Origin of the sequence: Flavobacterium sp. RNTU_13, from assembly GCF_046614455.1 — a bacterium.
GTDB lineage: Bacteria > Bacteroidota > Bacteroidia > Flavobacteriales > Flavobacteriaceae > Flavobacterium.
The window spans coordinates 400954-516296 of the sequence record NZ_JBKJHB010000002.1 but is presented as its reverse complement, the minus strand read 5'-3'; the positions used below and the strand labels follow the sequence as shown (position 1 = coordinate 516296).

Below are 115343 nucleotides of genomic sequence, written 5' to 3'. Positions count from 1 at the left end.
CTGGAGCTTACTAACATACAAACCAATGAAAAAGTATGGATAGGCGACAAAAAAATTAAAAAGCTTATTAAATAATCACGGCCGTTTTCAATTTTCCTGAACAGATGAAAAAAGCCAGCTTTAAAGTAGCCGCCCTCACCAAGGCGGCACTTTTACTATTAACCACCTGTATTTACTCTTGCGATACTTATAGCATTAAAACAAGCGAAATACAGCAGCAAATAAGTACGGGGCAGTTTAAAACCGCCTCTGACCTTGCCGACCAAAATAAATTTTTGCGCAAAAAACGCAACAGGCTGCTCTATTATCTGGAAAAAGGAAAAATAGAGCACATGGCCGGTAACTATGCCCTAAGTAATACGTGGTTTGAAAAAGCCTACGTACTGGTAGACGATGGCATTAAGACTGATGCAGCGCACGCTGTTGCGGCTAACCTTACAAACCCCATGGCGGCTCCTTACAAAGGCGAAGACTTTGAAAAAGTAAGCATGCACTACTATATGGCGCTCAACTACTTTATGCTGGGGCAACCCGATGAAGCACTGGTAGAGGCAAAACGCATCAACATAAAGCTGCTACAGTTAAATGATAAGTACCAAAATCATAAAAACAAGTATACCACCGATGCTTTTAGCCAAATCCTGCAGGGCATTATATACGAGGCATCCGGAGATGTAAACAATGCCTTTATTGCCTACCGCAATGCAGAGGAAATATTTAGCGCCAACGGCAACAGCTATTTTGGTGTACCCATGCCAGATCAATTAAAGCAAGACCTTGTTCGCACAGCACGCACACTTGGATTTACCGAGGAGTATAACCAGTATATTAAAAAATATAACCTCTCCCCTACACCCCTGCAAACCAGTGATGCGGAAGCGATTATATTTTGGGAAAACGGGCAGGGGCCTGTAAAAGACCAGATTGTTGTTACCGCCTCGGGAGCAGGTAGCTTTTTCTATGGCTCGTACATGGAAGATGGCGTAGTGCATGATATATTACTGCCTATTCCTTTTGGTACAAACCTCGGGTCTATAAACGCTATCGCGATACCAAAATACAACCGCAGCTACAGCTATTACACAAAAGCGTCGGTTATAACAAACGGCACTGAAAAATACTTTCAACCCGCAGAGGACTATTATGCCATAGCCAGGCAATGCCTGCAAGACCGTATGCTTCGCGAAGCCGTAAATATGGCTGTGCGCTTTGCATCAAAAAAAGCAGGAAGTGCGATTTTGGGTGAAATCGCTACTCAGGCATTAGGCAAAGACGGAGGTGACCTTGTAAAACTGGGCGCCGATGCCGCAGGAGCGATAACCGAGAAAGCCGATACGCGAAACTGGCAGTCGTTACCGGCCACAATAAGCTATGTGCGTATCCCACTGGAAAATAAGCCCCAGAATAAAATCGTCCTAAAAAAATACGGTGCCGGTAATGTAATAGATACAGATACTATTACGCTGCCTTATAAAAAGGGGCTGCAAATTGTAAATTATTTTGATCTCGGCCGCACCCAAGTGCTTCCAACAGTGCCAACAGATGTAAAGGCAGATAGCCCAACCGCTACAAACCCCGGCAAAGAAATCATTGTAAAGCCGGAGGAAAAATATGCTGTAAAATACGGAAAGTGGACAGACACGCCTGAAGGGATATCGTATAAACTGGAATATTTCCCTCAGCAAAACCAAGATAAAACGTATTGGGGTAAAAAAGTACTGTTTAAAACAAACTCGGTTAAAAGCGTAAAAATAACGTATGCAATAACCGACGTACCGTATAACGGCAAAATGAAGGTGGTATCGTTGGATGAATTTGAAAATCTGAAGGATGCAGGTAAAGCTAAAGATACTTATTACTACCTTACCGATATTATAAAACCGGGTACCGAAACCCCTGGATGGTACCCTGCGATACAAGAAAAAGCCGATGTTTATGTAACAATACTTAAAAGAGAAGAGCTATGAAAAATTTCTGGATAGCAATATTGCTACTTAGTTGTGCAACAGGTTTTTCGCAAACCGATGGCACGCAGCAAGAATGGGAAAAAACGAGTTGTTACAGCAAAATATCGTTTCAACTTGTACATCAGGGCACTAACGGTACGCGCCACATCTGGAAGATCAGATTTAAAAATGATTATGAAAATATAATTTCATTTAACTACCATATAGACAACGAAAATACTGATAACCAACCCACTACACATCGTAAAATACTCTACCCTAAATCGGTAAGTGCCGAACAGGAAATTTATACCGATACCGAAAATGTTTTTATTATTGTAGATAAGGTAAGTTTATCTCCTTATCCGCAAAATTTTATTAATTGCGAATAATTCTTTTTTCCTTATTTTACAGGCTATAGCTTTAAATTTATAGAAATATTTTTAATTTTACAGCAACCAAAATTTTATAATGAAAATATTAAAGTACGTTTTTCTTTTGCTGGTACTGGGCGCCATAGCACTAACGGTGTTTATAGCTACCCAAAACGGTACCTATACTCTTGAGGAGCAAAAAGTAATAAACGTACCTAAACCGGTTTTATACAACTATTTAAATGAGTATAAAAACTGGCAAAATTTAGGTTTACTGCGCGGCGCAGATTCTACCGCTACATACACATTTTCAGACAGAAGCAGTGGTGCAGGCGCTTACATGACATGGAACAAAGGCGACAATACCGGTAAAATAACTACAACGGCCGTTGCCGAAAATGATTCCATAAGCCAGTCGGTAGTACTAAACGACCTTGAAAGCAAAATCTCATGGAACTTTAAAGATACCCTAAACAGTACTAAAGTAAGCATTAAACTTACCGGCAAACTTACCTTTACAGAAAAGGCACAGGCCTTTTTTAAAGGAGGTATTAACAATGCTTATGAAAAAAACCTTTCTGATGGACTAAATAACCTAAATGCATTCCTGGTTACAGAGCTCAGGAAATTTGACATTAAGGTTAATGGTGAGGTTACTAAAATTAATGCTTTCTTCCTAGGTACTTCGGCTGAAGGCAGCATGGCGGATGCAGATGCCTCTGCAGTGGCTACGTTTAAAAAACTGTATGTTTTTGCCAAACAAAACAAAATAGAGGTAAAAGGCTCACCGTTTATAATTTACAATGCAATAGACAAAGCGGCAAAAACTGCCAAATATACTTATGCAATACAATTAAAAGAAGCCATTTATACCGCGGCCGGCAGTGAATACATTAGTGGCGAGCTAACGGGGTTCAGGGCATTAAAAACTACGCTGAAGGGCGATTATTCGCACCTGCCAAACGCTTGGAAAAAAGCGGATGCCTACATTGCCGAAAAACATTTGTACGAAAATAAAACAGGTGATTATGTAGCCGTGTTTACAAAAAATCCAATGCATACTAACCGCCCTTCTCAGTGGGTGACGGATATTTACATCCCTACAGGCCGCACGGCGGTAAACGATTCTGTAAACACTCCGGTATTACCGCCTATAAATAACGCAACTGTAGCAGAACCTGTAGTTCCGGTGCGCACCACTACAACGGTTAAACCCGCAGCAACTTCGGCTAAACCTGCTACAAATGCAGTTCAGCCAGGCAGTAGCAGCACTACGGCTAAGCCCACAACGCTAAGATCGGCAGGAACAGCAACACAACCTGCAGGTTCAAGGACCGCACCTGCTACAAGCACAAGAAATAGTACAGGCACCGCTACAAATAGGGCTGCTACCACACCTACACGTACAGCAGCGAACACTGCATCAGGAACCACAACAAGAACACCCTCAGCTACTACAACCGGCATCCCTCGTGCTACTACAACGGCAACCCAGGCGCAGGGAACAACCGTAACACCTAAACCTAAACGTACCAGTACTCGCACAACAGTACGAAACAATACAGACGATGGCCTTAACCCACCAAGGGAGTAACAGATAACAAAAACGCCGGTGCTTAGCACCGGCGTTTTTGTTATATAGCGTATTTATAATTACTCTTTATGTTTCAGGATGTGCTTCACTACAGTTTCAGCGGCGTGTAGCCCGAAAAGTGCCGGCATCCAGCTGTTAGTACCAAAGAATGACTTTTTAAAGTTAAGACCGTTTGTCATTTTAAGGCTGGTTTCGTCCGGTGTTTCTACAGAAAATACTGCTTTAACCCCTTTAGTTATCCCCTCTTTTTTAAGGCGCTTACGTACTGTTTTCGCAAGCGGGCATACATCAGTTTTACTTATATCGGCTACACGCACTTTAGAAGCCTCATATTTGCCCCCTGCACCCATGTTACTAATAATCTTTACCTTTTTACGCTTCGCTGCGATAATCAGGTTTAATTTCGGCGTAATGCTGTCTATACAGTCCAGCACGTAATCAAACTCAGGGGTAACCAACTCAAATGCACGTTCCGGCGAAAGAAATTCTTCAACACGGGTTAAATTAAGCTCGGGGTTTATATCCATAAGCCTGTCGCCTACGATTTTTACTTTCGGCTGCCCTACTGTACTATGCAACGCCGGTAGCTGACGGTTAATGTTTGTAATATCTACGGTGTCGCCATCTACAATGGTCATGTTGCCCACGCCTGCCCTAGCCAAAAACTCAGCCGCAAACGAGCCTACACCTCCAAGGCCCACTACCATTACTTTAGAATTCCTAAGTCGTTCAAGCCCTTCTGTTTTAAATAACAGTTCAGCCCTTTCCTGCCATATTGCCATTATATAAATATACGTTTAAAGTTAGTTGCCACCTGTGCGGTAAGCGTATCCAAATCCCAATTTCTTGCTGTTGCTGCTTTGTTGTAAACTTCTGCCAGGGTCTCCTCAATCATATCGGTTTCCAGTAAAAACCTATCTTCAGGCACTTTAGCAAACACTTCGCTTAATTCAGGGTTACGCAACAAATACTTGCCAAACGAAAGGTAAAAACCGTTATCCAGCAGTTGCTTAGCTACCTGCACATTCTTGCTGAAGCCATGGATCACCATAGGCAAATCTACGTCAAGGCGCTTTTTTATGTCTATGAGTTCCTGAAAAGCTGCAACAAGATGCAAAATTACAGGTTTTTGGTATTTTTTTGCTAACAATAATTGTTTTTCAAACACGGGAATCTGTACCTCAAGCGGAATTTCAATGCGTTTATCCAGTCCGCACTCGCCCAATGCAATACATTCGGGCAGTTGCAGCCGCTGTTCTATAACTGCAAGATGCTCCTCCAGCTTATCCTCGTCTATATACCACGGATGGATTCCGGTAGAAAACTGTGGTACATCAATGGCCTCATAAGGGTATTTGTTTACTACTTCAAAAACATTTGGGTTGTTGGTGTAATGGTGGGTATGTAGGTTGTAGAGCATGGTTATTGTTTTCCTAAAGTCCAAAGTATTTTATCAATCATCCGGTTAGCTCGAATAATCTCTAAATCCTGTAAATCATTATTAAATTTGTTCTCAATGATCGTAGCAAAAGGTTCAATTTTTCCTAAACAATCCTGCAGCAATATACGATTGGCTTCTTTAAAATCCTGTAACTTTTCCTTATAAATAAAATATTCATTTTGTCTTACTTTCAGTGTTTGCCTTGCTAACCTATCCATAGGTATAATTTCCCATGGATTGTTAAGGAAAAGGATTTTTGAGGCCATAGACCCCATCACATTCCCTCTTGTTAATTTTGTTGATGATAATTTTTGAGCAAATTTGTCAACATCGTCTGGATAGTCAGATGTAATCCAATCGTAAGTTTGGATAAGTAAATCGTCAACCTCACCTTTCACGAAATTTCGGACAACTCTAAATTCAACTAAAAAAGAATAGAAGCTACCCGATTGATTATTTACATTTCCTTTTTTGTTTTTAAAGTCCTGAAAAGATTTAATATAAGCTAGGTCAGTTTCATAATAGGATAAAAAATTACCTATTGCCTGAATATGTTTTGTTTCCACAAATAATTAAAAATTAAAACGCCTGACACATCACTGTATCAGGCATAAATATAATGAATTTACATTAATCAATTTAAGAAATCACTCCACTTCCCACAAGCTCATCGCCTATATGCCATGCAGCAAACTGCCCTTCGGTTATGGCACTTTGCGGTTGGTCAAACGAAATGTACATACCGCTATCAAACTTATGCAGGGTGGCCTTTTGCAGTGGCTGGCGGTAGCGTATACGCACCATAACTTCCATGGTTTCGCCGTCTTTTAGGGCAAGGTCTTCTCGTACCCAGTGAATTTCACTCTCCTGTATGTACAGCGCCTTACGGAACAAGCCGGGATGGCTGTGCCCCTGACCCGTGTAAATAGCATTAGTAGCCACATCTGTAGCTATAATAAATAACGGCTCCTTTGTACCGCCTACATTAAGCCCTTTGCGTTGGCCTATGGTGTAATAATGAGCGCCCTGGTGTTTACCCACTACCTTAGCCATTGTAGGGCTATAGCTTATGTTTTTGGCCTCAAAAGCCAGTTTATCTTGTATATTGGCAAACTGACGTTCAGCTTCTGAGTACAAAGGTAAATCAGCGTTCACTTCATAGATGATACCTTCTTTTGGTTGAAGTTGTTGTTGCAGGAATTCCGGCAGGCGGACTTTACCTATAAAACAAAGTCCTTGTGAGTCTTTTTTCTCAGCGGTAATCAACCCTTGTTCGGCCGCAATGGCACGAACTTCGGGCTTGGTTAGCTCCCCTATCGGGAATAACGCCTTACTAAGTTGCTCCTGCGAAAGCTGGCATAAAAAGTACGACTGGTCTTTATTATTGTCAATGCCCGAAAGCAGCCTGTACACTTCCTTACCGTCTTTTTCTATTATGTCTCTGCGGCAATAGTGACCTGTAGCCACGTAATCGGCGCCCAGGCTAAGAGCTATTTTCATAAACACGTCAAACTTAATTTCGCGGTTACACAATACATCCGGGTTTGGCGTGCGGCCTTTTTCGTATTCGTTAAACATGTAATCTACAATGCGCTCTTTGTACTGCTCGCTAAGGTCTACCGTTTGAAAAGGTATACCCAGCTTTTCGGCCACTAAAAGCGCGTCGTTGCTGTCTTCCAGCCACGGGCATTCGTTAGATATGGTTACGCTGTCATCGTGCCAGTTCTTCATAAAAAGGCCAATAACCTCATACCCCTGCTCTTTAAGCAGGTACGCCGCCACACTACTGTCTACTCCGCCCGATAGGCCTACTACTACACGTTTCATTTAAAAATACATTCAAAAATTTCGATACAAAGGTACAACAAATAATCTTAGTTTGTACCAGAGGTTTTTTCCTGCTGTGGCACAGCTACTTTTTTACCGTCCATATCTTGTTGTTTTACCAGCTTACCGTTTTCGTAAAACTTCCAGATACCCGTTTTAAGGTTGTCTTTATACATCCCTTCAGAGGCTACATTACCGGCATCATCCCTAAAGGTTACCTTGCCGTTATATGTTCCGTTTACATAAGTGGCTTCCTCCAGCACTATGCCTTTTTCATTAAACTTTTTGTAGCCGCCTTCCTTAATACCGTTTACATAATTACTTTCCTCAGCTACGGCGCCATCTGGGTAAAATACTTTTCTTTTGCCGCTAAGCTTTCCGTCTTTATAAAACTCTAAAGCCATTATGGCCTTACCGGCGCTGTGATAGTATTTCCACTCGCCTTCCTGCTTGTGGTTTACCTCTTTACCCTCGCTTACCTTACTTCCTTTTTCGTCGAAAAAAGTAGTAATACAAGAACCGTCTTTAGCAAAAACCCTGGTAGCTTTAAGCAGGGGCTTATCTGTATTGGTATAAAACTTAAACGTTCCTGTTTCTTTACCGTGGTCAAAAGTACCCTCATAGCGCGGATGCGTGGTACCCTCGTACATACCTTTCCACTGCCCGTGGCGCTTACCCTGAGCATCAAGCTGGTTTAGCTTTGCCTGCTGGGCAAAAGAAACAGAAACTGCAAATAATGAAGTAATGAAAAATGTGGTTTTGTTCATTGCGCTACACTTTATTTTTAAAAACCCGAAAATACAAGTTTATATTGTTTAATACTATCTAAAATCACGCCATTAAAACAAAAGCACCCCGAAGAGTGCTTTTGCGATTTATTTTTTGCGTCCCTGAGCTTTTTGCTGCTCCTGGGCCTGCTCCATCATTTCCTGCATTTTTCGCTGGAAACCTCCCTGCTTTTTAGGCTTGCTTTTGTTAGCCTGTATAAGGGCATGGATTTTATCTTCTTTTACAATGTGGTTTTTAATCACATACATAATACCTATGGTAATAAGGTTTGAAACAAAGTAGTACAAACTCAGACCCGATGCGTAGTTGTTAAAGAATATAAGCATCATTACCGGCGATATATATATCATTATTTTCATCACCTTGCTCATGTCCGGCATACCTTCCTGCTGAGGCGCGCTCATGGCCTGGTCTCCGGTTGTCATCCTCATATAGAAGAATATAGCCAGTGACGCAAGTATAGGGAACAAGCTAATGTGGTCTCCGTAGAACGGAATGTAAAACGGCAGGTGGAAAACCTGGTCGTAAGACGAAAGGTCGGTCGCCCAAAGGAAGCTCTTTTGCCTTAAATCAAAATATGAAGGGAAGAATTGGAACAACGCATAGAATACAGGGATTTGCATTACCGCCGGTAAACAGCCCGCCATAGGATTTACGCCGGCAGACGAGTACAGCTTCATGGTTTCCTGTTGTTTTTTAAGCGGATCTTTGGCAAACTTCTCGTTTATCTCTGCAATTTCCGGCTTAAGTACTTTCATTTTTGCCTGAGAAACGTATGACTTATACGTAACCGGAGACATAATAAGCCTTACAAGAATGGTAAGCACTATAATACCTATACCATACGGAAGAAAGGTACTAAGAAGGCCAAATACCGGAATAAACACGTAACGGTTTATCCACCCGAAGATACCCCAACCCAGTGGCATAACCCTGTCCAGGTGTTTACCTTCATACTTATCGCTTGTAAGGATATTGTAGTCTGAAGGGCCATAGTACATATTCATGTTGTAGCTAAGTTCGCCACCCTTAAATTCAAGAGGCATTTTAGCAACAAATTTTTTGGTAAAAATAGTATCGGTCTTTTCTTCCTTAACTAAGTTTTCAGAAGTAAGCTCAGCTTTCTTAAAAGGCTGATCAGTAAGTAATATCGATGTAAAGAAGTGCTGCTTAAACGCTACGTAGTTTACATTTTCTACACTTTCCTCGTCTGATTTACCCATACCCAGTTTATCATCTTTATCACCCTCATACAGGTAAACAAGATTGGTATAACGGTTTTCGTAAGATACACTCTTTTCGTTACGGTAGGTTTTCATAGACCATTCTAAGTCCATTGGCTTAGAGGTGTCTACAACCTGGGCAAGCCCTTGTGTACGTAGCGAAAAATCAAGCATATAGTCGTTTGGCTTCAGTACATAGCGGTACTCTACAAACTGGTTTTCACCCGCTTTAAGCCTCATGGTTAGCACCTGGTTTTCGCCTTCTTTAGACACTACAGGTTCAAAATAAAGATCTTTTGTATTTAGCTGCCTGTTGTCTTTTGTTTTAAACTGCAGGTTTAGCGCCGCGTTGTTAGCTTTTATAAGCTCAACAGGCTTTTTAGAATCTTTAGAAAACTGCTCAAACTTATTCAGCACAAGGTCTGTAATATAACCGCCCTTGTTAGACACTTTAATAGTAACAAGATCATTTTTAATTTCGGTTACATTGTCTTTAGCTGAAGGCAGGCCTGCACTGTAAGCAAATGCACCTAAAGTACCTTGTAGTGCAGCTACTTTTGTAGAGTCGCCGGCTGTTGTAGCAGCATACGCCGCCTGAGTAGCCTGTTGTTTTTTGTCGGCAGCTTTTTGTTTAGCTTCCTGTGCCTGTTTGGCTTTGGCTTCCTCTTGTTGCTTTTGAGAGCTGTTGAACATCATCCAGCCCAGCATTAAAATAATAATACCGAAACCTACCAGGGTTTTTACGTCTAACTTTTTTTCTTCCATTATTACATATAGTTGAGGCAAATGGCCGCTAACCTATTTTGCGGCACACTGCTACGCATTCTTTTTTTCTACCGCAGCCTTTACAAAATGTACAAAAAGCGGATGCGGGTTTGCCACCGTACTCTTATATTCCGGATGGTACTGTACCCCTATAAAAAACGGGTGGTCGTTTAATTCTATAATTTCTACAAGGCCCGTATCAGGATTTACCCCAGATGCAGTAAGGCCCGCACCGGTAAGCTGCTCCATATAAGCGCCGTTAAACTCGTAACGGTGGCGGTGGCGCTCCATAATTTCAGGTTTCCCGTTATAAATGTGGCTTGCAAGCGTACCATCGGTAAGGGCACATTTCCACGCCCCAAGGCGCATGGTACCACCCTTATCGGTTACGGTTTTCTGCTCCTCCATAATATTAATTACGGGGTAAGCAGTATTATCATTCATTTCGGTAGAATTGGCATCTTTCCAGCCCAGCACATTACGTGCAAACTCTATAACCGCCATTTGCATACCTAAGCAAATACCAAAGAACGGTATTTTGTTTTCGCGGGCAAAACGTACGGTTTCTATTTTACCTTCTATTCCACGGCCGCCAAATCCCGGAGCCACAAGTATACCATCTAAGCCCTGAAGCTTATCTGACACATTATCTTTATCTATGTATTCAGAGTGTATACTGATTACATTAACTTTAGTTTCATTAGTTGCACCGGCATGTATAAAGGCTTCCAGTATAGATTTGTACGAATCCTGAAGCTCTACATATTTACCTACCAGGCCTATGTTTACCGTATGCCTTGGGTTTTTATGCCTGAATAAAAACTCGTTCCACTGTGCTAAATCCGGCGTAGCCTTTTCGGGCAGGTCCAGCTTTTTAAGAGTAACTTTATCAAGCCCTTCCTCCAGCATAAGGTTTGGCACATCATATATGGTAGAAGCGTCTATAGATTGTATAACCGCTTCTTTTTTTACGTTACAAAACGCAGCCAGCTTTTGCCTTAGGTCAGCCGAAAGCTCATGCTCTGTACGGCATACCAGTATATCGGCTTTTATACCGCTTTCCATAAGCGTTTTTACCGAGTGCTGCGTAGGCTTGGTCTTTAACTCGCCCGCGGCTGCAAGGTAAGGCACCAGGGTTAGGTGCACTACAATGCTGTTGTTTTCACCCAGGTCATAAATAAGCTGCCTTACAGATTCTATGTAAGGTAACGACTCTATGTCGCCTACCGTACCCCCTATTTCGGTAATTACAATATCAAAATCGCCTGTATTACCCAGAAGCTGCATACGCTCCTTGATTTCATTGGTTATGTGCGGTACCACCTGCACTGTTTTACCAAGAAACTCGCCACGGCGCTCTTTTTCTATAACAGAAAGGTATACCCTGCCTGTTGTTACATTATTGGCCTGCGATGTAGGCACATTGAGGAAACGTTCATAGTGGCCAAGGTCAAGGTCTGTTTCGGCACCATCGTCTGTTACATAACATTCGCCGTGCTCGTACGGGTTTAGCGTTCCCGGGTCTACATTAATGTAGGGGTCAAATTTCTGAATGGTAGTCCTGTACCCCCTGGCCTGCAATAATTTTGCCAGCGAAGCTGCTATAATGCCCTTACCCAGGGAACTGGTAACACCTCCGGTAACAAAAATATACTTTGTCTGATTCATTATTAATTCCTCTTGTTGTGTTGTTGTTGTAGTAAAAAACGTGGCAAAAGTACAAAAATTAATTGACTGAAAAAGGAATTAATCAATGTATCAGCAATACGGTGTAACAATTTAAAACGCAACATAATAGTCGCCACAATTGTAAATTGTTACAGGTATTACACTATAATTTACACCTATGTTAAGGGTTTAGGAAATTGCGCCCTTATGTTACGCAAAAGGGGTTCAAGGCCGTTTAACTTAAGTTCGTAAACGGTTTGCAGCTGCTCTCCCAGCTTACCTTTCGGGAAACCTTTGGTTTTAAACCAAACCAGGTAATATTCCGGCAGCTCTATAAGATAATGCCCCTCGTATTTACCGAAGGGCATTTTGGCATGCGCCAGTTTTATAAGTTCTTTTTGCTGGCCATCCATAGTTACCAGTTAAAAGTAATGTCTTTTTCAATATCCGGGTGCAGGCTGTAAAATACCGGACACGTCATGGCTGCACGCTCCAGTATGGTGCGCGACTTTTCGTCGGCATCACTCTTAAAGCTGAACACAATTTTTATTCCCGAAATCCTGCGGGGCTCTGCAGCCATGATTTTATGAACCTCAGCAGTAGTGCCTTCCAGCGCTACACCCATATCACGGGCTTTAATACCCATTATGGTAAGCATGCAACTGGCCAGGGCATTTGCCACGGTGTCAGTTGGAGAAAACGCTTCGCCCTTACCGTTGTTGTCCAGCGGCGCATCTGATACTATTTCGGCACCTGACTGCAAGTGTGCAGATGATGTACGAAGATCTCCCAGATATGTTACTTTAGATGTTGCCATTATAAAATGTGTTGTTTATTATTTCGCTTCGGTTACTATATTACCCGCGTTGTATTGCATAATGTAAATTCCCTTATTGTAGTTACCGCCATCATGCGCCACATACATAAATTTGTTCTCCACCTGCTCACTTGCTTTTGCGCCCATTATAGCTTTTAGCTCCTCAGGCTGAAACATACGCATAATCATATCAAAGGTTATATCAAATCCACGTACGGCGTAAGGTGTGGGGTTAGCGCCGTTTTTCTGGCGGTATAACTTATCAAACAATTCCTGTTGCGGGCTTTGTATGTCGCGGGTTATAGACGGGTAAAGCAATCTTAGCTTAATAAGCTTATCCAACGGCACCTCATCGTTGTCGTACTTATCACTCTTATCTGCCACAGCAAGCTGTATGTTAAAATCTTTCTGCGCCTCTGCAAGTAACTTAACCGCACCCGAAATAGCACCAAGGCTTTCGCTGTCAAGTATTACATAGTTTTGTTTACCCTTTACCAGCAGGGCGCGCATACCATCTCCGGTAACGCCACCGTCAAGTATTTTAAAATCAGGGTAATTTGTTTTGATATAGTTGCGCGAGGCAAGTTTTTTGGTAGAAATCACAGCCACTACGTTACCGCCTTTACTTTGCAGGTAGTCGTACAGGGCGTTTCGCATATCTTCATCGGTGGGAATACTGTAGTACAGGTTATCGTGCGGCGTACCCACTTCCTTAGCCAATGGAGAAACCACTACGGCATTAGGGAACAAAGCGGCGGCACTCTCTGCGTTACTCTGGAAAAACGGCCCTACAATAACATCAGACCCTGCAACACTATTTTTTAACGATACCAAATCAGATGTTTTGTTGGTTTCACGGGCATCGAGTACCTGCACGTTAAGCGGAAGGCCCATAACGCGCGCCGAGTCTACCGCCATCATGGCACCGGCATAAAAATCAAGGGTAAGGTTAAGAAACTTATCGTTCCTCAGTAGTTTCGACTTAATGGTATCGGTCTCCAGCCTGTACATGTTAAACGGAAGTAACAGCGACAGCTTTTTAGCCTGCTGATCCTTTTTAACCGAAGCAGAAAAATCAGTAAGGTCTCTTACCGCTACGGGAGCAGCGGTACCCATAGGCACTTTAATAACCATACCTTCTTTTACACCGTCTTTAAGCGCGGGATTTAACTTAACCAGTTCTTCCTCATTAAGGCCGGTCTGTTTGGTAAGGCTGTATAGGGTTTCCTTAGGCTGAACTGTATAATCTTTATAGCTTTTAGCCACCGCCTCTTTAACCTCAGTAGCCGTAACAGGCTCTTTGGCTTTCTCTAAAACGGCGTTTTTAGCCAGCTTAAGTTTGTAGCCCAGTGGAAGGGTATCTTTCACCTCCGGGTTCAGTTCTTCAAGCAGCTGTACGGTCATCCCGAATTTCTTAGAAATGCTGTACTTGGTTTCGCCAGCCTCTACCACATGGTACATATAGGCGGTACCCTGTTTTTTAGCTATCTGTTTTTCGGCTGTTTTGGCCTGCGCGGCCACGCCACTACCTTTAATGGGAATTATAAGCTTCTCCCCTGTTTTAAGCGCTTCTTTACCACGGGTGGCGTTTGCCTTTTCTAAATCGGCAACCGTAATGCCATATTTTTTAGCCACGCTAAACATGGTTTCGCCGGCAGCTACAGCATGTACTGTATTTACTACCTTAGCCGATGGCTCTTTAACAGCAGTGCCTGCAGGAAGCGTTTTAGCAGTTTTGTTTGGTATAAGTAATACTGTCTCTGTTTTTAGCCCGTTTTTAGCATCGGGGTTTAAACGATAAATATCGTATGGGGTAACAAGATATTTTTTGCTGATGCTCTCTACGGTTTCACCTTTAGCTACCTTGTGTTTTTTGTAGTCTTGCCCAAAAGCCGACATACAAAACATGGATAAGGTAAATGTAATTGCTAAAATGTATTTCATGCGCTGTTATTTTTTTATCATAAAGACGACACAAAGGTACATTTTGTAACGGCTCGAAAGCGCTTTTTTCTTCTAATTTTACGTTAAAAGCCCTTTGGTTTTGCTGTATTGGCATAAGCTGAAGCTGTACTATGCTTCTTCTCAACCGCTTTAGCACGCACCTTGTCTGCAGGTAACTGGAGTACCGTATTAAACGTAATACCATGCACAGCATCGGGATTTAATTCATAAATATCATCAGGAGTTATATGATACTTACGGGCAATGAGCATAACGGTTTCGCCCATTTCTACCCTATGCCCCACTACTGAATTCGCAATTGTATCATTGCCAGAACTTTGATTATTTTGCTGTGAAAATACCGCTCCGACAGAACCAAAAAATACCCAAAAACATAACACTCTCATTTTCATAATTTTCCGATTTTAAGCAAAGTTTAACAACCGGTAAAAATTACGAATTAATTATTTAAAAATTAAATGATTAGCATTAAGTTTTCAACATTCCCTGTGTGTAATAATTGTAGTCTTTTAAAACCACGTTAACAAACGTGGTAGCCGAGTCATTTTTAGATTTTATACCTGTTACCTCCTCTATTTTTTGCTGCAGCCTTTCCATAGTGGCAAAGTCAGTTGTTTTGTAGCTAACTTCATACGTTTCTTTTATAATACGCATGTCGTTATCGCTAAGCTTTATAACATCAGGGTAGGTAGGAACATAGTCGTTTTCAAGCTCCACTAATATAGTATGCGATATGTTTATTTTATTTCTAAGGCTTATTACGGCGGTACCGGCTGCTAAGTCGCCCAGCCTGCGCGAATCTTTGTTTACCGCCATTGCTATTATACCTACAACCGCCATTATACCTGCACTCTCAAAGAGGCGAAATATCCAGCGTATTAAGTAATCAGAGAAGCCCGCCTGGTAGCCATCTATCTTTATAACTTTTAGTTTAAGCAGCTTTTTGCCTATGCTTTGCCCATCCATAAGATTTTCGCACAGCAATGAATAAAGCGATACCGGTAAAAGGATCACTCCGGTAATGGCGCGCTGTGTCCACCCATCCTGAGCCTGTACGGCCTGCTCCAGGCCGGTGTACTTCGCAATGAAGTTAACCGATGACAGATATACAGCAAACACCACTAAATCTATCAGGTAAGACAGCACCCTGTCTCCAGTATTTGCAGTTGTGAAATTAATGTTGACATTTTGTGTGGTGGTTATGGCAAGTTGCGACATAATTTTATATTTTTAGCCCTGTTATGAGGGAAATCGCTTTTATAAAACAAAATAAAGAAAAATGGCTGGAATTTGAGCAGGCAATCTTCGGGAAGGTTAAAAAAAATCCTGATGAGCTTGCCAGCCTTTATATACAGCTTGTAAACGACCTGGCTTTTGCACAAACCTATTATCCAAAAAGTAAAGCCGTTATTTACCTGAACAACCTTGCAGCACGAACCTACCAACTTATTTACAAAACCAAACGCCACGAAAAAAACCGCATCCTGTCATTTTTTACTACCGATGTTCCATTAACTGTATATGCTAACCGCCGGTATGTATTGTATGCGTTTGCGTTGTTTGGCTTTTTCCTGTTTATAGGTGTTTTTTGTGCCGTAAAAGAATCAGACTTCCTAAGGCTTGTTGTGGGCGATGGCTATGTAGAAGAAACATTACAAAACATAAAAAAAGGCAATCCGGTAGCCATTTACAAATCCGGTTCAGACTGGGGTAGCGCCATAGGCATAACCCTGAACAACCTTGAAGTAGGCATAAAAGAGTTTATATTAGGTATTACGGGCGGCGTGGGTACGGCGTATGTACTTTTTCAGAACACCATAATGCTGGGTGCGTTTCAGTACTTTTTTTATGAGCACGGTGTATTTGGCAAAAGCGTCAGGGGTATATGGCTGCACGGCGCCATGGAAATTTTCGGCATGGTAATAGAAGCTGCTGCGGGCTTTGTAATAGGTGCCAGTGTACTGTTCCCTAAAACATACTCAAGGTTGGTTTCTCTAAAACACGGTTTTAAAAATGGTTTAATTATATGGTTTAGTACCATACCCTTTACCATTTTTGCCGGAACAATTGAGGGTTTTGTTACACGCTACGCGCTGGAGATGCCACTTGTGCTTAATATTTTTATAATTTTGTCTACATTGTTGCTTATATCATGGTACTATCTTATTTACCCAAAAAGGGTTTATAACCGGGTAATGAACAACCAAAGCAAACGATAAACCACCAAATCCAAGTTGTGAAAAAGCATTTTATAGCTATACTATTACTGTTTACATTAGTTTCTCCCCTGTACGCATTTCAGGATGAGGATACTGTTGTGCAACCCATAAGCAGGTTTATCAGCGGAGATACCATAACTTCAGATGAAACCTATACATCAGAAATAAACGAGCCTGTATACACAAATAAAACATTCCACCCAAAATTTAAAAACAGATACAACGACGACGATTTTGACTACTCCGAAAAAAAAGAGTCGGAGACCGGGATTGGTGGTTTCTTAAAAAAAATACGCGATTTTATAAGTAGTATATTTAATTCAACTAGCAATGAACAACCGGTTGAAAGGGATTACAGTACATTATTACTGATACTTAAATGGTTTTTACGCCTGCTGCTCGTAGCTGCTGTAGTAATTATTATAATTACCATTATACGTGGCGATATATCATGGTTGTTTTCACGCAATGCTAAAAATGTCAGCCGCGAGGGTTTTGCAGAAGAAAATATACTGGAAACAAACTTTGCCCAGCTCATAGAACAAACCGAGGCAAACAACGATTACAAGCTTGCCACCCGGTACTATTACCTATGGTTGCTGCAAAAACTTTCTGCCAGGGGCATGATAACCTGGAATATAGAAAAGACGAACAACGATTATTACAACGAGATATACGATACCCGGATAAAAGACGATTTCAGGTACTTATCGTACCTTTATGATTACATTTGGTACGGCGACTTCCCACTTAACGACTACGGCTATTTAAAAGCCCGTTCGGCATTTAACAAAACCATTAAAACCCTGTAAGCAATGAAAAAATTACTTATAATATCGGGGAGCATTGTTTTTGTACTGCTAACATTGGTTATGATTGCCGAAGCCGCAAGGCCAAAACAGCCTGATTTTACGCCGTATTATACACCTAGCGGCAAAAAACCTATAGACCTGCTTGTATTTAATGAGCAGGCCGATTCTTTGTTTAAAGGTAGTAAGATTGAGCGCATATCTGCCGATGCAAACGTTGTTGTAGACAGCGTTTATTTTAAGAAGGAGTATTCCCCGGACCCTGCTAACTGTTACATGAGAATAGCTGAAAGCACAATAAGCTTCTTTGATGAGGAAGAGGCGTCTGCAAGCCTTTTATCGTTTGTAAGCGAAGGCAATACGGCAGTACTTTGCATGAATGTATTGCCACAAACTATTTCTGATTCAATCGGCGTTCAAATCGTAACGTTGTATAACGATAAGCCGAAACCAACAGTGGTGTACACTACTAAAAAACCAAAAGAAAAAGTATCGCTGTTAAAGGGATCTATAAACAGCGAAATTATTTTAAAAAACAACGATAGCACCCATATTTTAGGTTACCAAAATTTAAACGGCAGGATAACACCCAGCCTTATTGAGGTTAAATACGGTTACGGAAGATTTATTATAAGCAACCACCCTGAAGTTTTTTCTAACTATTACCTTCTTCAAGGTCAAAATTATAAATATGTAGAGGCCTTAGCTTCTGCCATACCACAGGGAACCATTTACTGGCAAACCGGCATAGGCAGCATACAAGATAACTCGCGTGGTTTAATAGACAGTTTCCTTAAAGAACCTGCTTTCCGATCGTTTTGGTACCTGGGGCTGCTTACCCTGGTGTTGTTTGCGTTTTTTAACGCACGCCGAAAGCAACGCATAGTGCCGGTTATACCGCCCGTACAAAACAGTACGGTTGATTTTACAAGAACCATAGGCAACCTGTACCATCAGGAAGGCAACAACGATGATATTATAGATAAAAAAATCATTTACTTTTTAGAAGGTATAAGGCGCGAATATTTTATAGACACCTACAACCTTAACAATGAGTTTGTAGACAAGCTACACGCCAAAACAGGAAAAAGTAAAGAAGATATATACACTGCTGTAGAACTGATTAAAAGGCACCGCCAAAATCTGGGAAGCAGCGAAGCCGACCTTTTAGCAATAAATAACGCCATAGAAAAACTACGGTTATGACAGAATTTGACAACATAAACCCTGACCACAACGACTACCTGCCAAAAGCAGGACAAACAGAAGCCGCACAACCGGAAAACGATACCTTACATTTTGACGGAAGGCTGAACCTTAGCAAACTAACCGAGGGCATTGCCGCCATAAGGCAGGAAATAAGTTCGGTTATTGTAGGCCAGCACCAAATGACAGATCAGCTTATAGTAGCCCTGCTAAGCAACGGGCACGTACTTATAGAAGGTGTTCCGGGCGTAGCTAAAACCGTTACGGTAAAGCTGCTTAGCAAAGCATTGTCTTTAGACTTTAGCCGTATACAGTTTACACCAGACCTTATGCCAAGCGACATTTTGGGTACATCGGTATTTAATCTGTCTAAATCTGACTTTAACTTTAAAAAAGGCCCTGTGTTTTCAAACTTTGTATTGATTGACGAAATCAACCGCGCTCCGGCAAAAACACAAGCTGCACTGTTTGAGGTAATGGAAGAACGCCAGATTACGGTAGAGGGAGAGTCGCATATTTTAGAGGCTCCGTTCTTAGTAATTGCTACCCAAAACCCAATAGAACAAGAAGGTACGTACAGGCTACCGGAGGCGCAGCTGGATCGTTTCCTGTTTAAAATAAACATAAAGTACCCTACCCTTATAGAAGAAATTAAAATACTGGAACGCGAAAATGCCATTAAAAGTGGCGATAAGCTGGATCATGTAAATGAAGTTATCAACCGAGAGCAGATACTGGAGTTTCAGGCACTGGTAAAACAAATTGTTATAGCGCCGGAGCTTTTAGGGTATATTGCAAAAATAGTAAACAATACCCGCGAAAACGCTTACCTGTACCTTGGGGCATCTCCGCGTGCCTCTATTGCCATTCTTAATGCTTCAAAAGGTTTTGCAGCTATTAACGGCAGGGACTTTGTAACTCCAGAAGATATTAAAAACGCTGCCATACCGGTACTAAGGCACCGTGTAACTGTAGCACCTGAGCGCGAAATGGAAGGGCTTACAGGAGAACAAATCATAAGACAAATTATAGACGCTGTAGAAATTCCAAGATAATGAAACTACTAAAACAGCTGCGGAGCCTTTACATTAACAACTTTGCCTTTTACCTCTTTTCAGGGGTACTGGGGCTCTTCATGCTGTCTTTTTTGTTCCCGTGGCTTTACACTGCCACATGGATTATTACATACATATTTGTCTTGGTGCTGGTTACAGACTTAATACTATTGTTTACCGGCGGGCGCAAATTTGAAGCCAAAAGAAAAACCCCGGAGAAATTTAGCAATGGTGATGATAACCCTGTTAGCATAAAAGTATATAACCCCTACCCTTTTGCCATAAACATAAAGGTTATAGACGAATTACCGGTGCAGTTTCAGGAACGGAACTTTGACATCAGGAAAACAATACCGGTTAACCAAACCTCTACATTTAACTTTTTCCTTAGGCCCACCAGCCGTGGGGAATACCATTTCGGGAAGTTAAACGTGTATGTATCTTCGCCGCTGAGACTGGCTGCACGCCGCTTTGTTACTACCGAAACAACCATGGTCCCTACCTACCCGAGCTATATGCAAATGCACCGGTACGAGCTAATGGCTATAAGTGATAAGTTAACAGAACAAGGGTTAAAAAAGGTACGCAGGCTGGGGCACACTTTAGAGTTTGAGCAGATAAAAGAATACATATCCGGCGACGACATCCGTACCATAAACTGGAAAGCTACCGCAAAGCGGCAACAGCTTATGGTAAACCAGTACCAGGATGTACGCTCCCAAAACATATACATGGTTATAGACACCGGAAGGGTAATGAAAATGCCTTTTAACGGCCTGAGCCTGCTGGATTATGCCATTAATTCGGCACTGGTACTCAGTAGCATTATATTGCGTAAAGACGACCGTGCCGGCTTGCTTACCTTTAGTAAAACCATTGGTAATTATATTCCTGCCGAAAAGCGCGGGGGCCAAATGCAGCGTATACAGGAAAAACTGTATAATGTAGAGACTAATTACTTTGAAAGCGATTTCGGCAGGCTGTATGCCGACCTGAAACGTACTATTACCCAGCGCAGCCTTATGCTGCTATACACCAACTTTGAAACGCTGGACGGTTTAAAAAGACAGCTTCCGTATCTTAAAGCTATCGCTAAAAACCACCTGCTGGTAGTTGTTTTCTTTGAAAATGTAGAGTTGGATGCTATTATAAGGACTACGCCTAAAAATACCCGAGAAATTTATTACCAGGTTGTAGCTGAAAAGTTTGCTTACGAAAAAAGACTCATTGTAAATGAGTTACGTAAATACGGTATTTATTCTGTATTAACAAAACCAGAAAATCTTACTGTAGACAGTATAAATAAATATCTTGAAATTAAGGCAAGGGGGATTTTGTAACATGAAACTTACCACAGAACAAACAGACCGGTTTAATATAGGGCTAATGTTTCTTTCATTAATTCCCGCTTTTCTGTTTCCGTTTCATAGAGATAAAACAGCGCCTTCAGACTAAATTTGATAACTAACACAATGAGAGAAATATTCCCGGCACTACTAATCTCCCTGACATTTGTTACGGGCTGTAAAAAGCAAGAAGTATCTGCAGAAACCGTAGGGCAAGACACACCTATACACGGCGAAACCATACAAGCCGGTACCGCTGAAGACTCAACCGTGCTATTTGTAGCACAGATTGTAAAGAACAAGAAGGAAGCTTTAGCACAACTAAAAGGTGTTTCTACTGAAAAGGCAAATAAAATTTATGATAAACTGTTCTCATCGAACGTTGAAGCATTGACAGCAATTAACAATTTTGAAGGAAGTTTCCTTGAAACAGCGCATGCCACTGATGAGCCTGCAAAAGAAAAAAGGCTAAAAGTATTGGAAAACAAAATAAAACCTGCCGGGCTGGAACTTTGGGACATCGGCGAAGGCATGGCCATTGTTCGTAATGTACCAGACTATTATAAGAAAATCTTTTCGGGGAAGGTTACTGCCGACTACGACGAAGGGATTTCTATAGTAGCTTATGAAGAAAAGGAACTGTGGGAAGCCGATGCCGCTGTATCAATCCCTTGGAAAGATTTGGGCGAACGTGTAGTAGCCTGGGAAAACTTCATAAAAAAATATCCTAAAAGTGAATTTAGGAAAGAAGCTGAAGACACATACAAAATGTACCGTTATGCATTTTTACTTGGTTTAGACAATACGCCTGTAATAGACTTCAGTAACAATCAAATGGATGCCGAAGCACGTAAAGCTTTTACGGCATTTGTAAAGAATCATCCTGAAAGCGAAACCACTACCTATGTAAAAATGCTGCTGGAAGATGTTAATAATAAAGATAAAGTAGCCGAAGTAGTACGTACTAATTTTTAAACATCAATTTTTGCAATACCTTTGCGCTTATCATAATAAGCACATGAAACAAATTACCAGCGCGCAAAACCCCTATATAAAACAACTTGTACAACTTCAGGAGAAAGCGAAAGCCCGCAGGCAAAGCGGTACTTTTATTATAGAAGGGCAGCGTGAGCTGGAACTGGCACGCAAAGGTGGTTATGAACTTGAAACAGTTCTTTTTGTACCCGAAATGCTGAGCGAAACTCAGGTAAGTGCCATAGCCGGTACTAAGCCGGAGTACATTCAGATAAGCAGAGAAGTATACCAAAAGCTGGCCTACCGGGATACTACCGAAGGCGTTATTGCTATTGCTAAAACCAAGAGCCTTAGCCTTAATGACCTTGTGCTTAAGGAAAACCCGCTGATTTTAGTTGCAGAAGCTACCGAAAAACCGGGTAACCTTGGTGCCATGCTGCGCACAGCCGATGCCGCAAAATTAGATGCGGTAATTATAGCCAACCCTAAAACCGATATGTATAACCCTAATGTGGTACGTAGCAGTGTAGGCTGCTTATTTACAAACAACATAGCTACAGGTACTACGGACGAGGTTATAGATTACCTTAAAAAACACCATATAAATATATATTGTGCTACCCTGCAAGACTCGGCTATGTACCACGAACAGGAGTATAAAAAAGGCAGCGCGCTTGTTGTGGGAACTGAGGCAACGGGGCTTACCCAAGCGTGGCGCGATGCCAGCACACGCAATATAATTATACCCATGCAGGGCGAAATAGACAGCATGAACGTATCTGTTGCTGCCGCAATTCTTATATTTGAAGCTAAAAGACAAAGAGATTTTAAATAAAAAAGGATGAAGAATGTGCTGATGATTTTTATGTTGATGATTTCCTTTTCCTCGTTTGCGCAAGATGCAGACGAGCTTTTTTCCTGGGAAACTGCTAAAGTAAATAACAAACTTCCTCTTACGCTTACCTATAAAGAGTTTGAGGGCGTATATAAAAAGAAAGCCGACAGCATTACCGCACCCCTGCCGGAACAAATATGTGGCGCGGAAGCCGAAAAAAGTGCTAAAATGGTTTATTACCGTGGTGCCCGCTATGAAATGGACAATGGCGTAATGAACTTTAGGGAACTGGATTTTTCTCCCCGAAAAAATATGTTTTTTCAGCAAAAGGATGATTGGTTTGACCATACCACTAGCCTGAAGGGATTTAGTAAAACCTACCCCATAGCCGTTTCGGCTGCAGAAGAAGAACAGGATGATGACGATACAGAACCGTGGAAAGTGGTAACCCTGCTGCCACAGGAAAAGGAATTAGGCTGCTTGTGGGTGTTTTACTTTAAAAAGGGAAAACTCAAAAAAATTAAATGCGAGTTTAGCTGCAACTAATGGCCGGAAAAACCTATTACAATCCTATTAATGGGGAAACCACCACCCTACTCACCACCGCCGAAGCGTCCGGTGGCACACTCACACAATTTGAGGTGAGCCTTAGCCCCGGAGGCGGTAACCCGCTGCATTACCACAAGGGCTTTACAGAAGAGTTTACTGCCGTAAAAGGTAAACTTGGTTTACGGCTCGGGCGAAAAAAGTTGTACCTCAACCCCGGAGAAACCGCTATTGTACCCCCGTATACCCACCACAGGTTTTATAACGATACAGACCAAACCATAGTTTTCAGGGTTAACCTTACCCCCGCCCAGCCCGGATTCGAAAACTTTTTAAAAGCAATGTTCGGACTGGTAAACGATGGGCGTACCGTTACAAAAAACCAAATACCAAAAAACATTTACCATACCGCTATTATGTACCATTGGGGTGACACCCATTTTAGCAATCCGCTGGCTAAGGTTATTGCACCACTGTTTGGCATGCTTTATAAAACAGCAGTAAAAAAAGGAATAGAGCAGCAACTGCTGGAAAAATATTGCCGTTAGGTAATCCCGATATAAATTGATAAATTTGCATTTTTCAATTATATATGAAGCCAAAAGATATAGAACGTATTTCGAAAGCACTGGGCGATCCGCACCGATTACGCATTATGCAGGAGGTAAAAAAGCAGGAATGGCTTCAGTGTGCACAGATTATAGAAATGATAGACCTGGCGCAGCCATCGGTTTCGCACCACATTAAGCAACTTATAGATGCGGGTCTTTTAATAGCCGAAAAAGAAGGGCGCTGTATAAAATACACCATTGATAAAGAGGTATTTGCAGAATACATTACCTTCCTAAATTCCTTAGTGAAAAAATAATCAATAGAAATATTTAAATATATTGATTTATTTCCTAACATTGCATCAGTATTAGTACCCAATTACAGGGCAGCACGACTGCTCTTTTTTTGGAAATTTTATATCGAAATATTTAAATACATAAATCAAATGAGTTTAAAATTAGAAGGAAAGGTGGCCGTAGTAACCGGCGCCAGTAAAGGAATAGGTAGCGGTATAGCAAAAGATCTTGCCGCGGCAGGTGCTAAAGTAGTGGTAAACTACGCCAGCGATAAAGACGGCGCAGACCGCACCGTAGCGCATATAAACGCTAACGGAGGCCACGCCATTGCCGTAAAAGGCAGTGTGGCAAATGCCGAAGACGTAGCCCAACTGTTTAGTGAAACAGCAACGGCATTCGGTAAAGTAGATATACTGGTTAACAATGCAGGTGTATACGCATTTCAGCCGCTGGAAGAAATTACTGTAGAAGAATACAACAGGCAGTTTAGCATTAACGTACTAGGCCCTATACTTGCCAGCAAGGAAGCGCTTAAATACTTCCCGGCTACTGGCGGCAGCATTATAAACATTAGCTCTGTAGTAGCGGTTAGCCCTACCGCTAACGCTGCTGTATATGCATCTACAAAAGGTGCGCTGGATACCCTTACAAGGGCTCTGGCCGACGAACTTGCCCCTAAAAACATTAGGGTTAATACCGTATCTCCGGGGTTAACCGCAACCGAAGGTGCCGATATAGCCGGTATTAAAGGTAGCGACTTTGCCCAGGCGATTATAGACAGAACGCCCCTTAAGCGTATAGGCGAACCCGAAGATATAGCTAAGGCAGTAACCTTCCTGGCCAGCGATGATGCTGCCTGGATTACCGGCGAGCGTATTAACGCTGCAGGCGGTATCAGATAATTTTTGTTTGTTTTTAGTTTCTCTGTGTCTGCACAGCCCTGCCATTTGGCAGGGCTTTTTATTTTAGGGTATGCGAGTTTAACAATGTAGTTATGTAGCTGGTAAACCAAAGCCTATATTGACAAAAATCCACGAATAACCAAAAATCCGCTTGCTTTAAATCGAGGAAATATGTATATTTAAGGCAGACGACAAGAACTATGATTGAGATTGATATAGAACAGGAAAACAAAGCAATAGCCAAAGAATATAAGGAACTGCTGCGCATAAGTTACCAAACCCTTAGCGAAGACGATAAAAAACTGATTCGCAAGGCGTTTGACGTAGCGGTAGATGCCCACAAAGACCAGCGCCGTAAATCAGGCGAAGCGTATATTTTTCACCCTATTGCGGTGGCAAAAATAGTGGCATCTGAAATTGGCCTTGGCGCTACCTCTATTGCTTCGGCACTTTTGCATGATGTGGTAGAAGATACCCACGTTACGGTTGAAGATATTAAAAATATGTTTAACCCAAAAATCGCGCGCATTGTAGAAGGCCTTACTAAAATAGCACAGGTAAAGACAGACCAGGAAATATCGTTACAGGCGGAGAATTTCCGTAAAATGCTGCTTACCCTTAATGATGACGTAAGGGTTATATTAATTAAACTTGCCGACCGCCTGCACAATATGCAGACCATGGAAAGCATGGTGGACTACAAACAGGCAAAAATAGCCAGCGAAACCCTATACATATACGCGCCACTTGCGCACAGGCTGGGCTTATATAACATAAAAACCCAACTGGAAGACCTTGGGCTTAAGTATACCGAACCCGAGGTATACAACGACATTGTAAGCAAAATGAAAGAGAGCAAGGAAGAACAGGATGCTTACATTAAATCAATAAGTGATGTGCTTTGTAAATCGCTGGATGCCGAGGGTATAGAATATACCATAAAAGGGAGGCCGAAATCAGTGTACTCCATTCGCCGGAAAATGCTGGCACAGGGCGTAACGTTTGACGAGGTTTATGATAAATTCGCCCTCAGGATTATTTACAAATCAAACCAGCACGACGAAAAATTCCTCGCCTGGAAAATATACTCTATAGTAACAGACCATTACAGGCCCAGCCCCAGCAGACTTCGCGACTGGATTTCATCGCCTAAAAGTACGGGCTACGAAGCGTTACACATTACGGTTATGGGTCCAAAAGGCCGCTGGGTAGAAATACAGGTACGCAGTGAGCGTATGGATGAAGTTGCCGAAAAGGGCTACGCTGCGCATTACAAATACAAGCAGGGGGCTAATACCGAAGAACACGGACTTGAAACTTGGCTGAACCTGCTAAAAGAAGCCCTTGAAAATTCATCGGGCGATGCGGTAGACTTTGTGGAAGACTTTAAACTGAACCTCTACGCCAAGGAAATTTACGTATTTACGCCTAAGGGAGAAATTAAGTCGCTCCCAAAAGGTGCTACTTCATTAGACTTTGCCTTTAGTATCCACTCTGAAGTGGGTATACACACAAGGGGTACACGCGTTAACGGCAAGCTGGTTCCGCTGAATCACGTGCTGAATAGTGGCGACCAGGTAGAGGTTATTACATCGCCTAACCAAAAGCCAAACTCGCACTGGCTTGACTATGTTACTACCGCCCGCGCCAAAAACAAAATAAAGAACGTACTAAACGAAGACACCAAGCGCATAGCCGAAGACGGTAAAGAGCTGCTTACCCGAAAGCTGCGCCATTTAAAAATAAACCTTAATGAGGCCACCATTAACGAACTGGTAACCTATTTTAAACTTAAAACGAGCCTGGACCTGTTTTACCGCATTGGTATAGGCAGCATAGACAACCAGCAGTTAAAAGACTTTGCGGCATTAAAGAGCAATACCTTTATGAATTTCTTTAAAGGTAAAATGCGTAAATCGCCAAGTGTAGCGCCGGAACAAATACAAAAAGAGGAAATCAGCAAAAACTATGACCTGCTTGTATTTGGTAAAAACGGCGATAAGCTCGACTATAAGTTGGCCAACTGCTGTAACCCCATACCTGGCGACGATGTGTTTGGCTTTGTAACCATAAACGAGGGTATTAAAGTACACAAGCGCGATTGCCCTAACGCCATAAGGCTGCAGAGTAACTTTGCCTACCGCATTATCCCTGCCAAATGGATAGATAGCAGCCAGGAAGAATTTAAGGCAACCCTTAAAATTACCGGTATGGACAGCCTGGGGCTTACTAATGAACTTACCAAAGTAATCAGTAACAACATGCACGTAAACATACAAAGCATATCGCTTAGCGGTAATGCAGGCGTGTTTAACGGCCAGGTAACGGTTGTGGTACAAAACAATACTATCCTTAAAAAGCTGATTGAAAACATTAAGAAGATAGACGGTATAGATAAAGTAACACGGATTTATAATAACTAAACTATTGGGCTTAACTGCCCAATAGTTTAAACGCTACTAACTTTAGATATGAAAGCTAATTTACCAATAACAACGTAAAGGTTTTGTAGCCAAAATTTTACATTTAAAAACACTGGATAAAATCCCGTATCACAAAACATTTTCTCTTCCCAAAAATTAGCGTATCTTTGCGTGTATTTCGCACGAATTATGGAAAACAATAAAAACCAGGAGATTGTAAAAAATGTCTTTACCAAGTTTTTGGAAGACAAGGGACACAGGAAAACACCTGAGCGCTACGCAATACTCCAGGAAATATACAACAGCAGCGAGCATTTTGATATAGAGTCGCTTTATATTAAAATGAAAAATAAAAACTACCGCGTAAGCCGCGCTACGCTGTACAACACCATAGAACTGCTGCTGGAGTGTGGCCTAGTAAGGCGCCACCAGTTTGGGCAAAATCAAAGCCACTACGAGAAATCGTACTTTGATAAACAGCACGACCATATTATTATGACTGATACCGGCGAAGTGATAGAGTTTTGCGACCCGCGTATACAGAGCATTAAAAAAACAATAGAAGAAATATTTGGCATAGAGATACACAATCACTCGCTATACCTGTACGGACAGAAAAAGCAGGTAGCCGCCGAAAAAGAATAAGCCGCTGTAAAGCAGCCCAATGAACCAACCCCTAAAACGGATTGGTTTTTTGTTTTTAAAGACAGAAATAATTACTAACAACATAAAACAACACACGAATAAGAATGACCGTAGATTTGCTACTCGGGCTACAATGGGGCGACGAAGGAAAAGGAAAAATAGTTGACGTACTTACATCGGGCTACGATATTATAGCGCGATTTCAGGGTGGGCCAAATGCCGGCCACACACTGGAGTTTGATGGTATTAAACACGTATTAAGAACCATTCCTTCGGGTATTTTCCACCAAAACTCTGTAAACATTATAGGTAACGGTGTGGTTATGGATCCGGTAGTATTCCAGAAAGAACTGGAAGGACTGGAAAAGTTTAACATAGACATTAAATCACGCCTGCTTATATCGCGCAAGGCACACCTTATACTGCCTACGCACCGCCTGCTGGATGCAGCTAGCGAAGCCAGTAAAGGTAAAGCCAAAATAGGTTCTACCCTTAAAGGTATAGGCCCTACATACATGGATAAAACCGGACGAAACGGTATACGTGTAGGTGATATAGAACTAGACGATTTTAAGGAACGCTACCGCCACCTTGCCGAAAAACACGAGGCTATGATAGCGTTTTACAACGTAGAGCTGGAGTATGACCTTGCCGAACTTGAGGAAGAGTTCTTTGCGGCTATTGAGGTACTTAAAACACTTACGTTTATAGACAGCGAAGAATACCTTAACAGCGCCATGAAGGCAGGAAAATCTATCCTTGCCGAAGGTGCCCAGGGGTCGCTGCTGGATATAGATTTTGGAACCTATCCGTTTGTAACATCGTCTAACACCACGGCAGCCGGAGCCTGTACAGGGTTAGGTATAGCACCAAACAAAGTAAAAGACGTGTTCGGTATATTTAAGGCGTACACTACCCGCGTAGGTAGTGGCCCATTCCCTACCGAGCTGTTTGACGAAGATGGTGCTACCATGGCACGTGTGGGTAACGAATTTGGATCTGTTACAGGCCGGGCAAGGCGTTGTGGCTGGCTAGACCTTGTAGCGCTTAAATATGCGGTACAGGTTAACGGCGTTACCGAACTGTATATGATGAAAGGCGACGTACTGAGTGGTTTTGAAACCCTAAAAGTTTGTACAGCTTACAAATACAAAGGCGAGGTTATAAATCATTTCCCATACAACATAGAGCCAGAAAATGTGGAGCCTGTGTATGTGGAGAAAAAAGGCTGGGCGGCAGACCTTACCGGTCTTACAACTTACGATGAGCTTCCGGCAGAGTTTAAAGAATACATTGCCTTTATAGAAGCTGAACTTGAAGTGCCTATTAAGGTAGTATCTGTAGGCCCAGACAGGAAACAAACCATCCGTAAATAAATATTAGCATTACAATACAACATAAAAAAACCGGGAATTGCTTCCCGGTTTTTTGTTTGGCGTAAAGCCTGTTGTATAAAAATTTTACCTAAACTAAAATCGCGTTTTTATTTTAAAAACATTTTCTGCAACGGCTTAAACTGATCAGAATTTACACTCGCCTTTTGCAATACAGAGGCTATAGTCATTACGTTATTCGGCGTCATGTCGTTGCCCGTAACCCTGAATAGTGCAAGTCCGGCATCGGGCTTGTGCGCATATACCACAAACTCGTCTATGTGCTCCCCTTCGCCCTTTGTGCTCAGGTTAGCCCCTGCCCCATTAAAATTAAACTTCATAAGTTCATCATAATGGTCTGTTTTAATAATTTTTAAAACAGTAGCCGCTTCCTGCTCATAAGATTTCGGGTTAGCCGAATCTGCCTTATACACCAGTATATTTACCGATTTAATGGAAGCCATAGCCGCCTTTTCTTCGGGCTTAAGGTTAAGCTTATTGGTATTGATAAGGCTTGGCGACAAATCTATAGCCGAAAAACCCGGTTGTTCACTTTTGTCTACAAAGTAGGTTTGCATGGTAGGTTCGCCACTACACGATGTAAGGAGCGCCACTGCTGCCGCAGCCAGTATATAAAATAGTCGTACCATACTTATGCTTTTTCTTTAGCAGCTTTTTTAAGCTCGTTACCGCCCGGAAGGCTCATCCTTTCGGTAAGCATAGAAATATCGTCCAGGTCAAAGCTACCCGTAAGCGACATAAGTACAGTATCTGTACCTTTGCCCCCTTCTATAAACATAAGCAGCTCTTTAACCTGCGAAGACGAAGCGCCCTGCTTTACATAAATTTTTATGCTGCGGCCGTTGTTGTTAATACGCATAAGCTCCTGCAGCGGGTTGCTTTTAAGATAACTGTCTACTGCTACCTTCATGTCACCGGAAAACTTACCGTTTTCGGTAGTAAACACGCGCAGGTTATCCAGTTTCCTTACAAGGTTAAGATAACGCTGACCCTCTTTATCTTTAGGGTCTATCTTTACGTTAGACATCAGTTCAAACATCTTTTTGTTTACCACAACAGATGTTATGCCTGTTTTGTCTTCAAACCTGGCAAATGGCGACGCCTGGGCATTTACTATAAAAGGCATCGCAGCCAGTAACAGGGCAATAAACAGCTTTTTCATTTCGCTTAATTTAAAAATCTTTTTTGAGTACAGTTACTTTAACTTTTTAAGGGTGTTAAGGTCTACCTGTCCGGTAAAGCTCATAACTACCACTTCTTTTTCATCTTCAACAAAAACCAGTGCCTCGCGTATTTCAGACGCTTTACCGCCCTGCTTTACAAATACCTTTACTTTAGAACCCTTATCGTTTACCGAAACCAGTTCGCTAAGCGTATTTTCTTTAAGATAAGCACCTACGGCGCTGCTCAGGTTTTTCTTGTGCTTTCTTTCAGATGTGGAAAAAATCTTCATATTATCTATGTTCCTTACCATATCTAAACATTTCTGGGCCTTTTCGCCACCTGCAGGAGCCTCTACGCTACCTGCTATTTCAAAAAGTTTACTGTTTAAGCATATTGATTGTATGCCTTCTACATTTTGAAATTTATCAAACACATTTGTTTGCGCAAAACTAACAAATGGTGCCACCGCTAATACTACTGCAATGATTAATTTTTTCATGACTGTTCTATTTTTTGAAGATTGATTTACGTGTTTTTTCATATTCACCTATGTAACTCATACTTTCTACGCCCACGTTTACGTTTTTTGAAAGCATGTTTAGGGCCTTTTGTGTTTCCCTGAAGGCTACCTCAGGGTTATTGTAAGTACCCAGATCTTGCCGGCCGGCGTTTTCCCCATTTATATAAAACCAGGTAAAGCCCCCTGCAACCACAATTACTGCCGCCGCTACGCTAAACCATCTCCGGTAATCCGGCTTAGCTTCAAACTGTAAAGGCCTGTTATACGACAGATCTTCTTCTTCGGCAAAAAAGCAAAACATAGGAGCATATTGCTGCAGGTGTGGCGCCACATTACCCGAATTAAAATAATCCCTAAGTTGCTGTTCTTCTGCTAAAGTAGTTTCGGCGTCAAAATATTTATTAATCAGTAATTCTATTTTAGTTAATTCCATAGCTGTGTTTTTTTGTCATTTCATCCCTAAGCGTTTTCCTGGCGCGGCTTAGCGCCACACGTACCGCCGTTTCGTTCATATCGAGCAACTTGGCTATTTCCTCAAATTCGTATTGCTCCACCTCCCTTAGCTGCACAATCATGCGTTGCTGTTCGGGTAGCTGTAACATTATTTTTTGCACCCACCCCAGGCTGTCGCGGTCTTCTGCCTGCTTGTGCAGCCCCGCTTCCCTATCGGTGTAATTGCTGTGCACAATCCTCATTTCCGATGCCTGCTTGCTTTTAAGCCTGTCCAGGCAGTAGTTTTTTGTCATGGTCATGGCCAATGCCTCCACACTACTATAACCACTTAGCTTTGCCCTGCTGTTCCAAAGCTTTACCAGCACCTCTTGGGTAGCATCCTCAGCCTCTTCAATGCTAATAAGCATCCGGCGCGAAAGCCGGAAAACCTTATCTTTAAATGGCGAGATAACTTTTATAAACTCAGCCTGGTTCATACGTTCTAAGGGTTGTTATTATCGGTTTATATAAGCAAGACGAGTAGCATGTTTTTTTGTTACACGGAATATTAAAAATATTTAAATTTACGTTCTATAATAAGATAAAAAACTGCGTTTATGAAAAAGATAGGCATTTTGCTGTTGTCCGTGCTTACCGTTAGCGTTACACTTCAGTCCTGCGAAGACATGGATGATAACGCCGTACCTGTTAACGACTTTATATGGAAGGGATTGAACCAGTTTTACCTGTGGCAGTCTAACGTGCCGAACCTTGCCGATAACCGCTTTGCCAACCAGGCTGAATTAAACGCGTTTTTAGAATCTTACAATACACCATCTGCCCTTTTTGAAAGCCTGCTGTACCGTACAGATAGCGCAGGAAATAAGGTAGACCGTTTTAGCGTGCTGGTAGAGGACTACCGTGTACTGGAAAACGCGCTGCAAGGTGTGAGCATGAGTAACGGTATAGAATTTGGACTTGTATATAAAGATGACACCCGTACCTCTGTATTTGGATACGTGCGCTATGTAATGCCGGGCAGCGATGCCAGCACTAAGGATATAAAACGTGGCGACATTTTTTATGCCGTAAATGGAACTGCACTTACCGGCAGCAACTACTATGACCTGCTGGTTAACCAAAACTTTTACACACTAAACATGGCCGACTATGATGGTGGAAACATAACCCCAAATGATAAAACGGTAGCGCTTACAAAAACAGAGTACAGCGAAAATCCTGTGCTTGTAGCCAAAACCATTACTGCGGGGTCGCACACCATAGGATATTTAATGTATAATGGCTTTTACAGCAATTATGATACACAGCTAAACGATGCGTTTGGGCAATTTGCAGCTGCGGGTGTTACAGACCTGGTACTTGACCTAAGATATAACGGTGGCGGCAGCGTACGCACGGCAACGTATCTGGGCAGCATGATTACCGGGCAGTTTAACGGGCAAATCTTTTGTAAAGAACAATGGAACAACAAACTGCAGGCCTACTATGAGAGCAACAACCCTGAGTCTTTAGTAAACAAGTTTAGCAGTACACTTTCTAACGGTAGCAGTATAAATAGCCTAAGGCTAAATAAAGTATATATTATTGCTACAGGTAGTACGGCGTCGGCTAGTGAGCTTGTTATAAACGGACTGAAACCATACATAGAAGTACAACAGATAGGCAAAACTACAGTTGGGAAAAACGTGGGCTCTATTACACTATACGACTCACCCGACTTTTCTGCAAGAAACAGAAACGGAAGCCACCGATATGCCATGCAGCCTATAGTGTTTAGAATAGCCAATAAAAATGATTTTGGCGATTACGCAAGTGGCATTAAACCTAACGTGGAACTGGGCGAAAGTTTTGATAATATGGGTGTACTGGGCGAAGAAACAGAGCCTCTGTTAGCAGAAGCAATTCGAGAAATTACCGGAAGCGGTCGCCGGATACTAGCTCCTGAAACACCGCATGTAGCCGTTAGGGATAGTAAATCTATCAAGCCGCTGGGTAACGACATGTATACGGAAATAAAATAATAGCGTTCTTTAAAGGTTTAAAATCCGGTTGCAACTAAGCTTGCAACCGGATTTTTTATTGCCCTGTGTTATAGCTTGTGTAGCAGCGCGAACCATATTGTTTGATTGTTAATTCATGGCACAATTTTGCATGCATAGCTACGCACGTGTTATGATGAGCTGTTATATCTCTGCCTGTAGAAAAGGTTCTAAAAGCAGCGCAACTACTATTTATCATTGGTATAATTGTGCTTAAAGCATACACTGTACTACTTTACACACATGTAAACATTATCTACATACTACCTGTTTACAAAACAAAAAAAGCTGGCCTTTAAGGCCAGCTTTTGCAATTATAACAGGGTTATAATTATTTTATTGAAAGCGTTACACGACGTACTGTGTTACGAGCGTATTTGCTGTCTTTACTTACAGTATTATCTATACCTTTACCGGTAATTGTCATACGGCTTTCTGCAATACCTGCGTCTACAAATATCTTCTTCACGTTTGCAGCCCTTCTTTCAGAAAGCTCCTGGTTGTACTTAGCATCTCCAATTTCGTCGGCATAGCCAAATAGCTCCACAGACTTATCTGCGTGTTCTTTAAGATATGTAATAAGGAAGGTAATTGCACCTGTAGAAGCTTGCGTAGGCTGGTCTGAATTAAAGTCGAAGTAAATGTTTACATATCCTTCGTTTATCAGGTCTACTACCTCAGTACCACCACCAGTTGTTGTTTGCTGCTGTACTTCGGCGTAATCAGCAATGCCGTTGTTGTTAAGGTCTACGTTTCTACCTTTAGAATCAACAAGCGCTCCAGATGGAGTTTTTGGCTCAGCATCAAGATAATCCGGCACACCATCTTTATCGGTATCGTTCATCATTGTTTCCAGTTCAGAAACGCGGTTTTCAAGATCTTCAATCTTATCATCACCATTGTAAACATACCAGTCAGCATGTTCAGCATGTTTACCAAATGAGATGTTAAGACCAATAGTAGCGGCATACAAAGTACCATCAAAACCTTGCGTTCCTGCAGGCTGGTATACTTGGCCACCATCCCATGAACTTTGCATAGCAAAAGAGTTCATCATGGTAAAGTCTCCTGTAAGGGTTACCCTGTTGGTAAGTTTATATTCACCGGTAAGACCTATAAGGAAGTTACCTATGTTGTCATTTTCTTTAATACGGTCGTTTCCTGTAAGCATACCTACACCCACACCGGTGTGCGCAAGTACGTTTATTCTTTTCGTCCAACTTTCAAACTCAAGAATCCTGCCTAAGTTAGCTACACCCTCTAGTCCTACGGTGTATACATTTGTCTGGAAAGGAATAGACCTGTTATCACCCATTAGCCTGTGCATATCAAAGTCAAGCTTAAGACCTATTTTGGTATTAAACATGTACCTTGCACCTGCTGTAAGCGTGTACAGGTTGTAACCATCTACGTGGTAGCCCGGGTTAAGCGGTTTTGATACCTTGTTGATACCACCACCAAACTCTACCGACCATTTGTTGTAATCTTTTGCTTCCTGGGCACTTATACCCTGCGCCAAGCAAAGCAGTAATAGGGGGAGTACAGCTTTCTTCATAAATAATTCTTTTGTTTATCAGTACGTTTAATTTTTCGGTAAAAATAGTAAAATATAATTTACAAAATATGTAGTATCTTTATAAAATAAAGAAAAACACACACTTATGTACACCACTGTAAACCCATACAATCAGGAAAAAATTTCTGATTACCAATATCTTGAGCACACTGAGGCGGTAAATATTATTAAAGAATCAGCCAAAACGTACAGCAACTGGAAAAGCAAGAGCCTGACAGAACGGCTTACATTTATAGACAAACTGGCTAAAACCCTTGATCTTAAGAAGGATGCGCTGGCTGCAATGGCTACGGCCGAAATGGGAAAACCCATTACACAGGCGATAGCGGAATTAAACAAATGTAAACTTTTATGCGAATTTTACCTACAAAAATCAGAACTTTTTTTAGCTGATGAAAAAATAACTTCAGATGGATCTGAGAGTTACGCCACGTTTGAACCTCTTGGGGTAATACTTGGCATTATGCCGTGGAACTTTCCGTACTGGCAGGTATTTAGGTTTGCCATACCCACTATTATTGCCGGAAACACCGTAGCGGTAAAACACGCCAGCAACGTAGCGGGCTGTGCCGCGCTCATAGAAGAGCTGTTTACACAGGCAGGATTTCCGGAAGGAGTGTATAAAAACCTATTTATAAGCGGCGACCAGGTTAAGGAAATCATTAACCTGACTGAAGTAAAGGCAATATCATTAACCGGCAGTGAAAAAGCAGGTGCATCTGCTGCGAGCACCGCCGCCGCCCAAATTAAAAAAGCGGTGCTTGAACTTGGCGGAAGTAACGGCCTTATAGTACTGGAGGATGCTGATATGGAACACACGGTTAAAGAAGCGGTTACGGCGCGTTTCCAAAATACGGGTCAAAGCTGCATTGCCGCAAAACGCTTTTTTGTGCATGAGAAGATATACGACACTTTCCTTGAAAAATTTAAAGCAGCAGTAGAGGAACTTAAAATTGGCGATCCCAACAAAGAAGACACCTATATAGGCCCAATGGCTCGTGTAGACCTTGCCGAAGAAATAGAAAAACAAGTCAACAAATCAGTAGAAATGGGAGCCAAAATAGTTACGGGCGGCACCCGAAACGAAGCTTTCTACGCCCCTACTATACTGACCGGTGTAACGCCCGAAATGCCGGTTTTTAAACAAGAAGTGTTTGGCCCCGCCGTACCTGTAATTAAGTTTTCCAGCTTTGAAGAAGCGGTAGCACTCAGCAATCAGTCGGAATTTGGACTTGGGGTGTCGGTTTTCACTACAGACATAAAAAATATAAAATCAAAACTACACCTGTTTGAAGAAGGAGCCGTATTTATAAACGCCCTTGTAAAATCAGATCCTGCACTGCCCTTTGGTGGCGTAAAACGTTCAGGGTATGGCCGAGAACTTTCTGAGCACGGCATTAAAGAGTTTGTAAACGTAAAAACGGTTTACATAAAATAAATCTCTTAAAAAGCAAAAAACGCCTTCTGTGTAAGAAGGCGTTTTTATATATAAAACAAAATCTGTTTAGTCCAAACGGGTGATTTTAGCACCCAGTGCACGTAGCCTTTCGTCTATACGCTCGTAACCCCTGTCTATCTGGTCACTGTTTTGTATAGTACTGGTACCTTTTGCAGAAAGTGCCGCAATAAGCATAGAAATACCGGCCCTGATATCAGGCGAAGACATTAATATACCTTTTAATTGCGATTTAAAGTCAAGCCCTATAACTGTAGCCCTGTGCGGGTCACACAAAATAATCTGCGCGCCCATATCTATAAGGCGGTCTACAAAGAACAGGCGGCTTTCAAACATTTTTTGGTGTATAAGTACACTACCCCTTGCTTGCGTAGCCACAACCAAAACAATACTTAAAAGGTCAGGCGTAAAGCCCGGCCATGGAGCATCGGCTATGGTTAGTATAGACCCATCTATGTAGCTTTGTATTTCGTAACCGTCTTTGTGTGCAGGGATGTATATATCATCTCCCCGACGCTCCAGGGTAATACCCAGCTTACGGAATACGTTTGGTATTACACCAAGGTTTTCCCAACTTACATCTTTAATGGTAATTTCGCTGCGAGTCATAGCTGCAAGGCCTATCCAGCTACCTATTTCAATCATGTCCGGCAGTATGCGGTGCTCGCATCCGCCAAGGGTTTCCACACCTTCAATCTCAAGCAGGTTACTACCTACACCAGTAATTTTTGCTCCCATGCTGTTAAGCATTTTGCAAAGCTGTTGCAGGTACGGTTCGCAGGCCGCGTTGTATATGGTAGTTTTACCTTCAGCAAGTACAGCAGCCATAACTATGTTAGCCGTACCGGTTACAGATGCCTCATCAAGCAACATGTAAGCCCCTTTAAGCCTTTCGGCCTCTACACCGTAAAAATGCTCTTCTTCATTATACCTAAATTTAGCACCCAGGTTTATAAAACCTTCAAAGTGCGTATCAAGCCTGCGGCGTCCTATTTTGTCGCCACCCGGTTTAGGAATGTATCCCTTACCAAAACGAGCCAGTAGCGGCCCTACAATCATAATAGAACCACGAAGGCCTGCGCCTTCTTTTTTAAAAGCGTCGCTTTCAAGATAAGCAAGGTTTACCTCATCTGCCTGAAACGTATATGAGCCGTGTGCCAGCTTTTGTATTTTAACACCAAGGTTGCTAAGCAGCGTTATAAGCTTGTTAACATCTATAATGTCAGGAATGTTAGTAATGGTTACTTTTTCGGAGGTAAGCAGTACAGTATTAAGCACCTGCAATGCTTCATTTTTGGCTCCCTGAGGAACTACATCCCCTTTTAGCGGTGCACCACCTTCAATTTTAAATGTTCCCATGCAAACGAGTAAAAATTAAGATTTACGGTTATTGTTATTCTTCATAACACCCTTCCTAAGTCGGGGGTTATTATTATTGTTGTTATTATTAGTATTGTTATAAGCTTTGTTGCTCATTTTCTTGTTTACCTTCATAAGGTCGCTGGTAGCCGAAAGCTCCTCATCTGTACTTTGAAGGTTTAACTTACCACCCGACATTTCGGCAAGGTGCTCAAAAATCACGTCGTCTTTTACGGTGTCTTTGTTCCAGCTCAGGTACGATTTTTTCATGTGGTTAGCTATAACTATAACCAGCGCATCTTTAAGAGGCCCGTCTTCCCAGCTGCACGCCACATCTATCATATACTTTATATTGTTACCATAAAACCTGTATTTAGGAAAGTTTTGCGGATAAGCAAGCCTGTCGGGTTTTTGCTCCAGCATTTCCCTGCTTGGCACAGGATAAGGCGAATCAACATCTATCTTAAAATCAGACATTATGAACAGCTGATCCCATAGCTTATGCTGAAAATCAGGCACGTCGCGCAGGTGGGGGTTAAGGCTACCCATAACCGAAATGATGTAGCGCGCCGCCTTATTGCGTTCGTTCCTGTTTTCCAGGGCCGATGCCTGGTCTATAAGTTTTTGTAAATGCCTGCCATACTCGGGTATAATAAGGTGCTCGCGCAGCGAATTATACTCAAGGTGCATAACGGCATCGTCAGCGTTATATTTCATTGTAAGAAATTAAGTTTATAGAGAAATAATACCCTCAATAACAGAAAGCTGCTTGTATTTTTCAACAATAGCTTCGGGGCCCTGCATCTTTACGTTAATAGAAACGCTGGTATACTTGCCGGTTTTAGATTTACTGGTCTCTATAACGGCACCCATATTATTAAAAGCATTTTCTACGGTTTGTATTTTCTGGTCGTCTGATGGCACTATAAACTTAAATAGGTATAGCGCCGGCCAATCGGCAGAACCCGCAAGCTCTTCCGTAAGCCTTCTGTAAAATTCTTCGGTCTTGTTATCCATCCTTCACAAAATAAACGCAAATATACATTATTCCCGCCTACTTATCTATTCAAACAAAATTTATATTGTGCCACGCAACTCTTTTTAATATCTTGCGTCTATATTTTACATTTTAGGTTATATTAATTGTTAAAGCAGTCATTCGGTTAACCCGATGACTGCTTTTTTGTAATAGTATCCCACACCAGAAATCACATTTCAAAACGCCTTATTTTATACTCTCGATATCCTTCAATCTTTCTGTAAAAGAAATAGGCAAATACCTAAAATAAGCAGACCAACGACGTTTTTTTACGACCAACAGCATTTGTATAAGAAAAAAACTACCAAGATAACCCTACCCGAACAGCAACAAATAACAAAAAATCGCATATTCATCGGGACTTTTTACCTTAATTTAATTATGTTGTAATTATGTTAAGAAACAATTTAATTAACTTGAAAAAATTATCAACAGACGCAGCAACGTAATGATGTTTTATATAAATTTACCCTTGTAATTTTTTGCCCCACAACGAATTACACTGCCGCTAAAAAAGATACTAATTTTACAAATTGCTTTAAGGTATGAAACTGAGAGACCTTAAAAACTGGCTGAACCAGTTAAACGAAGAAGAGCTTGAAAAAGAGCTTTATTATAACTCCCTTGATTACGGAATATCAGGGCAGGTAAATGAAATCACTAAAAGTGACGATAACCTGTACTACGTAGGAGACGACCCTGTACTACTGCACACCCCGGATGATTTAAAAAAACGTGGCTTTTCTAAAAAGCAGATTGATGAAATGGATGTGGAAGTGCCCGCAGGTTGTTACTACATAGAATTAAGCAACGAATACAGCATTTTAGAACGCTTTGTAAGATAAAGCACCTACATTAACACTTATTTTGCCATCGTGGTCCGTAATAATTTTTAACTTTAAAAAAGTATAAAAATTTACAGATAACGATGGCAAATTCTATTTTAACCATAACCCTTAACCCGGCGGTAGACAAAAGTACCAACGTAGATAACATAAAACCCGAAAAAAAACTACGTTGCGACAAGCCTAAATACGAGCCAGGGGGCGGTGGTATTAACGTATCGCGTGGGCTGGCACGGCTGGGCATACCCTCTACAGCACTATTTTTATCGGGCGGACGTACCGGATCACTTCTTGAAGAATTACTGCATACCGAAAACGTGCACACCCACCCTATTACCGTAGCGGCAGAAACCCGTGAAAATTTTATTGTGGTAGATACATCGCACAACGAGCAGTACCGTTTCGGTATGCCGGGAGACGAGGTAACCGCCACCGAATCGGAAAACATACTGCAACAAATACAATCCATTACTCCCGCGCCTAAAATCGCGGTTATAAGCGGAAGCCTTCCGCCTGGTGTGCCGGCAACACTGCTGCGCCAGATTGTAAAAGATTTAAAAGAAAAAGGCACCCTTATAGTAGCCGACACCAGCGGAGAAGCCCTTGCCGAAATACTAAAGGAAGGTGTACACCTGCTAAAGCCAAACCTGGGCGAACTCAGCACACTTACCGGGCAAGAAGAACTGGATAATGACACCGCCGACGAAGCAGCACAAATTCTTGTAAACGAAGGGAAAGCTGATATTGTAGTAGTATCATTAGGCCCGCAGGGAGCTTACCTGGTTAGTAAAAATGAAGTGATTCATGTACCGGCACCATCAGTAAAAAAACGCAGTACAGTAGGTGCCGGAGACAGCATGGTAGCAGGCATGGTGAGCGTATTGCAAAAAGGCGGATCGTTAACCGAAATGGCGCGCATGGGCGTAGCCTGCGGCTCTGCGGCCACCATGAGCAGCGGTACCGGGCTTTTTACCAAAGAAAATGCCGAAAAGCTATTTAACTGGCTTAATAAATAACAAATGTAATTGAAGCGATGGCTACCTGAAATAGGGAATAACAAAACGGTGTATCATTAACACTATTTAAGCATTAGCGGTTTTTTAATATTTATTTGGCAATTTGTTACCAATATTTTTAGGGTATTATCAGCATCTTTGCATCAGTACAATAAACCACTTAAAGCCTTATCCCTATGAAAAAGAACATTGACTTAGCTACCATTAAAAGCTTCATTACCCATAATGCACTAAATGGCAATGTAATGCTTATGCTACACCCGCGTAACTTTGAGAAACTGATTAAAAACGGTGGAAAAAAGGTAAAATCGCTTTGTGTGCAGGGTGTAAACATTATTGCCGATAACAATAACGAGGTAAGTGAAGGCGAAATAGATATACTCGAAATTTCAATCGGGTAACACCCCAAAAACCATTTTTCAAAACCAATAAGGCACCTGAATATTCAGGTGCCTTATTATTTTATAGCTGTATTACACGCCTATTATTTACGCTCTATTTCGCGCAGGTTTTCCATCTTCTTCATTTCAAGGAAACCTTTTATGTCTTCAAAATGCTCTTTCACACGTTTGTTACCAAACTCAAACACCTTTGTAGCTAACCCATCAAGGAAATCCCTGTCGTGCGATACTAATATCAGCGTACCATCAAACGCTTTAAGGGCTTCCTTAATAATGTCCTTGGTTTTCATATCAAGGTGGTTGGTAGGCTCATCCAGTATTAGCAAGTTAACCGGCTCCAAAAGTAGTTTCACCATAGCCAGCCTGGTACGCTCTCCCCCCGAAAGCACTTTAACTTTCTTGGTAGTATCATCTCCACTAAACATAAACGCTCCCAGTATGGTTTTAATCTGCGTACGGATATCGCCTTCGGCTATACAGTCTATAGTGTCAAATACGGTAAGTTCGCCATCCAGCAATGCCGCCTGGTTTTGCGCAAAGTAGCCTATTTTTACGTTATGCCCTATTTCAAGCGTGCCGCCTTCATGGCCTATTTCCTGCATTATGGCTTTAATCATGGTAGATTTACCCTCACCATTTTTACCTACAAAAGCTACCTTTTGCCCACGCTCTATTACCATCGACGCGTTTTTAAACACCACGTGGTCGCCATACGATTTATCCAGTTCCTTTACAATAACAGGGTACTGTCCTGAACGCGGTGCCGGAGGGAATTTTAACCTCAGTGCCGAAGTGTCCAGCTCGTCTACTTCTACCAGCACAAGTTTTTCCAGCATACGCACACGCGATTGTACCTGCTCTGTTTTAGAGAACGTTCCCCTGAAACGCTCTATAAAAGCCTGGTTCTCGGCTATAAACTTTTGCTGTTCCTCATAAGCTTTTTGCTGGTGGGCACGGCGGTCTTTACGCAGTTCCAGGTAGTGCGAATATTTAGCCTTATAATCGTAAATACGGCCCATGGTAACCTCTATGGTTCGGGTAGTAATATTATCTACAAAGGCACGGTCGTGACTTATAACCATAACCGCCTTAGCGCTGTTTACAAGGAAATCCTCCAGCCATTGTATACTTTCTATATCAAGGTGGTTAGTAGGCTCATCCAGCAAAATCAGGTCGGGCTTTTGTAACAGGATTTTAGCCAGCTCTATACGCATGCGCCAACCTCCACTGAATTCAGATGTAGGCTTGTTAAAATCCTCACGAAGGAAACCCATACCTATAAGCGCTTTTTCTACCTCCGCTTCGTAGTTTACTTCCTCTATAGAATAAAATTTCTCTGAAAGTTCAGATACCTTTTCTATCAGTTTATAATAATCGTCTGACTCGTAATCAGTACGTACGGTAAGCTCCTCATTAATGGCGTCTATCTCTGCCTTCATTTTAAACACTGCCGAGAAAGCCTTACTCGCTTCCTCAAAAACGGTAGCATCGTCCTGGGTAAGCAGGTGCTGCGGCAGGTAGGCAATTACGGTTCCCTTAGGTGCAGATATGGCACCCGATGTAGGCTTATTAGCCCCGGCTATAATTTTTAGCAGGGTACTTTTTCCCGCACCGTTTTTGCCCATAAGGGCTATTTTGTCGTTTTCGTTTATGGAGAAAGAAACATCGCTAAACAGCGTGGTACCGCCAAACTGTACCGAAAGGGCATCTACACTAATCATTTACAGCAAAATTTTAAGCCGCAAAGATAGTATAATTACATTAGGTGCTCTGCAAAAAAATACCCGGCTGTTACATGACAAAACTCATATATTTTTCACAAAAAATTAGGTATATTTGAGGTATAGAAAGATTAAATATCCCGTTAACAAAACACAAAACTGATAAACACTATGTTTAACAAAAAAATGAAGCCTGCAACCAAAGGTGCAATACTTATATCTGTATGGATGTTTACATTTGGAACGTTTATACTACCTTATGTAATGCAAGCTATTGGCAGCGAAGACAATTACTTCGATAACTTTTGGGCGCGTGTTGCTATAAACATATTTGTGTGTACAATTTTTGGTATATATATAGCCTACACCAATAATACGAAAAAGGCAAAGAAACAGATTAATGGATAATTTTAAAAAATATAAGTTGGCCATGGCAGGGTGGTTTGGGTTTATGTACGTAACCATAACGTTTATATTCCCGATTATGGGCTGGAGCCAAAACAAGGTAAGCCTTAATACCGCCATAATTAACCTGCTGGTATGGGTGGCTGCTTATTTTTTATTAATTGCCGTACAGAAAAAGAGGTTTAACCAAAATAACAGTAACAATGAAAAAGTGGACTAGATCTGGTTTGGTATGGGGTGGCATACTTTACGTTATTACTATGGTTATCTTTCCTATGATAGACCATGAAAGTTTTGATTTGGAAAAGCTTTTACTGGGCCTTCCGCTATGGGCACTGGCGGGTGTGGCCATAGGCTACCTTTTTGAGAAAAAGAAAAAAGCCGATAAGCGGAAAAAGCCTAAGGCTGCGGTTTAATACTGTCTTATAATCTCAAACCATACGGCTTCTTCACCTTTATAATCGAAGGTTTCTATTTCCCGAAGCCCCGATTTAATGAGTGCGTTACAGGATGCAGAATTGGCTCGTAAGGCGGTGGCATTGATTACAGAAATATTAAGCTGGTTAAATCCATAACTGATAAAAAACTTAGCCGACTCTGTAGCGTAGCCCCTACCCCAAAACTGGGGCAGCAGGCGATAGCCAATATCATAAAAACGGTCATGACCGTTTACATTACTTTCAAGTTTTAATCCGCCCCAACCTATAAACTCATCAGTTTCTTTAAGAAACGCAGCCATACGGCCTATGCTATTAGCAGCATACTGGTCGATTACTGAAGCAAGATATTCACGAACCTGGTCTATGTGCGTAACCGGATTATTACCCAGATAGCGGTGTACTTCGGGGTTTGAATCCAGTTGAAACAGCAGCACATCATCGGCTGCTGTAAACTCACGGTAATATAAACGCTCCGACTGCAGTATCATCGGTTATTCTTCTTCTTTTTTGTCTTCGTTATCAGACTCCGAATCATCTTCAGCCTCTTCGTCAAAGTCATTGAAATCTTCGGCAAAATCTTCGTCGAAATCATCATCTTCAAACTCATCATAGTCGTCTTCATCATCTTCGCCTGTTTCCATAAACATAGGCTCTACCATAAGACGATCTGCAAGAAACTCTACCCTTTCGGTTATAACATCGGTAAAAAATAAACGCTGTGTTTTGCCAATGCTGTTACTAAGGCGGGCTATTTTAGGCTCAAGTCTGTTGCGCAGCAGTTCCTCTACATCATCAACGATAAGCATCTTTAGCTGGTTTACATCAAACCCTGCCCCGCCAAACATATCGTTAAGGCGTATTGGCGTACCTATAAGCACATCTATACCTACCGAAATCTGGTTTTTGTCCTCATCAAGATTGGTTTTGTCATGCACACCGTATATACGCAGGTCGGTATGCTTGCCCAGTTCTGCAAACAGCTCCATCATTTCCAGCATCTTCTCCTTGTCTTTAACAATGATAAGCGCACGTGGGGCTATCATGCCGGCCGGAGCTTTGTCTAACCGCTGTATAACATTAATTACAATGGCTGTGGTTTTTCCCTCTTCGCGCAGGCCGCCTATAACAAGGTCTACCCCGCTTTTTATAGGACCAAAAGTTTCGCGTTGCAATTCAGTAGGTTCTGTAAGCCCCGCCTGTTCTAAAGATTGCTGAAGATGGGGTAGTATTTTCTTTAATTTCATTTTGTTTTATAAGCCACGAATTACACAAATTTACCCAGTTAATTAATGAGCAAACCTGTGTAACCGTTATATTAGTGACTTCTGCTTTTATGATTATCGCTACAAATTTACGACTTTCAAAAACATTGGTGAAAATTCGTGTAATTTGTGGCCCCTAAAAATATTATTTGCTTGCAAAAAGCTTCACATCCGTTTCAGATATTTCTGCCCCGCCCAGTATAATAAGGCGTTCTACCACATTGCGCAGTTCGCGTATGTTACCGGTCCAGTCGTATTCCTGAAGCAGTTTTATGGCATCTCCCGAAAAACGCTTTTGCACAGTACCCTGCTCATCGGCTATCTTCTCTGTAAAATGGTTAATAAGCAGCGGAATATCATCCCGGCGGTCGTTTAGCGCCGGTACCTTAACCAGGATAACTGCAAGGCGGTGGTACAAGTCCTCACGGAAACGCCCTTCGGCAATCTCCTTTTTTAAATCCTTGTTAGTTGCCGCCACCACGCGCACATCTACTTTTATATCCTTTTCGGCACCCACACGCTGAATCATGTTTTCCTGCAATGCACGCAGCACCTTAGCCTGTGCGGGCAGACTCATGTCGCCTATCTCATCCAGGAAAATAGTGCCCTTATCGGCCGCTTCAAACTTGCCCGCACGGTCTTTAACCGCACTGGTAAAAGCCCCTTTTACGTGTCCAAAGAGTTCACTTTCTATAAGTTCGCCCGGTATGGCCGCACAGTTAACCTCTATAAACGGGGCGCCACTACGCTCGCTTTTTTCATGAAGCTGATGCGCCACCAGCTCTTTACCGGTACCATTTGGCCCGGTAATAAGCACACGCGCATCGGTAGGGGCTACTTTATCTATAATATCTTTTATGTGCTGAATGGGTTCGCTAACGCCTATCATTTCATAGCTTTTACTTACCTTTTTCTTCAGCATTTTATTTTCTACCACCAAGGTTTTCCTATCGAGCGCATTACGCACGGTGGTAAGCAGGCGGTTTAGATCTGGTGGTTTAGATATATAATCAAACGCCCCCAGGCGCATGGTGTTAATGGCGGTTTCAAGATCGCCGTGCCCGGAAATCATTACAAAAGGTGTTTCGGGTTTTATTTTTTTTGCTGCCTCCAGCACCTCTACGCCATCCATTTTCGGCATTTTAATGTCGCACACCACAAGGTCATAATCTTCGCCTTTTATTTTCTCAAGGCCTACGGCTCCGTCTTCGGCTTCATCTACCAGGTAGGTATCGCTTTCTTCGCGCAGTATTTTACCCAATACCCTGCGGATGGCCGCCTCATCTTCTATAACTAATATTTTTGGCATGTTTTAATTTCAGATTTTTGATTGTAGATTCCAGAATAAATTTCAGACTTAAGATTTTAGATTTCAGATTTTTAAAACTGCAAACTGTGACTGTGACTGAAAGCTATCCCTTATACTTTATCCATTTAAATATTTCTTTGTACGTAGGTTTTTTACCGTACATAAGTATACCTATGCGATACACTTTTGCGGCAAACCACACTACCCCTAAAAACGTGCCAAACAGCAACAGCATAGACACTATAACCTGCCATACCGGCACTCCAAATGGTATACGCATCATCATTACTATGGGCGACGTAAGCGGTATCATACTAAAAACGGTAGCCACCGTACCATTAGGGTCGCTTATTACCGTAAAAAAGCCCACATACACCCCTAGCATTAGCGGCATAATAATAGGTAATATAAACTGTTGGGTATCGGTTTCGCTATCTACCGCGGCACCTATGGCAGCGTATAGCGAACTGTACAGGAAGTACCCCCCAATAAAATACATAAGAAAGCATATAAACATGGTACCCAGAGGAAGTTTAGCAAGCTCTATAAGGTAAATCTGTGCTTCAGAAGCAGATACCTGCGCAACCTGTTCCTGAGCTATACCGGCTGTACCTCCCATGGGCAAATGAAAAATACTACCCAGTACCGTAAACAATACTGTACCCAGCACTGCCCATATTAAAAACTGTAAAATACCCGCAAGCGACGTACCTACAATTTTCCCCATCATAAGCTGGAACGGCTTTACAGACGAAATGATGATTTCTATAATGCGGTTGGTTTTTTCCTCAATAACACTACGCATTACCATGTTGCCGTAAATAATTACAAACATCATGATAAGATACCCGGCAAGCCCGCCGAAGATAACTTTTAGCAAACTGGCTTCTTTATGCGTTTCCTCTCCCGAAAACGTACTAAGGTGGATGGTAGCTTTTGCTTGTGCTTTTTCTATTTTTTCAGGATTAAAATGCAGGCTTTTCAGTTTAACGTCTGTAACTTTTTTATTGATAATCTTTTCTAAGTTATTTACAAAATCCATATTAGGACTTTCAACTGAAAGAAACTCTACTTTACCCTCAAGTTGTTGTGTACTATCCAGCACAGGTACATATACAAGACCTTCATAATCTTTGGCAGCCTCATCCTTTGCTTTAGACACCGGAAGAGCGCTTAAATCAGTATATAAATACTTACTATTACTTTTCAAATCAGTCTTTAACCTGCCCTGAACATCGTGTACCGCTACTTTTACTACCTCTTCTTTATTAAGATTTGAAAGATAGGCAATAGCCAGCGCCATACCTACAAACAGTAGCGGACTAAGAAATGTCATTACTATAAACGACTTGTTTCTTACCTTGGCGTTAAACTCCCTTTTTATAATTAATGATAAACTCATGTGTTATTTCTTTTGGCTAACGGTTTGAATAAAAATGTCGTTTACACTTGGTATCTTTTCCACAAAATATGTTACCTCGCCGTGTTGCAACAGGTACTGCATAAGATCTCGTGGTGTATGGCCCTGAGGCAGAGAAACCTCAAGTTTCAATTCGTCATCCAGGGTTTTAAAGTTGGCCTGCTTGGTAGTGTATTTTGTATTGATGTCTGCTAAAAGCGCCTGAAAATTTTGCGGTGCAATACCTACCTCATACGTATTTGTACGATACTGTTTTTTTACGTCCTGAAGCTGGCCTTCTATCAGCTTATTTGATTTATGGATCAGTGCTATGTGGTCGCACATATCTTCCACGCTTTCCATACGGTGGGTAGAAAATATAACAGTAGTACCCTTATCGCGCAGCTCCATGATTTCATCTTTAATCAGGTTGGCGTTTACGGGGTCAAAACCGCTAAAAGGCTCATCCAGTATAAGCAGCTTGGGGCGGTGCAGTACCGTTACCACAAACTGAATTTTCTGCGCCATACCCTTGCTTAGCTCCTGTATCTTTTTGTCCCACCAGCCTTTTATGTCCAGTTTTTCAAACCAGTAGTTAAGTTGCTCTTTCGCCTCTTTTTTGCTTAAACCTTTAAGCTGCGCCAGGTACAGTGCCTGTTCGCCCACGGTCATGGTTTTATAAAGGCCGCGCTCCTCGGGCATATAGCCTATGTGGCTAATGTGCGAAGGGTTAAGCTTTTCGCCATCCAGCAGCACTTCGCCGCCGTCGGGCATGGTGATTTGGTTGATGATGCGTATAAGAGACGTTTTACCGGCGCCATTAGGCCCCAGTAATCCATAAATGCTGCCTTTTGGTACGGTAAGCGATACGCTGTTAAGCGCCGTATAGTCGCCATACTGTTTTACAACATTCTTTACTTCGAGTATTGGTTTCATGCTTCGTTATTGGAATGGTAAAAATACTGTATTTATTTTTGATTTCAGATTTCAGGCTTAATTAATCATTCTCATTGCAAGGCTTTAGATTAATATTTATATGCCATAAAACCGCAAACAATGATAACCCAACCTACTGCTGCACATATTAAGCATTCTGTACTGAAAAGTGAAATAAAATCATGCATAAAAAAACCCACCCCCTACTTGCGTAGGGGGTGGGAAAAATTGCTATGAAAAAGAAAAATTCACTAGTTGTTTAGTGAAGTTTCAAATGTATAATTTTTTCTTAAATTACGAAAACATATCCTTAACTTTTTCAAAAAAAGACTTATCGCTTTTTTCGGGCTTCGGAGAGAAATTTTCGTCGTTAAGTGATTTTTCAAAGAACTGGCGCTGCTCCTTATTTAAATTCTTAGGTGTCCACACGTTTACGTGTATCAGCAGGTCGCCGTTACCGTAGCTGTTAAGGCTTGGCAAACCCTTGCCCTTAAGGCGCAGTATTTTACCGCTCTGTATACCGTCTTCCAGCTTTATACGCACCTTACCCGTTACAGTATCAATGTCTTTAGAGGTACCCAGTACCGCTTCCGGATAGCTTATGTATAAATCAAGGTGCAGGTTTTCCCCTTCGCGTTTCAGGGTATCGTGTTCTATTTCCTCAATAGCCACAATCAGGTCGCCCGCAATGCTGTTAGCCCCCGGCGCATCGTTACCCTTGCCCGATACCTTAAGCTGCATACCATCGGCTACACCGGCAGGTATTTTAATAGAAACCGTTTCGTCTTCCATTACCATACCCTGTGCATCGGCACCTGCAGGTTTACCATCCAGTATTTGCCCGCTGCCACCACAGTGGTTACAGGCAGCCGCTGTTTGCATACGGCCCAGTATGGTATTGGTTATTTTTACCACTTGGCCTGTACCGTTACAGGTAGGGCATGTGCGGTAAGTAACACCTTTAGCCTGTACCTTACGTTTTACCTTTATCTTTTTCTCTACCCCGTTAGCAATTTCTTCAAGGGTAAGTTTTACTTTAATGCGCAGGTTGCTGCCTTTTACACGGCGTACACCACCACCACCGCCAAAACCTCCGAAACCGCCACCAAAGGCACCGCCGAAGATATCGCCAAACTGGCTAAAGATGTCGTCCATGTTCATGCCGCCGCCGCCAAAACCGCCGCCGCCAAAGCCACCATCAAAAGCGGCATGGCCATACTGGTCGTAACGGGCTTTTTTATCGGCATCGCTTAGCACTTCATAGGCTTCTGCTGCTTCCTTAAATTTCTCTTCCGCAGCCTTGTCACCCGGGTTTTTGTCAGGGTGAAATTCTATTGCCTTTTTACGATAGGCTTTTTTTATCTGCTCTGCACTGGCGCCTTTGTCTATGCCCAGTATTTCGTAATAATCTTTTTTCATGATGCTTTACCGCAATTAGTTCCCCAGTACCACTTTAGGGAAACGGATTATTTTATCACCCAGCTTATAGCCTTTTTCTACCACATCTACAATCTTGCCTTTAAGCTCCTCGCTTGGCGCAGGGATTTGTGTAATGGCCTCAGCAAAATCTGCATCAAACGCATCGCCTGCCTTAAGTTCTACCTGCTCTAATCCTTTAGAAACCAAGGTATCTTTTAGCTTATTGTGTATAAGCTCTACTCCCTTTAGCAGGTTTTCGTCGCCGCTTTTACCTATCTGCACCATAGCGCGGTCAAAATCATCCAGTATAGGCAGCATGGCCTGCAGTACCTCTTGGTTAGCGGTTTTAAACAAATCAATACGCTCTTTAGACGTGCGTTTTTTATAGTTTTCAAACTCTGCAAAAAGACGTAAAAACTTGTCCTTTTCCTTAGCCAGCTCTTCACTCAGCTTTTCTTCTGCCGAAAGCTCCTCTGCCGATGGTACCCCCTGCTCTGCCGTAGCGTCAGTAGTTTGTTCCGTTTCGTTAAGTACTTCTTCTTTGTTCAGTTCGTTTTCAGCGTTTTCAGCGTGTTCGCGGCTCATATTCTTAAATATTTTCTTAAACATTAATTCTCGTAAGTTGTCGCGTAGCGACGTGCAAAAGTATTGCCATTTTTTTAAAAATGCCAATTTGTCATTTACCGGAAAACAAATTGCAGTAATTTTTGCTAACTTAGGCAGTACAAAACCACCATACCATGAAATCAACAATTAAAATTGTTATTGCAGCCTGTGTGCTATCAGTAACCGGCGTTTATGCGCAGCGAAAGTACTATATAGAGCAAAACGGAACGCTCCACCCCACTACACAGGCTTCCTTTGAAAAAAGCATCGACTACTCTAAAAACGTTGATGTGTATATGGAGAATGATACCAGCGAAATAGCGGTATTGTATGTAAGAAGGCGGGAAGGAAAACTGGATGAAGCAAAACTGAAACAGCTAAAAGTGTTTTTACAACAAAGAAGCGGTACCATTATTAAAGACAACGAATACATTTGTATACACTACAACTGCTCCATACCACAGGATAGCCCGGTGCTGTATCATGATTTCCCTCTACATGCCGAACGCAAAATACAGCGTAAACTGCTAGCCATAACGCCTTCGCAGTATTTTAGGGTGTACAACCCCGGCGGCAGGAATAACGGCTTTAGGGGAAAACATAAGGAAGCTTTTATTGCAGATGACAACAAGCTGGTGCTTAAAATGTTTTTCCCAACAGAGTTTAACTATGGAAATGTTGTGGTTATAAAGCCAGACGGTACTTATGAAGCCTACTGCGGGGAACATACACCGGACGAAATTATAGATATTACAAAACGCCTTAAAAACCAGTAATAACGTTACTCTGCCAAAGCGTCGGCTACGGCGGTTTCTACTGAAAGGAACTTAAACTGGTAGCCCGAATCTACAATTTTCCGTGCGCTGACGTTTTGGCTGTCATATAGCAGTGTGCTCATTTCGCCCAAGACCAGTTTCATAGCAAACCGGGGTATGTTTGGCAACAAAAGTGGCTTATCAAGTACTTTGGCTACGGTTTTTACCAGTTCGTTTTGCGTTACCGGATACGGCGCTACAGCGTTATAAACCCCTTCAAGCCCGTGTAGCAACACGTGCAGATATATGCCCACCATATCGTCTATATGAATCCACGACTGCATTTGGGTTCCTTTACCAAAGGCTGCACCCGCGCCCAGCTTTACAGGAGCGGCAAGTTCTTTTAATACGCCCGACTTACCGCTTAGCACCAAACCTGTACGTATCTTAGCCACTTTAATACCCAGCGCAGCCACAGCGTCTGCGCAGGCCTCCCACTTTTCTACCACCATACCAAGGAATGAATTATCCCTCTCGGTGCTGTCTTCAGTATATAGTGTGGTTTCGCTGTCAGGATAAATACCTATGGCACTGGCGCTAATAAACTGGTGTACGTAGTGGGCGTTGTTTTTAAGCAGTGTTGCTAAAACACGCGTACCCAGTACGCGGCTCTGCAGTATTTCTTCTTTATAATCAGCCGTCCAGCGTTTGCTTATGCTGGCACCAGCAAGGTGAATTATGGTACCTACATTATCCAGGCAGGCAGGGTCGGCCTCACCTTTTTCGGGATTCCAGTAAAAACCCTGGTAGTTTTCTGTATTTTGAATCTTACTTTTAGAGGTGGTAAGATAGTTAATGCTATATCCTTCCTTAAGCAGCCTGCTAACCAGCGCGCTCCCTACAAGACCTGTAGCCCCGGTAATAAGTACCCTCATATCATAACGTTTTGCGTTACGAAAGTAACACCCAAATTTTGTGTTTTACTACAAAACCCAAGGTTTAACTAATGTTTAGTATTTAAATAAATAATACGTAAGGCATCATTTTGCCTTAATGCTCCACTCAAAATGCATTTCGCTTACGGCATCGCCCGTTTCGTTTATCCCTACTGATTTCATCCAAAAGGTTTGCCCCTGTCCTGTGGCTATGGCATTTGCTATGGCTTCGGCAATTAGGTGCCCTTCTGTGCAGGTAAAGGTAATACGCCCTTTGGCTTTTTTAGTAAACGTACCTTTATTGTTAGCCACCAGCATAGATATTTTTTTTCCGCTTTGCTTAATGTGATACATAACCAGCGCACCGGTAGAAAGTTCTGCCGCCATAGCCTGTACGGCAAAGTACATGCTGTTAAAGGGGTTTTGGTTTATCCAGCGGTGCTTTACCGAAACAACGCACTGATCTGTTGTTATTTGCTTTACCCTTACCCCTGATATAAAGGCAGACGGGAGTTTAAATAATAAAAAGGTATTTAGTTTACCGGGTGTAAATTCCATGATTACTGAGGTTTCAGGCTAATATACAATTATTATTCGAATCCTGTAAATGTTAAAATTTTGTTAAAACTTACTACTATGCAATACAAACTACCTGTTTTTAGATATATATTTGCATAAGAAATTAATGGTTATAAGAATATACTATGCCAATACAGCTATTATACAACAGATAAAATAACGGGGCCGGCACCGTAAATTAGTTTAGGAGTTAGCAATCATCAATCACAATAATCACCGCAGCTGCAGCCGGCAGCAGTTTGCAAAAAGAGTTCATCATCAATCATCAAATTAATCATCAATCATCAATTAAAAAACGAACAGGTATGAAATCAATTATCTTTACAGCACTAACAGCATTTACAACATTAACCGCTGGTGCTCAGGTTACAGAAACAAGGGAAGCACAAAACGTAAACACCCTTGAAGTAAAAAACGGAATTGAAGTAGTGCTAACGCAAGGCACTACCCCACAGGTAAAAGTAGAATCGGCAAACGCAGGCATGCTGTATAACATAGCTACTGAGTTTAAAAAAGGTACCCTTAAAATTTACCTTAAAAATGCCGAAGGCGCTCTGTCTGCTGTTAAAGTATATGTTACAGAGGCGGCCTTAAAAGAAATCACGGTTACAAACGGTGCCAGTGTAAAGCTTAACGGGGCACTAAACCAGGAAGCTCTAAAACTGTACCTTAGCGGTGGCGCAAGCTTTACAGGAGAAGTTAACACTACAGCCAGCTTTAATGTAAAAGCTACAACAGGCGCTGTATTTAGAGGTGTTGTGCATTCGGGTAATTTTGATACCAATATTACAAGCGGTGCCGTGGTAAAAGTTGTAGGTACTGCAGCAAATGTAAATGTATACAGCAACGCCGGAACCTTGCAGGGTGGCAAGCTGGTTACCGAAAAAGCTATGGTTACCGCCCGTAACGGTGCTACTGTATTTGTAAATACTACAGAGCGTATACAAACCGATACCGATGCGGCAAGCACCATAACCTATTATGGCGAACCGAAACAAGCTGTTTTAGCAGCAGAGACCTACAGCATAGAAAGGGAAACAAAAAAGTTAACCTTAAACAATTAAAAAATGAGGATTTATGAACGTTGAAAACACCAAAGCCCAAATGCGCAAAGGCGTACTGGAGTTTTGTATCCTTTCGGTACTAAAAGAAAAAGAGGCCTACACAAGCGAAATACTGGATACACTTAAAAACGCCAAGCTACTGGTGGTGGAAGGTACGGTATACCCGCTGCTTACCAGGCTTAAGAACGACGGCTTACTGAGCTATCGCTGGGAAGAATCTACATCGGGGCCGCCGCGTAAATATTACGGGCTTACCGAAAACGGAAAAGTTTTTTTAAAAGAATTACACAATACCTGGACAGAATTGTCTGACGCAGTAACTATAATCACAAGTCAAAACGCTAGCAACCATGAATAGAACAGTAAGTATAAATTTAGGCGGTATGTTCTTCCACATAGACGAGAACGCCTACCAGAAGCTTAACCGGTATTTTGATGCTATAAGGCGCTCTTTGTCGCCCGATGGCAAAGATGAAATAATGAGCGACATAGAAGGCCGCATAGCCGAACTACTATCTGAAAAAATTAAAAATGATAAGCAGGTAGTAGGCATGCGCGAAATAGATGACGTAATTACCGTAATGGGCGAACCCGAAGACTACAGGATAGGCGAGGAAAACGATGCTAAAACCGGCAGTTTTTCCAGCAACTATGCCCAGGCAGCAGGCAGTACATTTGAGTACTACCGCACTAAAAAGTTTTACCGCGATGAGGAAAACGCCATTATAGGTGGTGTATGTGCCGGCCTTGGTCATTATTTCAGGATAGAGGCGCTTTGGATACGTATTATATTTATACTGCTGTTAGTAGCCTTTGTAGCTACGCCGGGTATTGTATACCTGCTGCTTTGGATGCTTATTCCGCCGGCGGTAACCACAGCCGAAAAACTGGAAATGCGTGGCGAACCCATTAACATTTCTAACATAGAAAAAAAGGTGCGGGAAGAATTTGCCCAGGTTAACGAACGCCTTAAAGGGGTAGATTACGATAAAATAAACAGCAACCTGAAAAACGGTGCCGACAGGGTTACAAGCGGTGCACGCACCGTGGTTAAGGGTGTGGCCCGGGTTATAGGTGCCATTATGGTAGCCATAACGGGCATATGGCTTGGCGGTTTACTGGTAGCACTACTTATTACCTTATTTGCCACTACAGCTGTAGCACCGGTATGGTACCCATACATAGAGGCATTTAACACCAGCGGTTCACCTATATGGCTGGTGTGCATGGCAGCTTTTTTTGTGGTAGCGGTACCTGTTCTTGGGTTCTTCCTGCTGGGGTTACGCATCTTGATACCACACATTAAGCCTATAAACGGTTATGTTACCTTTATAATGATTATGCTCTGGATTGCCAGTATTGCCTGCTGTATTTACTTTGGCGTAAACCAGTCGATACAATACAGGGCTGAGGGCAAGGTAACAGACCGTACCGAACTTAAGCTGACTAAAAACGATACGCTTAAAGTACGTTTTCGTTATAACAATGAGTTTGCTAACGATATATACAACCACCACAGTGATATTACCATAGAGGAAGATACACTGGGCAACCAAATACTGTACAGCAACGATGTACGCTTTTATGTAATGAAGGCTGAGGGTAATAAACCATACGTTCAGATAGACCGCGTAGCCGATGCAAACGGTAAAGCAGAGGGCCGTAAAATAGCACAAAACATAAAATATAACTTCCAGGTTAAAGGCAACGAACTTATACTGGACAACTACCATATATCTCCGCTGGATGCTAAATTCCACGACCAGAAAGTACAGATTTACCTATACCTTCCTGAGGGATATATGTTTAAAGCAGGCGACGGCGTTACCGAATACGACGATACCGACAATGATTTCTTTAACCTGTGGTTTGACAACCAAAACCACGTGTACCAAATGGGTGAAAAAAGGGTATACTGCCTGGATTGCATAAACAGCGATGGCGAAATGGAAGATGCTCCATGGTCTGAAGGTGAAAATAACATACCGGCACCTCCTGCAATGTCTGAAAATGAGATGAAGCAGATGAACAAAGAAATGCTGGAACAGCAGGCCGAAGAAATGAAAAAACAGGCTGAAGAAATGAAAAAGGAAGCTAAAAACATAGCTTCAGAAATAAAGGAAAATGTTAAAGACAACATGAAAAAACCATGATAGGCATAATTCTCTCGGCTACAAAGTCCATAATACATGTGGTAGTAGCACTGCTTTATTAAATTGTTTCTTATGCGACTTTTAGGTTACATAGCGTTTGTAATGCCCCGTTTATTGCGGGGCATTTTTTATTTGCAGCACAAATTGAAAAGCACATCGCTTTTACTGCACTTGCTGCTTTGTAGCCCCGCTTAGAGCCTAACCGGCATGCATGAGTTCGCATATAGCCTTTGTTATAAAAAATACCCATAAAGCATAGGCAAAAAATGTAAAGCTAACACGGGTTTCGGGGCTATAATTAATGCATTTTGTTATATTTGCTTGTACCAATATTACAAGCATTATATGAAGAAAATAGTATTGTTTTCGCTACTGGCGCTTACTGCCACCACCTATGCGCAAAAGCGTGAAAAAGTAAAAGGATCTAAAAATGTTACTGTAGTACAAAAAGACGTTCAGGCGTTTGACCACATAGAGGTGGAAGACAACATAGAGGCTTACCTGGTATCTGGCGGTACAAAGCCGTTGGAAATAGAAGCCGATGACAACCTGCAAGACGTGATTCAGGCCGAAGTTAAAGGTACTACCCTGCGCTTATATACTAGTAAAGAAATTACATCGGCAAAGAAAATAGCCGTACGGGTAAATTACAGCAGCAGCCTTAAAAACATACTTACAAAACACGAATCTGTACTGTATGCCCTTACGGATCTACAAATAGACAGCCTTACGGTAAAAAGCATTGACTATGCCAAGCTGTACATGAATGTAAAAGGTAAGTATGTTGCAGTAAGCATGAACGATAAAACCCATGCTGAACTGAACCTTAAAAGCGAAAAATCTTTTATAGATATGCGCAAGGACGCCGAAATAAAGGCCTTAATAAATAGTAAAGAGGTAAAGCTGGATATGTACCAAAAAACCTCAGCAGCCATAGAGGGCGATACCGAAAATGCCATGGTGAGGTTAGACAATATGAGTGAGTTTACCGGCAAGCGCTTTACAGCTAAAAAAATGGAACTTACTACAGAAAGCTATGCCAAAGCAAGCGTTATGGTAGCAGAAAACCTTATTATGTCGGCATCGGGGAAAACGCTTACCGAGGTTTTTGGTAATCCTGATAAGCTAACCATTACCCTTAAAAAGTTTTCAGACAGTGCCGTGTTAGCTAAAAAGGAAGACAAGGACAAATAATAAAATTGTAACTACTAAAAAAGCGGGGCTCTCTATGTTAAGAGAACCCCGCTTTTTTATAGTAATGTAATAGTTGGAAAAAAATGGGCAGCACCGTGAATTTTTCCCCCTTCCCAGTGCTGCCGCTTTACTGATAAATAAGTAATGTTATTTTTATAAACTGTAGTGCATTAATGTTGTTATTCTGTAACCGTACTTATAGCAGAGCTGTTTCTTATGGTAATTTTTAACCCTGTTTGCAGGCCGCTGTTTAGTTTACTGCCGTTAGCCGCTGTGATTTCATCTACAGTGGTATGGTACTTTTTAGCAAGTCCCATAAGCGTATCGCCGTTTTGTACCGTATGCTCTATTGTAGCACCCGATGCAATCTCCGTTTTATTGATTTCAAAACCGTTTGCAGGTGTAGGTGCTGTAGCTTCGGTACCGCCCGGAAGTATGGCAAGCTGCTGCCCGCTCATAAGCCCTTTTTTAAGCAGGGTGCGGTTGCTTTCTGTAATGGCTTCAACGGTGGTGTTGTAACGTTTTGCCAAAGAGAAAAGCGTTTCACCTGCCGCTACGCTGTGGGTAATGTACTTATCAGGATCGCCTGCGCGTGGTATAGTAGTTATGTTTAACACTGTGCCGGTTTCAAGGCCACCTTTTAGCTTATCCCTGTTTTCCTTTTCAATATTCTGTACCGTAGTATTATACTTGCGCGATAGTGAATAAAGCGTTTCACCGCTTTTTACCGTATGTTGCAGGGTTTGCATGGTGTGAGGCACTACCGCAACCGGTTCCTCTTTTTTAGCCACCTGCGACTCGCCCAGCACTACAACAGACGATGTTGCAGTTTCTGCCTTTTTAGGCTCCGGTGTTTTGTACCCGTACATTTCATCTGCATAGGTTTTAGAAACTGCCGCTACCTCTGCCTGTGGTTTCAACTGCCTGTGCAGCGGTATGCGTAGTACAGTATTTGCAGAAAGCCCCTGAATAGCATCGGGATTGTAGTCGTAGATATCGCCGGGAGTTATTTTGTATTTTTTTGCTATCACTAAAACCGTTTCTCCCATGGCTACACTATGTGTACCCATATTTTCCTGAACCTGGTCTGTAGTATCCTGCGCCAGGGCAGTGCCCATAACAGTAAATGCCAAAGCAAACGTTAATACTAATTTTTTCATAGGTCTATTGTAGTAGTTTAGGATGTTAGGTAATTGTATTTTACCTGTCATAAAGGTATGATAGTTAGCAGATTTTAACAACATTTACCTTATAAATTTTTTACTAAAACAACCATTTTTCGATAAAATACGCACTTAAATCGACCAAATGAATAAAATCACTGACAATTATTTAAAAAATGAATAATTAAAAAACGCATACAGTACCCTGTATGCGCTTTTTAACTGATAGTATCTACTATTTTACTCCCATTCTATGGTGGCAGGTGGCTTAGAACTGATGTCGTAAACCACTCGGTTAACACCTTTTACCTTATTTATAATCTCGTTACTTATTTTCATAAGGAAATCATACGGCAGGTGTACCCAGTCTGCCGTCATACCATCGGTACTTTCTACGGCACGAAGGGCAACTACTTTTTCATACGTACGCTCATCGCCCATTACCCCTACGCTATTTACAGGCAGCAGTATGGCACCCGCCTGCCAAACTTTGTCGTACAGGCCGTGGTCTTTAAGGCCTTGTATAAATATATGGTCTACCTCTTGCAGTATAGTCACTTTTTCGGGCGTAATGTCGCCCAGTATGCGTATAGACAAGCCCGGCCCCGGGAACGGGTGGCGGCCCAGCAGTTCAGGGTCAATGCCCAGGGTACGGCCCACACGGCGCACTTCATCTTTAAACAGCATACGCAGTGGCTCTATAACCTTAAGTTTCATAAAGTCGGGCAGCCCCCCTACGTTGTGGTGCGACTTAATGGTAGCCGAAGGCCCTTTTACCGAAACCGATTCTATAACGTCTGGATAAATGGTACCTTGGCCCAGCCATTTTACATCGGTAAGCTGGTGTGCTTCATCATCAAAAACTTCAATGAATACACGGCCTATGGTTTTACGCTTGGTTTCAGGGTCTTCAATACCGGCAAGCTGCGAAAGGAAACGCTCTGAAGCATCTACTCCTTTTACATTCAGCCCCATGTCTTTATATTGGTGCAGTACGTTTGCAAACTCGTCTTTACGCAGTAAGCCATTGTTTACAAAAATACAGTACAGGTTATCGCCTATGGCTTTATTTAGCAATACGGCTGCCACGGTAGAGTCTACCCCGCCCGAAAGGCCCAGTACTACTTTATCATTACCTATTTTTTCTTTCAGCTCAGCCACAATATCCTCAACAAAAGAAGATGGGGTAAAGCTTTGTGCTACACCGGCTATTTTTACCAGGAAGTTTTCCAGCATTTTAGTACCGTCTGTACTGTGGTATACTTCGGGGTGAAACTGTATGGCATAGGTAGTTTCGCCCTCTATGCGGTAGGCAGCATTAGTAACGTCTTTAGTACTGGCAAGTACCACACCGCCTTCGGGCAGTTTTTTAATGGTATCGCTGTGGCTCATCCACACCTGGCTGTTTTCAGAAACGCCTTCCAGGAAAAGTTCGCCCTCTTTCATGAAATTAAGGTTGGCACGGCCATACTCGCGTATGTTACTTGGTGCTACCTCGCCACCGTTAAAATGCGCCAGGTACTGTGCACCGTAGCACACGGCAAGAAGGGGCTTTTTACCACGGATTTCAGAAAGGTCAGGATGCGGGGCGTCTTCGGCACGTACCGAGAACGGGCTGCCGGATAGTATTACTGCCTTATAAGCCGACAAATCAGCAGGCGGATGGTTGTAAGGGAAAATTTCGCAGAAGATATTTAACTCGCGAACCCTGCGCGCAATAAGCTGTGTGTATTGCGAGCCGAAATCTAAAATAAGTACGTTGTGTTGCATGCGCAAAAGTAACGCATAAATTGAAATTAGGAAAATATTTTTAGATTTCAGATTTCAGATCACTAAGACATTTTTTTAAAAAATCTATGGTATCTTTTAAAGGTGTCTCAGACCAAAAGCCGGTTTCAAATGGAACACTACTGTTATTGATGTTAAAGAATCTTATTGCTATAGTTCCCTCACAGTCGAGATTAAAGACAAAAGCATTCTCTCCATACGAGTAAATGGCATAGCTCTCATCTGGCCAATACCCTCCTACACAAGCACCTGTAGCTGCAACAGCTTTGTAAAACTTCAGGTGTTTAAACACATGGGGCATTTCGACCCCGATAAGGGTATACAGCCCTGCACCGAAGCCCTGGTACCGTTCCATAAAATCGTCAAATGTTTCTTCTTCAAACACCTCGCAATCGCCTAAAAACTCGGTTATTTGGTTTGCATCCATAACAGCGAAGATACAAAAAAGGAAGTTTGGCCAGTGGCGGGTATTACACAATATATCTGATTTTTTAAAAAGCTAAGCTGTGCAATATGCATACAATCAACCCCCCATATCATTTTATTTTTAAGACAGCGCAATTCCCTGCGGAAATATGTATCACCCCTAATTGTAAGTTAACATAGTGCCAATTAGATATCCGTTAAGAAAAACGGCATACATGTTGCCGTACCTTTATAATAAGAAAAAGAAGGCGTTATGAAGAAGATATTTACCTTGTTGACCATCCTTATTTTAGGGGCCAGCGCCATAGCTCAGGAAACTTCAGTACCTGATTACGCAGCTATAGAACAGCATATAACAAATCCTGACTCTGAATTTTACTATCCGGCACTGCTACAACGCTATCAAAATGCCGATACCACGCTTACCGCAGCCCAACTACAGCACTTGTATTACGGCAGTATTTATATACAGCGACCGGTAAGTACGGCGCAGGCCATGGAAGCGTTAAAAGAATTTAACGCCGTGGTGAGCCAGCCCTCTCCTACCCGTGCCGACCTTGAGGCAGCACTGGGGTATACTGATATACTGATAAAATTTAAACCCTATTCCATTTTGCTGAAGCAATACCGCGTTTTTTGCCTTAAAGAACTCGGCAGGATTGACGAAGCCCTTAAAGAACGTGCCCAATACGAAATGATAGCCGAAACCATACTGGCAAGCGGTACAGGTACATCGGCAGAAAACAGTATTCACATTACGGACGTAGATAACGAATCGGAAATTTTAGAATTACTGCGCTACAAGCAGCAGGGCGAACCCGAGACACCAAAACCCGAAACGGATTACATACCTGTAGCTAATAATGTATACGGTGTTAAAGGTATTTACTTTTACATACCGCAACCTAAACGCGAACTTTCTGTAGTGCAATAATCGGTCTTAGTTACCTCATCCTATAATCAGAAAATACCGTAGTGCTTTTATTTGGCACACAGGCTTATATTGGCACGCTATTGGCTATAGCAGAAAAAACCGTATTTTCGCAACATGATGACAAGCGAAGCCACACTTACGGCCTCAGAATTACTGGCCGGTTCTAAAAAAATTGCTATAATACACCACCGCAACCCAGATGGCGATGCGCTGGGTTCTACCTTAGGATTATATCATTTCCTTAAAAAAATGGGGCATACACCTACCGTAATAAGCCCTAACGAATATCCTGATTTCCTGGCGTGGATGCCGGGAGCAGATACCGTGCGCATTTTTGAACGCGAAATAGCCGACTGTATTAAAATCCTGGATGAGGCCGAACTGGTTTTTACCCTGGACTTTAACCACCTTAGCCGTACCGGTGATGCTATGGAACCTGCCCTTAAAAAGGTAAAGGCTCCGTTTATAATGATAGACCACCACCAAAAACCAGACGACTACGCCACCGTTACCTTTAGCGATACCAGCTATGGCAGTACCTGCGAAATGGTGTACCACTTTATAACCCAGCTAGGCCATAAAAATTTGCTCGATGCTACCATAGGCACCTGCCTGTATACGGGTATTGTTACAGATTCGGGCTCGTTCCGTTTCCATACTACTACAGGTACTACACACCGCATTGTAGCCGAGTTTATAGACCTTGGAGTAGATAATAGCGCGGTGCACAGCCTGCTTTTTGATAACAATTCGCCAAGCAGGCTTAAGGTTTTGGCCCAGTCACTGGAAAATATGGTTATTCTGCCGGAGTATAAAACGTCGTATATGTTTTTAAGCCAGGAAGAACTAAACAGGCTAAACCACATTAAAGGCGATACCGAAGGCGTAGTTAACTATGGCCTAAGCATGAAGGGGATTATTTTTACCGCCTTTTTTACCGAAAACAAAGACGAGGGCATTATAAAAATATCCTTCAGGTCTAAAAACGGCTTCGACGTAAATGAGTACGCACGCCAGTATTTTAGCGGAGGCGGGCACATTAATGCCGCCGGAGGCCGCAGCCACGAATCATTACAGGCTACCATACAAAAATTTATTGCTACATTAGCACACATTAATATATAAGGTTATGAAAAAGGTTACAGGCATAATGGTGCTGCTTACAGCACTTGCCATTACCGCATGCTCACAGCAGCAGGCACGCAGGCCGGTTTCGCACAGCGAAGGCTCGTTTATGAAGGAGAGCATAGAACGTAATAAAAAGCTTGTGGCAAATGAAGAGCAACAGCTGGACTCTTTAATGAAAAGTACGCCAAACGTAAAATACATAGCATCGGCTAAAGGATACTGGTACTATTACGATAAAGAGGTTACTACAGATACCATAACCCCTAAACTGGGCGACGTGGCGTATTTTGACTATGAGATAAAAGATACCAAAGGTAATGTAATATATAGCCAGGCCGAACTGAGGCCACAGGTATACCGGGTAGACAAGCAAAATATAATGATGGGCCTTAGGGATGGTATTAAACTGATGAACGAAGGAGAAACGGTAACGTTTTTATTCCCGTCGCACATGGGGTACGGTTACCACGGCGATAATGACCGAATAGGCACTAACGTGCCCCTGGTATGCACCGTAACGCTTAACGACATTAAGCACCTAACAGAACAAAAGAAGAATAATTAACTATAAATGAAACAAATGACAAGTCTTTTTTTAAGTCTTTTCGCACTACTAACATCGTGCATGAATGCTCCTAAGGTAGAGCATGCAGACCCTAAAAAACTACCCGACGGGCTTTATGCCGAAATCACTACAAACAAGGGTGCTATTCTCCTGCAACTGGAGTACCAGAAAACGCCGCTTACCGTGGCTAACTTTGTATCGCTTGCCGAAGGTACTAACGAGTTTGTAGATGCAAAATATAAAGGAAAAAAGTTTTTTGACGGGCTTACATGGCACCGTGTAATTAAAGATTTTATGATTCAGGGTGGCGACCCTAACGGAGATGGATCAGGAGGTCCCGGCTACAAATTTGCTGATGAAATTACCGACCTTAAGCACAGTGGCCCGGGCATACTAAGTATGGCTAACGCCGGTGCAGGCACTAATGGTTCTCAGTTTTTTATAACCCACCGCGCTACCCCGCACCTGGATGGTATACATACCGTTTTTGGGCATGTAATTAAAGGACAGGATGTAGTAAACAACATAGAGCAGAACGACAAAATAGAGTCGGTTAAAATTATCCGCGTGGGTAAAGAGGCTAAGAAGTTTAACGCTCCTAAAGTGTTTAAAGACATAAACGAGAAAAAACTGGCTGAAGAAAAGAAAAAAGCTGAGGCTATAGAAAAAAACAAGGCCGACAAAGTAGCGTACTTTAACAACATGAAGGCTAAAGCTACCAAAACCCAGTCAGGCCTTATGTACATTATTACTAAAAAAGGTACCGCTGCAAAACCTGCTGAGGGTACTACAGTACTTATAGACTATTCGGGTTTCCTTGAAGATGGTTTCCTTTTTGACTCAAGTATTGCACAGGTGGCTAAAGACCTTGGTAACTACATTCCACAAAAAGATGCTGCTCAGGCCTACAAGCCTATACCGTTTAAAACAGGTACAAAAAGTGGCATGATACCGGGCTTCCTTGAAGGCCTTGAGCTTATGAGCCCAGGCGATGAGGCTATCATATTCATCCCATCGCACCTTGGTTATGGCGAGCGCGGTGTACCTATGGGTAAAATACCGGGTAACGCTAATCTGATTTTCGAATTGAAAATGGCACCTGCCCCGGTTAAATAATCCGCCGCAGCATTACAATATAAAAGCCCCACTACTACTGCAGTGGGGCTTTTATATTTATAACGTTTACCGTTAGTGGTATGGCGAATACTTTTACCCAGTTACGCTTTAAACTTCCAGTTAAACTCGTCTTTGGCATTAATAATCGCGCCCACTTCCAGGCGTATAACCTCGTTAAACTCTACCTGAAAAATCACCCAGTTATCCTCGTTAAAATAGTTATCTACCGAGTCGAAATTCTCCTGCTCAAATGATTTTATGCCCGCATTGTTAAGCGAAGGCTCCAGGGTATTCCATGACTGTCCGATAATTTTTTGCCCTTTCAGCTCTAAATCAGGGTGGCTGCTTATAAGGTAGCCCAACCTGAAATCTTCATCGGCGTAAAACGTAAGGCGTAGTTTTTTATCGTTGTACAGGTAAATAATATTACCATCTTCGTCTTTATACTTTTTAGAAGGATTGCCGTATAAGGCTGTCACATCTTTTTCCTTCATGCCGAAAAGCAGTTCGGCAATACCTGAGGTAAGGTTAATTTTCATTGCAATACAGTTTTATTGACCCCACAAAGATAATACTATCTTACCGAATCAAGGTACGGCTTTAAGTACTCGGATAAATCTACCTGGAACAGTGCGGCAGGGCTGTTTAACAATGGGCGCTTTACCAATGATTCGCACGTAAAAAAGTACTGTAATCCATTGGCAGTAGCTATACCCTCAATCTGTAAAATGCCGGTATCTAGGGCTATTTTGCGTTTGTTTCCGCTAAAAAAATCATGTCCCTTAAAATCATAAAACAAATACAGGAACGGTGAACCATACCTGCCGTAACCACACAGTACCAACAGCTTTTTATTTTCAAGATAAGTAGCCCCGGTTACCAGCCCCTCCACGTTATACCCCTGTAACGGAGTTACCGAATAGGTGCCGGGCGCATTAGGCAGGGCGTACACGGTGGTGGTTTTAGTGTTCCATTGCTTGGTAAACAGGAATATAGAATCTGTAGTGGCTACCATAGCCTCGCAGTCAAAATCGGTTCGGTTAGCACCTCTGTAGGTAAAATCCAGTTGGTTAGCGTACTCAAAGTTAATAAGCTCCACTATTGGGCTATTGTTTACTACAGATGCTTTTGAAAGTTTTAGTATTTGCAGGTTTTTGCGGTTACCCGAAGCGTTGTTTCCAAAGTTGCCCACGTACAGGTACGTACTGTCTTGGGTGATTTCTTCCCAGTCTACGTTACTCACCCCCGTAAGGTGCACCGTGTTTACAACAGCTCCCGTAAGGGTGTCTAAGGCATAGAGGTTGGTGTCGGTATCGTCATTGTGTGTCCACAGGTTACCATTCCACAGTAATAACCCAGACGACTCTTTTATTGCACTTGGCAGCGGTGCTATTCTGCGGGGTTTTACCTTGGTCTTTGCATACAGGCAAGAACCATCGTTTACAGTGGCACTAGGGTTATAATTTTGCGAAAGCGGATCGGTACAGCCGCGTACCTGGGCAACGGCATGCTGCGCAAAGCACATATACATGTGCAGTATAAAACATAAGATGATATGCGTTTTTTTCATTTTGCCCTGTTTCAAATGCTATGCCCCCTATTTAACAAGTGACACGCAACTGTGATATAAACCCGTGTAGCTTTACAGGACATAGTTAGCGAATGATTGGTTTAAATCCAAAGAAATTGTGAGTAAAAACGCTATTGTTTCGTTAAACTGCTACCTACTTACCCACACACCTGCTAACTTTAACATAGAACTTAAAAAACGAAACAAAATGAACAAATTAATACGCACACTGATTGCCGGATGGGGCGCCAAAAAACTGGGCGGTGGCTGTATAGGCACTATTATAACCTTTATTATTATTTACTACCTGCTGGGGTATTGTGACAGGATGTAGGGTTAGCTTTTAGAAGTAACGATAAACTTGAATATATCCTGGGTCAATGCTACTATATGGGGGTTCTCTGAAAGGTGCTCCCATGTAATTTCTTTGTTGTATATCTTTTTTAGTACCAACTCGCTGAGTTCGCGTTTAAGATTGGATTTAAATGTTCCATATTCTCCTTTAGAGTTGGTATCGTATATCATATTGAGCACTTTGGTATTATTTATCTCTCCAATCCTGGTTTGTAATTCAGCCAGATAACAACCAATATATTCATTTTCAAAACTTGAATAACTTATTGGAGTGGGCGTTGTAAAGGCTTTTTCTATCCTTTCTTCAATCTGGTTTTTATGTTTCTTCATCAGCTTTGAATTACAGAACGCTGTCAATACCATTTTCCAAATTTCATTTGTAAGCAGGTTTTCAACTTCCCTCACCCCATCAATAATGTAAGGGAAAAAATTAGAATGTTTCGTTGTTTTCAGATTTTCAAGGCGTTGTTTCTTTGCTGAACCATCGTCGGTAGCATCCGAATCAGCCAAAAGGAAAATCCGATTGTGCAATGCCAAAGCATTAATATCTTTAACAACTTCCTCCTCTTGTACATCCAGCAAATCACCAAAAAAGTAATGGTCGATGTTAGAACCCGCGTATTCAAAGAAAGCATAATCGATGTCTTCCTTAATGCTTTTATATTCTGTTGAATCTTTAATACTTTCGAGATAAGCGTAGAGAAATGCCTTGATGTAATTACGATCAGAAACGCCCTCTACCCATATACTACAGTTTGCCATAAACACTGAGGAGTTGTTTACTCCAAGGTGTTTAAGGATTTCGTTATCTCCGGCATTTACGTTTTTAATCACAAATTGTTTTTCGCCTTTTTCATTTACCCGCGGGGTAAAAGAATATATGGAAACATTATCTTTTTCTATGGTAAGGTCAAGGAAATGGTTAGAATGTGTGGTAATAAAATATGTAAGGTTCTTTTTCTTCAAGTCCTCGTTATTGCACAGCTGCTCTAAAAACAAGCGCTGCATACCCGGGTGTAGGTGCAGTTCAGGCTCATCAATAAAAATAAAGGAATCAGGCTCAGCCATAAAAACCTGATAAATAAGTATTATTATAGCCTGTATACCATCGCCTAATTCATAAAGATAATAGTCTCCATCCCCCTCAACGTGCACCCTGATCACCTCTTTAGAATTGCTCCCTTTAAGGCTCTCATCTTTATCAAACTCCGCAACAATGTCTAGCTCTTTTTTATCAAAAAAATTTACACTCAAAAAATCCTCAAATTCCTCAAACCGCTTTCTTAATTCTTTTTTTGCATTACGAGCATTGAGGATGTTTTTATAGAGTTTTAAACCCGTAAAAATTAAAAGTTCACCACGACTTATTTTATAATTTTTTTCAATAGTCTCTAAGTATATATCTGATTCAATTTTTTTATTACCACTACTGAATAATGTATGTGCTGATCGTAATGTTGGAATATAATAAGCCTTATTATCCTTTGATGTATAAAGACCAATAGCGATATCTCTCAAACTCTGGCTAATGTCATATAACTCACCAAATCCACCAATCTTTAGTTGTTCAAAATTGTGTTCTAAGAAAACTTTAATATTAAAATTGAGAGGAAGTGGATATACCGGCGAACCCCAAGGATTTTGATTAATTATTGGCATTTTTTCAGTTAATAAACCATTATACTTACTGTGTAAGTCAGAATTTAAGACGAGAAATTTTTTACTCTTAATCAGACTTCTGACAAATTGGCTCTTTCCGCTATTATTGGAACCAATAATTATATTAATATCATTAAAGTTTGGTAAATGTGCAATGCTGTTTTCCTCTCCTTCTAAAAAATAGTAATCAAACTTTTGTTCAGTTTCAAATAATAAATGATATGGCATAACTAAGTTGGTTTATAAAAAGAATAGCTGAAATGTACATCAAAAATCATTTGCTTCCAAAACTTTTACCACACCACAAAATTACAACACCTTCCGTGTTAAAGTACTGAAAGCAATCGTTCAGTAAACTGTTAAGTATATACATTTTAAAAAAAGTGTACAAAAGCGGAAGAATAATATCTATATAATTGATTTTCAATCGAGGCATCTTTACTAAAATCATGAAAAGCAGCCTAAAAACGATGTAAAAAGCGGAAAATTTTATACAAAAAGCGGAATATTTCCACTCTGCTAAATTAATAGCTACGAATTACCGCACAAAAAAGTCCCGCCTTGGCGGGACTGATTTTTTATATTTGAGTGAGCCAAATTAACGAATTAACAAATCCACAAATTAACCCAAATTACATGTTACGTCGGTACTGCCCTCCTACCTCAAACAAGGCGGCGGTAAGCTGCCCCAGCGAGCATACTTTAGTAGCTTCCATAAGGTGTTCGAAGATGTTTTTATTCTGGATAGCAGCTTCTTGTATCAATGCTAATTGCTCTGTAACCTTCTCAGCGTTAGCCTTATGCAGGTTTTCAAGCGTATGAATCTGGAACTGTTTTTCCTCCTCTGTTGCACGGATAACCTCAGCCGGAACTACCGTAGGCGAGCCCTTGCTGCTCAGGAATGTATTCACCCCGATGATTGGGAACTCACCTGTATGCTTAAGTGTCTCATAATAAAGGCTTTCCTCCTGAATTTTAGAACGTTGGTACATGGTTTCCATAGCACCAAGCACACCGCCACGCTCTGTAATGCGGTCAAATTCAGCCAGTACGGCTTCTTCTACAAGATCGGTAAGCTCCTCTATAATAAACGAGCCCTGTATAGGGTTTTCGTTCTTTGCTAAACCAAGCTCTTTATTGATAATCAGCTGTATAGCCATAGCACGGCGTACACTTTCTTCCGTTGGCGTGGTAATCGCCTCGTCGTAAGCGTTTGTATGCAGTGAGTTACAGTTATCGTATATAGCGTAAAGTGCTTGTAATGTGGTTCTTATATCGTTAAAATCGATTTCCTGCGCGTGTAATGAACGCCCTGATGTTTGTATATGGTACTTAAGCATCTGCGCACGCTCATTAGCTGCATACTTGTTTTTCAAGGCTTTAGCCCAAATGCGGCGCGCCACACGGCCTATAACCGCATACTCAGGGTCTATACCGTTACTAAAGAAAAACGACAGGTTTGGCCCGAAATCGTTGATGTCCATACCACGGCTCAGGTAGTACTCCACATACGTAAATCCGTTAGCTAACGTAAAGGCTAACTGAGTAATAGGGTTGGCACCGGCCTCTGCAATATGGTATCCGGAGATTGAAACCGAATAGAAATTTCTTACATTTTTTTGGATAAAATATTCCTGCACGTCGCCCATTAAACGCAGTGCAAACTCCGTACTGAAAATACAGGTATTTTGCGCCTGGTCTTCTTTTAAGATATCGGCCTGAACCGTACCCCTAACCTGGCTTAACGTTTTGATTTTTATATCGTTATACACATCTACAGGAAGTACCTGGTCGCCTGTAACGCCAAGCAGCATAAGCCCCAGCCCATCGTTACCCTGCGGTAGTTCGCCATTATAGCGCGGACGCTCGGTCCCTTTAGCCTTGTAGATGGCTTCTATTTTTGCATTTACCTCATTTTCAAGGCCATTAGCCCTAATGTAAAGCTCGCATTGCTGGTCTATGGCAGCATTCATAAAGAAGCCCAGCAGCATAGGTGCAGGCCCGTTTATGGTCATACTTACCGATGTCATGGCATGTGCCAAATTAAAGCCGCTGTACAGCTTTTTGGCATCGTCCAGGCAACAGATAGACACCCCTGCGTTACCTATTTTCCCGTAGATGTCCGGCCTGTGACCAGGGTCGTTTCCGTAAAGCGTAACACTGTCAAAAGCAGTAGATAAGCGCTTTGCCGGCATACCTAAACTCACATAGTGGAAACGCCTGTTAGTACGCTCAGGCCCACCTTCTCCGGCAAACATACGTGTAGGATCCTCGCCCTCACGCTTAAACGGATAAAGCCCTGAGGTATAAGGGAATTCTCCCGGTACATTTTCCTGAAGGCACCAGCGCAGCACATCGCCCCAAGCCTGGTATTTTGGCAAGGCTACTTTAGGTATCTGGCTGTGTGACAGCGATTCAGAGTGGGTTTGTATTTTAATTTCCTTGTCGCGTACCTTAAAGGTATACACCGGATTTTTGTATTTATTTACTTTTTCGTCCCATGTAAAAATCACCTCCCAGTTATATGGGTCGAGGTTCATTTTTACACGGTCAAACTCGGCCACCAACAACCTTACAAAGTCGCTGTTAGCCTGGGTGTTAGCAAAAGATTCGGTATCTAAACCAAACTTGGTCAGCGGTGCTTTGACTCCGGTAACCGACTCTATGGTTTTGTAGATACCGTATAGTTTTTGAGCCACATCCTGCTGTGCCACAACAGTTTGGTCATACTTACGGTTGTTTTCTGCAATCTCGCTTAAGTAACGTGTCCTGTGCGGCGGGATAACAAAAATCTTCTCGCTCATTTCGCGTGTTATGGCAAAAGTTGAACGCAAGTCGGCGCCGGTTTTTTCTACCACGGTATCCATTATTTTTTTGTATAATGTGTTCATTCCCGGGTCGTTAAACTGCGACGCTATGGTACCATATACCGGAAGGTCGTCCGGTTTTGCATCCCAAAGGTTATGGTTCCGCTGGTACTGTTTCTTAACATCACGAAGCGCATCCAGTGCACCGCGCTTGTCAAATTTATTAATAGCTACTACATCGGCAAAGTCCAGCATATCAATCTTTTCCAGCTGTGTAGCGGCACCAAATTCAGGTGTCATTACATACAATGCCACGTCGCTGTGGTCCAGTATCTCGGTATCACTTTGCCCAATGCCCGATGTTTCCAGGATAATCAGGTCGTACTTAGCCGCCTTAAGCACCTGAATTGCTTCGGCTACATACTTAGAAAGCGCAAGGTTACTCTGCCTTGTGGCCAGCGAGCGCATATATACCCTTGGGTTATTAATGGCATTCATCCGGATACGGTCGCCCAGCAGCGCACCGCCCGTTTTACGCTTACTCGGGTCTACCGAAATAAGCCCTATGGTTTTCTCCGGGAAATCAATCAGGAAACGGCGTACCAACTCATCTACAAGAGACGACTTACCCGCACCACCCGTACCAGTTATACCCAGCACAGGAATGTTAACCTGCTGATTATCTTTGTGTATAGATTCAAGCGTAGGAGCTGCTACCTCAGGGAAGTTTTCCGCAGCCGATATAATACGGGCTATAGCGGTAGGATTTTTCTCGGCAAGATGATTTACTTCGCCATTAAGGTTGTCACCAAGCGGAAAATCAGCACGTTGTACAAGGTCGTTAATCATACCCTGTAGCCCTAGTTCACGTCCATCATCTGGCGAGTAAATACGGGTAATACCATATTCATGCAACTCTGATATTTCGGAAGGAAGGATAACGCCGCCACCGCCGCCAAAAATTTTTATGTGGCCTGCGCCTTTTTCTTTCAGCAGGTCGTACATGTACTTAAAGTACTCATTATGACCACCCTGATACGACGTCATGGCTATAGCATTAGCATCTTCCTGTATGGCGGTATTTACCACCTCTTCCACACTGCGGTCGTGCCCCAGGTGAATTACCTCCACGCCAGTAGCCTGGATAATGCGTCGCATAATATTTATGGCGGCATCGTGCCCGTCAAAGAGCGATGCCGCGGTTACTATGCGTATTTTATTTTTAGGAATATAGGGTTTTACGGGTTCCATCCTGAATAATATTCAATTTTAAGTGTGCAATTTAAGAATTTTATGAAGATTGTAAAATTTTAATCCATGAATTAATTCCCAGCAACCAAAAAATTAAAACGTTTTCTTACCTTGTCATTGAAATGAAAATCGCCACCCTAAATATTGACTGGGCAAAAAAGCTAAAACGTGAGCTAAATGCTCATTAAAATACTTTGATTTTTTCAATCCTTTAAGTAACCTAAATTGTTAATATTGTTATCATTACCATAGCACAACTCACTCCTCCCTAACAATATACCATGTATACGTTTTAGTACTGCCAGACGTGGTAGGCTCGGTTAATAACAGCTTATAACCCTCATATTTTTTACCTTCCGCTATACTAACAGCATATACTTTAGAGGCATCTATATAGCGTTCTGCCATCATTATGCTATCGGCTACTACAGTGCCTTTTTTGGGGACAATGATATTTTTATCCAAACGGTTTAGTTCATTGTTTTTTAGTGCTTTAAAAAATACAGGTATTTTTCTGCGGGTTAAATTTACCACTTTTACAACACTACAATAAGGCACCGCGCATACAATAGTTTCCTGAGGGCGCTGTACCACAGGCTGTTCCTGCTGGGTACGCCTAAACGTAACAAGGGTATCGTCCGGGTATTTTGATTCGGAGAAACCGGTTTGCTCACCGTTTTCATTAAAGGTAGTCCACGATTGATAATGTTGTATACCGGCATCGGGCGCATCGCTGTATTCTACTTTTTGAACCTGGCCATCAGCATAGTATGTTATGTACGCAGAAGCATGCCCGCCTATTGCACGTAAGTGGTACATAAAAATTTGTGCACCATTCCGGTTAAACCCTTTAACCTCACCAAAGCGGTGGTTGTTGTCCCAGGTTTCTAAGGTAGATACCGTACCATTTTTATGGTAATATTTCTGTATAGTTGTGCCGTCTTTCTGGGTTATTACCGGTGTTTTTTTCTGACCGAAACCCACAAAAAACATAAGCAATGCAACTGATAATGTAATTATTTTCCTCATAATAAGAAAATTAATCAAATCCTGTGCCGCAATGCGTTGAAATCCAACCTATCTCGCTATATGTTCTACGCTGCCATTTTCCATAAACATCACCCGTATGGGATACGATTGTGCCGGAATGGTGGTAGGATACCAGTTGCGCCCACGTTCCGAGATAAGGATAAGCCCCTCGTCATCGCCAAGTGCGTTAAAGTGTTCGCCTTTGGGCTGGCGTTTAAACACAGGGAGTCCGTGTTCTGAAATAAGCAAATCAGTAATTTCGCCTACCCTACCGGTAACCAGCCCTATTTCGCTTAACCCCATATAGGTTTTGTAGCTAAAAGGCGCTTCGTCATAAGCACGTGTAGGATAGCGTGTTATAATTTCTACAATATTACCGTTGTTATCATAAAAGTAAAACGACTTGGCATCCCAGTTTACAAAGTTGGCAATGTCGTTACCGGGTTCTATCTCAAGCACTTTAGTAGTTTTAGAAATAAAATTATGGCAGTCGAAAAAACGGTTGTTCGGCACGTCGATGGCAAAATGGTATACCGGCTTAAGGTTTTCTGACTTTTTAAAAATAAGCTCTGTCCCTCCTATTTTAAAAAACAACAAACTGTTGTCTTCCTTCAGCACCGGCTGCAGGCCTAATACGTTTTTATAAAACTTTTCGGTCTCGGCAAGGTTATCGCTTCTTAATTCTACTTCGAGTATGTTCATGGCTAAAAGGCTGGGGATTTATAAGGACTTTAAAGTTAGTTAATTCTCCAGTAATATTGTACGGTTTTAACAAATACATACACAAAGTTTAAATAGTAGGTGTAAGCGTTTTTAATAAATAGCGCCCACATAAAAAAACCTGTACCTTTGCGCCATAATTTACCCATCACACTACAATGCGCTCTAAGTATTACGCAGCAGCCATTACGGCATTTATCATTTGGGGTATGTTCAGTTTTGTGCTGCGTCCGCTACATGATTATCCGTCTCAGGACATATTATTTTACCGCATATTTACCTGTGTAGCCATTATGGCACCGCTTAACCTTATCTTTAGGCGGAAGCCGTTGCTTGAAGCGTTACATTACTTTAAAAGCCTGGAAAAAAAGGAGCGCACCTCTATTGCATCTCTTACGGTTGTAAGCGCATTAATGCTGGTAGCCAACTGGTTTATTTTTATTTATGTAATGAACCACATAAGCGTAAAAGCGGCTGCCTTTGCGTATATGCTGTGCCCCATACTTACCACTGTACTGGCGTTTATTATACTACGCGAAAAACTCACTACCACCCAATGGTTTGCCGTGCTGATAAGCGTTGCGGGATGTGTATTACTTTCTTTAGGCAACTATGCCGATGTATTTTACAGCCTGCTTGTAGCCGGATCTTACGCCATTTACCTGGTATTGCAGAAAAAATTTGCAGGTTTCGACAGGTTTGTGCTACTAAGTGTGCAGCTTACCCTTACCGGTATAATGCTGTTGCCGTTCTTTTTTATGTATAGCGAAACCGTACCGCAAGAGCCCTCATTTTATATGTACATAGGCCTTATAGCAGTAGGCTTTACCATATTCCCCATGTTCCTTAACCTGTTTGCCCTTAAGGGAATAAAATCTTCTACGCTGGGTATACTTATGTACATAAACCCGTTGATAGGCTTTGGGCTTTCGGCTTTTTATTATAACGAGCCCATAACGTTCATTCAGCTTATGGCCTACCTCCTTATAGTAGTCTCTATAGTAGTGTTTAATATTGGCAACTATATAAAAACCCGTAAAGACATAGGGTAATACAAAACGAAAAACCCTACTGCTCATCACAGTAGGGTGTTCCAAAAAACCAACCAATAATTACCTCTTCCTTCCGGTAATATATTATTTCTGGTGCGCGCCCATCATAGCGGGGTCTATCTGCACCTGTAAGCCTTGCGCTATACCCAGCCCCAGGCTTATATCTGCCCTGAACCAGTGGCATAGCTGCCTGTTTATAATCTCGCTGCGCTTAGGGCCCGTAATGCCGCTCATAGCGCCTACAATATTGTTTATAGTATTCTTTTTAGCTTCATCATCCATCAGCCTGAATAAATTACCCGGCTGCGTGTAGTGGTCGTTTTCGCCCTCGGCGTTGCGGTCGTACCAGTCGGCCACCAGGCTATCCAGTTCCCATGCAGGCTCTTTATAACTTTGGTCTGCCACCACATTATCAAAACTATTCGGGAAATAATTCGGGTTACTGCCACCATTTCCGTCTATGCGCATTTGTCCGTCGCGCTGGTAATTGCGTACAGCAAAAGGGCAACGGTTTACCGGGATTTGCTCATAATTAGCACCCAGGCGGTAACGGTGCGCATCGGGGTAGCTTAGTAACCTGCCCTGTAGCATTTTGTCAGGGCTGTAGCCAATGCCGTCTACCACGTGTGCCGGGGCAAAAGCGGCCTGTTCTACATCCTGAAAATAATTATCAGGGTTACGGTTTAGCTCTATTACACCCACATCAATCAGCGGATAATCAGCATGTGGCCAAACTTTAGTAAGGTCAAACGGGTTGATATGATAGGTTTTAGATTCTGCTTCCGGCATTATCTGCACCTTCATGTGCCATTTGGGGAAGTTACCGTTTTGTATATTTTCAAAAAGGTCGCGCTGCGAAAAATCCAGGTCTTTAGACCTCATTTCTGCCGCTTCGGCATCGGTAAAGTTTTTAATGCCCTGTGCCGTAATAAAGTGGAACTTTACATAAAAGCGCTCATTATCATTATTTATAAAACTAAACGTGTGGCTGCCAAAACCGTGCATGTGGCGGTAGCCGTATGGGGTACCCCGGTCGCTCATAAGGATAAGCACCTGGTGGAGGCTTTCAGGGTTAAGCGACCAGAAGTCCCACATCATGGTAGGCGACTTCATATTAGTTTGAGGGTCGCGCTTTTGGGTATGGATAAAGTCACCAAACTTCTTAGGGTCTTTTACAAAGAACACCGGTGTGTTATTGCCAACCAAATCCCAGTTACCATCTTCGGTATAAAACTTAAGGGCAAAACCACGGGGATCGCGCTCCGTATCTGCCGATCCCTTTTCACCGCCTACAGTGCTAAAACGCAAAAATATAGGCGTTTGCTTACCTACCTGGCTAAAGATTTTAGCTCGCGTGTATTTGGTAATATCATTAGTTACTGTAAAAGTTCCGTGCGCTCCGCTGCCTTTGGCGTGCACTACCCTTTCGGGGATGCGCTCTCGGTTAAAATGCGCCATTTTTTCATGCAAAATGTAATCCTGCAGTAGTATGGGGCCACGGGCACCCGCGGTTTGAGAGTTTTCGTTTTCGGCATAAGGCCTTCCTGAAGCTGTAGTAAGTTTATCTTGTGACATAATGACGATGATTATAATAGGTTATCAATTTTATTTACCCAAAATTACTTTTATGATAGTATAAATTTATACTAGAGTTATTGATTTTGCTTATATGTGTATTGACAAAAACCAATCCTAACCCACAAAAAACCTTAATTGCCAATCAATTATCAAATAGAACCATCAATTACGATTACGATATTTCGGAAATTTATTAAGTGAAAGCATAAAGTTGTGATAGACCGTTTCGGAGTACGCCGTTTCAAACACGGTAAACACCATAAAATAGGAACGGTTTTTGGTTTACATTTGCCAAACAAATCACAGTATCATGAAAAAGCTCTTTTTAGCCGTATGCGTTATTGCCGGTATACTATCGGGTAATGCACAAACCAAGAAAAAATCAAAAACAAAATCTAAAGTTACGGCTGCGGTAACAAAAGCTACAGCCGCTGTTAAAAGTGTTTCGTTAAGCGAATCAGACATTGCAGGCGGACTTAAGGAAGCACTGAACAATGGCGTTACAAAACAGGTTACAAAGCTTATGGCCGAAGACGGTTTTTACAAAAACGACGCGGTAAAAATCCTGTTGCCGGAAGAGCTTCAAAAAGTAGATAAAAAACTACGCCAGATAGGTATGGCAAGCCTGGCCGATGAGGGCATTAAACTACTGAACCGCGCTGCCGAAAAAGCTGTAGGCGACGCAACACCAATTTTTGTCAATGCCATTACCGGCATTACCTTTACAGACGCCAAAAACATACTTATGGGTGCCGATAACAGCGCTACGGTGTATTTGCAGAACAGCACCAACAAACCGCTGTATGCCAAGTTTAGCCCTACAATAAAAGCATCGTTAGACGAGGTAGGCGCTACCGCTGTGTGGGAAAAAATAATAAGCAAATACAACAGCCTTCCGCTGGTTACTAAGGTAAACCCTGATCTTACAGACTACACCACCACAAAAGCGCTGGAGGGTGTGTACAAGATGATAGCGGTGGAAGAGAAAGACATTCGTACCAATGTAAAATCACGTACGTCTGACCTGCTGAAAAACGTATTTGCCATGCAGGACAAAAAGTAATTTATATACTTTACACAAAACAATAAACCACGCTTACAGCGTGGTTTATTGTTTTTAAAACGTTCCGGTAAGGCCAATGGTTTTGTAACCCGCCGAAAAGTTCCAGGATATTTTTTTATCATGAGGGTCATGCACGCGGTCTGCCGCGTAGCGTTCATTCTTTTTAAGGAAATGCTCTGCCGATTCTACACACAGTATACTTATACCTGCTCCTACAGCCACATCGGTAATCCAGTGGGCATTATCCCACATACGCGATACCGGCGTTAGCAAACCGGCCGTGTAAAACCCTGCCTTTACCCACGGGTTTGTAAACTGCTTAGACAACGCATAAAAAACCGTGGTAGATAATATGGCATGCCCCGATGGAAACGAGTGATAAGCTTCCTTTTTAGAAAACGGATCAAACGCCAGGTGGCCTGCGTTAGCACCCGGGCGTGCCCTGCCCGTAACTTGTTTCAATACCGTTTGTAGTATTCCCCCCGTAGTAGCGGCGGTAATAATAACCACCCCTGTACGGCGTATTTTTTCATTCTTAAATATAAGCCCGGTGGCATAAACGCCAAATGTAAATGCGTAGTTATACTGCGGCTTACCCATATACCAGCCCGCCTTATGCCAGCCGTAAGGTACTTTTTCGCCCTGTTCCCTAAAGTAAGTCGCCACCGTATTATCTGCTAATAAAAGCAAACCCGTACCGGCAACCGACGCACCGGCTACAACGGCATCCTGCTTACCCCATCGGGCAGGCCCCGAAAATGTAAACAGTGCCCCTTTATAAATGCTACCGATATCATAGGCAAACCTATGCCCCAGCGACCCGGCTTCCGGTGCCCTTACAGCAAGGGTATCAGCTTGTATGCTGTCTTGTAAGGCAGCGGCCTGCTGTGCCCGGCAGAAGACAGAAAACACGAATATAAATATGCCGCTTAACCACGGCTTTGCAGAGCTAAACTTCATAGCAGGAAATAAATTTGGGAGCTAAATTATACAATATGCTTTTTGATTTCATTAAACAAGGACATGATTTTAGTAAAACTTTAGAATGTAAGAAAGCATCTGTTAACATAAAAATGCGTTGCTTTATGTTTTACTAAACGCGTAAACATGAAAAAACTTATCATCCCAATAGCGGCATTATGCCTTACACTTTCGGGCTGCGCCGAACTGCAACAGGTGGCACAGCAGCTTCCGCAGGGTGTTTTAACCAATGCCGACATAGCATCGGGACTGCGCGAAGCCCTGGACAAAGGCATAGACACCCAGGTAAGCAAGCTAACCAAAACCGATGGGTTTTACAAAAACGAACTGGTTAAAATACTACTGCCACCCGAACTGCAAAAGGTAGATAAGGGGCTGCGTACCATAGGCCTAGGAAGCCTTGCCGATGAAGGCCTTAAATTAATGAACCGTGCCGCCGAAGACGCCGTAAAGGAAGCTACCCCCATATTTGTATCGGCGGTAAAGAACATGACGTTTACTGATGCAAAAAACATCCTTCTGGGTGCCGATAACTCGGCTACGGTGTACCTGCAAAATACTACCTCAACACAGTTGTACAGTAAATTTAACCCGGTTATAAAATCATCGTTTAGCAAAGTAGGTGCAGACCGCGTTTGGAAAGACATGATTACACGCTACAACAGTATTCCGCTGGTAACAAAGGTAAACCCAGATCTTAACGATTATGTTACCCAAAAAGCACTTGACGGCGTGTTTAAAATGATAGCCGTTGAGGAAAAAGATATAAGGAATAACCTTGCAGCACGCACAACTGCATTGCTACAACGGGTGTTTGCCCTGCAGGATAACAAGCGCAGTTAAACTGTAACAGCCTTATAAATAAACATATAACATTATCTTAACAGTGTATTTAATTTATTTTGAGTAATTTGTAGCTTGTAATAAATGGTTTTCACATACACATTAGTTAGGGTTAGTTAAGAAAATGCCAACGGTGCAAATTGTTGGCATTTTTTGTATTTTTACCCGAAACCACACAGATGAAAACCGGCTTTTTATTTACCCGGATAAGCATAGCCCCGTTGGTGTTTTTCCGTATGGCATTTGGTATACTGCTGGCGTGGCATGCCTTTGGTATGGTAGCCGGAACCGATATACCTTACTTATATCTCACCCCAAAATACCTGTTCCCTTTTATAGGTTTTGAATGGCTTAAGCCCCTGCCCGGCGCCGGTATGTACTGGTATTTTGCGGTTATGGGCGTTACCTCCGTTTTTGTAGCCGCCGGCTTTTTGTACCGCTATAGCCTGGGTGCTCTTTCACTACTGTTTACAGGTAGCTACCTGATGCAGAAAACCATTTACAACAATCACCATTACCTGGTTATTCTACTCTGCATCCTATTGCTCTTTATGCCCGCTAACCGAAGCCTGAGCATAGATGCCGCCATAAAACCCCGCATAAAGCAAACCACCATGCCCGCCTGGTGCAGGTACATTTTTATATACCAAATGGCACTGGTATACGTGTTTGCAGCTATAGCCAAGCTCTACCCTACCTGGCTTAACGGCAAATTTATAAGTATTATAATGGCACCATATAAACGGGCTTTTTACGGGCCTGTATTACAAAACCATTATTTCCAACTGTTTTTGGCATGGGGTGGTATGCTGTTTGATTTTCTTATAATACCGGCACTCCTGTACAGGCGTACACGTGTTGTGGCCACTTTTGCAATGCTGTTTTTCCATTTGTTTAATGCAAAAACGCTGAGTATAGGTATATTCCCCATGCTGGCCTTATCCATGCTTTGCTTTTTCTACGAGCCCGAAAGCATAAAAACGCTTTTTACTAAAATTGGCCTACAGCTATCGGTTAGTGTAGCTAACGCCAACGACGTTTACAAGCACAACCGCATTGCCGTTACGCTACTAAGCCTGTATGCTTTAATACAGCTGGTGCTACCGCTACGGCATCATTTTATAGAGGGTAATGTGCAATACACCGGCGAAGGGCACCGCTTAAGCTGGCGCATGAAACTGTTTGACAAGCGGGGTACATTAACCATGTACGCCCAGCCAAAAGACAGTAGTGAAAAGGCGGAAATTAACTTGGGTAATTATTTTACACGAGATCAAATAGCCCGGATAGTATCGCGTCCCGATATGATTTGGCAGGCATCGCAGTACATTAAAAAAGATTATGAAGCCAAAGGACAAAAAGTAGCCATTTACGCTACAGCTAAGATGTCTCTGAATCAGTTGCCTGCACGGGACTTAATTGATGAAAATGCAAACCTTGCCGACGCTAAGTGGTTATATTTCAGTCACTGCCCGTGGATAGTAGAAAATTCTGACTGAAAATGCAAAATTGTTATTAAATTGATTGTAAATAAACACACTGTTTGTTACATTTACTATAAAAATAATGGGGTATGAAAAAGTCGCTTATCGCCTTGTGCTTACTGACTTATGCCGTAGGTTTCAGCCAGGAATGGTACACAGAACTTAGCGCTGCAAAACACGCGGCCGCTACCACAAACAAAAAAATATTACTCGTGTTTTCGGGACCGGGATGGTGTGCCAACTGCATGCGCCTGGACGAGATTTTGTGGAGCAGCCCGGAGTTTAAAGCGGAAGCCGAGAAAAACTGGGTGTTGCTACGCGCCGACTTCCCCCAGAAGAAAGGCATGCCCGAACCTTTTAATGTAAATGCAGAAAACGTAGTGCTTGCCGAAAAGTATAACCGCGATGGGTTTTTCCCGTTTGTAGTGCTGCTGGATAAAAACGGCCGTAAACTAGACAAACAGGGTTATGAAAATCTGGATACCCCGGGCGAATACGTGGCGTTACTTGAAAAAATGGGGAGGTAAGATTACCGAAAAGATTGATTTCGGAACAACTTCGGATTACCTCAAAAAATCAATTGGTCGCATTTGCACCAGGTTTTTCATCGTTATAAATATCTTTGGTCTTATCCTTAATAGGTGCAAACCTAAACACAGCCATACCTAATAGTAACAATACAACGCTATTTATTGTTAGTTTAACAGAAACAATATCAGAAGCATCTCCCGGCAACAAAAAGATGAATTTCAAATAATTCCAACCCAGGAAATCGTAGAACAGAAAAAAATAACCTACAATAAACAAAGGAAGTACATTTAACCAATGTACTTTATGTTTACGCGTTATTATAAATGAAATACAAACGGAAACAATAAAGCCTAAAAATCTACTTAGCCCTGTTGCTACAAGAAAGTTACTAATCCTTCTGGGGCCTATATTAGCTGTACTAAAATAAGATTCTCCCTCGGTAATAAAACCTTTAACCAACGCTACATCAAAAAGCAAAGATGCTGTTGCAAAAGCATGGATAAAAAACCACGCTGCTATTATATGAAACAAAATGAATTTAAAGCTGATGTTTTTCATAAATTCGATTGGTTAACCAACTGCAATGTATGAAAATTTTACACCGGCTCTGTAGTACGTTCCTGTAATTCTTTAAAATACACGAATGCCTTTACTATGCGGCTGCCGTACCAACTGAACATTTCGCCATCGGCAAAAACGGTTTTGGCATGGTGTGTAAAACGCCCTAGTTCAAAAGCGTCTTCATCCTTAAACGGATACGGTTCGCTTGGCAAAAATATCACTTCAGGGTCGCCCTGTATGCGCATTTTTTGCGGAATTACCTCAGGGTAACGTTCTTCTCTTGCTTCGTAAATGTTGCTAAAGTGGTTCAGTTTCAGCATTTCGTCTATAAACGTACCTTTACCAGCCACCATGTACGGCTCCTTCCAAATAAAATATGCCGAACGCTGCCACGGCCTTCCCTCCATAAAACGTGAAAAGTCGGCGCGTGCGTGTTCTATTTTATCGGTAAGTAACTGCGATTGCGTACGTACGCCAAACAGCTTTCCAAAATCGGTTATTACGTGCAGCGTATCGTTTATGGTATTAATATCGGTAACATATACAGGCGCTATGGCTTGCAGCGTTTCTACAATCTCCTGGGTGTTTTCCTCCTTATTGGAAATGATAATATCGGGCTGTAACAACCTGATTTTTTCAACCTGTACCTTTTTTGTGCCCCCTATTTTTTCTTTGGTCGACTTTAAATGGTAGGGGTGTACGCAAAACTTGGTAATGCCCACAATGCGGTCTTCCAGCCCCAGGTCGTACAAGAGCTCGGTTAATGAGGGTACAAGCGATATAATGCGTACGGGCGGCTTTTCAAGAGTTATTGAATTACCCAGTTGGTCAACGTATGTTTTTATCATTTGTTTCAAATTTATCTTCGCTCGGTTCATCCTGTCGAACTCAGGTCAGGTTTACAGTCTCTTATATCAACTTCAGTTTGGTTCATACACAACTGTAAAAAACCTGAAACTTGAAACCTGAAACCTGAAACAAAACTACGAATTGTATTTAAGGGCTTTCAGCCTTGATGCCACCAGTATGTCGGCCATTTCCTGTTGCATAGCCAGCGCTTCGGCGCGCGCTTTTTCGGCAAAATCTTCCCCATCAGAACCATATATAATACCCCGCGACGAGTTAACGAGTAATCCCACCTTATCGGTCATACCGTATTTGCACACATCTTGCAGGCTACCGCCCTGCGCCCCTACTCCGGGCACCAGGATAAAACTATCGGGTATAATCCGGCGGATCTCTGTAAAGTACTCGGCTTTTGTAGCGCCTACCACATACATAAGATTATGGCTGTTTTTGTAGGTTTTACTGGTTTCCAAAACCGTTTTATACAGCTCTTTACCACCGGCATCTTTCGTTTGGAAATCAAAAGCCCCCTCGTTACTGGTTAGTGCCAGCAGTATGGTAAACTTATCTTCCACCGCCAGGAACGGTTCCACGCTGTCTTTGCCCATATACGGCGCTACCGTAATACTGTCAAAGTCCATGTCCTTTAAAAAAGCCTTGGCATACATGGCACTCGTATTGCCTATGTCGCCGCGCTTGGCATCGGCTATGGTAAAAATATCGGGGTGGTTTTCATTAATGTAGGTAATTGTTTTTTCAAGCGCCTGCCAGCCTTTAAGCCCGTAGGCTTCAAAAAAAGCCGTATTTGGTTTATACGCCACACACAGATCGTGCGTAGCATCTATAATCGCCTTGCAAAATTCAAAAATCGGGTCTTCGGTTTGCAGCAGGTGTTGGGGTATCTTAGTAAGGTCTACATCGAGCCCTACACTCAAGAACGATTTTTTTTCAATAATCTGTTGATACAGTTGTTCAGTAGTCATGTTGTTGTGTTAGTGCGTTAGCCGTGCAAAAGTACCCTTTAATTCAAAGATTTAAAAATTGAACGATTTAAAAATTAAGGAATCTTCAAATTGTTACATTAAACAATTGATTATCCCAGCCAGTCTTTAAAATCGTTTACGCGCTCACGGCTTACAATAACCTCATCATCTTTATAAGTAGGCAATACCAACTTAAGGCGGGTGTTTGTATACACCAATATATCTTTTATAGCCGTTACCGATACTATAAACTTTCGGCTTACGCGATAAAACTGCTTAGGGTCCAACTCGGCTTCAAGCTGCTCCAGCGTTGTTTCCAGCAGGTAATCACGATTATCTGTAGTATGGGCATAAGTGCCCTTGTTTTCGCTGTAAAAACACTCTATATCTTCTACGTTTACCATTTTAAGGTGCTGTCCCATTTTAATGGTAAACCGCTTTTTATATACCTTTTCGGCAGTACCGCCGGCAAGCATGCGCTTTATCTGGTCAAAGTCCAGCGACACAGGCTCCTGCTGTTTCGGCAGGCGTTCTTTGTATTTGTTTACCGCAATTTCCAGGTCGTCTTCGTCTATGGGCTTTAGCAGATAGTCAATACTGTTTAGCTTAAAGGCACGCAGGGCATACTCATCATAAGCAGTGGTAAATATCACCGCACTGGTTATGGGCGTAGTCTCAAAAATTTCAAACGAAAGACCGTCAGACAACTGAATATCCAGAAAAATCAGGTCGGGTTGCGGGTTTTGCCCAAACCATTCCAGCGATTCCTCTACAGAGTGCAACATGGTAGTAGCCTCTATACCCAGTTTTTGAAGCTTGCGTTGCAGCAGGCGCGCTGCGGGTTTTTCGTCTTCTATAATGATTACGTTCATTGTGTGCGGTTTTCTGATTGATGCCGCAATCTAAAAATTTTTATCGGAATGTGGTAGCACAAACAGCCGTTAGATTTTATTTATCTCTCCTTATTCCTAAGCTTATGATAATCAATAACAAAATTATTGGTTTGCCTTTCCGGGACATTACTGGGAAAAATAGCCTGTATGCTTTTAGAGAGCCGTATAAAACTTGCAACCCGTTCATAACCAGAAAGCTTTAAAAAAGCTTCCTGCTGCGCGGCCTTGCTTTCCTCTTTTGTGGTGTAGGTTATCTGCATAGGGTAAAGTTACAAAAAATAATTCCTGATTGTTTCCTAAATTTTCTTGACATAGTTCAATGCACAGCCCTTTTATTAGCCTGAAATTTGCCCTGTACAACTATAATACACCACAACATGGACCGCAAAAACTTTATAAAGAAAGGCCTTATGGGTACTGGCATGCTAATTACCTCTGCCGCCCTGGGCGATAACATAAAAAACGAAATAGACGAACTGCTACCGCTGGAACCTATGGGATTTAACCACATACCGGGTCCGGAAACAAAAATACTGGACAATACCGTACTGCACCGCGCCGAAACCCGCGGCTATGCAAACCACGGCTGGCTAAATACGCACCACACTTTTAGCTTTGCCAGCTACAACAACCCGGACCGTATGCACTTTGGCGTACTGCGCGTTTTAAATGACGACCAGGTGAGCGAAGGCATGGGCTTTGGCACGCACCCTCATGACAATATGGAAATCATTTCTATACCGCTGGAAGGCGATTTAGAACACAAAGACAGCATGGGCAATAAAGCCGTAATAAGGCATGGCGATATACAGGTAATGAGTGCCGGTACGGGTATTACCCACAGCGAGTACAACAAAAACACAGATAAGCCGGTAAAATTCCTGCAGATATGGGTGTTCCCTAACAAAAAGAATGTAAGCCCACGCTACGACCAGATTACACTTAAGGTAGCCGACAGGCACAACAAACTGCAACAAATACTTTCGCCCAACCCTGCCGATGCCGGTGTATGGATACACCAGGATGCGTGGTTCCACTTAGGTACTTTTGATAAGGACAAAGCGGCACACTACAACATAAAACGTAAAGGCAACGGCGTTTATGCGTTTGTAATTAAAGGCAGTTTTACCCTGGGCGGCATTACCCTTAAGGAACGCGATGGCATGGGAATATGGAATACAGAGCACATTAACCTGGCGGCTAAAACCCAGGGTGCCGAGATATTACTTATGGATGTACCCATGGCACTGTAAAAAAATCGCTAACTTTAGTTTTCTTGTCCTAGTTCAATGCCGGGGCGGCAAAGGTAAACTACCTTTGCTTCATCAAAATACAACAACAATTTTTAACATAACCATAAAATTTTTAATAGTATGTCTACAGTAAAATGGTCTATTGACCCTACACACTCAGAAATAGCGTTTAAAGTAAAACACATGATGTTTACTAACGTAACCGGAAAATTCCAAAACTTTACAGCCGAAGCTACAACCGAAGGCGATCATTTTGAAAATGCTTCATTTGAATTTAGCGCCGATATAGACTCAGTAGCTACCGGTAATGCAGACCGCGACGGCCACCTGCTTAGCCCTGACTTTTTTGACGCGGCTAACTTCCCGAAACTTACCTTTAAATCTACTTCATTCGTTAAAAAAGACGAAGGTGATTATATACTAACCGGAGATCTTACCATTCGCGACGTAACCAAGCCGGTAACCCTTGCCGTAGACTTTGGCGGTACTGCAAAAGACCCATGGGGTAATGTAAAAGCAGGTTTTAGCGCAGAAGGCAAACTAAACCGTAAAGACTTTGGCCTTACATGGAATGCAGCCCTTGAAACAGGCGGCGTACTGGTAAGCGAAGAAGTAAAACTGGTTATAGATGCCCAGTTTGTAAAACAAGCTTAATTGTTTTTAACTATCACTATCTAAATATTTTTTTCACACACCTGTGCACCCCTCTCCTTTTTCCGGAGAGGGGTGTTTTTTATCCCCTGTACCCAGCTCCGGCAGTTCTGGGCTCAAAGGCATTACAACAATAAATTTCCTGAACAAAAGCACCCGGCTCAAGCTGCATATATTCGTCTTTGGTATAAGCTTTTTTATAAGCATCTTTTTGATTGACAAAGCAAAGCATCCCGCCGAAACTGTCCTGCCCGAATACGCTATAATCACCGTACATACATCCATAACAATTCTTAAACGAATACAATCCTTCAAACTGCTTATTTAACCGGTCTAACACCAGTTCTATCATATCTCCCGAGGCCGAATATAAATTACCATCAATTGTTACGGTTATCGTGAAAAATTCGGTTATATATAAGTTGTCTTTTACTTTAAGCTCACACTCCAAATCAAGGTCAACTGCAATTGAAGACTGATTTTTCAAGTCCAGCATAATCTGGGGAATTATTATTTTAAAAGTGCAATTACAAAGAACTAAATCAGAATCGCTGCTATTGAATACTGAAGGAAAAAAATTAAATCGATCTGTTTCCTCAAGTAAATATTTTTTGCCTTTAACGATGGAAAAATCTGAAAAATCTTCTCCAGAAAACGGTACACCATCAATTTCAACAAATAATGTTTTAAAATCATTTTGCAGCATAATAGCTACGCTGCCTGACGCATCGGTATAAACCCCTTTATATTTTTTAGTCGGTTTCATTTTGCTATTATTCAAATAAGCTAATATAAGCTAAAAGAAAAACACCAAGTATTTAATCATGCTTTTTTCGTTTGGTAAATATTGGTAGACAAATTTTTTATAAATTCGTAACCTATACCAACCAAAACACTTACTACGATTTTTCTGCAAATTGCATTGTGTAATGAATACCGAAATACTATCTAAAAAATAGTATTTCGATAGCTTCGTGTATTGGGAGATAGTACATACCACAAAAATTTGTTTTGTTAAAGAAATAAAAATTAAAACATTGAAGTTATGAAATTCTCAATTTATAAAGCTGTTGCAGTTGTTGCAGTTGTAACCGGACTCATTGCGTTATACTCATGCGATCCGCCACGCGAATGTACAGATGCAAATTGTTTATACAGTGATGTAGGCACCACTATAGAAGGTAAACTAACGGGTAACACTAATGCAGTAATACATTTGGGAGATACACTAAAATTCTCTATGAAAATCCCTGATACGTTAACCACAAATTATGGCTATATTGTTTTTGGGCAACTTCGTACCAATAGTTTTTTTGGAATCACACTACAGTCTTTTGACAGCATTGTAAATGACTATGAAATGGCAGGCAGCGTAATACACACCTTGGATCCCGATGTGTACAGTACAATGCCTACCGGCAGAAAGACCTGGAACTACACTACCCGCCAATACCACTGTAGCATTATACCTAAAAAAAAGGGTAAATACATACTTAACATTTTAGGTGGCAGAATAGAAATGACAGCCGCCGATGGAAAATCATGGCTCATTAACCCTGCCATTACACCTACTACAGATTTGCATCACAGCACTTATGTAAGTTGGTACCCGGCAAGTTATAAGGCGCAGGCTGCCATGGAAATAGAGAATAATCCGTATGCGTACTGTTTTGAGGTAAATTAAAGGCATAAGTGTATTTAACAAACAATTTTCATTTGTACACTTGCACAATAAAAACCTCTTTCATAATTTTACATTCATGATAAAATCACAGAACATAGTAAACAATGCTTGGTGGTGGCACTTTCACAACTCCGTGACAGTAGCCTAAACACGCATATACCTATATAAACGCATATAAACGGCTTGTCACTTTTGGCAAGCCGTTTTTTTATACCCGTAACTATGAAAATTTACACCCAACAATACAGTTTTAACGCCGACCTCTATACACCCGTAGGGCTGTATATGGGGCTGCGCAACCATTACCGTAAGCCCTGCCTGCTTGAGGGTAACGACTACCATTCGCGTACCGATAGCACATCATTTATAGGACTTAATCCTTTGGTTGAAATAACCGTGTATGAAAAACAGGTAGTTAAGCAGATAGGCAATACCACATCAACAGAACCTATTACTAATCCAAGGCAGGTTACGGCGCAAATAAAGCAGATTTTAAACGGATTTGAGTTTTCCCAAACCCATAACCATAATGCGTTCCTAAGCTATTTTAGTTTTGAGTACGCCCATTTTGAGGAACCTGTAGGCAGTGCTAAAACATCAAACCTTGATATACCTTTGGCACAATTCATATTGTTTGAATACCTTATAGTGTTGGATCATTTTCATGACTCGGGAACTATTTTCCGCAACTCATTTTCCGAAGAAACACTTCCCGATTCAGCCTTCGAAACCTTATTGAGAAGGCAAACATTTACCCTGCTGCCTTTTGAAACCAAAGGTGGTGAGCTAAGCCCTGACAACGACGAAAGTTTTGTGGCCCTTGTAGAAAAAGCCAAAGAACATATTTACCGTGGCGATGTGTTTCAGCTGGTAGTATCACGCCCATTCGAACAGCCTTTTTTTGGAGATGATTTTCAGGTATACCGGCAGTTGCGCAGGCTAAACCCCTCGCCTTACCTGTTTTACGCTGATATGGAAAGCTACCGCCTTATGGGTAGCAGCCCCGAAACACAGATAGGCCTGCAAAACGGCCATGCCTCTATACACCCCATTGCAGGTACCGTACGCAAAACCGGTAACGCCGAAGCAGACCAACTGAGCACCGAAGCCCTGCGCAATGACGAGAAAGAAAATGCCGAGCACACCATGCTGGTAGACCTTGCCCGTAACGACCTCAGCCGTTTTTGTAACAATGTACACATAGCATCATACAAGGAAGTGCAGCATTTTTCGCACGTTATACACTTGGTAAGCAAAGTAGCGGGCGATATGAGGGAAGAAAACGCCTCACTGGATTTATTTACAGGTACGTTTCCTGCAGGTACGCTTTCGGGTACGCCCAAGCCTAAAGCCCTGGAACTTATAAGCCGTTATGAAAGCACCCCGCGCGACTATTATGGCGGTGCCATTGGTTTCATCAACCCAAATGGTAATGTAAACCTTGCCATAGTTATCCGCAGTATTTTTAGCCAAAATAACACCCTGCATTATCGTGCCGGAGCCGGTGTGGTTATAGACAGCAAACCCGAAAACGAACTACAGGAAGTAAACAACAAATTGGGCGCGGTACGCCGTGCCATAGCTGCAGCAAACAAACTTTAAACTTTTGACTTTACAACTTTCGACTATGAAAATCGGTATAATAGATAATTTCGACTCTTTTGTATACAACCTGGTGCGCTACGTGCGCGAAACCGACAATGTAGAGGTAATCGTACAACGTAACAACGAGGTAGATTACGACGAGCTGGACACCTGCGATGCCCTACTATTGTCGCCAGGACCCGGTATTCCCAGTGAGGCAGGCGAACTGCTGAATGTAATTAAACGTTATTCCGGTAAAAAGAAGATGCTGGGGGTATGCCTGGGCCATCAGGCGATAGCCGAGGTTTTTGGCGGTGTGCTGGAACAATGCCCGGCACCGGTTCACGGCAAGGCCACAGACATGACCATTTTAACGGATGACCCTTTGTTTGCAAACCTGCCGCAAACCCTTGCCGTAGGCAGGTACCACAGTTGGAAAATAACCCCTGCCGACAGCCCGTACCTGAAAATCACGGCACAAACCCAAGACGGTACGGTAATGGCACTGCGACACACCTCACACCCTACCTGTGGGGTACAGTTTCACCCGGAATCAGTACTTACACCACAAGGCAGACAGATTATAGAGAACTGGATTAGAGAACCATTTTTTATTTTAAATGATGAATTTTAAATTTTGAATGAATTTCCACAGAGATACACGGAGGTACGGAGATACACAGAGATTTTTCCACTTAAACATACACTCAGAAATGACTCCGTGAAGCTCTGTGACTTCTCTGTGTAACTCCGTGAAATAACTTTTAATAGTTACAAAGAGCAATTCTCACAATTAAACTCTGTGACTTCTCTGTGAAACTCCGTGAAATAACTCACTATGAAAACGATACTCGAAAAAATAATACACCATAACCACCTTACCAAAGCTGAGGCACATCAGTGCATGCTGGCCATAGGCAATGGCGAGGTAAACGACGCCCAAACCGTAGCCCTGGTTACCGGCATACAAATGCGCGGCTTGCAGCTAAACGAACTCATGGGGTTCCGTGAGGCGCTCTTAGAACTTGCGCTGCCCATGAAATTTGATGTAGGCGAAAGCATAGACGTGTGCGGTACGGGTGGTGATGGTAAAAACACGTTCAACATTTCTACGGCTACGGCGTTTGTGTTGGCATCATTAGGCTACAAAGTAGTAAAGCACGGCAACTACGGCGTGAGTTCGCTGTGCGGATCGAGCAACGTGCTGGAAGCATTAGGATACACCTTTGTAAACGACTGCGACAGCCTCCAACGACAACTCGATGAGGCCAACATTTGCTTTATGCACGCGCCGTTATTCCACCCGGCACTAAAGGCCGTGGCCCCCTTACGTAAGGCATTGGGCATTGCCACGTTCTTTAACAGCATGGGGCCGTTGGTAAACCCTGCCCACCCCACGCACCAGCTTACGGGTACGTATAGTTTGGAGTTGGCACGCCAATACCAGCACACGTTACGCAGCGAGCGTAAGGAATTTACTGTACTGCACGGCATGGACGGTTTTGATGAGCTGACCTTCATCGGGGTAACCCGTATTTTAGGGCAGCAACGCGATGTGCTTTTGGGTAATAATCCATTGGAAAAAACCATCGCATTACCTGAAATCAGCGGAGGCGAAACCGTGGAGGAAGCTGCTACGTTACTGGCAAACCTACTTTCAGGGAAAGGCACTGAACCACAAAATATAGTACTGGCAGGTAACGTGGGGCTTGCCTTGCAAACCTTCCATCCGGAAATGGACTTTGAAACGGCGTTTGCCAAAGGATACGAAGCCGTGAAAAGCGGCCTTGCTATTAATCACCTAAAAAAGATAGCATCATGAACGTACTGGATAACATCATAGGGAACAAGCGTAAAGAAGTCGCCCTGCTGAAAGAGCAACGTACTTTAGAAAGTTTTAGCAAAAGTCCTTATTTTGAGCGCGAAACCCTTTCGCTTAAAGCATTTATTATGGCTTCGGGGTTTGGAATTATTGCTGAAATTAAGCGTAAATCACCCAGCGGCGGCGACATAAAAGCCGATGTAAACATAACCGAACAGGCACATTTTTATGAGCAAAACGGCGCTTCGGGAATTTCGATACTAACTGATGAATCTTATTTTGGAGGAAGCATTAACGATGTTCTGGAAGCTCGGGAAGCGGTAAGTATTCCGCTGTTGCGCAAGGAATTTATAATCGACGAAATTCAACTGTATGAAGCCAAAGCGGCAGGTGCCGATGCTGTACTGCTCATAGGCGCAGTACTACAACCCGAAGAAGCAGAGCATCTGACAAAAGCAGCCCACAGCTTGGGATTAGAGGTATTGTACGAAGTGCATACCCGCGAGGAAGTTGCCTTTATTCCTGCCGAGGTAGACTTAGTAGCGGTAAATAATCGCGACTTAAAGGCGCAACAAACCACCTTGCAGCACTCGTTTGACCTGGCACCTATACTACCTGCAAACGTGCCACTAATTTCGGCATCAGGGATTAAAACTCCGGAAGATATTGCCTTGCTAAAAGCTGCCGGTTTTAACGGGGCGCTCATTGGCGAAAGCATTCTTAGGGATGGACATTTGGCACAGCTAACCCAAAACCTAAAGCCATGATTGTTAAAGTGTGTGGGCTAACCGACAATGCAGAAAGCCGTGCTGTTGCTGAATTGGATGGTATAGATATGCTTGGCTTTATCTTTTACGAAGGTTCGTCGCGGTATACCGAAAGCACATTGGCAACCACCAGAAAGAAAGTGGGTGTGTTTGTAAATGCTACGTTGGATTATGTACTTGAGAAAATAAATACGCACACCCTAAAAGCAGTGCAACTCCACGGTAGCGAACCACCGGAATATATAAAGCAACTGCCAAAAGGTATTGAAATCATAAAAGTATTTGGTATTGCTTCGGCAGAAGATTTGGAACAAACCAAAGCCTATGAAGGATTGGCTGATATGTTTTTGTTTGATACCAAAAGCCCCAAGCACGGCGGTACAGGCACGGCGTTTAACTGGCAGGTACTGGAAAACTACAAAGGCGAAACACCCTTTTTGCTGAGTGGCGGTATCGGGCCGGAATCGGTGGAAGCACTGAGGAAATTCAGCCACCCGAAACTAGCGGGTTACGATTTAAACAGCCGCTTTGAGTTGGCACCCAAAATAAAAGACGTGGCACTAATTGCTAATTTTTTAAACGAAATGAAACCATGAACACATCATATTTAGAAACTGACGCACTGGGCTTTTATGGCGAATTTGGCGGGGCGTACGTACCCGAACTCCTGCGCCCAAATGTAGAGGAACTGGAAGCGGCCTTTAACAGCTATTGCTTTACCGAAGCCTTTGAAACCGAATATACCAACCTGCTGCGTGATTTTGTCGGCAGACCTACGCCATTGTATTACGCTGCACGCTTAAGTGATAAGTACGGTGCGCACATTTACCTGAAGCGCGAAGACCTGTGCCACACCGGGGCACATAAAGTGAACAATACCGTGGGGCAGATTCTGTTGGCGAAACACATGGGCAAAACCGATATTATAGCCGAAACCGGTGCGGGTCAGCATGGTGTGGCTACGGCTACGGTATGTGCTCTTATGGGTCTGAACTGTATTGTGTACATGGGCGAAAAGGACATAGAACGCCAGGCACCAAACGTGCAGCGTATGAAAATGCTGGGCGCCGAAGTGCGCGCGGCGGTATCGGGCAGTAAAACGCTTAAGGATGCTACTAACGAAGCCATTCGCCACTGGATAAACCACCCCGATTCCTATTACCTCATCGGTAGCGTGGTAGGGCCGCACCCCTACCCTAAAATTGTAGCGTACTTCCAGTCGGTAATCTCAAAAGAAGTAGAACAGCAACTTTTGGAAAAAACCGGCAAATCATCACCTGATAAAGTGGTGGCTTGTGTGGGTGGTGGTAGCAATGCTGCCGGGGCTTTTTACCAGTTTTATGATAACGAAAATGTGGAACTTGTAGCGGTAGAAGCCGCAGGTTTCGGCGTACATTCGGGTAAGTCGGCAGCTACGAGCTTGCTGGGTACGCCGGGCGTGCTGCACGGCAGCCTTACGCTGTTAATGCAAGACGAAGACGGGCAGGTAACCGAACCGCATTCTATTTCCGCGGGGCTTGATTATCCGGGTATTGGGCCGCTGCACGCGCACACCATAGCCACGGGCAGGGCAAAAGCCATTGCCATAACCGATGATGAAGCCCTTGAAGCGGCACTGGAACTCTCAAGGCTTGAAGGCATTATCCCGGCATTGGAAAGTGCACACGCGCTATATGCGTTAGGTAAAATGGCACTTAAAAAAGACGACGTTGTGGTGGTAAACCTTAGCGGCCGAGGCGACAAAGACATGAATACGTATATGGATAAATTCCCGAACCTATGAATCCGTTTAAGAAAGATAAAAAACAACTGAGCATATTTGTAACTGCGGGCTACCCGGAGTTGGACAGCCTGAAACCGCAACTACTGCAACTACAGGACTTGGGCGTGGACTTTGCCGAAGTGGGCATACCCTTTAGCGACCCTATGGCCGACGGCCCTGTAATACAGGAAACGAGTACCATAGCCCTGCAAAACGGCATGAAACTGGAACTGCTGCTGCAACAACTTGAAGCCGCCAGGAGCGAAATAAACATTCCGCTGGTGCTTATGGGATATCTTAATCCAGTACTGCAATTTGGGTTAGATACCTTTCTTAATCGATGCCAAAAGCTGGGTATTGCCTCGCTGATATTGCCCGACCTTTCTCTGGAGCTATATGAAACCCGCTACAGGGCTGCTTTTGAAAAATATGGAGTACCGGTTACGTTCCTTATTACGCCACAAACCCCGGACGAGCGTGTGCAGCGCATTGCCAAAGCCTGCGAAAATAGTTTTGTGTACCTGGTGGGGCAAAACAGCATTACCGGGCAGGGATACAGCATTAATGATGCGCTTACAGCCCGGTACGCCGCACTGAAAGTGCTATGTGGTGCTACTCCCCTATTCATTGGCTTTGGTATAGACAGCCGCGATAAAAAGGAAAAGGCTTTTGAAAGTGTAGATGGTGCCATTGTGGGTACGGCGTATTTAAAAGCTGTGAAAAATGGTAGGGAGAAGGAGTTTGTGAGGGGATTGTTGTAAACTAAATTTAGGTACTTTTACAACACCAATCTTCCTGAATTATGAAAAGAACATTCGTTTATTTATTTGCGACAATTTTTTTAGCAAGCTGTTCGTCAAAACCTAACAATGCGTTACCTGAAGTAGACTACTCTATAACCATTTCGGGTTCTTTTCCGTTAAAAGTTGGTGAACTTGATTTAAATGACAGCAGAAACTTTATTGCCCTAAACGATGGTGTTTTAAACAAAATACAGACGGTTGCAGATGATTTTGCAAAGGAAGCTATGTATCCCGAAGATCTTAAAGAACAAGAAAAGGCTCTTATCCGAACCGTACAGCTTCGTGATAAAGACTTCACCCTATATGTTATTCTACTAAAATCCTACGTAGGCAGCGAGGTTACTGCGAAAGTTTTGTTTTACAAGAATGAGACAAAAGAGTTTTTAAAAGATGATTTCGAATTAAAACTGTATGCGTTATACCAATATCGTGACGGAAAATTAACACCATCGAACCTTAAAGAACTGTTTAAAATTACAACTCCGGAAATAGAACTAACTGATTATAATAAGGACGGTATAAACGATTACAAATTTACCCGACTGTGGCACAACGGCACTTTTAATGCCATACATACCACTATTATTAGTGTTACCAATCAAAAAACTGACACGTTGTTTTTTAAAGAGGAGCCCATCGGGAATAAGTTATAAAAGATTGCCTCACTCCGCTGCGCTGCGTTCGCAATGACAGACCGGATTGGGGCGCTTTATCGCGCCTGTCATCGCGAGGAACGAAGCGATCTCTTGCGCTTACAAAAGTAATCAGCAGTGAGATTGCCGCACTGCGCTGCGTTCGTAATGACAGACTGTATTGGGCTGTTTTCTTCAAGTACGTCAGCGAGGAACCAAGCTATCTACATCAGTTTTTTCTACCCCTCCCTTAGGGCACCCCTCCACAGGAGGGGAATATCCACTCAATGTCTTCGGACATCGGACTTCCGACTTCCACTAGCCTATGACATCGAGCTTTGCAAAACGCAGTAGCAGTTTTTTAATACCGCCTACCTCAAAGTGTATTTCCGCTTTACGGTCGGCACCAACTCCCTCTAGGTTCAGTACTTTCCCTTTACCAAAGCGTTCGTGTATAACAATATTACCCGGTTGCAACTTGCTGTCGGGCATAGCCGGACCACTCGATGGTGCCGGGCCATTACCTGCCATAGGCTTAAGGCGGCGGATGGGCATATCATGCTTTGGCTCATCTCCTGTAACCCATTTCGGTGGGGTACCGGCAACAGGTTTGCTTTGGCGTAGTTTTGATTTGTCTACATCGCCAAAAATATCGGTATTAACCATTGGCTTATAGCGGTAATTGGTTTCTACCGGCGTAAGGTATTCCAGGTATTTATTGGTAATTTCTTCAATAAAACGGCTTGGTTCGCTGTCTACCAGTTTGCCCCAGCGGTAGCGGCTTTGCGCATAGGTAAGGTATGCCTGATGTTCGGCACGGGTAAGCGCCACATAAAACAGGCGGCGTTCCTCCTCCAGCTCGCTGCGGGTATTCTGGCTCATGGCACTCGGGAAAAGGTCTTCCTCCATACCTACAATAAACACATGCGGAAACTCCAGTCCCTTAGCTAAGTGAATGGTCATTAGTGCCACACGGTCATCATCGCCGTTATCTTTATCCAGGTCTGTAGCCAGGGCCACATCTTCCAGAAACTCAGATAGCGAACCTCGTGCGCCATCTACCTCTTTTTGCCCTTCTATAAAGTCGCGCATACCATTTAGAAGCTCCTCTATGTTTTCTATACGGGCTATACCTTCTGGTGTGGCATCTTTTTTAAGTTCCTGTACCAGTCCGGTTTTTTTAGTCACCAGGTCGGCCAGGTAAAACGCGTCCTGCGTTTCATTTGCCACCTGAAAACTCTTAATCATGGTTACAAAATCCTGCAATTTGGTTTTTGTACCGCTGTTAAACCTCAGGTCTATACGGTCAAGGTTTTCCATAACCTCAAAAACAGAGCGGCCGTAGTGGTTAGCCGCCACTGTAAGCTTATCCAACGTAGTATCGCCAATACCTCTTGCAGGATAGTTAATAACACGTACCAAAGCCTCCTCATCTTTCGGGTTAATGACCAAGCGCAGGTAGGCCAGCACGTCTTTGATTTCCTTGCGCTGGTAAAACGATAAACCGCCGTAAATACGATACGGAATATCGCGCTTGCGTAATGCATCTTCTATGGCGCGGCTCTGGGCATTAGTGCGGTACAGCACAGCGAATTCGCCGTTTTTCATCTGGTTACGCATTTGCTCCTCAAAAATGGTACTGGCTACAAAACGGCCTTCCTCGGCATCGGTAAGGCTGCGGTGTACTTTAATAGGCGGGCCATCGTCATTAGCGGTCCACACCACTTTTTCGAGCTTTACCTTGTTGTGATCTATAATAGAGTTAGCCGCCTCTACAATGTTACGGGTAGAGCGGTAGTTTTGTTCCAGTCGAAACATTTTTACCCCATCATAATCTTTCTGGAAGTTAAGGATGTTGTTAATGTTTGCCCCCCTAAAGGCGTAGATACTCTGAGCATCATCCCCTACCACACAAATGTTTTGGTAACGGTCGCTCAGTGCACGTACAATAAGGTACTGGCTGTGGTTAGTATCCTGGTACTCATCTACCAGTATGTATTTAAAACGTTCCTGGTATTTTGCCAATACCTCCGGAAACCGATTCAGTAATTCATTAGTACGCAACAGCAGGTCGTCAAAATCCATGGCACCTGCCTTAAAACAGCGGTCTACATAGTTTTGATAAATCTCACCCAGGCGCGGCTTTTTGCTCATGGCATCGGCCTCCTGCAGTTCAGGGTTATTATAGTAAGCCTTAACGGTAATCAGGCTGTTTTTGTAAGACGATATACGGCTTAGCACCTGCTTAGGTTTATACACGTCTTTATCCAGCTGCATTTCTTTTATTATAGAAGAAATAAGCCTTAAGCTGTCCTGGCTGTCGTAAATGGTAAAGTTAGACGGGAAACCCAGCTTATCGGCTTCCATACGTAATATTTTGGCAAAAACGGAGTGAAATGTACCCATCCACAGGTTTTTTGCCTCGCTTTTACCCACAATGTGCGATATACGTTCTTTCATTTCGCGGGCAGCCTTATTAGTAAAGGTAAGTGCCAATATATTAAAGGCATCTACCCCCTCGCTCATAAGGTAGGCTATGCGCAGGGTAAGCACACGTGTTTTACCCGAACCCGCACCGGCTATAACAATCATAGGCCCGTCTTTTTGCAGGGTGGGCGCCTGCTGGGCGTCATTTAGTCCGCTTATATACTTATGAATATCCATCCTTTATCTTTACAGGTGCAAAATTAGCGATTTTCGGCGGTAAATTTTTCCAAAAATATTTAGGTTAACACGCTAATAAAAACATATTTCGTTAATTTCGCCTTGCGTTTGTAGTGCTTTAACTACGGGCACATTAAAAACCTATTTTATTAAATTACTATGAGCACCGACAAATTGCTGGAACTTTTATTTTCCGCTGTACCTACCATTACCGTTGCTGTACTGGCTTACTTCTTTTTCCAGAACTATTTTGAAAACGAAAACCGCCGCCGCAGGTATGTTTTGCACAAAGACGCACAGAAAAGTACACTGCCGCTTCGCTTACAGGCATACGAGCGCCTTAGCCTGTTTTTAGAACGCATAGACCCTACAAGGCTCCTTACCCGTGTAGTGCCGCAAGGCAGCGATAAAACCGAATACGAAAACTACATTATAGCGCAAATAGAGCTGGAGTACGAGCATAACCTTACCCAACAGGTGTATGTTTCTGCAGAATGCTGGAACGTAATTACTACTGCTAAAAACGCTACCATACAAACCATACGCAAAACAAACATGAGCCCGCGTATAGACAGCGCTTATAAACTGCGCGAGGAACTGCTTACCGACTTATTTGAAAAACAAAGCCCGAGCAGTATAGCCCTGGCACACCTTAAGCTAGAGGTATCTGAGCTTTGGGACTAAAAGCCTTTTGTTATTATAGAAAAACGCCCGCTTTTAAACAAAAGCGGGCATTTTTTTATAATGTACTGAACTTATTAATGCAATTACTCTAAACCGTAGCTTATGCTTACGTTAGCGGTTATGGTTATTTCACCCGGTGCCAGGGTTTCTTTAGTATCCATCATGGCTGCCGCTTCTTTATACATCGCCGTCCTTACCATTGGGTAATAGGTTTGGCTGTTATCGGTTACTAACAGGGCTTTGCCCAGTTTTTGCCCTAACGCTTTCGTATAATCATCAGCTTTTTTGCGGGCATCGGCTACAGCCTTCATGCGCGCTTCGCTTTTGTACTGTTCCTCTTTGCTGGTTTTAAAGGTAACACCGTTTATGGTATTAGCACCGGCATCCATAACCCCCATCATTATAGCATCATAGCGGCTTAGGTCGCGCAGGTGTATGCTTATGGTTTGGGTAGCACTGTACTGAAACTTCTTTTTCTCGGTTTCGTAGCGGTTAAGGCTTACGCGCTCGGTTTGTATATCTTTAGGATCCAGCTTTTGTGCTTTCAGGTATTTTAAAATAGCATCTATGGCAGCATCATTTGCTTTTTTTACGGTATTGGCATCGCTACCGGTATTGCTTACCCCTATGCTTATTTCGGCTTCATCGGGTACAACGGTTACTTTACCTTCGCCCGCTACACTTATTTGTGGCGGTGTGTTTTGTTGCACCTGGGCAAAACCAAAACTACTTACGGCAAACACTAAAGCTAATAAAATCTTTTTCATGGTATTTTTTGTTTTTATGTTATCTCTTATAAGGTATAAGCCAAAATCTGTGCCAGTTTTACAGTTTTCCCATCTTGTAAAGTACAAACAGTAGCACAATGGGTGCTAAAAGCAACAGTACCAGCCAAAGCTCTGTTTGCAATAATTCGGGCATACGGATAAGCGTAACCAGGTACCCCCCTACTGCGCCTCCAAAGTGCGCGGTGTGGCCTATGTTGTCGCGTCGGGCACGCATACCATATATAGAAAAAAGCATGTATGCCAAACCAAAAATCCAGGCCGGGATGATAAAGTTTACCCTTGCATCGGGCTGGAGTAATACGGCCGAGAATACTACCCCCATAATAGCCCCGGATGCGCCCAGTGCCCTGTAGCTGTACTCGTTACGGTGCAAATACAAGGTAAGCAGGCTACCGGCTACCAAACTGCAAAAGTATACCAGCAAAAACCCTACACTCCCCAGATATGCTACTACCAAAGGGCCAAAGAAATACAGGGTAAGCATATTTAGTAAAAGGTGCTGTAAATCGGCATGCAGAAAACCGCTGCTAAACATACGTATTTGTTCGCCCGCACGTATACTCCCTACATGAAAGTCGTAGTTACGTAAAAAATAAGGATCATTAAATCCCTTGAAACTCACCAGAGCTGTAACAGCCATTACTACAATAAGCACTAAATCTATCATGCTAAACAATCTTTAAAATACTGTACTGCGAAATAATAAAATTTTTACGTTTTTATTAAAAATAACCAAGATAAATTTACGTTTAAATAATAAAGCTATATTTACAAAAATTTTAATTTTAATGCAAAGACTCGCATATTTTATTGCCTATCCATTAATTTTTGGCATCTCTATACTTCCTTTCCCTATTTTGTACTTTTTTTCTGACTGCGTTTACGTTTTAGTGTACCATATTATTGGCTACAGAAAGAAGGTAGTCCGCGAAAATATGAAAATGGCACTACCCAATCTTACCCACAAAGAACAGCGAAAAATAGAACGGCAGTTTTACCATCATTTTTGCGATAGTTTCCTGGAAATGATAAAGACAATGGGTATGTCTTTAGACGAGGTATGCAGACGCTTTAAGCTTACCAACCCCGAAGTGCTGCAACAACTGGAACAGGAAGGAAAAAGCGTAGCCATACTTACAGCACATTATGCCAACTACGAATGGATACTGGGACTAAGCAAGCACCTTACCACATTTGTAGGCTTTGGTATTTATAAACCTATAAAAAACGTGTATTTTGACAGGTTGGTGCGCAAAATTCGCGGTAAGCTAAAATCAGAACTTATAGGCATACGCGATGTAATACCTACCATGCGCAAAAACGTACGCGAGGGCAAACACGGGTTTTACGGTTTTGTAACCGACCAAAGCCCCATGCTGAGTTCGGCCATACACTGGGGAAAATTCTTCGGGCAGGAAGTACCGGTACAAATAGGCGGCGAAATGCTGGCTAAAAAGGTAGGACTTAATGTGGTATATGCTAAAATAGATAAGGTAAAACGCGGCTACTACGAGTGTACGTTTATAAAAGTAGAAGGCGACATAGCTGCAATACCTAACTTTGAGATTACCGATAATTACATGAAGTTGCTGGAACAGCAAATTATAAAAGCGCCGGCCTACTACCTGTGGACACACAAACGCTTTAAACACTGTAAAAAAGAAGCTGAAAGTAACGGGTGTTGCTAAAATATATACGTAAGATATACCTTATTTTTTTAACACCAACAAGACGTGTACTATACAAGGCGATTAAATAAAATAGTATCTTTGCAGTATTATTTTATTACCTGATGCAACGACTTGCCTATATACTGGCATACCCCTTAATCTGGCTAATTTCTATATTACCTTTCCCGGTACTGTACCTAATTTCAGATGCGGTGTATGTGCTTGTTTACCACGTTATTGGTTACCGAAAAAAAACGGTACGTAAAAATTTTAAATTGGCCCTGCCACACCTTACCGAGAAGGAAAAACTGGTGCTGGAAAAACGCTTTTATCACCACTTTTGCGACAGCTTTCTGGAGATGGTAAAAACACTTACTATTACCGACAAACAAATCAATGAGCGTTTTGTGTTTACTAATTTTGATGTAATACACGAAATGGAAGCCGAAGGCAAAAGCGTATCGGTACTTATAGGGCACTACGCCAGCTATGAGTGGCTGCTACTTATGCACACCCGCCTTAAAAACCCCAATTTTAAGGGGTACGGTATTTATAAGCCCATAAAAAACGTATACTTTGACCGGCTTGTGAAGAAAATGCGCAGCCGCTTTAATGCTGAACTGGTGGGCATTAAAGAAATAATACCACTTATGCGTAAAAACGCCCGCGAAGGAAAAATGGGTTTTTATGGTTTTATTACAGACCAAAGCCCTATGCTGAGCTCGGCAATACACTGGGGTAAATTCTTTGGGCAGGAAGTACCTATACAGATAGGCGGCGAAATGTTATCTAAAAAAATAGGGCTTAATATGGCGTATGCCAAAATAGAAAAAGTAAAGCGTGGCTACTACCAATGTACTTTTATAAAAGTGGAAGGCGACATAAAACAAATACCAAACTACGACGTAACCGACGGTTTTATGCGTATGCTGGAAGAGCAAATACTAAAAGACCCAGCCTATTACCTGTGGACACACAAACGCTTTAAACACAGGAAAAAAGAAAATAAGAAAAATTAGTTTGCTAAATATAGTAATGTACTAATGTATCAATGTAACAATTTTAGCCTAAACGAATTACTACATTGATACATTACTACATTGATACATTGATAAATTGTACTACAACGTAAACCACTCTTTAAGCAGAGCATCGGTATTACGTGGTTCATTTTTATGAACAAACTCGTTACTGCCTTTTATGTAATTGTAGTCTGCAGCCCATTCTCTAAAGTTCTCTGCCAATGCCTTAATACTATCGCACACGTAAGCAATCTCTACATTTGTAGTGGTAGGGTGAATAGACATGCGTATCCATCCCGGTTTTTGTATAAGGTCGCCCGCTGTTATTTTGTCGGTCAGGTAATGGCTTTGCTCCTGATCTACGTGCAGCAAATAGTGCCCGTATGTACCGGCACAGCTGCATCCGCCACGGGTTTGTATGCCAAAACGGTCGTTAAGCAACTTTACGCCAAGGTTATAATGCAAATCTTTTATATAAAATGAAATCACACCCAGCCTGTTTTGGTGCTGTGGTGCCAATATGTTTAAGTTGGGTATTGCACCTAATTCGGCAAATACATAATCTGTAATTTCCTTTTCGCGCTTCAGGATGTTGTCTACACCCATCTGCTCTTTAAGCTTTATGGCAAGCGCCGTTTTAATCACCTGAAGAAACCCCGGTGTGCCACCGTCTTCGCGCTCTTCAATGTTATCCAGGTACTTGTGCTCACCCCACGGGTTTGTCCAGCTTACGGTACCTCCCCCCGGATGGTCTGGTACCATATTTTTATACAGCTTTTTATTAAAAACCAGTACCCCTGCTGTACCGGGGCCTCCTAAAAACTTATGTGGTGAAAAGAACACCGCATCCAGATATGCCTCCGGATCGTGCTCAGGGTGCATGTCTATGGCTACATAAGGTGCACTACAGGCAAAATCTACAAAGCACACACCGTTATACGCATGTACAAGCTTCGCAATTTCATAATATGGCGTTTTAATGCCCGTAACATTACTACAGCCGGTAACCGATGCTATTTTAAGGGTGTAATCTTTATATTCTTCAAGTAATTGCGCAAAACTATCCAGGCATACAAGCCCCTGAGGGCAGGCTGGTATAACCACTACCTTGGCTATGGTTTCCAGCCAGGATGTTTGGTTACTGTGGTGCTCCATGTGGGTAACAAACACTACCGGACGTTTTTCATCGGGTATAACCGTATGCGCCCTAAGGTTTTCAGGAACCTTAAGCCCTAAAATGCGTTGGAATTTATTTACCACCCCCGTCATCCCTGTACCATCGGTAATCAGCACATCATTTGGGCCGGCATTAACGTGGTGTTTTATAATGTGGCGTGCCTCGTGGTAGGCATTAGTCATTGCGGTACCACTAACCGTAGTTTCGGTATGCGTATTTGCCACAAACGGCCCGAAATCGTTCATCATTTTTTCCTCAATGGGGCGATACAGGCGTCCGCTGGCAGTCCAGTCGGTATACACCATTTTCTTAAGCCCGTAAGGCGACGTAAACTCCTGATTTACACCTATGATATTCTCCCTGAATTTACAAAAATAATCCTCAAGGGCAGACGATTGCGTTTTCTCTTCGGCTGTAAGCATACAATTTCGTGTTGTTATGGCAAATGTATTAAAAATATAAAGCAGAAATCAAGTTTACTTTAAATACATCTCAAGGCCGGGACAATTATACTGTTCAAATGTTTTTGTATTAGCATACCTGCCATAAAACTGCTTTACCCACTTAGTAGGCTTATATCCTTGTTTTTCTATCCAATAAAAACCTCCGGTATAATCAAAACTCCGTTCGCATACGTGTAGCATAAGCGTTGCTAAGGCACGCTGTTCATTGTTTGTAGCCGTTCTGTAGGCTTTCAGGTAATAGGCTTTGGCAGTTGTAAGGTTAGCATAGTTACCGTTACTATACTTCTTCTTATTTTTTGTAAGGCTACCAAAATCTACCTGCCAATACTCATTACCCTGATAGTACGTGCACATAAACCAGGCATTACCCAGGTAACCAGCATTATAATAGGCATGACCAAGTTTTAAGTAACTATCGGCATCTGCTTGTGTTTTTAGGCGCAGCATTTCTTTTACAAACGCTTTTTTGGTAAAGTTATGGCCTAAATCTTCCTCCTTCATGGAATAACCAAGTACCTGTGGATAAAATGGATTTATAGAGTCGGCTCCGGACTCATCACTATAAGGCAGCATTTTGTAAGCCGATGAATCAGGTACCTGAGAAAAAGCTTCGTAGGCTTCAGCTAATTTATCTTGCCTAAAGGCGAGCGTGCCTTTAAAGTTTAAGTAGCATGCCTTGTAGGTAAGTGTACCCCGACAGATAAATTTTTCAAAAGGTGTTTTATCTTTCTTATCTACCAATTTTAAAAGATTGTCTACATCTTTAAGGGTAGCATATTGGTCTAAATACGCTACAAAACCATAGCTGTATGGTTCTTCGTTTGGAAAATAGTGCCACTCTGACGAACCTTTATACATTTGCCCTGCATTAAATAATAACGATGCTGTAGCCACATCGCCTTTTTTATTATAGGCGGCCGCCGTCAGCCGTAATAGGGTATACAAACTCTTTAAGTACGTCTCGTCATCTTTAACCAATTTTTCTACCTGCTCCAGGGCAACATACAGTTTTTGTTTTGTGGCCTCTGTTGTAATATCTTCTTGCTTAAGCGCTATGAGTGCCAATTCGGTATACTTTTGTACCAAAACCGATTTTGGCGCACGGGCAGATATAGCCGAGGCATACTTATGACCTTCTTCAGTTAAATCTGCCATAAAGCTTAGGTGGGCTATCACCGATGCTAAATAGTCTTGGTTAACTCCCGCAGGTGTTTTGCTATACAACCCAATAAGATATTCCCTAAAACGGCGCAGATACGCCATATCTTTACGGTAATTCTTTTTCCTGATGGAGGTATAACTATCCTGTTCATTCCACATATCTGTATACACATCAGGTGAATTGCCTTCCATTTGCACCGCAAACAGCCAGTCTTCAAACTTATTTACCTCGCGGGATATAAGCAGGTTAACGTAGTCGCTACCGGGGTCTAAACGGTTTACTTCTTTAATTTGCCCGAACGCCGGCCCCGGGTTTCGCATGGCATCAAGGGTAATAATCACCGCACGTTCATGGTTGCTTTTAGCCAGTTTAAGGGTTTGTTGCTGCGCATCATGATTATACCATTGTGCTACGGCAATAACCTTTTCATTACACAAATCAAAACATTTGCTCAGCCAGTAGTTTTGTTCGGCTTTGTCTTTGCAGTTATAGGCATAAAAAAGCATAGCCCATGCCTTTGTAACACTTTTTACATTTTCGTTTGCAAAATATGTTTTGTATAACGGCTTTACATTGTCTTGCCTGCCGTATCTTATAAGCATAAACGCATAACGCTGCTGCAGGAACACGTCTTTACAGGTAGCAAGCCGTTTCTCAATTGGCAGCAAGGTATTTTCGTCAACCCCTGTGGTATCCACGGGCGTATCCCAATAGTTTTTTGGTGCACGATCATCCCAGCTTTCCCATCTGGAATCCTGCGGATTACCTTCAAACTCCATTTCTTTTGCAAAGGCAAAATACTCCAGCAATGGTTTATTAGCCGGCTTCAGCAATGCTTTTATAAAAGTATTACCCTTAAAGGTATCGTCTAACGTACCTTCTTTATAAGCCGTCTGGAAATTCTCAGGATTGGTAGCATACTGTATTTTATAAATATCACCTTCGTTTATTGTACCGCCAAGGCGCTCATTCCATTCGGTGCAGTTACGTTTGCGATCCTTGGTATCTTTAATTTCATATTCGTTAAAGTAGTGTTCAGAATAATAAAAAGGGCTGAATTTTTCCATTGCGGGCGTAGCCGATTTAAAAACGGCTAGCCTAAGGGTTTCATAATCGTCACCCCAGCCACAGGCAGCAGCCTCTACCGTAATGATAAACGCCAGGCTAACGGCCAAAAAGCGCGTAATAAACGGAAATTGTTTTAATGCCATAGCTCTCAATAATTTTATCGTCCCACGAAAAAAATGTAATCTTCGAATTATCTAATTCAACATTGTCTTTTACAATATCTATCATCTTTTTTATTTCGGCGTCGCTTACCTGCTCTACCCTTATCTCGTCGCCTTCCCTGTAGTAGGTTTCCCCAATTACCACATCCTCCACAAAACGGTAGTGGGTATCATCTATCTTTTTAAAGTACTTATTATTAAGGTCTACATCATTTGGCATTAACCCCAGCAGCTTATCCTCTCTAAAGGCTACCATCCACCGGAACAGTGGCAACGCTACATCAAGCTTTAGCGGATAATCATTATGGGTTATGTATTTTTTGAGTTCCTCAGACGTGGCTATGGAGTTTTGGGTTTCCCGCTTCTTTATGTCGCCCATATTGTAACACATTAGCAATCCTCTGTCTACGGGTGGTATACCGGCCAACTCGTAATCACGGTATTGCCACAACCTAATAGTTGCAGCTATTTTATATTTTGGAAAAACCTTTTTTATCTCGCGTAACAGGAAGAAATAATTACCCTGGCTTTTAGGTGTCCAGTCGCAGTCAATTAATATTTCATGAATGCGGGTGTCAAAAACTTTCTCCTCTTCTGCAATGCACAAATCACGCTCATCCCACGAAGCAATGTTGTAGTCATACACTGCACTCCTAGCCGCGTCTTTACGGGTATGTGCTACAATGGTATCTACCCGTTTGGCTATATTATGGGCGAGTTCTATAAGCTGTTTGCGGCTGCTGTTAAGTACCACTTTATTTGTAATATAAACACTGGGGGTTACTTCTAAGCGGTTGCTATCGTCTGCAAAGCCCCAGGACGTAGCTACCGGCAACGGCCTTGCAGAATACGGATTCCAGTCAACATCAAACAGGCGCATATATATATGCTTTAATTGCAGCGTGTCTACGTTCCCGGTACCTATATCAATACGATTTCCATAATCTACAGACTTCCAATAGCAGAAAGAACGTGTTATGTTGTACTCTTTTTTACAGCCATACAGCAGTAATGCAAACAAAGCTATGGCAGTTAGTTTTTTCACTGAAAAAATGGTGTTAATTTTCCACGAAATTATACGGGAAATTTTGAATTAAACAATACGCTTAAAGCGCTTGTTAATAACTTTTTACCAAATATGATTAAGCGGTTTCTTTAGCGTTAAACGCTACTTTATTATGTTAACTTATGGTTATTAAATACTTTATTAAAAGTTGATTTAATGTTAAGCACATACCTTGTTAACATTAAATTAACCATGCCAACGTTTTAACATAATACTTTTGCCAGCAAAATACGAAACAACACACACATCTAATGAAGCTACACACCTCCCTTTGCGTGGCACTGCTAATGGCAGCAATGCTTAGCGGCCACGCACAGGAAAAAAACAATCCAGGCACAACTACGCCCCCACCTGCTACGGTTAATGCAACTATAACGCCCGAGAACAAACCCACCGAAGAAAAAAAATGGTACGACCGCATTTTACTACGCGGTTACATGCAGTTTAGGCAAAATAATCTTGTTAACACTAACGAAAATCTTACCTGCGCCCAGTGCGACGCCTCATGGGGAGGTAACGGAGGCGTTTCGGTACGAAGGGCACGTATTGTAGTACAGGGTCAAATGACTACCAACGTGTTTATTAAGCTTGAGGCTGATTTTGCTACGGCACTTACCACCACCGCAGCAGGTGCAAACCAAAACTTTACACAGGTAAGGGATGCTTATGCCGATATAGGTTTCGACCCTAATAACGAACTAAAAATAAGGCTGGGGCAAAGCAAGGTGCCCTACGGTTTTGAAAACCTTCAATCCAGCGGTACACGCTTATCATTGGATCGTAGCGACGCCATAAACAGCGCACTTAACGGCGAACGCGACATGGGTGCTTTTTTGTACTACACTCCTATGAGGATAAAAAAGCTGTACGCTGACCTTGTAAACCTAAACTATAAGGGATCTGGCGATTTTGGTATACTGGCCTTTGGTATTTATAACGGCCAAACAACTAACCGCCCCGAAATGAACCGCAGCCAGCACGTTGTGGCACGTGCCACCTATCCGTTTACAATAGGTAAACAAATTATAGAAGCCGGTGTACAGGCATATACAGGCAGATATGTAATGTATGATAACCAACTATCAAGCGCCGTTACACGAACCGCTGATAAAAATTATACAGATCAGCGCGCAGCGGCCAGTTTTGTGCTTTATCCTAAACCTTTTGGTATACAGGCAGAATATAACATAGGCCGTGGACCACAGTTTGATAAACCTACACAGGCCGTAATTACAAAAGACCTGGAAGGCGGATATATTCTAGCTAACTACCGTATACCGCTAAAAAACATGATGCTGTTTCCGTACAGCCGCTACCAGTATTACAAAGGGGGAAGGAAATTTGAGCTGGATGCACGATACTATGCCGTACACCAATTTGATTTCGGAACCGAGTGGATTATGAATAAGTACTTTAAGTTTACCGCGGAGTACTGTGTATCGAGCAGGAATTATATTGACTTTGTAACCCAAAACAACGCCCAGAAAGGCAGCTCGCTTCGGGTTCAGGCACAGGTTAATTTTTAATACAATAATTATACATAAACAAGTAGCGGCGGATACAATCCGCCGCTACTTGTTTATACCAGTTCTTTAAAGTACTGCAATAATATTCTATCGTTCTCCAGCATGGGGGTAAAAACCTCCAGTAACTTCGGCTTTCCGGTATTTTCGTAAAACCCTCCTAATGCCTGTAGCAAGGTAGATTCATCGGAAGCGGTTATGTACTCAAATCCAAACATTGCTGCTAAATGCTGTGCGGTAAGGTTATGTGTGGTTTCAAAATAGGTGTTAAACACCGGAGTTTCCTTATGGCCGGGTAATATCCTGAAAATCCCCCCGCCTGCATTGTTTATTAAAATAATCCTGAAATCCTGTGGGATATAGCTGTTCCACAAAGCATTGCTATCATACAAAAAGCTAATATCTCCCGTAAGCATTACCGTTTGCTTACCCGATGCTACTGCTGCACCCACCGCTGTACTGGTACTGCCATCTATACCGCTTGTACCACGGTTACAAAAAACCTCAACTTCGGGCTTTATGTCAAAAAGCTGTGCGTACCGTATTGCCGAGCTGTTACTGATTTGCAGTTGGCTACCGTGCGGTAACGACGGAAATATATGTCCAAATGCCTTATGGTCGCTAAAAGGTATTTTCTCCTGGTAAGCATCATGCTTTTCCCTGCGGAATGCGTTTAGCGCAAGGGCATTGCTCTTATAATCGCTTTCCCTTTGGGTTACCAGTGGCAGGAATGCCGTAAAAAAGTCGTTTACGGTAACGGTAAAATGTTTTGTAAGCGCATTGTACGTATCGTAAGCACGTAGTGTATCTATATGCCAATGATGCTTCGGCTTATAACTTCGCAGCCAAGCCTTTACACGCTTACTTACCACCATGCCGCCAAACGTAAGCAGTATATCGGGCTGCCAAGCCTCGAAATCTTCTTTAGTAAATGGCGTAATTATGGTATCTATACTGTTTAAAAATGTATGGTGGTGCAGGTTGCTTGTGGTTTCTGTCATTACCACCACAGAAGGGTCTGCCGCAAAATAGTTAATCACTTCGGCATTAATGGTACCGGGATCATTAACCCCTACTAAAACCAACTTTTTAGCAGCGTTATTCCACTCCGTTGCATAGTATGATAAATCTTCCTGAATAATGTACTGTGGCGGTGTTACAAACTGCACATCTACCTGAACCGTAGGTTCAGCTACCGTTTCGTAAAGTGGCTCTTCAAACGGCGCGTTTATATGCACTGGGCCTTTACTGTATTTTGCAACAGCTATTGCCTGGTTTATCAAAGCATCGTTATCGGCAGAAGCATGCTCATAAAGGTTAGCGCTAAACAGTATATGGTTAGCGTACACGTTTTCCTGGCGTATGGTTTGGCCATCGCCTATATCTATTTTGCTTTTAGGCCTATCGGCAGAAATCACAATAAGCGGAATTTGGCTATAAAACGCCTCGGCTATTGCCGGATAGTAATTTAACAACGCAGAGCCCGATGTACATACCAAAGCCACAGGCTTATGGTACTGCTGTGCCATACCCAAACCAAAAAATGCGGCGGCACGTTCGTCTGCTATGCTATAGCATGTAAAATCAGGGTGAGAGGCAAAGCCTATGGTAAGGGGTGCATTTCTTGAACCCGGAGATATAACAATATCTGTAACTCCTTTGGCAAGGCATATCTGCATAATGCTTTGTGCCAAAGGTATCTTAGGATAAATCATTTTTAAATAGCCCCCTTAATCCCCAGCAGGGAAATTCTAAACCATACCGCATTAAACAATATGTATAAGAATGGCCCCTGTGGGGGTTGGGGCCTATGTGTTACTTATTAATCCAGTTTACAATCTCTGCATCTGTAGGCAGGGTTTGCGGGCTTACAACTTTTTCCAGTTGCCCTTTCTCGTTAATCAGGTATTTCTGGAAGTTCCATTGTACCTCGCTGTCCTGTAATCCGTTTTTACTTTTCTCTGTAAGGAAATGGTAAATCGGAGCCATATCGGCACCTTTTACAGAAATCTTAGACATCATAGGGAAGCTAACCCCGTAGTTCTTTTGGCAAAAAGAGGCAATTTCTGCATTAGTACCCGGCTCCTGGCCTGCAAAGTTATTGGCAGGGAAACCCACAATAACCAGCCCCTTAGCTTTGTATTTATCATACAGTGCCTCCAGTTCTTTGTACTGAGGCGTTAGTCCGCATTTAGAGGCCGTATTAACTATAATAACCTTTTTGCCTTTAAGCGATGCAAAATCAAAAGTGTCGCCCGAAAGGTCTGTAACCTTAAACTGGTATATGGTGTTTTGCTCCATAGTTTTGTGAGATTTTTTAGCGGCGGTTTTTTTTGTTTGTGCCGATGCCGGCGCTGCACAAAACAGTAACATTCCGCAGGCTATTAATAAAGCTTTTTTCATGATGGAAATTTTGAGATAAAATTACAGAAAATTCTACTTTTACAGTTGTTAAATCTGCCTTTAAAAAAGCAACCCCTGTTATTAATACCATGCGGCAGTGCCTTTTTTAAAAGAAAAAACCCTAACGGTGTACGAAAGGGTTTGGTTATGCTGTGTTTAGTCTATTTCTTCATAGTCTATGTATTCTCCTACAACAGGTTTATCTTTAGATTTTTGCCCGTTAGCATTATTGCTGTAATTATCCTGTTGCCTTGTATTTTGCTGGTCTTCATAAAAGCGGCGCTGGTTTTCCATATTCTCCTGCGCTTTTCTTACAACCTGCTGTGCCATAACAGGTAAAAACAGTTTCATAAAAAACTTTGCTGCGTAGTATATAAGGATAATTGTAAAAAGTGCCTTAACTAATCCGGTAAACGATGCTGTTTCCATTATGCTAAAATTTTTGTAAATGTACGATTTGGACGCGTGAAAAATGAAACACGCTTCTTAAAATAATAATAAAGTTATACTTTTGATAAACGTAAGTCTGAATTTAACAATAAACAGGCCAAAACCATGAGTTTTAAAAACTTTATATATAATGCTGCCTTTTTGGCATTCTGCGCTTCCATGCACGCACAGTATACCGAAGAAATTAACTCTAACAGACCAGGGCAGTCGCAATCGGCATTTGCGGTAGGAAAAACAATAATACAGGCCGAAGCCGGCTTAAACGGGTTGTATGAAAAACATGACGTACTGCGAAACGAAGCCAAAGGCGGAACGGCCGACCTGCAACTGCGCTACGGTGCCTTTACCGAAGACCTGGAGTTTATAGCCGATATGCAGTACAGGGTAGACAACTACCAGGACATGATATACAACTACTACCGGAACGATTTTACTCGTTTAACCCTTGGTGCAAAATACCTGGTATACGACCCTGATAAATATTATACTCCAAAGCCTAACTTAAAAAGCTGGTGGGCAAACCGAAAATTTAAATGGCGTAAGCTTATCCCCGCAGTAGCGGTGTACGGCGGGGTAAACCTTTTACCAAACAACACCTTTAGTTTCCCGGAAGATAAGGTAAGCTTTAAGCCCATGATAGCCTTACAGCACCATTTTGGCGCATGGGTGTGGGTAAACAACATATTGTTTGACAAAGTGGGTACTAAATACCCCAGCAAAGTATGGATAACCACCATAACACGTGGTTTTAATCCGCACTGGTCAGGCTTTTTAGAATTCCAGGCCATAAAAAGCGACTATTATGCCGATGGAATTATGCGTGCCGGTGCCGCCTACCTGGCTTGGGAAAACCTTCAGTTTGACGCCTCTATTTCTACCAATGTAAAAAACACACCATATATAGCATACGGTGGCGTGGGTGTTTCATGGCGTTTTACGGCAGACTACAAAGATGTATTGCTGCCAGGCAAAGGCGACCGCGAAGATGAGATGAACAAACAGAAAGAGAAAGAGAAAAAAGAAAAAGACAAACGTAAAAAAGACCGGGACAAGCGCCGTAAAGCGCTACAGGAAACCGAATTCCCTACAGAAACACCGGCGGCACCACCCGCAGGAGAAAATTAAGAAATGATTACAATTGAAGAAGTTACAACGAAAAACGAACTTAGAGCGTTTATAAAATTTTCGTTTAGTATATATAAAAACAACCCTTACTGGGTGCCACCGCTTATAAACGACGAGCTAGAAACCTTTGACAAAGAAAAAAACCCGGCGTTTGAAACGGCTGAAGCGCGTTTTTTTATGGCCTACAAAGGTGATGTACCGGTGGGTAAAGTTGCTGCCATAATAAACTGGCAGGAAGTAAAAGAGCAAGGCAAAAGCAAAATGCGCTTCGGGTGGCTGGATATGATTGATGACGTAGAGGTAACCAAGGCGCTGCTTGAAAAAGTGACCGAAATAGGTCGCGAAAATAAACTGGAACATATAGAAGGCCCCATGGGATTTAGTAACCTGGACAAAGTGGGATTTCTTACTAAGGGCTACCATGAACTTAGCACCGCAATAAGTTGGTACAATCACCCGTACTATATAGACCACCTGCTGCAACTGGGCTATACCAAAGAAAAAGAATACATAGAGGGATATTTCCCTATAGAAAATATACACGGCCCTACCCTGCAACGCGGCAGCGAAATGGTACAGAAACGCTATGGCGTAAAGGCATTGAGTTTTACATCTTCTAAAGACATAATGCCGTATGTAGACGAAATGTTTGACGTTTTTAACGCTGCTTATGCCAAACTGGCATCGTTTGTAGCGGTAACCGAACGCCAAAAGCAGTATTTTAAAAACAAATACATAGGGCTTATAAACCCGGGGCTTATAAAATTTGTGGTAAACGAAGAAGGTAAAATGGTAGCATTTAGCATAATGATGCCCGACTTTGCCCCTGCATTGCAAAAAGCAAACGGATCGTTATGGCCATTCGGGTGGTACCATTTGCTTAAGGCGAAAAGCAAAATGGACGCAGTAGCTTTTTACCTTATCGGCATTTTGCCCGAATATCAAAACAAGGGAATCCATGCTGTGTTGTTTTCAGAAAATTATAAGGCGATTTCTAAACTTGGTGTAAAACGCTGCATACGCACACCGGAGCTCGATGAAAACAATGCCGTACACAACCTGTTTAAAAACTTTGATTCGGTTATACACAAAAGACGCTGTACGTACAAGAAAATGATAGGATAAAAAATCATAAAAAAAACGGGACACATAATGCATACTGTCCCGTTTTTTCTATTCGTATTGTACCATAGCCTGGCAATAAATAGCAGAACTTTCGGCATTAGACACCACAAGCCCGCCTACAGGTTGCCAGCCATCGGCTATCAAATCTTTTACATCTACCTGTAAAAAACGTAGTGAAGCACTTTCAACTACCTGATAGCTAATTATTTTCCTATTCATCCTTAATCTAACTTTTTAAAAAACCTTTTTTTGATTGTGGTGTAGCCCTGATTACGGCACAACACGCAGCCAAATCTATTAAATTTCTGCCACTATTTCCAAACATAAAATACTTTTAGAGTGTGGTGATGCTCCAATATTTTGTTTTCGAAAAGTGCATTTAAAGCGTTATTTATTGTTGTACTGTCTACAATTTGGTATGTCCTTACGTGCATCTGTATTCTCTGTCACTATTTTTCATACTCAAATACTGACAAAATAGACTACATTAATTAGTTCATATTCACATGCATCAAAGTACTACCCAATAACAAAAAACACCTACTTACAAAAATAAAGTTAAAGCCAATAGTATAATGCATTGTAAAACAGTTTTGTATATTTGATACCCTTTAATTTGTTTTGCCATTTTTTAGTATAATACTTTAAAACCAGGGTGTGTTACTTAACGTAAAATGATTAAAAGGTTAATATTTAAAAAATATTACCATTATAAATCTAATTACTATAGTTTTGTTAAAAATATATCGAATAACTGCATATATGTTAAATAAGTACTTCCGCTACTTTACCTGGGTATGTATGGTAGCATTTTTTTTCTCTAATCTGGCCAGTGCTCAGATTTATCAGCA

At 42.3% G+C, this 115343-nt stretch carries 117 protein-coding genes (2 of these 117 only partly in view); 59 read left to right on the top strand and 58 right to left on the bottom strand.

What is annotated here, in order from left to right:
* The 4 genes from ACLI08_RS07400 to ACLI08_RS07385 all read left to right on the top strand — a co-directional run.
* Nucleotides 1-75, top strand: the final stretch of a protein-coding gene (locus tag ACLI08_RS07400) for a penicillin-binding protein activator LpoB (protein ID WP_411427830.1). The gene continues 519 nt to the left of window position 1, outside the view; 75 of the gene's 594 nt are visible here — the last part of the coding sequence; its start codon lies off the left edge, out of view; it ends in the stop codon at nucleotides 73-75.
* A 29-nt stretch (nucleotides 76-104) separates the two neighbouring features.
* Nucleotides 105-1967, top strand: a complete 1863-nt coding sequence (locus tag ACLI08_RS07395; protein WP_411427829.1) for a COG3014 family protein — start codon at nucleotides 105-107, stop codon at nucleotides 1965-1967.
* Nucleotides 1964-2338, top strand: a complete 375-nt coding sequence (locus tag ACLI08_RS07390; RefSeq protein ID WP_411427828.1) for a hypothetical protein — start codon at nucleotides 1964-1966, stop codon at nucleotides 2336-2338. The genes ACLI08_RS07395 and ACLI08_RS07390 overlap by 4 nt, the downstream gene beginning before the upstream one ends.
* Nucleotides 2339-2417: 79 nt before the next feature.
* Nucleotides 2418-3914 carry a GyrI-like domain-containing protein gene (locus ACLI08_RS07385; RefSeq protein WP_411427827.1) on the top strand — a complete coding sequence of 499 codons (1497 nt, stop codon included), beginning with the start codon at nucleotides 2418-2420 and terminating at the stop codon, nucleotides 3912-3914.
* 59 nt (nucleotides 3915-3973) lie between these two features.
* Here ACLI08_RS07385 and ACLI08_RS07380 read toward each other — a convergent pair whose 3' ends face one another.
* From ACLI08_RS07380 to ACLI08_RS07325, 12 genes are all read right to left on the bottom strand, one after another.
* Nucleotides 3974-4696, bottom strand: a complete 723-nt coding sequence (locus ACLI08_RS07380; protein WP_411427826.1) for a ThiF family adenylyltransferase — start codon at nucleotides 4694-4696, stop codon at nucleotides 3974-3976.
* Nucleotides 4696-5334 (bottom strand): TatD family hydrolase, encoded by a 639-nt coding sequence (locus ACLI08_RS07375; protein WP_411427825.1) that lies wholly within the window; start codon nucleotides 5332-5334, stop codon nucleotides 4696-4698. Before ACLI08_RS07375 ends, ACLI08_RS07380 begins: the two co-directional genes overlap by 1 nt.
* A gap of 2 nt (nucleotides 5335-5336) precedes the next feature.
* A complete protein-coding gene (locus tag ACLI08_RS07370) occupies nucleotides 5337-5921 on the bottom strand; it encodes a hypothetical protein (protein ID WP_411427824.1) in 585 nt (194 codons plus the stop codon).
* Nucleotides 5922-5994: 73 nt separating this feature from the next.
* Entirely contained in the window at nucleotides 5995-7182 is a 1188-nt protein-coding gene (mnmA, locus tag ACLI08_RS07365) for a tRNA 2-thiouridine(34) synthase MnmA (protein ID WP_411427823.1), read from the bottom strand.
* A gap of 47 nt (nucleotides 7183-7229) precedes the next feature.
* The gene (locus ACLI08_RS07360) at nucleotides 7230-7949 is read right to left on the bottom strand and encodes a hypothetical protein (RefSeq protein ID WP_411427822.1); all 720 of its coding nucleotides are present in this window, start codon (nucleotides 7947-7949) and stop codon (nucleotides 7230-7232) included.
* A 108-nt stretch (nucleotides 7950-8057) separates the two neighbouring features.
* Nucleotides 8058-9959 carry a membrane protein insertase YidC gene (yidC, locus tag ACLI08_RS07355; protein WP_411427821.1) on the bottom strand — a complete coding sequence of 634 codons (1902 nt, stop codon included), beginning with the start codon at nucleotides 9957-9959 and terminating at the stop codon, nucleotides 8058-8060.
* Nucleotides 9960-10010: 51 nt separating this feature from the next.
* Nucleotides 10011-11627, bottom strand: a complete 1617-nt coding sequence (locus tag ACLI08_RS07350) for a CTP synthase (protein ID WP_411427820.1) — start codon at nucleotides 11625-11627, stop codon at nucleotides 10011-10013.
* A gap of 176 nt (nucleotides 11628-11803) precedes the next feature.
* The gene (locus tag ACLI08_RS07345) at nucleotides 11804-12040 is read right to left on the bottom strand and encodes a DUF3820 family protein (protein WP_411427819.1); all 237 of its coding nucleotides are present in this window, start codon (nucleotides 12038-12040) and stop codon (nucleotides 11804-11806) included.
* Between the two features lie 2 nt (nucleotides 12041-12042).
* On the bottom strand, nucleotides 12043-12444 hold the full coding sequence (locus ACLI08_RS07340; RefSeq protein ID WP_411427818.1) for an OsmC family protein: 402 nt from the start codon (nucleotides 12442-12444) through the stop codon (nucleotides 12043-12045).
* An 18-nt stretch (nucleotides 12445-12462) separates the two neighbouring features.
* Nucleotides 12463-14388 carry a LysM peptidoglycan-binding domain-containing protein gene (locus ACLI08_RS07335; RefSeq protein WP_411427817.1) on the bottom strand — a complete coding sequence of 642 codons (1926 nt, stop codon included), beginning with the start codon at nucleotides 14386-14388 and terminating at the stop codon, nucleotides 12463-12465.
* Nucleotides 14389-14471: 83 nt separating this feature from the next.
* Nucleotides 14472-14801 (bottom strand): LysM peptidoglycan-binding domain-containing protein, encoded by a 330-nt coding sequence (locus tag ACLI08_RS07330; RefSeq protein ID WP_411427816.1) that lies wholly within the window; start codon nucleotides 14799-14801, stop codon nucleotides 14472-14474.
* A 76-nt stretch (nucleotides 14802-14877) separates the two neighbouring features.
* Nucleotides 14878-15627 (bottom strand): RDD family protein, encoded by a 750-nt coding sequence (locus ACLI08_RS07325; protein ID WP_411427815.1) that lies wholly within the window; start codon nucleotides 15625-15627, stop codon nucleotides 14878-14880.
* 23 nt (nucleotides 15628-15650) lie between these two features.
* On the opposite strand from ACLI08_RS07325, the gene ACLI08_RS07320 reads away from it, so the two are divergent.
* The 14 genes from ACLI08_RS07320 (at nucleotide 15651) to ACLI08_RS07255 (ending at nucleotide 29594) form a co-directional block, all read left to right on the top strand.
* Nucleotides 15651-16628, top strand: coding sequence for a stage II sporulation protein M (locus ACLI08_RS07320; protein ID WP_411427814.1), 978 nt, complete (start codon nucleotides 15651-15653; stop codon nucleotides 16626-16628).
* A gap of 17 nt (nucleotides 16629-16645) precedes the next feature.
* Entirely contained in the window at nucleotides 16646-17440 is a 795-nt protein-coding gene (locus ACLI08_RS07315) for a hypothetical protein (RefSeq protein ID WP_411427813.1), read from the top strand.
* Nucleotides 17441-17443: 3 nt separating this feature from the next.
* Nucleotides 17444-18643, top strand: coding sequence for a hypothetical protein (locus tag ACLI08_RS07310; protein WP_411427812.1), 1200 nt, complete (start codon nucleotides 17444-17446; stop codon nucleotides 18641-18643).
* Nucleotides 18640-19698, top strand: coding sequence for an AAA family ATPase (locus tag ACLI08_RS07305; RefSeq protein ID WP_411427811.1), 1059 nt, complete (start codon nucleotides 18640-18642; stop codon nucleotides 19696-19698). Before ACLI08_RS07310 ends, ACLI08_RS07305 begins: the two co-directional genes overlap by 4 nt.
* Nucleotides 19698-21038, top strand: a complete 1341-nt coding sequence (locus ACLI08_RS07300) for a DUF58 domain-containing protein (RefSeq protein WP_411427810.1) — start codon at nucleotides 19698-19700, stop codon at nucleotides 21036-21038. Before ACLI08_RS07305 ends, ACLI08_RS07300 begins: the two co-directional genes overlap by 1 nt.
* 132 nt (nucleotides 21039-21170) lie before the next feature.
* Nucleotides 21171-22019 (top strand): tetratricopeptide repeat protein, encoded by an 849-nt coding sequence (locus ACLI08_RS07295; protein WP_411427809.1) that lies wholly within the window; start codon nucleotides 21171-21173, stop codon nucleotides 22017-22019.
* Between the two features lie 43 nt (nucleotides 22020-22062).
* The gene (locus ACLI08_RS07290) at nucleotides 22063-22854 is read left to right on the top strand and encodes a TrmH family RNA methyltransferase (protein WP_411427808.1); all 792 of its coding nucleotides are present in this window, start codon (nucleotides 22063-22065) and stop codon (nucleotides 22852-22854) included.
* A 6-nt stretch (nucleotides 22855-22860) separates the two neighbouring features.
* Nucleotides 22861-23400, top strand: a complete 540-nt coding sequence (locus ACLI08_RS07285) for a hypothetical protein (RefSeq protein WP_411427807.1) — start codon at nucleotides 22861-22863, stop codon at nucleotides 23398-23400.
* Nucleotides 23400-23948 (top strand): cupin domain-containing protein, encoded by a 549-nt coding sequence (locus ACLI08_RS07280; protein ID WP_411427806.1) that lies wholly within the window; start codon nucleotides 23400-23402, stop codon nucleotides 23946-23948. Before ACLI08_RS07285 ends, ACLI08_RS07280 begins: the two co-directional genes overlap by 1 nt.
* Before the next feature lie 44 nt (nucleotides 23949-23992).
* Nucleotides 23993-24268, top strand: a complete 276-nt coding sequence (locus tag ACLI08_RS07275; RefSeq protein ID WP_411427805.1) for an ArsR/SmtB family transcription factor — start codon at nucleotides 23993-23995, stop codon at nucleotides 24266-24268.
* 129 nt (nucleotides 24269-24397) lie between these two features.
* Entirely contained in the window at nucleotides 24398-25150 is a 753-nt protein-coding gene (locus ACLI08_RS07270; protein WP_411427804.1) for an SDR family NAD(P)-dependent oxidoreductase, read from the top strand.
* A 200-nt stretch (nucleotides 25151-25350) separates the two neighbouring features.
* A complete protein-coding gene (locus ACLI08_RS07265; RefSeq protein WP_411427803.1) occupies nucleotides 25351-27573 on the top strand; it encodes a RelA/SpoT family protein in 2223 nt (740 codons plus the stop codon).
* Nucleotides 27574-27762: 189 nt separating this feature from the next.
* On the top strand, nucleotides 27763-28218 hold the full coding sequence (locus ACLI08_RS07260) for a Fur family transcriptional regulator (RefSeq protein ID WP_411427802.1): 456 nt from the start codon (nucleotides 27763-27765) through the stop codon (nucleotides 28216-28218).
* A 104-nt stretch (nucleotides 28219-28322) separates the two neighbouring features.
* Nucleotides 28323-29594, top strand: a complete 1272-nt coding sequence (locus tag ACLI08_RS07255; RefSeq protein WP_411427801.1) for an adenylosuccinate synthase — start codon at nucleotides 28323-28325, stop codon at nucleotides 29592-29594.
* Nucleotides 29595-29701: 107 nt separating this feature from the next.
* On the opposite strand, the gene ACLI08_RS07250 is transcribed toward ACLI08_RS07255, so the two are convergent.
* From ACLI08_RS07250 to ACLI08_RS07230, 5 genes are read right to left on the bottom strand one after another with little or no spacing between them, the layout of a single operon-like run.
* Nucleotides 29702-30241, bottom strand: coding sequence for a DUF4252 domain-containing protein (locus ACLI08_RS07250; protein WP_411427800.1), 540 nt, complete (start codon nucleotides 30239-30241; stop codon nucleotides 29702-29704).
* A 2-nt stretch (nucleotides 30242-30243) separates the two neighbouring features.
* Nucleotides 30244-30774 (bottom strand): DUF4252 domain-containing protein, encoded by a 531-nt coding sequence (locus ACLI08_RS07245; protein ID WP_411427799.1) that lies wholly within the window; start codon nucleotides 30772-30774, stop codon nucleotides 30244-30246.
* A 33-nt stretch (nucleotides 30775-30807) separates the two neighbouring features.
* Complete coding sequence (locus tag ACLI08_RS07240; RefSeq protein WP_411427798.1) at nucleotides 30808-31275, bottom strand: DUF4252 domain-containing protein; 468 nt, start codon at nucleotides 31273-31275, stop codon at nucleotides 30808-30810.
* A gap of 7 nt (nucleotides 31276-31282) precedes the next feature.
* Nucleotides 31283-31729: a hypothetical protein gene (locus ACLI08_RS07235; protein ID WP_411427797.1), complete on the bottom strand. Its 447-nt coding sequence runs from the start codon at nucleotides 31727-31729 to the stop codon at nucleotides 31283-31285.
* The gene (locus tag ACLI08_RS07230; RefSeq protein WP_411427796.1) at nucleotides 31716-32225 is read right to left on the bottom strand and encodes an RNA polymerase sigma factor; all 510 of its coding nucleotides are present in this window, start codon (nucleotides 32223-32225) and stop codon (nucleotides 31716-31718) included. The genes ACLI08_RS07235 and ACLI08_RS07230 overlap by 14 nt, the downstream gene beginning before the upstream one ends.
* A 120-nt stretch (nucleotides 32226-32345) precedes the next feature.
* Between ACLI08_RS07230 and ACLI08_RS07225 the strand changes: the two genes are divergently transcribed.
* The gene (locus ACLI08_RS07225) at nucleotides 32346-33770 is read left to right on the top strand and encodes a S41 family peptidase (protein WP_411427795.1); all 1425 of its coding nucleotides are present in this window, start codon (nucleotides 32346-32348) and stop codon (nucleotides 33768-33770) included.
* 349 nt (nucleotides 33771-34119) lie between these two features.
* On the opposite strand, the gene ACLI08_RS07220 is transcribed toward ACLI08_RS07225, so the two are convergent.
* Nucleotides 34120-35343 (bottom strand): OmpA family protein, encoded by a 1224-nt coding sequence (locus ACLI08_RS07220; RefSeq protein WP_411427794.1) that lies wholly within the window; start codon nucleotides 35341-35343, stop codon nucleotides 34120-34122.
* A 106-nt stretch (nucleotides 35344-35449) separates the two neighbouring features.
* On the opposite strand from ACLI08_RS07220, the gene ACLI08_RS07215 reads away from it, so the two are divergent.
* A complete protein-coding gene (locus ACLI08_RS07215) occupies nucleotides 35450-36802 on the top strand; it encodes an NAD-dependent succinate-semialdehyde dehydrogenase (protein WP_411427793.1) in 1353 nt (450 codons plus the stop codon).
* A 66-nt stretch (nucleotides 36803-36868) separates the two neighbouring features.
* On the opposite strand, the gene murA is transcribed toward ACLI08_RS07215, so the two are convergent.
* Genes murA through ACLI08_RS07200 form a run of 3 tightly spaced genes read right to left on the bottom strand, consistent with a single transcriptional unit; the run spans nucleotide 36869 to nucleotide 39196 of the window.
* The gene (murA, locus tag ACLI08_RS07210; RefSeq protein WP_411427792.1) at nucleotides 36869-38179 is read right to left on the bottom strand and encodes a UDP-N-acetylglucosamine 1-carboxyvinyltransferase; all 1311 of its coding nucleotides are present in this window, start codon (nucleotides 38177-38179) and stop codon (nucleotides 36869-36871) included.
* A gap of 15 nt (nucleotides 38180-38194) precedes the next feature.
* Nucleotides 38195-38896, bottom strand: coding sequence for a DUF4290 domain-containing protein (locus ACLI08_RS07205; protein WP_411427791.1), 702 nt, complete (start codon nucleotides 38894-38896; stop codon nucleotides 38195-38197).
* A gap of 15 nt (nucleotides 38897-38911) precedes the next feature.
* Complete coding sequence (locus ACLI08_RS07200; protein WP_411427790.1) at nucleotides 38912-39196, bottom strand: DUF493 family protein; 285 nt, start codon at nucleotides 39194-39196, stop codon at nucleotides 38912-38914.
* Nucleotides 39197-39763: 567 nt separating this feature from the next.
* On the opposite strand from ACLI08_RS07200, the gene ACLI08_RS07195 reads away from it, so the two are divergent.
* From ACLI08_RS07195 to ACLI08_RS07185, 3 genes are all read left to right on the top strand, one after another.
* A complete protein-coding gene (locus ACLI08_RS07195; RefSeq protein WP_411427789.1) occupies nucleotides 39764-40063 on the top strand; it encodes a hypothetical protein in 300 nt (99 codons plus the stop codon).
* Between the two features lie 83 nt (nucleotides 40064-40146).
* Entirely contained in the window at nucleotides 40147-41079 is a 933-nt protein-coding gene (locus ACLI08_RS07190; protein ID WP_411427788.1) for a 1-phosphofructokinase family hexose kinase, read from the top strand.
* A gap of 176 nt (nucleotides 41080-41255) precedes the next feature.
* Nucleotides 41256-41480: a hypothetical protein gene (locus ACLI08_RS07185; RefSeq protein ID WP_411427787.1), complete on the top strand. Its 225-nt coding sequence runs from the start codon at nucleotides 41256-41258 to the stop codon at nucleotides 41478-41480.
* Between the two features lie 83 nt (nucleotides 41481-41563).
* Here the strand turns inward: ACLI08_RS07185 and ACLI08_RS07180 are convergent, their stop codons facing one another.
* Nucleotides 41564-43201, bottom strand: coding sequence for an ABC-F family ATP-binding cassette domain-containing protein (locus ACLI08_RS07180; RefSeq protein WP_411427786.1), 1638 nt, complete (start codon nucleotides 43199-43201; stop codon nucleotides 41564-41566).
* A 171-nt stretch (nucleotides 43202-43372) separates the two neighbouring features.
* On the opposite strand from ACLI08_RS07180, the gene ACLI08_RS07175 reads away from it, so the two are divergent.
* Genes ACLI08_RS07175 through ACLI08_RS07165 form a run of 3 tightly spaced genes read left to right on the top strand, consistent with a single transcriptional unit; the run spans nucleotide 43373 to nucleotide 44022 of the window.
* Nucleotides 43373-43609 carry a hypothetical protein gene (locus ACLI08_RS07175; protein WP_411427785.1) on the top strand — a complete coding sequence of 79 codons (237 nt, stop codon included), beginning with the start codon at nucleotides 43373-43375 and terminating at the stop codon, nucleotides 43607-43609.
* Nucleotides 43602-43826 carry a hypothetical protein gene (locus ACLI08_RS07170; RefSeq protein WP_411427784.1) on the top strand — a complete coding sequence of 75 codons (225 nt, stop codon included), beginning with the start codon at nucleotides 43602-43604 and terminating at the stop codon, nucleotides 43824-43826. The genes ACLI08_RS07175 and ACLI08_RS07170 overlap by 8 nt, the downstream gene beginning before the upstream one ends.
* Nucleotides 43810-44022, top strand: a complete 213-nt coding sequence (locus ACLI08_RS07165; protein ID WP_411427783.1) for a hypothetical protein — start codon at nucleotides 43810-43812, stop codon at nucleotides 44020-44022. Before ACLI08_RS07170 ends, ACLI08_RS07165 begins: the two co-directional genes overlap by 17 nt.
* Here the strand turns inward: ACLI08_RS07165 and ACLI08_RS07160 are convergent.
* The 7 genes from ACLI08_RS07160 to ACLI08_RS07130 all read right to left on the bottom strand — a co-directional run bounded on the left by ACLI08_RS07160 (nucleotide 44019) and on the right by ACLI08_RS07130 (nucleotide 50980).
* Nucleotides 44019-44534, bottom strand: a complete 516-nt coding sequence (locus ACLI08_RS07160; protein WP_411427782.1) for a GNAT family N-acetyltransferase — start codon at nucleotides 44532-44534, stop codon at nucleotides 44019-44021. The genes ACLI08_RS07165 and ACLI08_RS07160 overlap by 4 nt on opposite strands.
* A gap of 3 nt (nucleotides 44535-44537) precedes the next feature.
* Entirely contained in the window at nucleotides 44538-45290 is a 753-nt protein-coding gene (locus tag ACLI08_RS07155) for a DEAD/DEAH box helicase (RefSeq protein ID WP_411427781.1), read from the bottom strand.
* Nucleotides 45291-45453: 163 nt separating this feature from the next.
* Complete coding sequence (locus ACLI08_RS07150) at nucleotides 45454-46617, bottom strand: sigma-54-dependent transcriptional regulator (RefSeq protein ID WP_411427780.1); 1164 nt, start codon at nucleotides 46615-46617, stop codon at nucleotides 45454-45456.
* Between the two features lie 103 nt (nucleotides 46618-46720).
* Entirely contained in the window at nucleotides 46721-48019 is a 1299-nt protein-coding gene (locus ACLI08_RS07145; protein ID WP_411427779.1) for an ABC transporter permease, read from the bottom strand.
* Nucleotides 48020-48022: 3 nt separating this feature from the next.
* The gene (locus tag ACLI08_RS07140; RefSeq protein WP_411427778.1) at nucleotides 48023-48952 is read right to left on the bottom strand and encodes an ABC transporter ATP-binding protein; all 930 of its coding nucleotides are present in this window, start codon (nucleotides 48950-48952) and stop codon (nucleotides 48023-48025) included.
* A gap of 294 nt (nucleotides 48953-49246) precedes the next feature.
* On the bottom strand, nucleotides 49247-50371 hold the full coding sequence (gene dnaJ / locus ACLI08_RS07135; RefSeq protein ID WP_411427777.1) for a molecular chaperone DnaJ: 1125 nt from the start codon (nucleotides 50369-50371) through the stop codon (nucleotides 49247-49249).
* 15 nt (nucleotides 50372-50386) lie between these two features.
* Complete coding sequence (locus ACLI08_RS07130) at nucleotides 50387-50980, bottom strand: nucleotide exchange factor GrpE (protein WP_411427776.1); 594 nt, start codon at nucleotides 50978-50980, stop codon at nucleotides 50387-50389.
* A gap of 131 nt (nucleotides 50981-51111) precedes the next feature.
* Here ACLI08_RS07130 and ACLI08_RS07125 point away from each other — a divergent pair, with 131 nt between their 5' ends.
* The gene (locus ACLI08_RS07125; RefSeq protein ID WP_411427775.1) at nucleotides 51112-51753 is read left to right on the top strand and encodes a hypothetical protein; all 642 of its coding nucleotides are present in this window, start codon (nucleotides 51112-51114) and stop codon (nucleotides 51751-51753) included.
* 5 nt (nucleotides 51754-51758) lie between these two features.
* Here ACLI08_RS07125 and ACLI08_RS07120 read toward each other — a convergent pair whose 3' ends face one another.
* Both ACLI08_RS07120 and ACLI08_RS07115 read right to left on the bottom strand, forming a co-directional pair.
* Nucleotides 51759-52667 (bottom strand): TIGR01777 family oxidoreductase, encoded by a 909-nt coding sequence (locus tag ACLI08_RS07120; RefSeq protein WP_411427774.1) that lies wholly within the window; start codon nucleotides 52665-52667, stop codon nucleotides 51759-51761.
* Nucleotides 52668-52772: 105 nt separating this feature from the next.
* A complete protein-coding gene (locus ACLI08_RS07115) occupies nucleotides 52773-53225 on the bottom strand; it encodes a DUF4442 domain-containing protein (protein WP_411427773.1) in 453 nt (150 codons plus the stop codon).
* A gap of 326 nt (nucleotides 53226-53551) precedes the next feature.
* On the opposite strand from ACLI08_RS07115, the gene ACLI08_RS07110 reads away from it, so the two are divergent.
* From ACLI08_RS07110 to ACLI08_RS07095, 4 genes are all read left to right on the top strand, one after another.
* Entirely contained in the window at nucleotides 53552-54310 is a 759-nt protein-coding gene (locus ACLI08_RS07110) for a GIN domain-containing protein (protein ID WP_411427772.1), read from the top strand.
* A gap of 13 nt (nucleotides 54311-54323) precedes the next feature.
* The gene (locus ACLI08_RS07105) at nucleotides 54324-54668 is read left to right on the top strand and encodes a PadR family transcriptional regulator (RefSeq protein WP_411427771.1); all 345 of its coding nucleotides are present in this window, start codon (nucleotides 54324-54326) and stop codon (nucleotides 54666-54668) included.
* Nucleotides 54661-56463, top strand: coding sequence for a PspC domain-containing protein (locus tag ACLI08_RS07100; protein ID WP_411427770.1), 1803 nt, complete (start codon nucleotides 54661-54663; stop codon nucleotides 56461-56463). Before ACLI08_RS07105 ends, ACLI08_RS07100 begins: the two co-directional genes overlap by 8 nt.
* Nucleotides 56464-56808: 345 nt before the next feature.
* Nucleotides 56809-57657, top strand: coding sequence for a GIN domain-containing protein (locus ACLI08_RS07095; RefSeq protein WP_411427769.1), 849 nt, complete (start codon nucleotides 56809-56811; stop codon nucleotides 57655-57657).
* A gap of 179 nt (nucleotides 57658-57836) precedes the next feature.
* On the opposite strand, the gene ACLI08_RS07090 is transcribed toward ACLI08_RS07095, so the two are convergent.
* From ACLI08_RS07090 to ACLI08_RS07080, 3 genes are all read right to left on the bottom strand, one after another.
* Nucleotides 57837-58817 carry a LysM peptidoglycan-binding domain-containing protein gene (locus tag ACLI08_RS07090; protein WP_411427768.1) on the bottom strand — a complete coding sequence of 327 codons (981 nt, stop codon included), beginning with the start codon at nucleotides 58815-58817 and terminating at the stop codon, nucleotides 57837-57839.
* A 243-nt stretch (nucleotides 58818-59060) separates the two neighbouring features.
* Complete coding sequence (guaA, locus tag ACLI08_RS07085) at nucleotides 59061-60590, bottom strand: glutamine-hydrolyzing GMP synthase (RefSeq protein ID WP_411427767.1); 1530 nt, start codon at nucleotides 60588-60590, stop codon at nucleotides 59061-59063.
* A gap of 40 nt (nucleotides 60591-60630) precedes the next feature.
* On the bottom strand, nucleotides 60631-61035 hold the full coding sequence (locus tag ACLI08_RS07080) for a hypothetical protein (RefSeq protein ID WP_411427766.1): 405 nt from the start codon (nucleotides 61033-61035) through the stop codon (nucleotides 60631-60633).
* 252 nt (nucleotides 61036-61287) lie between these two features.
* Here ACLI08_RS07080 and ACLI08_RS07075 point away from each other — a divergent pair, with 252 nt between their 5' ends.
* The 4 genes from ACLI08_RS07075 to ACLI08_RS07060 all read left to right on the top strand — a co-directional run bounded on the left by ACLI08_RS07075 (nucleotide 61288) and on the right by ACLI08_RS07060 (nucleotide 64777).
* A complete protein-coding gene (locus ACLI08_RS07075) occupies nucleotides 61288-61968 on the top strand; it encodes a DUF4919 domain-containing protein (RefSeq protein WP_411427765.1) in 681 nt (226 codons plus the stop codon).
* Between the two features lie 114 nt (nucleotides 61969-62082).
* Entirely contained in the window at nucleotides 62083-63093 is a 1011-nt protein-coding gene (locus ACLI08_RS07070; protein ID WP_411427764.1) for a DHH family phosphoesterase, read from the top strand.
* 4 nt (nucleotides 63094-63097) lie between these two features.
* Nucleotides 63098-63661, top strand: a complete 564-nt coding sequence (gene gldI, locus ACLI08_RS07065; protein WP_411427763.1) for a gliding motility-associated peptidyl-prolyl isomerase GldI — start codon at nucleotides 63098-63100, stop codon at nucleotides 63659-63661.
* A gap of 6 nt (nucleotides 63662-63667) precedes the next feature.
* Complete coding sequence (locus ACLI08_RS07060) at nucleotides 63668-64777, top strand: peptidylprolyl isomerase (RefSeq protein WP_411427762.1); 1110 nt, start codon at nucleotides 63668-63670, stop codon at nucleotides 64775-64777.
* A 101-nt stretch (nucleotides 64778-64878) separates the two neighbouring features.
* Here ACLI08_RS07060 and ACLI08_RS07055 read toward each other — a convergent pair whose 3' ends face one another.
* On the bottom strand, nucleotides 64879-65316 hold the full coding sequence (locus ACLI08_RS07055) for a hypothetical protein (RefSeq protein ID WP_411427761.1): 438 nt from the start codon (nucleotides 65314-65316) through the stop codon (nucleotides 64879-64881).
* A 35-nt stretch (nucleotides 65317-65351) separates the two neighbouring features.
* Nucleotides 65352-66347, bottom strand: coding sequence for a T9SS C-terminal target domain-containing protein (locus ACLI08_RS07050; protein WP_411427760.1), 996 nt, complete (start codon nucleotides 66345-66347; stop codon nucleotides 65352-65354).
* Between the two features lie 208 nt (nucleotides 66348-66555).
* Here ACLI08_RS07050 and ACLI08_RS07045 point away from each other — a divergent pair, with 208 nt between their 5' ends.
* Nucleotides 66556-66681, top strand: a complete 126-nt coding sequence (locus tag ACLI08_RS07045) for a hypothetical protein (protein ID WP_411427759.1) — start codon at nucleotides 66556-66558, stop codon at nucleotides 66679-66681.
* Nucleotides 66682-66683: 2 nt separating this feature from the next.
* Here the strand turns inward: ACLI08_RS07045 and ACLI08_RS07040 are convergent, their stop codons facing one another.
* The 4 genes from ACLI08_RS07040 to ACLI08_RS07025 form a co-directional block, all read right to left on the bottom strand.
* Nucleotides 66684-68588: an AAA family ATPase gene (locus ACLI08_RS07040; protein ID WP_411427758.1), complete on the bottom strand. Its 1905-nt coding sequence runs from the start codon at nucleotides 68586-68588 to the stop codon at nucleotides 66684-66686.
* A gap of 404 nt (nucleotides 68589-68992) precedes the next feature.
* Entirely contained in the window at nucleotides 68993-72418 is a 3426-nt protein-coding gene (locus ACLI08_RS07035; RefSeq protein WP_411427757.1) for a methylmalonyl-CoA mutase family protein, read from the bottom strand.
* A gap of 258 nt (nucleotides 72419-72676) precedes the next feature.
* Complete coding sequence (locus ACLI08_RS07030) at nucleotides 72677-73447, bottom strand: hypothetical protein (protein WP_411427756.1); 771 nt, start codon at nucleotides 73445-73447, stop codon at nucleotides 72677-72679.
* Between the two features lie 48 nt (nucleotides 73448-73495).
* Nucleotides 73496-74149, bottom strand: coding sequence for a VOC family protein (locus ACLI08_RS07025; RefSeq protein ID WP_411427755.1), 654 nt, complete (start codon nucleotides 74147-74149; stop codon nucleotides 73496-73498).
* Between the two features lie 176 nt (nucleotides 74150-74325).
* Between ACLI08_RS07025 and ACLI08_RS07020 the strand changes: the two genes are divergently transcribed.
* The gene (locus ACLI08_RS07020) at nucleotides 74326-75219 is read left to right on the top strand and encodes an EamA family transporter (RefSeq protein ID WP_411427754.1); all 894 of its coding nucleotides are present in this window, start codon (nucleotides 74326-74328) and stop codon (nucleotides 75217-75219) included.
* Nucleotides 75220-75303: 84 nt separating this feature from the next.
* Here ACLI08_RS07020 and ACLI08_RS07015 read toward each other — a convergent pair whose 3' ends face one another.
* Complete coding sequence (locus ACLI08_RS07015; RefSeq protein ID WP_411427753.1) at nucleotides 75304-76794, bottom strand: catalase; 1491 nt, start codon at nucleotides 76792-76794, stop codon at nucleotides 75304-75306.
* Between the two features lie 313 nt (nucleotides 76795-77107).
* Here ACLI08_RS07015 and ACLI08_RS07010 point away from each other — a divergent pair, with 313 nt between their 5' ends.
* Nucleotides 77108-77860 carry a DUF4197 domain-containing protein gene (locus tag ACLI08_RS07010; RefSeq protein WP_411427752.1) on the top strand — a complete coding sequence of 251 codons (753 nt, stop codon included), beginning with the start codon at nucleotides 77108-77110 and terminating at the stop codon, nucleotides 77858-77860.
* Between the two features lie 54 nt (nucleotides 77861-77914).
* Here ACLI08_RS07010 and ACLI08_RS07005 read toward each other — a convergent pair whose 3' ends face one another.
* Nucleotides 77915-78820, bottom strand: coding sequence for a phosphatase PAP2 family protein (locus ACLI08_RS07005; RefSeq protein WP_411427751.1), 906 nt, complete (start codon nucleotides 78818-78820; stop codon nucleotides 77915-77917).
* A 147-nt stretch (nucleotides 78821-78967) separates the two neighbouring features.
* Here ACLI08_RS07005 and ACLI08_RS07000 point away from each other — a divergent pair, with 147 nt between their 5' ends.
* The 3 genes from ACLI08_RS07000 to ACLI08_RS06990 all read left to right on the top strand — a co-directional run bounded on the left by ACLI08_RS07000 (nucleotide 78968) and on the right by ACLI08_RS06990 (nucleotide 81695).
* On the top strand, nucleotides 78968-79684 hold the full coding sequence (locus ACLI08_RS07000; protein WP_411427750.1) for a DUF4197 domain-containing protein: 717 nt from the start codon (nucleotides 78968-78970) through the stop codon (nucleotides 79682-79684).
* 179 nt (nucleotides 79685-79863) lie between these two features.
* The gene (locus tag ACLI08_RS06995; RefSeq protein WP_411427749.1) at nucleotides 79864-81183 is read left to right on the top strand and encodes an HTTM domain-containing protein; all 1320 of its coding nucleotides are present in this window, start codon (nucleotides 79864-79866) and stop codon (nucleotides 81181-81183) included.
* A 74-nt stretch (nucleotides 81184-81257) separates the two neighbouring features.
* On the top strand, nucleotides 81258-81695 hold the full coding sequence (locus ACLI08_RS06990; RefSeq protein WP_411427748.1) for a thioredoxin family protein: 438 nt from the start codon (nucleotides 81258-81260) through the stop codon (nucleotides 81693-81695).
* A 49-nt stretch (nucleotides 81696-81744) separates the two neighbouring features.
* On the opposite strand, the gene ACLI08_RS06985 is transcribed toward ACLI08_RS06990, so the two are convergent.
* The 5 genes from ACLI08_RS06985 to ACLI08_RS06965 form a co-directional block, all read right to left on the bottom strand.
* Nucleotides 81745-82257, bottom strand: a complete 513-nt coding sequence (locus ACLI08_RS06985) for a hypothetical protein (protein WP_411427747.1) — start codon at nucleotides 82255-82257, stop codon at nucleotides 81745-81747.
* Nucleotides 82258-82295: 38 nt separating this feature from the next.
* Nucleotides 82296-83108: an ABC transporter substrate-binding protein gene (locus tag ACLI08_RS06980; RefSeq protein WP_411427746.1), complete on the bottom strand. Its 813-nt coding sequence runs from the start codon at nucleotides 83106-83108 to the stop codon at nucleotides 82296-82298.
* Nucleotides 83109-83243: 135 nt separating this feature from the next.
* On the bottom strand, nucleotides 83244-84089 hold the full coding sequence (gene pyrF / locus ACLI08_RS06975; protein ID WP_411427745.1) for an orotidine-5'-phosphate decarboxylase: 846 nt from the start codon (nucleotides 84087-84089) through the stop codon (nucleotides 83244-83246).
* Nucleotides 84090-84199: 110 nt separating this feature from the next.
* Complete coding sequence (locus tag ACLI08_RS06970) at nucleotides 84200-84961, bottom strand: LytR/AlgR family response regulator transcription factor (RefSeq protein WP_411427744.1); 762 nt, start codon at nucleotides 84959-84961, stop codon at nucleotides 84200-84202.
* An 80-nt stretch (nucleotides 84962-85041) separates the two neighbouring features.
* The gene (locus tag ACLI08_RS06965) at nucleotides 85042-85242 is read right to left on the bottom strand and encodes a hypothetical protein (RefSeq protein WP_411427743.1); all 201 of its coding nucleotides are present in this window, start codon (nucleotides 85240-85242) and stop codon (nucleotides 85042-85044) included.
* A gap of 273 nt (nucleotides 85243-85515) precedes the next feature.
* On the opposite strand from ACLI08_RS06965, the gene ACLI08_RS06960 reads away from it, so the two are divergent.
* Together ACLI08_RS06960 and ACLI08_RS06955 are read left to right on the top strand one after the other, a co-directional pair.
* Nucleotides 85516-86235: a pirin family protein gene (locus tag ACLI08_RS06960; RefSeq protein ID WP_411428010.1), complete on the top strand. Its 720-nt coding sequence runs from the start codon at nucleotides 85516-85518 to the stop codon at nucleotides 86233-86235.
* A gap of 120 nt (nucleotides 86236-86355) precedes the next feature.
* Nucleotides 86356-86889, top strand: coding sequence for a YceI family protein (locus ACLI08_RS06955; RefSeq protein ID WP_411427742.1), 534 nt, complete (start codon nucleotides 86356-86358; stop codon nucleotides 86887-86889).
* A gap of 79 nt (nucleotides 86890-86968) precedes the next feature.
* Here the strand turns inward: ACLI08_RS06955 and ACLI08_RS06950 are convergent, their stop codons facing one another.
* Nucleotides 86969-87652, bottom strand: a complete 684-nt coding sequence (locus ACLI08_RS06950; protein WP_411427741.1) for a DUF6304 family protein — start codon at nucleotides 87650-87652, stop codon at nucleotides 86969-86971.
* A gap of 279 nt (nucleotides 87653-87931) precedes the next feature.
* Here ACLI08_RS06950 and ACLI08_RS06945 point away from each other — a divergent pair, with 279 nt between their 5' ends.
* The 9 genes from ACLI08_RS06945 (at nucleotide 87932) to ACLI08_RS06905 (ending at nucleotide 95961) form a co-directional block, all read left to right on the top strand.
* Entirely contained in the window at nucleotides 87932-88570 is a 639-nt protein-coding gene (locus ACLI08_RS06945) for a hypothetical protein (protein WP_411427740.1), read from the top strand.
* Between the two features lie 222 nt (nucleotides 88571-88792).
* The gene (locus ACLI08_RS06940) at nucleotides 88793-90172 is read left to right on the top strand and encodes an anthranilate synthase component I family protein (RefSeq protein WP_411427739.1); all 1380 of its coding nucleotides are present in this window, start codon (nucleotides 88793-88795) and stop codon (nucleotides 90170-90172) included.
* A 25-nt stretch (nucleotides 90173-90197) separates the two neighbouring features.
* A complete protein-coding gene (locus ACLI08_RS06935) occupies nucleotides 90198-90788 on the top strand; it encodes an anthranilate synthase component II (RefSeq protein WP_411427738.1) in 591 nt (196 codons plus the stop codon).
* Nucleotides 90789-90992: 204 nt separating this feature from the next.
* Nucleotides 90993-91976: an anthranilate phosphoribosyltransferase gene (gene trpD / locus ACLI08_RS06930; RefSeq protein ID WP_411427737.1), complete on the top strand. Its 984-nt coding sequence runs from the start codon at nucleotides 90993-90995 to the stop codon at nucleotides 91974-91976.
* Nucleotides 91973-92743 carry an indole-3-glycerol phosphate synthase TrpC gene (gene trpC / locus ACLI08_RS06925; RefSeq protein WP_411427736.1) on the top strand — a complete coding sequence of 257 codons (771 nt, stop codon included), beginning with the start codon at nucleotides 91973-91975 and terminating at the stop codon, nucleotides 92741-92743. Before trpD ends, trpC begins: the two co-directional genes overlap by 4 nt.
* Entirely contained in the window at nucleotides 92740-93339 is a 600-nt protein-coding gene (locus ACLI08_RS06920; RefSeq protein ID WP_411427735.1) for a phosphoribosylanthranilate isomerase, read from the top strand. The genes trpC and ACLI08_RS06920 overlap by 4 nt, the downstream gene beginning before the upstream one ends.
* A complete protein-coding gene (trpB, locus tag ACLI08_RS06915; RefSeq protein ID WP_411427734.1) occupies nucleotides 93336-94526 on the top strand; it encodes a tryptophan synthase subunit beta in 1191 nt (396 codons plus the stop codon). Before ACLI08_RS06920 ends, trpB begins: the two co-directional genes overlap by 4 nt.
* Nucleotides 94523-95266, top strand: a complete 744-nt coding sequence (gene trpA / locus ACLI08_RS06910; RefSeq protein WP_411427733.1) for a tryptophan synthase subunit alpha — start codon at nucleotides 94523-94525, stop codon at nucleotides 95264-95266. The genes trpB and trpA overlap by 4 nt, the downstream gene beginning before the upstream one ends.
* A gap of 41 nt (nucleotides 95267-95307) precedes the next feature.
* Nucleotides 95308-95961 carry a hypothetical protein gene (locus tag ACLI08_RS06905; RefSeq protein WP_411427732.1) on the top strand — a complete coding sequence of 218 codons (654 nt, stop codon included), beginning with the start codon at nucleotides 95308-95310 and terminating at the stop codon, nucleotides 95959-95961.
* A 297-nt stretch (nucleotides 95962-96258) separates the two neighbouring features.
* Here the strand turns inward: ACLI08_RS06905 and ACLI08_RS06900 are convergent, their stop codons facing one another.
* Nucleotides 96259-98604 (bottom strand): ATP-dependent helicase, encoded by a 2346-nt coding sequence (locus ACLI08_RS06900; RefSeq protein ID WP_411427731.1) that lies wholly within the window; start codon nucleotides 98602-98604, stop codon nucleotides 96259-96261.
* Nucleotides 98605-98763: 159 nt separating this feature from the next.
* On the opposite strand from ACLI08_RS06900, the gene ACLI08_RS06895 reads away from it, so the two are divergent.
* Nucleotides 98764-99288 carry a hypothetical protein gene (locus tag ACLI08_RS06895; protein ID WP_411427730.1) on the top strand — a complete coding sequence of 175 codons (525 nt, stop codon included), beginning with the start codon at nucleotides 98764-98766 and terminating at the stop codon, nucleotides 99286-99288.
* 83 nt (nucleotides 99289-99371) lie between these two features.
* Here ACLI08_RS06895 and ACLI08_RS06890 read toward each other — a convergent pair whose 3' ends face one another.
* Nucleotides 99372-100055: an SIMPL domain-containing protein gene (locus ACLI08_RS06890; protein ID WP_411427729.1), complete on the bottom strand. Its 684-nt coding sequence runs from the start codon at nucleotides 100053-100055 to the stop codon at nucleotides 99372-99374.
* Nucleotides 100056-100113: 58 nt separating this feature from the next.
* Nucleotides 100114-100743 carry a rhomboid family intramembrane serine protease gene (locus ACLI08_RS06885; RefSeq protein ID WP_411427728.1) on the bottom strand — a complete coding sequence of 210 codons (630 nt, stop codon included), beginning with the start codon at nucleotides 100741-100743 and terminating at the stop codon, nucleotides 100114-100116.
* A 121-nt stretch (nucleotides 100744-100864) separates the two neighbouring features.
* Here ACLI08_RS06885 and ACLI08_RS06880 point away from each other — a divergent pair, with 121 nt between their 5' ends.
* Nucleotides 100865-101764: a lysophospholipid acyltransferase family protein gene (locus ACLI08_RS06880; RefSeq protein ID WP_411427727.1), complete on the top strand. Its 900-nt coding sequence runs from the start codon at nucleotides 100865-100867 to the stop codon at nucleotides 101762-101764.
* A gap of 104 nt (nucleotides 101765-101868) precedes the next feature.
* The gene (locus ACLI08_RS06875) at nucleotides 101869-102765 is read left to right on the top strand and encodes a lysophospholipid acyltransferase family protein (RefSeq protein WP_411427726.1); all 897 of its coding nucleotides are present in this window, start codon (nucleotides 101869-101871) and stop codon (nucleotides 102763-102765) included.
* Nucleotides 102766-102867: 102 nt separating this feature from the next.
* On the opposite strand, the gene ACLI08_RS06870 is transcribed toward ACLI08_RS06875, so the two are convergent.
* From ACLI08_RS06870 to ACLI08_RS06860, 3 genes are read right to left on the bottom strand one after another with little or no spacing between them, the layout of a single operon-like run.
* Complete coding sequence (locus ACLI08_RS06870) at nucleotides 102868-104367, bottom strand: aminotransferase class V-fold PLP-dependent enzyme (RefSeq protein WP_411427725.1); 1500 nt, start codon at nucleotides 104365-104367, stop codon at nucleotides 102868-102870.
* Between the two features lie 54 nt (nucleotides 104368-104421).
* Complete coding sequence (locus ACLI08_RS06865; protein ID WP_411427724.1) at nucleotides 104422-106782, bottom strand: hypothetical protein; 2361 nt, start codon at nucleotides 106780-106782, stop codon at nucleotides 104422-104424.
* Nucleotides 106736-107845: a hypothetical protein gene (locus ACLI08_RS06860; RefSeq protein ID WP_411427723.1), complete on the bottom strand. Its 1110-nt coding sequence runs from the start codon at nucleotides 107843-107845 to the stop codon at nucleotides 106736-106738. The genes ACLI08_RS06865 and ACLI08_RS06860 overlap by 47 nt, the downstream gene beginning before the upstream one ends.
* Nucleotides 107846-108117: 272 nt before the next feature.
* On the opposite strand from ACLI08_RS06860, the gene ACLI08_RS06855 reads away from it, so the two are divergent.
* A complete protein-coding gene (locus ACLI08_RS06855) occupies nucleotides 108118-109392 on the top strand; it encodes a porin (RefSeq protein WP_411427722.1) in 1275 nt (424 codons plus the stop codon).
* Between the two features lie 53 nt (nucleotides 109393-109445).
* Here ACLI08_RS06855 and menD read toward each other — a convergent pair whose 3' ends face one another.
* The 3 genes from menD to ACLI08_RS06840 form a co-directional block, all read right to left on the bottom strand.
* Entirely contained in the window at nucleotides 109446-111104 is a 1659-nt protein-coding gene (gene menD, locus ACLI08_RS06850; RefSeq protein WP_411427721.1) for a 2-succinyl-5-enolpyruvyl-6-hydroxy-3-cyclohexene-1-carboxylic-acid synthase, read from the bottom strand.
* A 100-nt stretch (nucleotides 111105-111204) separates the two neighbouring features.
* Nucleotides 111205-111792 (bottom strand): glutathione peroxidase, encoded by a 588-nt coding sequence (locus ACLI08_RS06845; protein WP_411427720.1) that lies wholly within the window; start codon nucleotides 111790-111792, stop codon nucleotides 111205-111207.
* 156 nt (nucleotides 111793-111948) lie between these two features.
* Nucleotides 111949-112221 (bottom strand): DUF4834 domain-containing protein, encoded by a 273-nt coding sequence (locus ACLI08_RS06840; protein WP_411427719.1) that lies wholly within the window; start codon nucleotides 112219-112221, stop codon nucleotides 111949-111951.
* Between the two features lie 126 nt (nucleotides 112222-112347).
* Between ACLI08_RS06840 and ACLI08_RS06835 the strand changes: the two genes are divergently transcribed.
* Both ACLI08_RS06835 and ACLI08_RS06830 read left to right on the top strand, forming a co-directional pair.
* Nucleotides 112348-113367, top strand: a complete 1020-nt coding sequence (locus ACLI08_RS06835) for a transporter (RefSeq protein ID WP_411427718.1) — start codon at nucleotides 112348-112350, stop codon at nucleotides 113365-113367.
* Between the two features lie 3 nt (nucleotides 113368-113370).
* Nucleotides 113371-114492, top strand: a complete 1122-nt coding sequence (locus ACLI08_RS06830) for a GTP cyclohydrolase (RefSeq protein WP_411427717.1) — start codon at nucleotides 113371-113373, stop codon at nucleotides 114490-114492.
* Between the two features lie 48 nt (nucleotides 114493-114540).
* On the opposite strand, the gene ACLI08_RS06825 is transcribed toward ACLI08_RS06830, so the two are convergent.
* Nucleotides 114541-114711, bottom strand: a complete 171-nt coding sequence (locus tag ACLI08_RS06825; RefSeq protein ID WP_411427716.1) for a hypothetical protein — start codon at nucleotides 114709-114711, stop codon at nucleotides 114541-114543.
* Between the two features lie 543 nt (nucleotides 114712-115254).
* Between ACLI08_RS06825 and ACLI08_RS06820 the strand changes: the two genes are divergently transcribed.
* Nucleotides 115255-115343, top strand: the 5' portion of a protein-coding gene (locus tag ACLI08_RS06820; RefSeq protein WP_411427715.1) for a T9SS type B sorting domain-containing protein. 4963 nt of this gene lie beyond the right edge of the window; only the first 89 of its 5052 coding nucleotides appear in the window; its start codon is at nucleotides 115255-115257; its stop codon lies beyond the right edge, outside the window.

Bases quoted from the DNA above. Each gene is read 5' to 3' on its own strand.
- ACLI08_RS07395 (WP_411427829.1), top strand. From the start codon at position 105: ATGAAAAAAGCCAGCTTTAAAGTAGCCGCCCTCACCAAGGCGGCACTT.
- ACLI08_RS07390 (WP_411427828.1), top strand. From the start codon at position 1,964: ATGAAAAATTTCTGGATAGCAATATTGCTACTTAGTTGTGCAACAGGT.
- ACLI08_RS07385 (WP_411427827.1), top strand. From the start codon at position 2,418: ATGAAAATATTAAAGTACGTTTTTCTTTTGCTGGTACTGGGCGCCATA.
- ACLI08_RS07380 (WP_411427826.1), bottom strand. From the start codon at position 4,696: ATGGCAATATGGCAGGAAAGGGCTGAACTGTTATTTAAAACAGAAGGG.
- ACLI08_RS07375 (WP_411427825.1), bottom strand. From the start codon at position 5,334: ATGCTCTACAACCTACATACCCACCATTACACCAACAACCCAAATGTT.
- mnmA (WP_411427823.1), bottom strand. From the start codon at position 7,182: ATGAAACGTGTAGTAGTAGGCCTATCGGGCGGAGTAGACAGTAGTGTG.
- ACLI08_RS07360 (WP_411427822.1), bottom strand. From the start codon at position 7,949: ATGAACAAAACCACATTTTTCATTACTTCATTATTTGCAGTTTCTGTT.
- yidC (WP_411427821.1), bottom strand. From the start codon at position 9,959: ATGGAAGAAAAAAAGTTAGACGTAAAAACCCTGGTAGGTTTCGGTATT.
- ACLI08_RS07350 (WP_411427820.1), bottom strand. From the start codon at position 11,627: ATGAATCAGACAAAGTATATTTTTGTTACCGGAGGTGTTACCAGTTCC.
- ACLI08_RS07345 (WP_411427819.1), bottom strand. From the start codon at position 12,040: ATGGATGGCCAGCAAAAAGAACTTATAAAACTGGCGCATGCCAAAATG.
- ACLI08_RS07340 (WP_411427818.1), bottom strand. From the start codon at position 12,444: ATGGCAACATCTAAAGTAACATATCTGGGAGATCTTCGTACATCATCT.
- ACLI08_RS07335 (WP_411427817.1), bottom strand. From the start codon at position 14,388: ATGAAATACATTTTAGCAATTACATTTACCTTATCCATGTTTTGTATG.
- ACLI08_RS07330 (WP_411427816.1), bottom strand. From the start codon at position 14,801: ATGAAAATGAGAGTGTTATGTTTTTGGGTATTTTTTGGTTCTGTCGGA.
- ACLI08_RS07325 (WP_411427815.1), bottom strand. From the start codon at position 15,627: ATGTCGCAACTTGCCATAACCACCACACAAAATGTCAACATTAATTTC.
- ACLI08_RS07320 (WP_411427814.1), top strand. From the start codon at position 15,651: ATGAGGGAAATCGCTTTTATAAAACAAAATAAAGAAAAATGGCTGGAA.
- ACLI08_RS07310 (WP_411427812.1), top strand. From the start codon at position 17,444: ATGAAAAAATTACTTATAATATCGGGGAGCATTGTTTTTGTACTGCTA.
- ACLI08_RS07305 (WP_411427811.1), top strand. From the start codon at position 18,640: ATGACAGAATTTGACAACATAAACCCTGACCACAACGACTACCTGCCA.
- ACLI08_RS07300 (WP_411427810.1), top strand. From the start codon at position 19,698: ATGAAACTACTAAAACAGCTGCGGAGCCTTTACATTAACAACTTTGCC.
- ACLI08_RS07295 (WP_411427809.1), top strand. From the start codon at position 21,171: ATGAGAGAAATATTCCCGGCACTACTAATCTCCCTGACATTTGTTACG.
- ACLI08_RS07290 (WP_411427808.1), top strand. From the start codon at position 22,063: ATGAAACAAATTACCAGCGCGCAAAACCCCTATATAAAACAACTTGTA.
- ACLI08_RS07285 (WP_411427807.1), top strand. From the start codon at position 22,861: ATGAAGAATGTGCTGATGATTTTTATGTTGATGATTTCCTTTTCCTCG.
- ACLI08_RS07280 (WP_411427806.1), top strand. From the start codon at position 23,400: ATGGCCGGAAAAACCTATTACAATCCTATTAATGGGGAAACCACCACC.
- ACLI08_RS07275 (WP_411427805.1), top strand. From the start codon at position 23,993: ATGAAGCCAAAAGATATAGAACGTATTTCGAAAGCACTGGGCGATCCG.
- ACLI08_RS07270 (WP_411427804.1), top strand. From the start codon at position 24,398: ATGAGTTTAAAATTAGAAGGAAAGGTGGCCGTAGTAACCGGCGCCAGT.
- ACLI08_RS07265 (WP_411427803.1), top strand. From the start codon at position 25,351: ATGATTGAGATTGATATAGAACAGGAAAACAAAGCAATAGCCAAAGAA.
- ACLI08_RS07260 (WP_411427802.1), top strand. From the start codon at position 27,763: ATGGAAAACAATAAAAACCAGGAGATTGTAAAAAATGTCTTTACCAAG.
- ACLI08_RS07255 (WP_411427801.1), top strand. From the start codon at position 28,323: ATGACCGTAGATTTGCTACTCGGGCTACAATGGGGCGACGAAGGAAAA.
- ACLI08_RS07250 (WP_411427800.1), bottom strand. From the start codon at position 30,241: ATGGTACGACTATTTTATATACTGGCTGCGGCAGCAGTGGCGCTCCTT.
- ACLI08_RS07245 (WP_411427799.1), bottom strand. From the start codon at position 30,774: ATGAAAAAGCTGTTTATTGCCCTGTTACTGGCTGCGATGCCTTTTATA.
- ACLI08_RS07240 (WP_411427798.1), bottom strand. From the start codon at position 31,275: ATGAAAAAATTAATCATTGCAGTAGTATTAGCGGTGGCACCATTTGTT.
- ACLI08_RS07235 (WP_411427797.1), bottom strand. From the start codon at position 31,729: ATGGAATTAACTAAAATAGAATTACTGATTAATAAATATTTTGACGCC.
- ACLI08_RS07230 (WP_411427796.1), bottom strand. From the start codon at position 32,225: ATGAACCAGGCTGAGTTTATAAAAGTTATCTCGCCATTTAAAGATAAG.
- ACLI08_RS07225 (WP_411427795.1), top strand. From the start codon at position 32,346: ATGAAAAAGATAGGCATTTTGCTGTTGTCCGTGCTTACCGTTAGCGTT.
- ACLI08_RS07220 (WP_411427794.1), bottom strand. From the start codon at position 35,343: ATGAAGAAAGCTGTACTCCCCCTATTACTGCTTTGCTTGGCGCAGGGT.
- ACLI08_RS07215 (WP_411427793.1), top strand. From the start codon at position 35,450: ATGTACACCACTGTAAACCCATACAATCAGGAAAAAATTTCTGATTAC.
- murA (WP_411427792.1), bottom strand. From the start codon at position 38,179: ATGGGAACATTTAAAATTGAAGGTGGTGCACCGCTAAAAGGGGATGTA.
- ACLI08_RS07205 (WP_411427791.1), bottom strand. From the start codon at position 38,896: ATGAAATATAACGCTGACGATGCCGTTATGCACCTTGAGTATAATTCG.
- ACLI08_RS07200 (WP_411427790.1), bottom strand. From the start codon at position 39,196: ATGGATAACAAGACCGAAGAATTTTACAGAAGGCTTACGGAAGAGCTT.
- ACLI08_RS07195 (WP_411427789.1), top strand. From the start codon at position 39,764: ATGAAACTGAGAGACCTTAAAAACTGGCTGAACCAGTTAAACGAAGAA.
- ACLI08_RS07190 (WP_411427788.1), top strand. From the start codon at position 40,147: ATGGCAAATTCTATTTTAACCATAACCCTTAACCCGGCGGTAGACAAA.
- ACLI08_RS07185 (WP_411427787.1), top strand. From the start codon at position 41,256: ATGAAAAAGAACATTGACTTAGCTACCATTAAAAGCTTCATTACCCAT.
- ACLI08_RS07180 (WP_411427786.1), bottom strand. From the start codon at position 43,201: ATGATTAGTGTAGATGCCCTTTCGGTACAGTTTGGCGGTACCACGCTG.
- ACLI08_RS07175 (WP_411427785.1), top strand. From the start codon at position 43,373: ATGTTTAACAAAAAAATGAAGCCTGCAACCAAAGGTGCAATACTTATA.
- ACLI08_RS07170 (WP_411427784.1), top strand. From the start codon at position 43,602: ATGGATAATTTTAAAAAATATAAGTTGGCCATGGCAGGGTGGTTTGGG.
- ACLI08_RS07165 (WP_411427783.1), top strand. From the start codon at position 43,810: ATGAAAAAGTGGACTAGATCTGGTTTGGTATGGGGTGGCATACTTTAC.
- ACLI08_RS07160 (WP_411427782.1), bottom strand. From the start codon at position 44,534: ATGATACTGCAGTCGGAGCGTTTATATTACCGTGAGTTTACAGCAGCC.
- ACLI08_RS07155 (WP_411427781.1), bottom strand. From the start codon at position 45,290: ATGAAATTAAAGAAAATACTACCCCATCTTCAGCAATCTTTAGAACAG.
- ACLI08_RS07150 (WP_411427780.1), bottom strand. From the start codon at position 46,617: ATGCCAAAAATATTAGTTATAGAAGATGAGGCGGCCATCCGCAGGGTA.
- ACLI08_RS07145 (WP_411427779.1), bottom strand. From the start codon at position 48,019: ATGAGTTTATCATTAATTATAAAAAGGGAGTTTAACGCCAAGGTAAGA.
- ACLI08_RS07140 (WP_411427778.1), bottom strand. From the start codon at position 48,952: ATGAAACCAATACTCGAAGTAAAGAATGTTGTAAAACAGTATGGCGAC.
- dnaJ (WP_411427777.1), bottom strand. From the start codon at position 50,371: ATGAAAAAAGATTATTACGAAATACTGGGCATAGACAAAGGCGCCAGT.
- ACLI08_RS07130 (WP_411427776.1), bottom strand. From the start codon at position 50,980: ATGTTTAAGAAAATATTTAAGAATATGAGCCGCGAACACGCTGAAAAC.
- ACLI08_RS07125 (WP_411427775.1), top strand. From the start codon at position 51,112: ATGAAATCAACAATTAAAATTGTTATTGCAGCCTGTGTGCTATCAGTA.
- ACLI08_RS07120 (WP_411427774.1), bottom strand. From the start codon at position 52,667: ATGAGGGTACTTATTACCGGGGCTACAGGTCTTGTAGGGAGCGCGCTG.
- ACLI08_RS07115 (WP_411427773.1), bottom strand. From the start codon at position 53,225: ATGGAATTTACACCCGGTAAACTAAATACCTTTTTATTATTTAAACTC.
- ACLI08_RS07110 (WP_411427772.1), top strand. From the start codon at position 53,552: ATGAAATCAATTATCTTTACAGCACTAACAGCATTTACAACATTAACC.
- ACLI08_RS07105 (WP_411427771.1), top strand. From the start codon at position 54,324: ATGAACGTTGAAAACACCAAAGCCCAAATGCGCAAAGGCGTACTGGAG.
- ACLI08_RS07100 (WP_411427770.1), top strand. From the start codon at position 54,661: ATGAATAGAACAGTAAGTATAAATTTAGGCGGTATGTTCTTCCACATA.
- ACLI08_RS07095 (WP_411427769.1), top strand. From the start codon at position 56,809: ATGAAGAAAATAGTATTGTTTTCGCTACTGGCGCTTACTGCCACCACC.
- ACLI08_RS07090 (WP_411427768.1), bottom strand. From the start codon at position 58,817: ATGAAAAAATTAGTATTAACGTTTGCTTTGGCATTTACTGTTATGGGC.
- guaA (WP_411427767.1), bottom strand. From the start codon at position 60,590: ATGCAACACAACGTACTTATTTTAGATTTCGGCTCGCAATACACACAG.
- ACLI08_RS07080 (WP_411427766.1), bottom strand. From the start codon at position 61,035: ATGGATGCAAACCAAATAACCGAGTTTTTAGGCGATTGCGAGGTGTTT.
- ACLI08_RS07075 (WP_411427765.1), top strand. From the start codon at position 61,288: ATGAAGAAGATATTTACCTTGTTGACCATCCTTATTTTAGGGGCCAGC.
- ACLI08_RS07070 (WP_411427764.1), top strand. From the start codon at position 62,083: ATGATGACAAGCGAAGCCACACTTACGGCCTCAGAATTACTGGCCGGT.
- gldI (WP_411427763.1), top strand. From the start codon at position 63,098: ATGAAAAAGGTTACAGGCATAATGGTGCTGCTTACAGCACTTGCCATT.
- ACLI08_RS07060 (WP_411427762.1), top strand. From the start codon at position 63,668: ATGAAACAAATGACAAGTCTTTTTTTAAGTCTTTTCGCACTACTAACA.
- ACLI08_RS07055 (WP_411427761.1), bottom strand. From the start codon at position 65,316: ATGAAAATTAACCTTACCTCAGGTATTGCCGAACTGCTTTTCGGCATG.
- ACLI08_RS07050 (WP_411427760.1), bottom strand. From the start codon at position 66,347: ATGAAAAAAACGCATATCATCTTATGTTTTATACTGCACATGTATATG.
- ACLI08_RS07045 (WP_411427759.1), top strand. From the start codon at position 66,556: ATGAACAAATTAATACGCACACTGATTGCCGGATGGGGCGCCAAAAAA.
- ACLI08_RS07040 (WP_411427758.1), bottom strand. From the start codon at position 68,588: ATGCCATATCATTTATTATTTGAAACTGAACAAAAGTTTGATTACTAT.
- ACLI08_RS07035 (WP_411427757.1), bottom strand. From the start codon at position 72,418: ATGGAACCCGTAAAACCCTATATTCCTAAAAATAAAATACGCATAGTA.
- ACLI08_RS07030 (WP_411427756.1), bottom strand. From the start codon at position 73,447: ATGAGGAAAATAATTACATTATCAGTTGCATTGCTTATGTTTTTTGTG.
- ACLI08_RS07025 (WP_411427755.1), bottom strand. From the start codon at position 74,149: ATGAACATACTCGAAGTAGAATTAAGAAGCGATAACCTTGCCGAGACC.
- ACLI08_RS07020 (WP_411427754.1), top strand. From the start codon at position 74,326: ATGCGCTCTAAGTATTACGCAGCAGCCATTACGGCATTTATCATTTGG.
- ACLI08_RS07015 (WP_411427753.1), bottom strand. From the start codon at position 76,794: ATGTCACAAGATAAACTTACTACAGCTTCAGGAAGGCCTTATGCCGAA.
- ACLI08_RS07010 (WP_411427752.1), top strand. From the start codon at position 77,108: ATGAAAAAGCTCTTTTTAGCCGTATGCGTTATTGCCGGTATACTATCG.
- ACLI08_RS07005 (WP_411427751.1), bottom strand. From the start codon at position 78,820: ATGAAGTTTAGCTCTGCAAAGCCGTGGTTAAGCGGCATATTTATATTC.
- ACLI08_RS07000 (WP_411427750.1), top strand. From the start codon at position 78,968: ATGAAAAAACTTATCATCCCAATAGCGGCATTATGCCTTACACTTTCG.
- ACLI08_RS06995 (WP_411427749.1), top strand. From the start codon at position 79,864: ATGAAAACCGGCTTTTTATTTACCCGGATAAGCATAGCCCCGTTGGTG.
- ACLI08_RS06990 (WP_411427748.1), top strand. From the start codon at position 81,258: ATGAAAAAGTCGCTTATCGCCTTGTGCTTACTGACTTATGCCGTAGGT.
- ACLI08_RS06985 (WP_411427747.1), bottom strand. From the start codon at position 82,257: ATGAAAAACATCAGCTTTAAATTCATTTTGTTTCATATAATAGCAGCG.
- ACLI08_RS06980 (WP_411427746.1), bottom strand. From the start codon at position 83,108: ATGATAAAAACATACGTTGACCAACTGGGTAATTCAATAACTCTTGAA.
- pyrF (WP_411427745.1), bottom strand. From the start codon at position 84,089: ATGACTACTGAACAACTGTATCAACAGATTATTGAAAAAAAATCGTTC.
- ACLI08_RS06970 (WP_411427744.1), bottom strand. From the start codon at position 84,961: ATGAACGTAATCATTATAGAAGACGAAAAACCCGCAGCGCGCCTGCTG.
- ACLI08_RS06965 (WP_411427743.1), bottom strand. From the start codon at position 85,242: ATGCAGATAACCTACACCACAAAAGAGGAAAGCAAGGCCGCGCAGCAG.
- ACLI08_RS06955 (WP_411427742.1), top strand. From the start codon at position 86,356: ATGTCTACAGTAAAATGGTCTATTGACCCTACACACTCAGAAATAGCG.
- ACLI08_RS06950 (WP_411427741.1), bottom strand. From the start codon at position 87,652: ATGAAACCGACTAAAAAATATAAAGGGGTTTATACCGATGCGTCAGGC.
- ACLI08_RS06945 (WP_411427740.1), top strand. From the start codon at position 87,932: ATGAAATTCTCAATTTATAAAGCTGTTGCAGTTGTTGCAGTTGTAACC.
- ACLI08_RS06940 (WP_411427739.1), top strand. From the start codon at position 88,793: ATGAAAATTTACACCCAACAATACAGTTTTAACGCCGACCTCTATACA.
- ACLI08_RS06935 (WP_411427738.1), top strand. From the start codon at position 90,198: ATGAAAATCGGTATAATAGATAATTTCGACTCTTTTGTATACAACCTG.
- trpD (WP_411427737.1), top strand. From the start codon at position 90,993: ATGAAAACGATACTCGAAAAAATAATACACCATAACCACCTTACCAAA.
- trpC (WP_411427736.1), top strand. From the start codon at position 91,973: ATGAACGTACTGGATAACATCATAGGGAACAAGCGTAAAGAAGTCGCC.
- ACLI08_RS06920 (WP_411427735.1), top strand. From the start codon at position 92,740: ATGATTGTTAAAGTGTGTGGGCTAACCGACAATGCAGAAAGCCGTGCT.
- trpB (WP_411427734.1), top strand. From the start codon at position 93,336: ATGAACACATCATATTTAGAAACTGACGCACTGGGCTTTTATGGCGAA.
- trpA (WP_411427733.1), top strand. From the start codon at position 94,523: ATGAATCCGTTTAAGAAAGATAAAAAACAACTGAGCATATTTGTAACT.
- ACLI08_RS06905 (WP_411427732.1), top strand. From the start codon at position 95,308: ATGAAAAGAACATTCGTTTATTTATTTGCGACAATTTTTTTAGCAAGC.
- ACLI08_RS06900 (WP_411427731.1), bottom strand. From the start codon at position 98,604: ATGGATATTCATAAGTATATAAGCGGACTAAATGACGCCCAGCAGGCG.
- ACLI08_RS06895 (WP_411427730.1), top strand. From the start codon at position 98,764: ATGAGCACCGACAAATTGCTGGAACTTTTATTTTCCGCTGTACCTACC.
- ACLI08_RS06890 (WP_411427729.1), bottom strand. From the start codon at position 100,055: ATGAAAAAGATTTTATTAGCTTTAGTGTTTGCCGTAAGTAGTTTTGGT.
- ACLI08_RS06885 (WP_411427728.1), bottom strand. From the start codon at position 100,743: ATGATAGATTTAGTGCTTATTGTAGTAATGGCTGTTACAGCTCTGGTG.
- ACLI08_RS06880 (WP_411427727.1), top strand. From the start codon at position 100,865: ATGCAAAGACTCGCATATTTTATTGCCTATCCATTAATTTTTGGCATC.
- ACLI08_RS06875 (WP_411427726.1), top strand. From the start codon at position 101,869: ATGCAACGACTTGCCTATATACTGGCATACCCCTTAATCTGGCTAATT.
- ACLI08_RS06870 (WP_411427725.1), bottom strand. From the start codon at position 104,367: ATGCTTACAGCCGAAGAGAAAACGCAATCGTCTGCCCTTGAGGATTAT.
- ACLI08_RS06865 (WP_411427724.1), bottom strand. From the start codon at position 106,782: ATGGCATTAAAACAATTTCCGTTTATTACGCGCTTTTTGGCCGTTAGC.
- ACLI08_RS06855 (WP_411427722.1), top strand. From the start codon at position 108,118: ATGAAGCTACACACCTCCCTTTGCGTGGCACTGCTAATGGCAGCAATG.
- menD (WP_411427721.1), bottom strand. From the start codon at position 111,104: ATGATTTATCCTAAGATACCTTTGGCACAAAGCATTATGCAGATATGC.
- ACLI08_RS06845 (WP_411427720.1), bottom strand. From the start codon at position 111,792: ATGAAAAAAGCTTTATTAATAGCCTGCGGAATGTTACTGTTTTGTGCA.
- ACLI08_RS06840 (WP_411427719.1), bottom strand. From the start codon at position 112,221: ATGGAAACAGCATCGTTTACCGGATTAGTTAAGGCACTTTTTACAATT.
- ACLI08_RS06835 (WP_411427718.1), top strand. From the start codon at position 112,348: ATGAGTTTTAAAAACTTTATATATAATGCTGCCTTTTTGGCATTCTGC.
- ACLI08_RS06830 (WP_411427717.1), top strand. From the start codon at position 113,371: ATGATTACAATTGAAGAAGTTACAACGAAAAACGAACTTAGAGCGTTT.
- ACLI08_RS06825 (WP_411427716.1), bottom strand. From the start codon at position 114,711: ATGAATAGGAAAATAATTAGCTATCAGGTAGTTGAAAGTGCTTCACTA.